We start from the raw sequence: 115343 nt of genomic DNA on the forward strand, positions 1-115343 counted from the left end.
TTGCCAAAGTGCCGGGTGGTGAGCCATTTTCAGCAACAGCGTGCGGTAATCAGCGAACATATTTGCCAGCATCGCGGGGTCAAAAATACCGTCTAATACATCCCAGTTAATCAGCAGATCACCGCCTGCTTCGTACACCTGACAATCCAGCCAGACATGCGGCGTCTGTGAGATGCCGTCGATCAGCTTGCCAAGACGGCTAATGATCGGTTTATCCTGCGCAGAAGGGAAAATCAGGCTGGTAAAGACATAAGGCATCAGCACCCGCTGCTCGCGCTGTTCTGCAATGTCCCGCAGCACTTTAATTCCGTTATATTGCAGCGCTGCCAGATCATCCCACAGCCTTTTTTGCATCGCGCGCGCGCGGTCGATAAATGTTGACTCTTCACGTAGATCGGCTTCAAACAGCAGTACCGAAGTAAAGTCTCCCATCACGTTATAAATGCCGGGATCAACCTCTAGCCGGTTAAATGCCGGAAGATTCAGGCAGAAGTGCGGCGATTCAGCCCAGACGGCCAGCACTTCCGAGTAGGCAGTGAGTAACAGGGTTGATGCCGTAACACCGTGGCAACTGGCACTCTTTTTGATCTGCTGCCATACATCAGCTGGCAGTCGTGTTTCTCTGCGAACAAAACGATGCTGCTCTAACGTGTCGGGATCGGCAATTAAGGGTAACGCCGGGGCGGAAGGAAAACCCGCGATCCGCGACTGCCAGTAAGCTTTTGCCGTGGCAAATGCACCACTGGCTTCCAGACGCTGTTCGGCCAAGACGTAATCACGAAATTCAACATCACAGCGCTCTGGCTGGTAGCTGGCATCCTGATAACAAGCTTCCAGCTCACTCCAGAACAACGTGATACTCCACGCATCCAGAATCAATAAGTCGAAGCTGATATGCAGGCGCGATGTGCTATCCGGCATATGCGAGATTGATAAATCAAACAGTGGCCATTGACGATAATCCATCACCTGATGGGATTTGCCCTCACGCCACGCACTGAGGTAGTCCGTAGCCTCCTGATGGGATCTGCTGCTGTAGTCGTTGATGGTAATGCGGTATGGCGGTACTTCAGGCAGCGTCCGCTGCATGCCATTATCATCGAACACCGTGCGCAGCATACTGTGCCGCTTGATCATTGCGTTTAGCGCCATCTCCAGGCGCGCTACATCGAGTTGATAGCATTCGAACTCTTCATAAGCATGAGCAGCCATGCGCCTTTCCGGGTTCCCTGTATTGCGGGCAATCCAGTAGGCATACTGAATGTCCGTCAGCGGAAACGGTTCGAACGCGTCTTGTGGGGCCTTTAACAAGGCGGCCGCTATTGCGGCTGCCTCATTATCCTCAACCAACGCTGATGTACCATCAGCGCTTTCAGGAATACGTTGGTCTACCTCGCTAACGAAGGCGTCGAATGTAGGGAAATCTAAAATCATGCCCGGCGGGAAGACGCAGCCATACGCTTTAGCGCGGCTGGCGATCTGAATACTCAAAATCGAGTCCCCTCCGAGTGAGAAGAAATTATCAGTGGGCTCCAGCGTTTCGATACCCAGCGCATCACACCACAGCTGCTGTAACCGCTCTGCTCTTGTTGCGGGTTCCGTACGAGAGTCGGGTATGCTGATCTCATCACTCACGGTTTCGCGTTGATCCGCCAGCGGGGTAGCTTCAACCCAATGGCGCGTGCGATCAAACTGATATCCCGGTAATGGAAGTAGCTGACCGTCGGTGGTCAGAACGTCTGAAAACTCTTCACAACCGCAACACCACAGCCCTGCCTTCAGACCCAATAGGGTTTCATCCGGGTTCCGCATTGCCCACGTGGCAGGCAGAACAGAAACGACATTGATTCCTTCCCGCTGCTCGACACGCGTGATTTCCTTTATTGCGCCGTTAAGAGATGTACCAGGCCCACATTCAATAAAGTGATAAGAGGGATTGACAAGGAGTGTGCTTATCCCATCAGCAAAACGTACGGTTCCCCGTAGATGTTGTACCCAGTATTCAGGATCCGTGGCCTGTGCCGTCGTAATCCACGTACCGGTTAAGTTAGAGATGAAGGGCTGTTGCGGTGCAGCTAACGTGATATCTGCCAGTACGCCGCGATAAGCCTCCAGGCATGGCTCCATCATCGATGAGTGAAACGCATGTGAGGTTTCCAGCATGCGGCAGCTGATATCGTCATTTTCGAGCTGCTGACGCAGTTTTGCGACCGATTCCTGCGGCCCCGAGACCACACAGAGTGACGGCCGATTAATTGCGGCCACCGAGATATCTGCTGGCAGGCACGGGATCAACTGCTGTTCATCCAGCGACACTGCCATCATGTCGCCCGGCTCCATTGCCTGCATCAGACGCCCGCGTGCCGCAACCAGCCTGGCAGCTTCAGGCAACGACATAACGCCGGACAGTGTCGCGCAGATATACTCGCCAATACTGTGGCCAATAAAGGCATCAGGCTGAACGCCCATCGCCATGAGCTGTTTTGCCATCGCATAGGCGACAGAGAACAACGCCGGTTGTGCGACGGCAGTCTGTTCCAGCAGTTCAGCCCCATGCTCATCAAAGACCACAGTCCGCAGATCGAACTGAAGATGATCGTTAAACAACTCAGCGAGCTGGTCGAACGTTTCAGCGAATACGCTGCCAGACTGATAAAAATTACTCCCCATACCGGCAAAATGCGTCCCCTGGCCGGGGAACATCAATACCCAACTGACAGGCTTCTCACTGCACATCGCCATATGTTTAGTACGCTGCGGATCGTCCCCCAATCGTTTGCTGGCTTCCTCCAGCGTCTGTGCCATAACCACTTGCCGGTAGGGGAAGTCCTGATAGCGACGCCGCAAGGTATAGGCTACATCGCGCAGGGACAGATCAGGATGGGATCCGAGATAATCGGCTAATTGCCGAGATAAAGATTGCAGTGCCGTTTTGCTCTGCGCTGCTAAAGGTAAAACCAGGTAATCGCCTTGATGCGTGTTTTGTCCCTCGAGTACTACGGGCGGTTGTTCAAGAACAACGTGCACGTTGGAACCACCAATACCGAATGCGCTTACCCCCGCACGCCGCACGCCAGGTCGATACCAGGGCTGAAACACATTGACGACGCGAAAAGGCGTTTGAGAAAAATCGATACCGGGATTTGGGCGTTCAAAATGGAGTGTCGCCGGAACGAAACCCTGCTGTACAATCCTGGCGGTTTTGATTAGCCCCGCAATCCCGGCCCCCACATCCAGGTGGCCTATATTGGGCTTCACCGCGCCCAACAAACAACTGTCGGCCTCAATATGCGGATAGAAAGCCTGACTAAGCGCAGCGATTTCAATAGGATCACCCATCGCGGTGCCTGTACCGTGGGTTTCTACATACCCAATTGAGTCAGGTGTCACATCAGCCGCAGCATGCGCCATGCGGATAACCTGCGCCTGCCCATCGACACTTGGCGCCGCGTATCCAACCTTCTGCGCACCATCGTTATTGGTGGCCGATCCACGGATAATCGCGTAAATCCTGTCTCCATCGGCCATTGCATCTTCCAGGCGCTTCAGCAGGACCACTCCCCCACCATTGCCTCTCACCGTGCCTGAGGCCCGATCGCTAAAAGGCCGGCAGTGGCCGTCACGCGAGAGAATGCTGCCTTCCTGATGGATATAGCCTTGCGAGAGTGGAAATTCCAGCGAAAACCCGCCGGCCAAAGCCATATCACACTCTCCCGCCAGAAGGCTTTGCGCCGCCTGATGCACTGCCAACAAAGACCCTGAACAGGCTGACTGGACCACCACGCTAGGCCCTTTCAGATTGAGTTTGTAGGAGATACGGTTAGCCGCATAGTCTTTGTCATTGCCAATCAGCAATTGCATCTGGCTGGTCTGGGACTTGATTTGTCGGTTCGCTAACACTTGCTGGGTCAGATAGCTGGCGGGACCGCAGGCAACATAAACCCCGACAGGGCAAGGCGGCTCATAACCGGCGTACCCGCCATCTTCGAGTGCATGCCAGGCGCACTCTAATAACAAGCGTTGTTGTGGATCGGTAATATCAGCTTCACGCGCTGATATTGAAAAAAACTTCGCATCGAAGGCATCCACATCATCGACCAAAAATGCGGCAGGAATGAAGTTGTCATCATTTTCAAATCGCGTATCTTCGGTTTTTTCGAACCACGTGACAGCCTCTTTCGAATTACATAAATTATCCCAGAATTCATTAATATCTTTCGCACCCGGGAACTTTCCCGCCATTCCAATTATTGCTATTTCGGTGCCGGCATAAAGCGTGGCTACTGCCGAATTCAATTCAGACATATTCACTTGCCTCATTAATCAGAATAATCAGGAATGATTAGCGCACACAACCTTCGCAACATCACTTAACCAAATATCCAGATTTTCATCCATCAGGAAATGGCCAGCATTATGTTCAGTCACATTAATAGACGCATGGCTCATCGTCGCCCAAGAATCAATATAATTACGGGGTATCACTGGATCTAAATTCCCATAACTAATATAAATTGGCGCATTTAGAATTCTGGGTTGTGCTGGTTGGAAATTGTCACTGGCACACAAATCACGCCTTATTGTATCGGCAAAAATAGAGAAGTATTCATCATCCGTGAATCCAGCATTACTTCTGTCACTGAGACTCGTTAAAGCATCAACCAATGCTTTATTAGATATATTTTCCCAGTCGATAATCTCTTTGCATACATAGGGTGCTCGTTGACTTGCAATAAAAACGCCATCAACAACTATGCCCTGTTTTTCGAAACGATTAGCCAGTTCGTACGCCAACAGTGCACCATAACTCACGCCACACACATAAAGTTTTTCAGCTGAAGCTGGCCTGATCCTCGCATAAATATCATCAATAACAGATTCGACGCTGTTCATTGCCCGCTCAGGAAAACGCTCTTCTCGACCCGCAATAACCGGGGCATAAACATTGGCGTATTTCCCAACCTCACTCCCCCAGCGATGGTAGCGACCTGTACCACCTCCAGCATGCGGAAAGCAGATTAGATTATGCCGATTTTCAGGCGAGTAATGGCACTCACGAATAAACTGAGTTTTCATAATTATCATCTAGTTACTTATTAAATAAAGACTCTGGCTTTGACCCTTTCAGTGCCAGTATGAAGGCAATTACCGCAAGACATGCTACTGACCCCATCAAGATATGCGGCGATCCGTCATTCACTTCTGCAGCAAACTGCGTCGCAATACTGGCCAAAATCATGCTGATAAACATGCAAAACCCGGCGGCTGTGCCCGCTAATGCACGGTTAGCGCCGATTGCGCTGGTCTGTGCAGCAGGTGCCGTTACACCGAAAAAGAAGCAAAACAGTATCGCAGGAATAACAAGCACATAAAGTGAAAGCGGCATAATCAGTGTGAGAACCAAACCCGTAAAGCTAAATATAGCGCCGAGTAGACTGCCCCATTTCAGGCGCTGTGCCAGCAGAACAGAGTCTGGCAAACGGCCCGACAAAAGATTGCCAGCAATGACACTGAGTGAGCAAAGCAACAGCACAATACTGGATTCCGCTGCAGTAAAGCCAAATGTTGTCGTCAGCACAATGGGTGAGGTAGCCAGTATTATCATAAATGCTGACTGGGACAGTCCAAACTGGAATGCATTTCCTGAGAAAATATGATTGCTGATTAATTGTTTATAGGCTTGCAACAAGCTGAAGTTAGCATTATTTTCGGTAGTATTTCTGACAGTCGGTACCATAAGCACTACGCAAATCAATGCGACACAGGCAAATAAACCGATAAAGGTAAAATTAGATCGCCATCCGTAGTTATCCGTCAATACCCCCCCCAATGGCACGCCAATTAAAGGAGCTGCCATCATTGCAGCAACTAGACGCGACATTATTTTAGCTGCTTTCTCCCCTTGATATAAACGCATAATCATTGCTCGTGCTGCAACGACACCTGCCGCCCCACCCGCTGGTTGAATAACCCTGCCTAATATAACCATTTCGATATTATTAGAAAAATACCCGATAATGCTCCCCAAAATCAGAACAAGCATACCAATAATCAGTAGTTTTTTATTTTCAAATCTGTCAGCCATTCTTCCGTAAAAGAGCGAAAAAAATGCAAAGCTCAACATAGAGAGCGAAATTGTCAGATTTGCTACTCCTGGAGTGGACGATAAATCTTTAATGATATTAGGCACAGAAGGCAAAAAAATCTGAAATGAAGCTGGCCCTAAAGCAGAAAGTAATACCAGCGTAAAAATGGCCGTTCGTTCTTTGTAACTGCTCATTTGATTCTTCACTATCCCAGGTACAACCTTAGAATTATCACTCATGAACGCTCCCTATGTTGCTATCACAGTCACTATGTAAATAAGATTCAGCCAATCTTCAGCTTTTGTAAGTTTGATTAGTAAATCTGTATTGATAGACCTTGTCAATCACATGGCATTAACTTTATACCCACCTTTTTACCTTACAAAAAGTAACAAACAGCACGGAACCCATAAAAAATGCGGCCCGCGAGGAAACGGCTGCATTTTCTTGCTAAAAAATAAGAAAGGATAAATCACTTATTAAAAACTGTAATTTGCAGTTAAAAAAACAAATTATATTGAAAAAAAATAGAATTTTTAACCTAAAAAACAAACAAAAGCAGTCATTTGATCCATAGTGATTTATCAATTAACACTATGTTACGGTGATCTTATTCAAATAAAATGATTATAAATACATAAATTACAGATTTTATTTGATTGAGAATGTTAGACTTAGATCTAATCCAGCCAAACACATATCTTAAATTGACTATAAAAATCTACAAAACAATATTATTAACCATAAAAATTACAATTATTAGCACAAAAAACTAGAGTGGTAATTTGAGTACAGGTTTAGTAATACCGAACGATCTGTAAAGGTGTCTATTAAATGAACTAATATAATTCACATCCTCTAATGATTTCGAGTGGAGGACTTTCGAATTTAGGAACATCAATAATTTGGCCGATTTTACGTTAACGCCATAAGTTTTCGGTCAGGTAATTCTGCTGAATTTTTTTGGTAACTTGTGAGGGGAGTAAAATATTTATCGGGATTAAGACGCAGCACATTTTTGATCGTTGGCCTATAAGCAGGCCCCTGTAACCATTGTAAAAATTTCGCCAACTCTTTCTCAAGGAGCATTCTCGCTTCACACTTACTGCTCGCTCAGGCGGAGATTTAATTGCACCTGCAACGCAGAGTTTGACTCATCGAATCTGTGTACCCAGCTTCAGGCTCCAGAATTGCTCGTTGAATGGCTTAAAATCGTTCTGGGTAGCAGAATGGCACATGATATCCGAAACGGCCATTTCTATTGAGGAGAGCATAATCCAGATCAGGTAATACGGGTAAAATCTCAGCCCCTTGAGGCACCCCGAGTCAAGGCGAAAATTAGTGGGGTTGCTGACGGTGAGGTCAATTGCGCTATAGTGTCAAAAAAATAAAAAGGAGATGCCATGCAGATAAGACCCTACCAAGAAGCCGACCGCCCCTTCCTGCGCACGCTGTATTTGGCATCACGCAAAGCGGCGTTTCCGTGGCGCGATACCGACGATTACCGGCTAGAGGATTTCGATCGTTCGACGTTGGGTGAGGATATCTGGGTAGCGGAGGATCAGGGGACGCTACTGGGATTTGTATCGATTTATCGCCAAGATAATTTTATCCATAATCTGTATGTTGATCCTCACCTGCCGCCCCTTGGCGTAGGCAGCGCCTTACTGCAGGCGGCAGAACAGACATTTACTGCCACCGGTTCATTGAAATGTCTGGTGAAGAACGAAAAGGCGTTGGCGTTTTACCATAAACACGGCTGGCAAAAGATAACCACCGGCAACGACGGCGCGGAAGACTACTACCTGCTGCACTCGCCTAAAAAATAGCGTCATCCGCTGTGAGCCAAACCTGAAAAGGCCTGACATCGTCAGGCCTCTAAAACGGTTCAGGCTACAAACCGCCGATTACCCTTGCAAAACGATATCCTGCATCGCCGGGATATAACCGTAATCGTACACCTCGCGCACAAAGGAACGGTCGCCTTCCAGCACAATCCGCACCGTTGGCGCTTCCGTCCCGCCGATACGGTAATCCTGGCCGCTGGTTGGCACGCTGTCGATGAACGACGTCACCAAACCATTTGGCATCACGCAGTGCGAATACGTCTGGAAAGGCTGTTCCGGCGGGTTACCCAGCACCAGGCCTGAGGCGTTCATCGGCGTGTAAGGCCCGGTCAGACTATCGCTGACGAAACCGTACACCCCATCCGGCCCGGTCAACCCTTCGGCATAGGTGAATTTATGGCTGATGGTGAACAGGTAATATTTGCCGTCCTGGAACACATAGTGCGGGCGTTCGGTCTGATCGTTGACGCCCACAGCCGTAACCAGCGGCGGCAAAATCTCCCACTCTTCACCGCGATTATCCTTCGCCACCGCCAGGCCGATACAGCCCACCTGGAAACGTGCGCCGCCTACCTCTTCATGGCCCGGCGGCACCAGCCCCAGCTCTTGCGGGCCAACCACATGCGAACCGCGATCGCCGGCTACGTTACCCTCGAACACCATATACAGTTTGCCGTCCTGCGGATCGATAAACGGGCTGGGGTCGCGGAAGTTCCAGTAGGGATTCTGCGCTTCGGTCTGGTAATACACCCCGTCGGCCTCGAACAGCGATTTCACCTCGTTGAAATCCTGCAGTTGCACGCCGTCATCCGACGTCACAATGCGGCCGCGCACTTTGGCAATGGTGGCACCCGGCGTCACGCAGGTGTAATACAGATCGATATCGCCTTCGTTATTCAACAGGATAGGAGTACCCGCCCATTCACGCGTCGTCGGTGAAACCCCTTCCGCCATCACCCGGCCGCCGAAGATCCAGTCTTTACCCGTACGGGAATACCAGTAGCACATGCGCGCACGGCCGTGGCGATCTTCCCAGTCGCGCTTGATGTCGTAATTGCCGTTGCCATCAATATACTGCGGGTCATGAGGATGGCGATCGGCGGTCAGCGTTAAAATCACTGACCAGCCGTTGACGGAAACCACGGAGCCCTCCAAGGTGCGCAGCGGCATGGTGTCCCAGATGAACACGCTGTCACTCATTACCGGAAAATCGGCGCTCACCAAGGGTTGCGTGGTGGTCGGATCGTTTTCGTTGACTTTCAGCGCCTCTGCGCGGGTCCAAATGGTCGGTTTGTAATTTAGGTTTGTCATAATGATTTCCTCTTAGCAAGTAAGCTCCCCCATGCCGGGAACGACGGCGGCAGGAGCGATGGGCGCGGTAAAATGTGACCGCTGCGGCTGATGAGTGGCCGTGCCGCTATATTGCTAAATCGGTTTTGCTAATGCATGCGGTTGGGTTTGTGTGGTGCACCAGACAAAATCTAAGGAGAAAGAGGGGGAAATGAGTGGGATAACCCTCGGCGCGCCGCAATTGCAATTACTGTGCGACGCACTGATTTCCCAACTGTTATTGCTCTACCACCGCGCCTGAGGCCGGCATGCCGCGTAATGTCAGCCACCAGAACAGCAAGGCGACCAGGCTAACGCCCGCACCGAGCCAACACACACCACTCCACCCCGCCCAAGCGTAAGCATGCGTGCTGGCGAAGGCCCCCAGCCCACTCCCCACAGCGTAGAACAGCATGTAGCAACCGACCAATCGGCTGTGGGCCTGCGGATGTGCATTGAAAATCAGGCTCTGATTCAGTACGTGAATGGCTTGACCCGCCAGATCGAGCAACACAATACCCATAATCAGCCAGCCCAAACCGTAACTCAACATGCTCAGGGGAACCCAAGCCGCCACCAACAGTAACAGGCAGACACCGCTCGCCACCTGCCCCAAACCGCGATCGGCCAGATGCCCGGCACGCACCGCCGCCAGCGCACCCACCGCCCCCACCAGACCAAACGCACCGATCACCGAATGCGAAAAGTTAAACGGGGCCTGACTGAGTGGCAGTACCAGCGCACTCCAGAAAATACTGAATGCCGCAAACATCAGCAGCGCCAGCATACCCCGGATCTGCAACGTGCGATCACCCCATAACAACGTCAGCATTGAACGCAACAACGCCGGATAACTGAGCGTCGACGACGGTGTGCGTGGCGCAGGTAACAAACGCGCCAACACCGGCAGCAGAACCAAGGTTACCGCAGCGGAGAAGAAATAGACGGCTCGCCAGCCCCCCATATCCGCCAGTGCGCCAGAAAGCGTTCGCGCCAGCAACAAGCCCAATACCACCCCTCCCTGTGCAGCCCCCACCACCCGTCCTCGCTCATGCGGCGCTGCCAATGTCGCGGCAAAAGCGATAAGCCCCTGCGTCATCGCGGTGCCAAACAGCCCCACCAGCAGCATGCCACTCAGCAGTAACAGGCTGTTGTCCGCCCAGCCGACCACGCACAGGGCAGCAATCAACAGCAGTTGTTGAACCGCCAACAGCCGGTGGCGATTAATCCGATCCCCCAATGGCACCACCAGCAATAATGCCAGCGCACACCCCAACTGGGTTGCGGTGATCACCATGCCAACCGAGGCCAGGCTGATAGTAAAATCGTGGGCAATGGCGTCCAGCAAAGGCTGAGCGTAATACACGTTTGCCACGCTGAAGGCACTGGCTCCCGCCAGCAACAACACCAACGACGCAGGAAGCCGGCCCAGCACTTCCCCCTGTGACGTACAGATCGGATCCAGTGCTTTATCACTCATCCTTCACCCCAAAGTGGTTTCATTATTAAACCCAATGAACTTTACGCACAGAGGTTTTATAATGCAACCAGATCTTGCTGCAGGAGTTGAACGCTGTGAAACGTAAAAGTCTGGAAGATGCGCAGTGCCCGGTCGCGCGCACGCTGGATGTGATTGGCGATTGGTGGTCGCTGCTGATCGTGCGCGACGCCTTCGACGGCGTGCGTCGCTTCAGTGAGTTTCAGAAGGGATTGGGGATGGCGAAGAATATTCTCTCCACCCGTCTACGCACGCTGGTGGCGCACGGCATTCTGGAAATTGCGCCTGCTTCGGATGGCAGCGCCTATCAGGAATATCTCCTCACGGATAAGGGACAAGCTCTGTTCCCGGTGATCGTCGGATTGCGCCAGTGGGGTGAGGATTATCTGTTTAAAGAGGGAGAAACAAGGTCAACGCTGGTAGAAAGCGACAGTGGGTTAACGATACCGCGCATGACGCCGACGGGCAGTGACGGGCAAACGCTGACGCCGCTGAATACGCGTGTGGTGAAGGTTGATGAACTGGCGTAGCCTTCGCAATACACCCCGGGTAAGGTATAGTCCGCGTTTTACGGGGTAACTATGCTGACTCACTCATCCATTCGCCTTAACAAGTACATTAGCGACAGCGGCATCTGTTCCCGTCGCCAAGCCGATCGTCATATCAAACAGGGCAATGTCTTCATCAACGACAAACGGGCTGACGTAGGTGCGCAGGTGTTTTTCGGGGATAGCGTGAAGGTGAACGGGCAGCAGATAGAACCTCGTGATGCTGATGATTTGGTGCTGATCGCACTGAATAAACCTGTTGGTATCCTCACCAGCATGGGAAAGCATGAGCGAGATAACATCGGCGATTTTGTTAACCACCGTCAACGTACCTTTCCTGTCGGCCGCCTGGACAAGGCTTCTCAGGGGTTAATTTTCCTGACCAATAACGGTGAGCTGGTCAATAAAATCCTCCGTGCCGGCAACAATCACGAAAAAGAGTATCTGGTTACCGTCGACAAACCGCTGACCGACGCATTTATTCAAGGCATGAGCGCAGGTGTGCCCGTGCTGGGCAAAGTGACAAAAGAATGCCGGGTGGAGAAAGAGACCGAACAGGTATTCCGCATCACATTGGTACAAGGGCTTAACCGCCAGATCCGCCGCATGTGCAAATATTTTGGTTATGAGGTCACTAAACTTGAGCGCGTGCGCATCATGAATATTGATCTGACAGGACTGCCGCTGGGCGAGTGGCGGGATTTAACCCATGATGAGCGAACCACCTTATTCAAATTGCTAGAGCACTCCACGTCCGAAGACCACGGCCAGCCCCAGAACGCCGAGATATCGCCAGGCAACGAGGGTCTGTTGCCTAACGATATTCCGCTTTAACCAATACCTCACTTTTCAGAAAATCAGAATGACCATCTGATATTGGCATTGACCGCATTCACCTGGGTATCAGCGCCGTATTGCCCCTGATAACCGAGATCCAAGGTGGTGGAACGCGTCAGTTTCACACTCACCCCGATGTCCGCCACCATCAGGTTGTCATCAACCGCAGTGCCTTGGGTGATAAATGCGTCGCTGCCGGCAAAGGCCATACGTGAAGACGTGGATTTATCACCGTAGGCATGCTGCCAGCCTAATGAACCGTATAAGCTGACGTTCTTCGGCAGCTCGGTGAAGCCGCGCACACCCAACGTTGAGTAGAAGGTATTCATCGTGTCATTACGTACGCTAAGTGCTGCAGCCCCGCCCTTTTCCTGGAAATTATCGGTATGCAGGCGGATATAGCTCAGATTGACGAAGGGCTCAATGTTCGCATCCGATTGTCCAAAACGGTAACCCGCTTCGGTAAACGCCAGCAGTGAGTCTGCATCATAGTCAGCCTTGAGCCGATCCGAGTAATTGCCAAAGTTAACGTTGCGTTCATTTTCCAGACGGTGCCAGGTGTAGCCCAGAGCACCACGTAGCGAGAAGGCATCCTGCTGCCCTGCGGCGTAAAGGCCGAGGTGGTAATTATCGCTGTCAGACTTGGAACGACGGCTGTCAATCTTGTAATCACCGCGGCTATAACCAAAATATCCCCCAACGCGAACGCTGTGATCGGCTAATTTATGATCCGCGCCCAGCAGGAAACCACTGGTGTTGCCATCGAGTTTTCCGACGTTCTCATTGCCGCTGTTTCTTGCCCAAGATCCAAACGTCTGCCCCCATACACCATTATTTTCAGCTTGAGCCGGCCGAACCAGCGTCATCGCCAGCGACGGCACAGGTAACGGATCATTATCAAACACGCGTAACATGCGTTGATTCAGCACATTGAACAGCATGGTGCTGCCTGCGATCAAATTGGACTGCATGGACGGATACACTTCGCCAGACAACTGATTGAACGCCTCGCGCGCTTCCGGTGCACTCAATAACAACACGGAATTATACAGCGCCAGTGAAGGGCCACTTTGTGTCAATGACGAAAGTGCACCCGCGGTATTCCACTGATTATGGGTTTGCGCGACCGTCTGGAAAATACCTGGTTCGCCCGGGTTTTCACCCCCCGGATTTTCGCCACCTGGATTCTCACCGCCTGGATTCTCACCGCCCGGATTTTCACCGCCAGGGTTCTCGCCCCCCGGATTCTCACCGCCTGGGTTTTCACCGCCCGGGTTCTCGCCGCCGCCCTTTTGCGCGATGGTCAGATCCACGGCGTTGGCGCTGTGATGAAGCGCAACGTCGAGGAAAGCAGATTTTGAGATAGCTTCAGCAAACTGACCGTCAATTCCGCCTTGCGACGTTAAAATGCGGTAGCTTTGGCCCGTCTGATAACTGGTTTGTGGATCCAGCGCAGTCACCTGCACTTTGGCTTGATCACTGATGGTGGTCTTCCCGGCGACCACCAATTTGTCACTGCTGCCGTCGCCAGCAATATCGACGTCGTAGAAGGACTCACCGATGAAGTTCAGATAGCGTTGCAGCGTCAAGGTGCCGATGTTGCCGTCACCGGGCGAAATATGGCCGCCAGACAGAATTTCCGTTTGGCCCAGAGTACCGTTGCCTCCCAGCGTACCGCCGGCTTTTATCGAGGCCGCACTGCTGTAACCTTGACCGTTGTTAACATCGGAACCGGCTGTCGCATTGAGGATCAGCGTGCCGCCATTTTCGGCGCTAAGCGTTTGAATATCAAAAATGTTGTCTTCTTTCAGCGTATTGATATCGCTGGCGATGATGATTTTTCCGCCCCGGGCGCCCACATTGGCCTTGAGCCCGGTAAGATCGCCGCTCAACGTCGTTTGCCCGGCAGTATTGATGACCTCGCCTTCGCCAACCATCTTGTTGCGGAAATCGTAGTTGTCGGAGGTATGGTTAAAGTACACATAGCTGCCGAACAGCCCACCCCGCAGGTTGATCGTCGTCTGTGCGTCAACGGTGCCCGCACCACCCGCCGCACCTATCGTGGGATCGGTCAATCCGGTACCGGTATCCATATTGCCGCGGCTGCCGATGATTAACGCGCCACGGTTCGAGCCGGAGCCGGTATCCCCCAGCCGCAACTCGTTAGCGCCAGCGGAAAATACGCCGCCGTCTACCACCGACAGCACAGCGTTGCCATAATTCCCCACGTTGACGCTGCTGCCGCTGGTAAAGCGCGAGCCCTCGCCAGCGATATACAACTCGGCGGTTTTGCGTGAACCTGAAACACCGGCAATCTCTGCGCTGCCAACGTTGACCACTCCACCGTTTAGCACGTCCACATCACCGTTAGCCGTAAGCGTTTGGGTAATGTTCCACTGGGAGTTATTGCCCGTCACCGTGGCTTTAGGGTTCAGTTTGTCAGCTTCGCCGGGTATAAAACCGCTGTCGATCCTGGCTGCGGCGGTTGTTGTTACCACCCCGCCGTCTTCAATCAATAGGGTGGATCGCGCGCCCTGACCAAAACCAATGCCAAGCCTGTCGCTAATGACCCTGGAGCCGGCACCTTTAACATTCAAATGGCTGTCATAACCGCCCGTGGTGCCGACAATAATTTCTTTCGCACTGGCAAGTGCACCATCTTCAACCCGTAATGTCCCCAGACCCAAATTCAGGCTGCCGCGCAAAACGGATTGATCGTTAACGGCGCTCAGTACCGCATCAGGCCCCCTGACCGTTACCACGCTGTCATAAATTTTGCCGTCAGAACGGGTGCCAATATTGATGTTATAGGCGTTGATTTTGCCATTATCGATCAGCAGGTTCGCACTTTGATTGCGGCCGACGTAAACATTCCCGGTGTAGGCTAAAGATTCTGTCATTTTGGATTCACCATCAAAAACAGCATCGTCGGCACGTGCAATATCAACAGGCCCGATCAATATCAATGGTGCGGAAAAGAGTGCGAGGTAAAGCTTGGAAAGCGGTTTTCTTACCGCTAAAGGGTACGATATTTTATCTTTCATGTATTCTCTCCGGCTCATTACTTTGATGCCATCAACGTTATTATTTATATGAAAAACTCAATGTATTAGAGGAGATATGAAACGCGATACGCGAACACAGATTGATTGGTATCGATGCGCCAGCTTATTGCCCCCCAGCGCTAACACATCGATACCAAACTTATTGGATTGCCCCAATCCGCGCCTTAAGAAGGGTTATTTATGTGTGACCACCGGGGTACAGGTCGGCGCGCTTAGCGAAGGCGAAGAGCCTAAGATTCCCGGCATCATCAGCGATGAGCAATCGAAAATACGCCCTTTTTCCGTGGTCGCGCGGTAAGAAAGTTTTTGTCCGCCCAATGCATCGGGTTGGCCACCATTAACATTGGTTACGGTAATTTCATCCGACGATCCCAGGCCCAGCATTTTAGCCGTTTCGGCCTGCAGTAGCGGTATTGCCTGATCGGTTTTCAATGTTGAACACCCGGCTACCAGAAAAGTAACGGCCAAAGCAATAAGTGGTTTTCTCATAAATTATCCTTTTCAACCAAACAGATCCAAATGCTGAATGGTTCTATGTTTTGTCTTATCAAAGTCCCCGAATAATATATTTCTCTTTCCTAAACGAAAAAACCCTCCTAAAGTAGGGAGGGTCAATAATAAAAAATTATCAGAACCCCTCTGATATGTTTATGCGAAAGGAGATTGCTTTGGGGCAGGGTTATGCACTGGTCGTTGATGACCATCCTTTGGTGGCGAGTGGTATCGCCAATTTCCTTAATACGCATTGTCGATTTAAGCATGTTCATGTGGCGACCAACGAAGATCACTGTTATCGCCACATTCTTGAACATGGCGCCCCAGGCTTAATCGTTATCGACTTTTGGCTATCCGATGGTACGGCTTTAAAATTACTCAAAGAGATCAAACAGCTCTACCCTAACGTGCGTTTGCTGGTAGTCAGCGGTGATGAGAACAATGAAATATGGCAAAAAGTCCGTGATGCCGGCGGCCATGGTTTCGTGCTTAAAAATGAAACGCCAGAATTATTTGCGAGCGCGGTCACCGCGCTTATGAATAATCAACCGTGGTTCCCTCTTGATAATGACAACAGCCTAAACAGCACACAAAACCATCTACAAAAATTCAACTTAACCCCACGACAAGTGGATGTATTAACCATGATGATGCGTGGTTTCCCCAATAAAAGAATAGCCTCAGAGCTTTCTATTTCAGAACCCACGGTCAAGGAACACATCGGTAACATTTTAAAGAAAATAGGCGTTAGCAGCCGGGTGGAAGCCATTACCTTGCTGCATGGCAGACCGGGCCAATAGCATGAAGCTACTTCAATCTTTACAAGATGATGGAATCTCTCCACGCGCGCAAATTCGCCTGCTAGACAACACATTTATACGGTTAGTCTTTAGCTTTACTGCGGTGCCTTTTGTTGGCATCCCTTTTGCGATCTGGATTTATTTGCTGGGGGAAAACCTGTGGCCCATCATCATCTGGATCCTGTTGTATTTTCTCTGCGCATTAGCCATTAGGTTTTGGCACCGCAGCTATCAACATGAATCAAATAAAAAAGATGCAGAGGTTATTCTCAATCGCTGGTTACCCCATATTAATAAAGTCGCATTTGTGCATGGGCTGGGTATTTCATCATTATATTTAATCACCCCACAAATAAATAATTTTGATTTTTTCTTATTATTAAACATCAGTATCGCGGCAATCGTCGCAGCAAATGCGACGCACCTGACACCAATAATTAGCACCTTTACACTTTTCTTCTTCTCCTGTTGGGGAATGCTTAATATTGGCATTATCTGGCGTTTAAACGATGTCATGCTTATTGTGCTGATGCTCAATTTGCTTTATGGATTCGCCATTTACCGTCATGCACTTAGCTCTCATAAATTCTTTATCCAGCAGGCCCGTCTTGAAGAGCGCAGTTCCCGTCTTGCAGAGCAATTTAGGCAGGCCAAAGAAGAAGCGGAACAGGCATTGCTGGATAAGAATCAATTTCTTACTACTGCCAGCCATGATTTACGCCAACCGGTGCATGCCATGGGTTTTCTGATTGAAGCCATTATTCATAAAAATCGCGATACCACACTTATCCCTCAACTCCTGGATTTACAACAAAGCGTGCGGTCGGTGCATCTCATGTTTAATTCTTTACTCGACCTCAGCAAGATTGAATCCGGAAACGTCAGCACAGCGACCACCCATGTGGATATTGGAACGCTGCTTGATTCCGTCATTACCCTATTTCGTGAAGAAGCAAACAGCCGGACGCTATCATTGCGAACATGGCGGCCAAAGCGAAGAGTTCTCGTCATGGGCGATCAATTACTTATCCGACAATCCCTGATTAACCTGATACAAAATGCCTTGCGTTACACACAAAAAGGGGGAGTTCTGATAGCCATCCGCCCTCATGGTGGGGAATGTTTAATCGAGGTTTGGGATACCGGTGTTGGCATTGCCGACGAAGAAAAAGGCAAAATATTCTCCCCCTATTATCGCCCCGAACTGGCGTGGAAAATCGACAGTGCCGGCCATGGGTTGGGGTTGGCGGTAGTGGCGCGCTGCGCAAAATTGATGAAGGTGAAGTACGGCATGCACTCCGTTGAAGGTAAAGGATCCCGTTTCTGGATGCGTTTTGCCCTCTACACCGGCGAACACCCACGACAAGAAAGCACCAACACATACTCAAACACCGTCACACCTGCCCGCTATGCCCCTCTGTCCGGCGCCTGTCTGGTCGTGGACGATGATCCGCTGGTCACCTCCGCCTGGTCGAGCTTGATGAGCACATGGGGTATAACCGTGCGCTGCGCCGCTTCCGCCGAAGAGGCTTTCGCTATCGTTGATGAAGGCTTCAGGCCCTTCGCCGTGCTGTGCGATCAGCGGCTCCGCTCTGGTGAGAGCGGCTTCGACATACTGAAAGCGCTGTTTGAACGTTTGCCGAATATCAGCGGTGCGATGGTCAGTGGGGAGTTCAACTCCCCTATTCTGCAAGAAGCCGAGCAGGAAGGTTACCTGGTATTAAGAAAGCCGCTGGAGCCTGCCAAACTGTACGCACTGTTAACCCAGTGGGTATCTTGCTAGCGACGCTTTACGTAAACGCCCCATGCCGAAACGCCCTGTCTGCACGGGTCTGATGTTCAGACCCGTGCAACACCAAGATTACGCAGCAGCTCCTCAAGGTTACGCTCACCGTCCGGCGTTTGGGCCCCCGCTTGTAGCCCACCGCGAATAAGCCTTTCCGCTGCTGGGCGTGCAAACAATCCCGCCCAGGCATCGTGTTCACGATGAAAACCCTCCCGCAAGTCTGGCGCGGGCATCGCCTGCTTGGCCGCTGCGATAACCCCCTCTGGTAAGGCCGCGATATTACGCGCTAGCCGATTGACGAAATCATCGAGCTCGACGGCGGGCAATGCACGATTAACCCAGCCGTAGCGTTCTGCGGTCACTGCATCGATAAGATCGGCACCCAGGATCACTTCAAGCGCGCGGCCGCGCGTCATTCGACTGGTCAGGTACTGCGTCGCACCGCCGCCAGGTGTGATACCCATCAAGGCTTCGCACTGGGCAAGGCCTGCACGCCCTTCAGCGGCAAATGCCATATCGGCCGCCGCAACAAATTCGGCACCGCCGCCACGCGCCAACCCAGCCAGTTTAACGATCGTGACCTGCGGCTGGCTGCGCAACAGCTCCCCGAACGCCTGGAATGGATTTAGCCCTTCCGGCGCGTTACGCGCCATCTCGTCGAAGGCATTCGGCTCATCAATTAAAGTCATATCGACATGAGCAATGAAGAACTCTGGATTCGCGCTCTGAAAAACCAGCACTTTCACATCAGGATCATTTCGCACAGAAACCAGAAATCGACTGATTTCCGACATCAAAGACACATCAAGAACGTTTACCGGAGGATTGTCGATCGTAACCGTCGACACGCCACCGTTATGGGAAATACTCAGTCGGCCAAAATCGGTATCCGTCATGTCAATTTCCTTTATCGTTTGAGAGAAATGAGCACCGCGTTTTGGTGCTCTTCACCGCATGGTATACTTTGCATACCTAGGGTCAATTACGCACTTTAACCATCCCAGGGATACTGGAGGATACCGATGAAAGAGACCGATCCTATCTACAGGGCCGATTGCCCAAGCCGAATTATTCTCGATCAGATCGCAGACAAGTGGTCAATGATGGTGCTGGAAGTGTTGCGTGAACCACGGCGTTTCAACGCTATCAAGCGCCGTCTGGATGGCGTCACCCAGCGTGTACTGACCCAGACGCTGCGCAAGTTGGAACGCAACGGTATGGTGACGCGCAAGGTGTTGGATGGGCGGGTGCTCGGCGTCGAATACTCACTGACGCCGCTCGGTGAATCGTTACAAGGGCCGTTCTCGATACTGTTCAATTGGACGCTGGGGAATATAGACGCGATTCAGGACTGCCAGCGCAAGTATGATGAGCAAAGCCAACAGGCTGAAAACTGAGGCTGGCAGCCTCAATTTTCCCCGCGATGAATAGCCGCGTACATCCAATAATCTCGGCCCTGCCCACGCACGCGACGGTACTGTCTCATTAATCCCTCGCGTTGCATCCCCACTCGCTCCAGGACGGCGATCGATAATAGGTTGCTATCAAGCACGGTAGCCTGCACACGCTGAAGGCCCAATGCCATGTGTGCCCAATCAATAACGGCACGCGCCGCCGCCGTTGCTAAACCCCGGCCACAGTGGCGAGGGTCAAGATCGTAGGCAATTTCAGCGCGACCATGTTCTCGGGTGATGTTGTTCAAACCCACAGTACCGAGCAAACTGTCATTCGCATCCACGATGGCCCAACGAAGGGCATCCTTGCCTTCGGTATAGTCCGAAATGAGCGTATCCAGGCTGGTCGGGCCGACATCGCCCCAGCTCGTATGTTCAGTGACACCAGGCTCACTCAAATAGGCTGACCACGCGTGCGCATCATCCGATCGCAGCGGCCTTAAAAACGCGTGTAGCTCGCCAGGTAATGATATTTGTATTGGCAATACCGTCATGGAACCTCCGTCGAGCTCGTCACTGGTACAGAGATATAAAGTACTGTGGTTTACATGCGCTGTGAACTTACACAAATTCATACCACAAAATATCTATGCATTAGCGTGGATGTGTTTTTTATTTGGAGCCAGTGCAAGCCAGCAACCACATTATCCCCACTCAATTATCAATAGCGTGAAAATGCTCAAGAAAGCAATGCCCTGTCACACCATAATTCAAACCCTTTTCGATGAAGCCATGGCATGCGGGCAACCGAGCCTTACCTGGCTTTTATAATAATAAGCAGGCTCTGTTTTAAGGGCGCCCCACCGCATGGAACATCGCTTCGGATTCGATGAGGTGCGGTGTGGAAAATTTATCCAAACGTATCAATACTGAGTATGTACCGGATAGTAACAATGTGATTTTTAGAGAAGAAAAATAGCAATTAAGAAATACGATTTTATTTTTAACACTCGCATAAATATCTGTTCGAACCATGTTCAGATGGGCTTGCGCGTTGAAAAATAACACATGGTTTAGACGGGGAAAACTATGGTTCAGTTGGTAATGATTTTACTTGGCGTTGACTATTTACGTGCTCGCTGGAAAGGATTGTTGATTTCTGGCTGCCTGGGGGTAATCGCCGGACTATGCATTTTCATTGACGCTTTGGATAATGTCATCTTTTTTCCTTTACAGCCATTTGCCTTAATGTTGCTAATTGAAGGGCTGGCAACCTTAGGGGTCGCGCACACCGGGATCGGCGGTCAGCGTACTTTACGCTATGTAAAAGGCGGTGCATTTTCTTTGGCTGCAACATTAGTGCTCATCGGACAATATAATGATCATGGTCATTTTATTTTATCGATGATTTTTGGCACCTTGTTTTTGGCCGATGGATTATTACAGATAACCACGGCTACTGTGATCCGTTTTAGAAAATGGAAGCTGGTCGTAACGGGCGGTATCATCGAAGTCCTTATCGCCATTTTCTTCTATCAACCTTATCCCTCACATTATGTCGGTGCCATCTCTTATTGTTTGGGATTAGGGCTGATCTTTGGTGGCTGGAATATCATATTACTGGCGATGCGAGTCAAAAAGATGCGAGCAAATCCTGCTTTCCGAGATGACGCCGCAGCAGACAAAGCGAGTAGCGTAGATACCCATCCGCAACTGGTTGAATGGTGGGATGGCCCACCAGCAGATAGTGAACCGGCTCTCACGGTCCATGTTTGGACGCCTGCAGGAACATCAAAGAGTACCGTCGTTCCTCATCCTGTTATTGACCGCTATATTGCTGCTGTTGACAGAAATGGCGTAATTTCAACCGGTCACGCGGCACTCGAATCACCAGAAGGCGTGTATATCAGTCTGTATCCCGCCGAAGATCTTGACCGTTCACCGGATCAATTTAGCCGACTGCTGCGTGCGACCACCGACAATGATGTGCCCGGCGTTTTTCAACCTGACTATGCCACTGAAGCGAATAAATGGTGCCACTCAACCATAAAAGTGAGGATCAGAAACTACGATGCTCAGAGTTTGCAAATATTCTGGGATGCTTATCAGCGAGATGCGACTTATAACCTCACACATCGAAACTGCTCAAGCAGCGTTTCACGGGGGCTTGAGGCCGCACTTGAAGGCGTGATAGGTAGGATCTGGGGCAAGCGAGGGCATTGGTGGGTCCTTAGTAAAGTCCTCACCACTCCCGAATTGTGGGTGGCAGTACAAATTCGCAAGCGGGCCAAAACAATGGCCTGGACGCCAGGACTCACATTGGATTATGCACGTGCATTAAGCATGCTGGCAGACCCTCGTCGTGCGGGTTGGATAGCCACCATAAAACGCGTGGTGAGAAAAATGTTTGCTTTACGTAAACAATGGCGTGAGGAAAAAATTCATGGAAAGAGTATGCCCATCGACGACCGCCCCGAGCTCTTAAATAACAAAGGTGAATAACACTTATGCCAATTTTACCCGGATTGACATCAGCAACACCAAGCAATGAGCTCGATTGCATTCTCGAGTATGCAAAATTACCTCAGGTTGAGTGGCGTACCGACGGTAAGGTATTTCTGCGCAACATCAGAAATTTCAGATACAACGGGACAAAAGATGACTATCTGCCGTCATGGTATGATGATGAATTCACTATAGATGAACTGACGTCAGTTGATGTTATTTCGTCTTATTGGTCCGGCGATAGTATTGCCCATCTTTTTCTCAGTTTTGGTTTTAAAGATGGTCGCCATTTGGCTATATCTATCGAAACACGGCGCAGAATCAATCAAATCTATTCCACATGGCGAGGTTTTTTCAAGCACTACACGCTCACTTATGTTCTTGCAGACGAAAGAGATTTGATTGGTGTCAGAACGGACGTGAGAAAAGAGCGGGTTTATCTTTATTCTGTCAAGATCCCTGCAGAAACGGCACAGGCTCTTTTTATAAACTATTTAGGGCGCATCGAGAAACTGAGCCTGAAACCTGAATTTTACAATACCTTTAATAATAACTGTACCACCAATATTTTACATCACGCCGCGTCAGTGTCCCCCAGTATAAAATTTAACTGGAAGGTGTTAGTCAGCGGGTATGCCGACAAATATATTTATGAACTGGGTTTATTGGATAACGACCTGCCCTTTAAAAAATTGAAAGAGAGGAGTTTAATACGGAGGCCTTATGATGCGGTCATTGCGGACGACTATTCAAAATCGATCAGGTTATCAAGCTAAGCGCATGGCATCAGGTTCAGGAAATACAATCCACCAGCCATAAAAAGGGATTATTGGTGATGTAAAAAATTGCCAAAAAATGCCAGATAAAAAAAAGCCCGCAGTTACGCGGGCTTAAGTGTATTTTTTATTATTCAGCGCCAGCCTAAGCCAGCGACCAAATTATTCCCACTCAATGGTCGCCGGTGGCTTGCCGCTGATGTCATAAACGACGCGGGAAATACCGTTCACTTCGTTGATGATGCGGTTGGATACACGGCCGAGGAAATCGTACGGCAGGTGCGCCCAATGCGCGGTCATAAAGTCGATGGTTTCTACTGCACGCAGTGAAACAACCCAGTCGTATTTACGGCCATCGCCCATCACGCCAACCGAACGTACCGGCAGGAACACGGTGAATGCCTGGCTGACTTTGTTGTACAGGTCAGCTTTGTGCAGTTCTTCAATGAAGATAGCGTCAGCACGGCGCAGCAGGTCGCAGTACTCTTTCTTCACTTCGCCCAGCACGCGCACGCCCAGACCTGGGCCTGGGAACGGGTGACGGTACAGCATGTCGTACGGCAGGCCCAGTTCCAGACCAATCTTGCGCACTTCGTCTTTGAACAGCTCTTTCAGCGGCTCGACCAGGCCCAGCTTCATCTCTTTAGGCAGGCCACCCACGTTGTGGTGTGACTTGATCACGTGCGCTTTGCCGGTAGCAGACGCGGCAGATTCAATCACGTCAGGGTAGATGGTGCCCTGCGCCAGCCATTTCACGTCAGCTTGCTTGCAGGCTTCTTCGTCAAACAGCTCAACGAATACGCGACCAATGATCTTGCGCTTGGCTTCTGGCTCATCAACGCCAGCCAGTGCACTCAGGAAGCGATCTTCTGCCGCCACGTGAACAATGTTCAGGCCGAAGTGGTCACCAAACATTTCCAGCACCTGGTCTGCTTCATTCAGACGCAGCAAGCCGTTGTCGACGAACACACAGGTCAGGCGCTTGCCAATGGCACGGTGCAACAACATCGCCGTCACGGAAGAGTCAACGCCGCCTGACAGGCCGAGGATCACGTGATCTTCACCCACCTGCTCGCGAATGCGTTCAACCGCATCTTCAATGATGGTTGCCGGGGTCCACAACGCTTCACACTGACAGATATCCAGAACGAAACGCTCCAGCATGCGCTGGCCCTGACGGGTATGAGTCACTTCCGGGTGGAACTGCACGCCGTAGAAGCGTTTTTCTTCGTTGGCCATAATGGCAAACGGGCAGGTATCGGTGCTGGCAACGGTCACGAAGTCAGACGGGATAGCGGTCACTTTGTCGCCGTGGCTCATCCACACGTCCAGCAGCGGTTTGCCTGCTGGGCTCAGCGCGTCTTCGATATCGCGAACCAGCGCGCTGTCGGTGGTGATTTCCACCTGCGCATAGCCGAACTCGCGCTCGTTGGAACCTTCTACCTGGCCACCCAACTGCATTGCCATGGTCTGCATGCCGTAGCATACGCCCAGCACAGGCACGCCTGCGGTGAACACGTATTCTGGTGCGCGTGGGCTGTTGGCTTCGGTGGTGCTTTCCGGTCCGCCGGACAGGATGATGCCGCTTGGATTGAATTCGCGGATTTGCTCTTCGCTAACGTCCCAGGCCCATAGTTCGCAGTAAACGCCGATTTCGCGCACGCGGCGTGCGACCAGTTGAGTGTATTGCGAACCAAAGTCCAGAATCAGGATGCGATGCTTATGGATATTTTTTGTCATGTGAGGCGAATTCCAGCAACAGAGAAAAAGGAAAATCTAAATCGTTAGGACGGTTTCAGTCGGCGAGGCCAAACGGTTGATTGTCGCCCGCAGCACCGCATGCACAGTTGACATAAAGTCAATGAGCAATGCGAGCAGCGGACGGCAAACAAATACGCCGGCCGCAGCCCCTGAAATTAACCCATGCGGTAGTTCGGTGACTCTTTGGTGATGGTCACGTCATGCACGTGGCTTTCCTGAATGCCGGCACCGCTGATGCGCACAAATTCAGCCTTGGTGCGCAGATCGTCGATGGTGGCGCAGCCGGTCAGGCCCATGCAAGAGCGCAGACCGCCCATTTGCTGGTGAACAATGGCTTTCAACATGCCTTTGTATGCCACGCGGCCTTCGATACCTTCCGGCACCAGTTTGTCCGCCGCGTTATCGGTCTGGAAGTAACGGTCAGAAGAGCCTTTGGACATCGCCCCCAGTGAACCCATCCCACGGTAGGATTTGAACGAACGGCCTTGATACAGCTCGATTTCGCCTGGAGATTCTTCGGTACCCGCCAGCATGGAGCCGACCATGACGCAAGAAGCACCCGCCGCGATGGCTTTAGCAATGTCACCGGAGAAACGGATACCGCCGTCAGCGATAACCGGGATGCCGGTGCCTTCCAGCGCTTCAACCGCGTCAGCGATAGCGGTGATCTGCGGAACGCCTACGCCGGTTACGATACGGGTGGTACAAATAGAGCCCGGGCCGATACCCACTTTAACTGCGCTAACACCAGCATCCGCCAGCGCTTTAGCGCCGGAAGCGGTCGCGACGTTACCGCCAACGATCTGCAGATCAGGGTATTTTGCACGGGTTTCGCGAATGCGCTGCAATACGCCTTCGGAATGGCCATGGGAGGAGTCAATCAGCAGGACGTCAACACCGGCAGCAACCAGCGCATCAACACGCTCTTCGTTACCGGCACCGGCGCCAACCGCGGCACCTACGCGCAGGCGGCCATGCTCGTCTTTACAGGCGTTTGGCTTACGTTCTGCTTTTTGGAAGTCTTTTACGGTGATCATGCCCAGCAGGTGGAACTGGTCATCCACGACCAACGCTTTCTCAACGCGCTTTTCGTGCATTTTCTGCAGTACAACTTCACGCGCTTCGCCTTCTTTCACCGTAACCAAGCGCTCTTTTGGCGTCATCACGGCGGTAACAGGCTGGTTCAGATCGGTCACGAAGCGAACGTCACGGCCGGTAATGATACCAACCAGTTCGTTTTCTTCGGTCACGACCGGGTAACCGGCAAAGCCGTTACGCGCGGTCAGCTCTTTCACTTCTTTCAGGGTGGTGGCAGGCGTTACGGACTGTGGATCGGTAACCACGCCGCTCTCATGTTTTTTCACGCGGCGGACTTCTTCAGCCTGACGCTCGATGGACATGTTCTTGTGAATGAAGCCCAGACCGCCTTCCTGTGCCAGCGCAATGGCCAGACCGGACTCGGTTACGGTATCCATGGCTGCGGACAGCATAGGGATGTTCAGGCGGATAGTTTTGGTCAATTGGGTGCCGAGCTCAGCGGTATTAGGCAGAACCGTAGAGTGAGCTGGAACCAGGAGAACGTCGTCGAACGTTAGTGCTTCTTTTGCGATACGTAGCATGGGCAATATCTCACCAGAGTGGGCTGTGAAAAAGATAAAATATTGCCGCGGCATTATACAGAGCGTAATCGGTTGCCTCCAGCACTTTCTCACAAAAACTCTTGATTACCTTTTTCAGCCATGTAGTATCGACCAATTAAGTGCTTGTTTTGAAATTTGATCTGGGTCACATGTCGCTACCTGTTTCGCCGTCTATTTTTACCGTAAGCCGCCTAAATCAGACGGTTCGACAGCTGCTGGAAATGGAAATGGGCCAGATTTGGCTCTCCGCCGAGATCTCCAACTTCTCCCAGCCGTCTTCTGGCCACTGGTATTTCACGCTGAAAGACGACCGCGCGCAGGTGCGTTGTGCCATGTTCCGCAACAGCAACCGCCGCACCACTTTCCGTCCGCAAAATGGCCAGCAGGTTCTGGTTCGTGCCAGCATCACGCTGTATGAACCGCGGGGCGACTATCAGCTTATTGCCGAAAGCATGCAGCCCGCCGGCGACGGCCTGCTGCAACAACAGTTCGAACAGTTGAAAGCACGCCTGAGCGCTGAAGGGTTATTCGATCAGCAGTTCAAACAGCCTCTGCCCAGCCCGGCCAAACGCGTCGGGGTGATCACCTCCGCCAGCGGTGCGGCGCTGCACGATGTGCTGCAGGTACTGCAACGTCGAGATCCTTCACTGCCCATCGTTATTTACCCGACGTCAGTGCAGGGTGCAGAAGCGCCCTTGCAGATTGTGCGTGCCATCGAAACGGCCAACCGCCGCGACGAATGTGACGTGTTGATCGTCGGCCGTGGTGGCGGTTCGCTGGAAGATCTGTGGAGTTTCAACGACGAACGTGTGGCACGCGCGATTTTCGCCAGCTGTATTCCGATCGTCAGCGCCGTCGGCCATGAAACCGACGTCACCATTGCCGATTTTGTCGCTGACCTGCGTGCGCCAACCCCTTCTGCCGCCGCCGAACTGGTCAGCCGCAATCAGTTGGAGCTGCTGCGCCAATTGCAGGCCCAGCAGCAGCGTATGGAAATGGCGATGGATTACTATCTGGCGCAGCGCCAGCAGCAGTTCACCCGCATCAACCACCGTTTGCAGCAACAGCATCCGCACCTGCGTCTGGCGCGTCAGCAAACGTTGTTGTTCAAACTGCAACGCCGGTTAGAAGAGGGTATGCAGAACCAACTGCGTCTGTCCTCACGCCGCAGCGAACGCGCGCAACAGCGCCTGGCGCAGATGCAACCGCAGGCACGCATTCACCGCTACCAGCAGCGCGTACAACAGCAGGAGTACCGTTTGCAACAGGCCCTGGATCGCCAGCTCAACGCCTGGCGCCAGCGCTTTGGCGTGGCCTGCAGCCAGCTTGAGGCGGTCAGCCCGCTGGCCACGCTGGCGCGTGGCTACAGCGTAACGCAAACCCCGCGCGGCGAACTGCTAAAAACCACCCAGCAGGCGCAGGTGGGGGAATTGCTGAAAACCCGTCTGCAGGATGGCTGGGTGGAAAGTGAGGTGAAAACCGTCATCGTCGCCAAGAAGCCGCGCAAGAAGCGCGCAGCCCAATAACCGCCCTATTCCAACGTAAAACTGTCGCCCGGTACACCGTTGATCCACAGCTCGCGCGTTTCTCCGGCAGGCAAACTGAAGGTCAAAGTGCGCCATGCCGGTTTGAACCGCCCTTCGGTGGTGATGTTCAGCATGATGCGTTGATTGTCACTGAGCATCTCCCAGCGCAGCCACAGCGCGTCGCCCCGCTGCCAGCCATAACTTTCCCCGTCATCTTCAAATAACAGCCCTGAAGTGCTGCCACAGCCTTTTAGCGGATACAGTTTAAGCTCACGTCGATCGTCTGCCTCCACGTCAACATGCGCCAACCGGGATGACAGCGGCAGGGCCGCGCCAGCACGGACCAGCAACGGCAAACGTTCCAGCGGGGCTTCCAACACCACCGTCTGGCCGCCAGTGAACCATTGGCCGCTGTAAAAGCAATACCAGCCATCGCCGTTATCCGGCAGATAAACCGGTCGCTGACGCTGCCCCTGCTCCACGACGCTAGCCACCAGCAGATCGCGGCCAATCATAAAGTCATCGGTTTCTTTCAGCGTCTGTTCATCATGCTCATGGTCCAGGAAGGTCGGGCGCAGCATCGGTTCGTCATCCGCGCTGGCCTGCCACAGCAGCGTGTAGAAATACGGCATCAATCGGTAGCGCAGGTTGATCGCCTCGCGCACCGCCGGGGTGGCAGCCGGGTACATCCAGGGTTCGTTAACCGTGGCGTCGTCGTTCCAGGAGTGAATGGTGAAACGCGGATGCATCACGCCGTTTTGTACCCAACGCACCAAGAGTTCGGCGTCTGGCTTGTCGCCAGAGAAACCGCCAACGTCGTGCCCCAGGTTATACAGCCCGGACAGGCTCATCCCCAATCCCATGCGTATGTTATAACGCAAGGTCTGCCAACTGGTGCGGTTGTCGCCGCTCCAGGTCTGTACATAGCGCTGCATGCCTGCACAGCCGGAGCGTGAGATCAGGTAGGGGCGCAGCGTGGGGGCAAAACGCTGCTGAGCCTCCATCGACGCGCGCATCATCAACAACGGCATCACCGGCCGAATATGCTTGATGGCAATCGGTCGGCCGAAACCCTGGCAACGAGCTTCCCCGTCCCACACTTCGTATTCGTTATTGTCATTCCAGGTGGCATCGATCCCCATCTCCAGCAACTGCTGCGTCACGCCCTGCTGCCACCAGTGCACCGCCGCCGGGTTAGTGAAGTCGAGGTGTGACCCCTCATCATCCCAAAAACTGGAGCGCTCCGGCCGATCGCATTCAGAATCGCGAATAAACAACCCCTGCTCTGCCACCTGCTGATACTGCGGGTGATCCTGCAACAGGCACGGCTTGATGTTAGCTGCCAGTTTTAACCCGGCGTCGTGGAACGCCTGGCTCAGTAGCTTCGGCTGCGGCACCTTGTCGTAGTTCCAGTTGAACACGTAGCGCTTGTTGCCGATCGAGGTGTAGCCCGAAGACAGTTGGAACGAGTCGCAGGGAATATCGTGCTGCTTGCACAAGGCGATGAACTGCTGCAACTGCTGCTGGGCGTCCGGCGCATCGGTGTAGTGCATGGTGGAACCGCTGTAGCCCAGACTCCATTTCGGCCCGAAGTGGCTTTTCCCCGTCAGGCGCACAAATGCCTTGGTCACATCCAACACCCTTGGCCCGAGGAACAGGTAATAATCCAGATCCCCCGCTTCGGCCTGGTAACGACGATAAGCCAGATGGTAGTTGTCTATCTCGTTGCCCAGATCCAGCCAGCAGCTGCTCAGATTGTCGTAAAACAACCCAAAGCTGGCCTCTTCACCACGGGTGATGGTGAACGGAATATGCTTGTACAGCGGATCCGTACTGGCTGCGTTATACCCCATCGCGTCCAGGTTACGCATTTCAAAACGGCGTCCACTGCGCTCCAGGTCTCCGGCCTTTTCACCCAAGCCATAGTAACGCTCGGGGGCATAGCGGCGCTGATAATGAGCCACGCCGTCACCCTGTGGATTAAGCAGGTAAGCGCTGGTGGGGCGATCGGCCGCCAATGGCCGCCATTCTCCGGCTGCGTTGCAATGTTCCCACTCCAGCCACAGCGGCTGATGTACGGTAACGCGTAACATTGGCGTTGCCACGACCAAACGATCGCCTTGCTGCTGCATCTGATAACCCGGCAAGCCGAAACCCGCCACGCTTAACCGATCGCGCCCTTCCCACGGCACATCATTTTCCGGCGCAATGCTCCAGGTACGATCCAGTGCCAGCTCTCCGTTGCGTTTGATCAACACGCGAAACAGGTTGTTTTCCAGCACGTACAGGCAAAATAAGTGGCGCTCGTCGACCAACAACTCAATGCGATCGGTGTACTGACCCGCCAACGTCCAATTCTTTAAGGTTTTCATAGGCATCCAACTTAGCTATTACGTGTTTTTTTGCCGCCGCGTTCGGCGATCAAAGCAATCAGGAACAGGGCGCCTATCAGGTCGAAGAAGCCCATGGCGATAAACAGCGGATTGAAGCCGACAGTATCGGAGACGGCGCCAATCAGTAGCGTGAACAGGAAGCTGGCGATCCAGGCGCTGGAGCCGCGCATGCCGTTGACGGTCGCCATCTGGTTTTTATCGAACGACTCCACCACCAGCGCACTGAGCATGCAGGAGATCACCTGATGGCCGAAACCGCCGATCGAGATCAGGGCGATCGCCACGTAGGGATCTTTAGTGATCGCGACAAACGCCAGCGAAACCATCATAAATGCGCCAGTGACCGAACTGGCAACCACCGAGTTAACCCGGCTACAGCCGAACCATTTGCGGTACAGCGTCGTGAGATAACCACTGGCAACGCTGCCGATATCCGCCGCCAGAAATGGCAACCAGGCAAACATGGCGATGTGTTTTAAGTCCATGCCACGCTCAGTGGCCAGGTAGAGCGGCACCCAAAAACTGAACACCGCCCAAGCGGGTTCGGCGAGAAAGGCTGGTATAGCGATGCCGTAAAACTTCTTGTTACGGCACAAAATGGCCAGAGACTTGAAGAAGGGTAATCTGGGTAACACGGGCTCGTTATCTTCGCGGATCAGATCCAGCTCCTGCTGGCTCAAATTGGGATGTTGTTGCGGTGAGTGGTAGAACAGCCACCACAGCACCACCCAGATCAGCGCCAACGCACCAGAGAACAGAAAGGCCCCCTGCCAACCAAAAGAAACGTGAGCGATCACGATGATCGGCGGTGCCAACATGGCACCAATAGAAAAACCGACCCCCGCCCAACCGGCGGCAATTGGCCGTTCCTTTTTGGGGAACCAATCAGAAATCGCTTTGGCGTTAGCAGGTGTCGCCGCCGCCTCCGCGCCGCCCATAAAGAACCGCAAGATAGCCAACTGCACCCAGGTACCCGCCCCGGCATGCATCATGCAGACCACTGCCCAGATACTGGCGCAGATTAAAAAGCCCATTTTCAGGCCGATCACGTCGATCAACCAGCCACAAATGGGTTGAAACACCGTATAGGCCAATTGGAAAGACGCAACGACCCAGGAGTATTGCTCGGTGGTCATATTCAGGCTGGTTTTCAACTCTGGTGCCAGAATACCCAGCGAGTTGCGGGTGATGTAGTTAACCGTTACACCCAGTAAAAATAGCGCCAGCATCCACCAGCGCAGAGATTTAAATTTGCGCCGACCGCTCGCCACGGCCGTCTGATTAATTTCCACACTCATCTGTCTGCTCTCCACAACGGCTGCCCGGTGAAACAGCGCGTTTTTTGGTAGGGTACGTTTGGGTATTGAAGGTATGGATCGGTGAAAACGGCGTTGCACTTCAGAGAGACGGGTGCACCATGATCACAACCACATGATTTATTTTCATTTTATTTATAATTCAGTCGAATAATTGGACTGATAAATCTATAAAGTTGGCATACCAATTCAGACTATCTAGCAGAGAACGAGAGCGAAACGTCGTTTTTTGCAAAAATTTTCATGCATAGGCTGAAAGATCGCCATAATGGCGAGAGAAACCTGACAGTACGCTGAAAAAACACTGTGAAAATATTTTCACAGCCAAATTTGAAGGAGATCACAGAATGAACGGAAAGCTGAAAATACAGGAAATCGCCCACCAAACGGGGCTATCGATCAGCACCGTTTCACGCGTACTCGCGGGCAAATCCAACACCAGCGCCGAGGCCCGCCAGAAGGTGCTGGCCTGCGCGCAACAAAATGGCATCCTGCAAGGGATATCCAGCGGGCGACTGATGCTGAACAGCGTCATGGTCTTTGCCCCACAGCGTGCTTTTGACGTTCGTACAGACATCTTTTACTACAAGGTGATCCAGGGGATCACCGCCGCATTGGCGGAACATGAGGTGCGTATCCGCTATTGCGGGCTCGAAGAATTGCACAGCGACGGCGCACTGTTTTTGGAAAAAATGAGCGATCCGCAGACACAAGCCGCGCTGATTATCGGCATCGATGATGAACACATTCATCAATTGGCCGCCGACCTGAACAAACCCTGCGTCTTGATTAACTGCACAGACCGCCAAATGCGGCTCGATAGCGTCTCACCCGACCATCAACTGATTGGGGAATTTTCTGCCAACTATCTGATCCAGCAGGGACACAGCCATATTCTTAACCTGCAATGCCTGCGCCGACACACCATGGAGCTGCGGCTGACAGGCATTAAGCATGCCTTCGCGCGGCATAATATCGCCTTTGATGATGGGCGCCATCTGGTGACAACCTCTGGTTTTGGCAGCGAAGAGGCTGAACAAGCGCTTACCACCTTTATCAACCGGGTCAGCGACCGTTCGCAGCTACCCACAGCCATTCTCGCCGGTGGCGATTACATGGCCGTTGGCGCAGTCAAGGCACTCAACACATTGCAGTTGAGCGTGCCAGGCGATATTTCGGTAATGAGCACCGATGGTTTTAATCTGGCAGAGATTCACGACGTTCCCCTCACCTCGGTACATGTGCCACGCGACGAACTGGGCTATGAGGCCATTCAGCTACTCCAGCGCCGCATGCTGCGGGCCGATGCGCCACCGTGCAACCTGCTGCTGCACGGCAAGCTGGCGGTACGCGCGTCGGTCAAACGCATCAGTGCCCATAAAACCAGCCCGGCGGTGAGCACTCACGATCACCGCCTTTACGATGTCTGAACTACACTTAGTGGCAGAATCTTTATAGATACCCTATAGCTTTCACGCGACAGCCCGGCGATCAGCTCGCTTATCTTCATATTTTAATGTTGGGGGCGCTGTATGCTGCGCCCACACTCATCAGGGCGAATTTATTCGCCCCCAACAGTAACTGGGGCGACAAATCTGTCGGGAACAGATGTAAACGCAGTCGCTAGAAAGACAACCGGGAATTCTTTTGCCTAAGGAGAGCCACTATGCCAAGCCTGACAGCGCGATCGGTCATCCCCCCCTATATGTTGCGACGCATCATTGAACACGGCAGCCTGCCGCAGCGCGACTGCGCATTGCACACCCTGAACCATGTCCAGAGTCTGCTCGGTAACAAGCCGCTGCGCGCACCCGGTGCGAAAACCTCCCGCGCCGGCGTCGTCATCCGCGATATTTTTGATGCCGAAAACGGCACTCAACTGCCCGGCAAACAGGTGCGTAATGAGGGCCAGGCCAGTAATCATGACGTGGCGGTGGACGAAGCCTATGACTATCTGGGTGTCACCTACGATTTCTTCTGGCAAGCATTCAAGCGCAACTCGTTGGACAATAAGGGACTGCCGCTGACCGGTAGTGTGCATTACGGTAAGGAATACCAGAACGCCTTTTGGAACGGCCAGCAGATGGTCTTCGGCGACGGTGACGGGGAGATCTTTAACCGCTTTACCATCGCCATCGACGTGGTTGGCCACGAACTGGCGCACGGTGTGACTGAAAGCGAAGCCGGGTTGATTTACTTCCAGCAGGCCGGCGCGCTGAATGAGTCTCTGTCTGACGTGTTCGGCTCCCTGGTCAAACAGTTCCATCTGCAGCAAACTGCTGACAAAGCCGACTGGCTGATTGGCGAGGGGCTGTTGGCAAAAGGCATCAACGGTAAAGGCCTGCGTTCAATGTCGGCACCTGGCACTGCCTATGACGATCCACTGCTGGGGAAAGATCCGCAGCCGGCCAGCATGAAAGACTATATCCAGACCAAAGAAGATAACGGCGGCGTCCACCTTAATTCCGGCATTCCCAATCGTGCTTTTTATCTGGCGGCAACCGCCCTGGGGGGCTTTGCCTGGGAGAAAGCCGGTTATATCTGGTATGACACGCTTTGCGATAAGGCACTGCCGCAGGACGCTGACTTCGCCACCTTTGCGCGAACCACGGTGAAACAGGCTAAACAGCGCTTCGACAGCACGGTTGCGGACAAGGTACAGCAGGCCTGGCACCAGGTAGGAGTGGAAGAGTGAAACCTTTACCGGCGCTCAATCAGGACACCGTCATTGAGCTGGCGCGTGAAGGCGGCTTTGCCTTTATTCCCAAACTGGCAGGCCAGCGGCGCATTGCGCTGGCCGACATTACGCCGGAACAACGGCAGCGCCTAAACCAGTTGTTGAACCAGACGCTGCCCTACGCGCAAGAAGAAGGCAAACCGGATTCGCCCGGCTGCGGTGACCAACGCTATTTTCGCGTGCAGATAAACTATTACAGCCAAACGCTGAGCAGCGAAATCGTGTTGTTGATTCCTGAAACCAACGCCCCACAGGCGCTGGTCGATCTGTGGAAGACCGGACAAGTGGATGAGTGAATGCTTACAACGGCTGATAACTGAATAACACCCGCTTTTTGGATATCAGCCCGTGGCCGTTCTGGCACAGGTAGTCCACCGCACCGCAGGCCTTCAGCTCTTGCAACGGCTGCCCACAATCCGGGCAAGTGGCCAACTGCTGATAGTCGCTGTTACAGGCGGCGCAATGGTAGTGCCCCTTCATCCACTCCATCGTTTGATCGCATTGCGGACAGTGCGCTTCCATAAAAACTCCCGAAGCCTAATCAATAGGCGTCATTGTCGCAGCCAATTTGGGTGCGGGCAGCCCGTCGCGAGCGCTACCGCAATCCCAGTGTGGCCATTAAAATAGCCTGGTGTACAGGCGTTAGATCACGCCCCATGAGCGTAAGAAGTATATCCCCAGCGCGGTGGTGAAAAACGAACCCACCGTGGTGATGGCGATAATGTTTGCTGCCAGGGTCGCGTTGCCACCCATAGCGCGCGTCATCACATAACTGCCGGAGGCGGTTGGCGTGGCCGAGAAAAGGAAAATAATCCCTAACGCCGCGCCGTGAAAACCGCACAACCAACCGCCGAGGGTCATCAGCATGGGCACCACGAACAGCTTGGCCGATGAAGACAGCGCCGCCACATTGGAAGAACGGAACATGGCGCGCAGATCAAGACTGGCACCGGTACACAGCAACGCCAGCGGCAGCGACAGTGCAGAGATATAACTGCCGGTCTGCTTGATCACTGGCGGAATACCCAAGCCCGTCTGCGCATACACCAGACCGCACACCAAACCGATGATTAACGGGTTAGTCACTATGCTGCGCAACAGCGATAAGCGGCTGATGCGCTTCCCCTGCCCGCCTTGTAAGCTGCGCGTCAGCGTAATCACAGACAGTACGTTGAACAGGATCACCGTCACCGTCAGGTATAGCGAGCCCAGCGCGATCCCTTCGCTGCCATAGGCCGTCATGGCGTATGCCAATCCAACAATGGCAGTATTGGCGCGGAAGCCACCTTGCACGAACACACCCCGTTCGCGCGGCTCCTTAACCAACCACACCGCCGCCATCTCCAGTAACAAGAAAGTGGCCAAGGTCCCAACCGCGCCAAAGATCACCAGCGGCAGGTTGCCCAACAATTGCGGGTGGTTGGTGGCGATACTAAAGAACAGCAGGCAGGGCAACGCCAAATTGAACACCAACCTGGTAGCACCGTCGATAAAGCGATCGTCCATCAAACGCCAATGGCGTAACACTATGCCCAACAACATCATTAAGAGATTCGGTACGGTGACGTTGAATGCAAAACTCCAGGTTTCCCAGGACATGGCGTTCCTTCATCTGATGGCGATAATCTACGGATAATAAAACGATTTCAGACCAATAAAAAAGGGGCGCGGTATCACTACCGCGCCCCTCATACTGATTATTTGCTTTTCTTCAGGTGGCTCATCAAGCGTTTACGCTTGCGCATCTGGTTCGGCGTCAGCAGGTTACGCTTGCCGGCAAACGGGTTCTCACCCTCTTTGAACTGGATGCGGATTGGCGTACCCATCACCTTCAAAGAACGACGGAAGTAGTTCATCAGGTAACGTTTGTACGAATCGGACAGATCCGTCACCTGGTTGCCGTGGATCACGACAATCGGTGGGTTATAACCACCGGCGTGCGCATATTTCAGCTTCACGCGGCGGCCACGCACCAGCGGTGGCTGGTGATCGTCGGCAGCCATCTGCATGATTTTGGTCAGCATTGAGGTGTTCACGCGACGGGTCGCACACTCGTAGGCTTCCAGTATCGATACGAACAGATTGCCAACACCGCTACCGTGCAGCGCAGAAATGAAGTGAATACGGGCGAAATCAACAAAGCCCAGGCGTAGATCAAGCATCTCTTTCACGTGATCACGATCTTCCTCGCTCATGCCGTCCCACTTGTTGACCGCAATCACCAGTGAGCGCCCACTATTGAGGATAAAGCCAAGCAGCGAGAGATCCTGATCGGAGATGCCTTCGCGTGCATCCACCACCAGCAATACCACGTTAGCGTCTTCGATCGCTTGCAGGGTTTTGATGACTGAGAATTTCTCTACGGTTTCCGTTACCTTGCCGCGTTTGCGCACCCCGGCGGTGTCGATCAACACGTATTCGCGTTCGTCGCGTACCATCGGGATATAAATGCTGTCACGAGTGGTGCCCGGCATGTCGTACACCACAACACGTTCCTCGCCGAGGATACGGTTAGTCAGTGTGGACTTACCCACGTTAGGGCGGCCAACGATAGCCAGTTTGATCGGCAAATCTTGCGGGTTGAAGTCGTCTTCCGGCTCTTCTTCGTCTGCTGGTATTTCACCTTCTTGCTCAGCCCAATAAGCGGCGTTAGCCTCTTCTTCAGTCAGCTCAACTTCTTCCGGCTTTTCACCAACAAACGGCACCAGCACGTGTTCGATCAACTGCGCGACACCACGGCCGTGGGAAGCGGCAATCGCATGCACGTCACCCAGGCCCAGCGAGTAGAAATCGGCGGTGGCCATGTCAGGATCCATACCGTCGGTTTTGTTCGCGACCAGGAAGGTGGCCTTCTGGCGGTTACGTAAGTGCTGGGCAATGCCGAGATCGGCAGGCATCAGACCGGCGCGGGCATCGACCATGAACAGCACGATGTCTGCTTCTTCGATCGCCAACAGCGACTGACCGGCCATGCGTGTTTCAACGCCGTCTTCGGTACCGTCAATACCGCCGGTATCGACGATGATAAATTCATTACCCTCAACTTCTGCACGACCATACTTGCGGTCTCGCGTTAGCCCGGGGAAATCCGCCACCAGCGCATCGCGCGTATGTGTTAAACGGTTAAACAAGGTGGATTTACCCACATTCGGGCGCCCAACTAGCGCGACGACAGGTATCATTGTGAAGCCTCATTACTTAATAATCAATGCGTTACTGCACTATGGATAGACACCAAGAGTGCAGCTTATAAAATACGAAACGGCCCCTGAACCCTCAGGAGCCGTTTTCCCCTTTATCTTTCGTGTCGCAGCGGCGTTGACTGCACCCCGAAATTTTGGGTACTGAAAAGGTTGCGACGATCGGCGTTATCGGGTGAAAGCGTAAACTTTTCCGCCCTTCGCCTGGATGACCAGCTTATCGCCAGCGACCATCGGTGCAGACAGGAAGCCGGAGCTGTCCACTTCCTGCTGAGCAACAAAACGGCCGTCCGTGGTGTTGATCCAGTGCAAGTAACCTTCAGAGTCACCCGTCACCAGGAAACCATTATACATGACTGGCGGGGTCAGGTTGCGGTGCAGCAAATCGCTCTGCGTCCACACGGTCACGCCGCCTTCGGTGCTCAACGCCACTACGCGGTCGTTTTGATCCACCAGGTAGATGCGACCGGCATCAACGATGAAATCGTTCACGGAGCCCAGTTCACGCTTCCACATGATCTGACCGGAACGCAGATCCAACGCCGTCAGGTTACCATTGTAACCTAATGCGTAGACAACGCCTTCAACAATCACCGGCGTCGTGTCGACATCGTTCAAACGATCGATTTCAGTCGCGCCGCTCGGTTGAGAAATACGTTGCTGCCAGATCAACTGGCCCTGCTGCATCAGCACTGCGCTGACGCGGCCGTTATCACCGCCAACAATGGCTGCGCCAAAGGCAACGGCCGGTGCAGACTCACCGCGCAGTGACAGCGAAGGCATATCCAGATTAACTGTCCACTTCACCGCACCGTCAGATTCGTTCAGCGCCTGCAGCAAACCGTTCGAGGTGTGGATCAGTACCATACCGTCGCTGATCACCGGACGCGAAATCGCTTCACCGGCAACCTTGGTCTGCCACGCCACTTTACCGTCTGCGGTATTGAGTGCGTAAACGACGGCTTTCTCACTGCCAACATAGACTTTGTCGCCGGCTACCGCCATGCCACCTGACAGCAGCGCCGGCAGGTTGCTGGACAAGAAACCGGTTTTCTCAGAGAGATCGACCTTCCACTTTTCATTACCACTGTCCGCGTCCAGCGCTTTCACGATGCCATGGCGATCGGCGGCATAAATAGTGTTGTCCTGGAAAGCGGGACGCAGGTGAGAATAAAACTCACCAATACCATCACCCACCGAGGTGCTCCACGCTTTGTTTGGCGTGAACTGATTTTCAACTTTCGGCAGCGGCGACATGGTAACCACGTCTTCTTCACTGTTAAACAGTGAGCAACCACTCAGCAAGGCAACGGAAACCAGTCCGACCAAGAGTGTTTTACGCAATTGCATGGGAATTCCCCTTAGCTGGACAAGTTATTCAATTTCATGCGCAGCAGAACCTGCAGCGCCTGAGAAGCGTTAGACTCAATGCCTTTACTGTAAGCCTCGCGTGCACCTTTGGTGTCACCTTTAGCCAACAGCACGTCGCCGCGCGTATCTTGCGCCATCGCCGCCCAGCCTTCGCCTTTCACGCCATCCAGCGTTTTCAGCGCGTCATCCAGCTTTTTCTCCTGCATCTGAACACGAGCCAGACGCAGATTGATTATCGCAAGCAGGTTTTCGTCTTTGGTCTGACCTTGAGCCAGCACCAGTTGTTGATCCGCTTTGGCAAAGTCATTCTGCTCAACAAAATGCTTCGCCAGCTCCAGCGAGGCCAGCACGCCGTAGCTGTTGCTGTTGGCCTGAGCAAACTTCTGCGCAGCGGCCACGTCGTCCGGCTTACCGTCAGCCAGACGATCGCTGGCTTCCTGATAGGATTGGGACGCAACCATCATGTTGGCATTTTCGTGGCTCTGCCAGTAACGCCAGCCGACCAGGGCACCAATTCCGAGCACCACGCCCACTGCCAGCGCTTTGCCATTTTCGGCAAAGAACCGACGCACGGCGTCGACTTGTTCGTTTTCAGTGGTATAGACTTCCACGGTGTCCTTCTCCTTAACCTAACATCAAAGCCAGGCGCGCAGCGACTTCGCTTTGCGCCAGCGTTTCTTGTTCACCACTGCGCAGGTCTTTGACGACAACCTGCTGGGCCGCGACTTCGTTCTCGCCCAGGATCAGAGCAATACGCGCGCCCCACTTGTCTGCACGGGTGATCTGCTTCTTAAAGTTGCCGCCACCGTAGTTGGTCATCAGTTTCAGCTGTGGCGCCTCATCACGCACACGTTCAGCCAACTGCATCGCCGCACTTTGGGTACCGGCACCGGAGGAGATCACGTACACGTCAATGGTCGCCGCGGCTTTAAACTCTGGGTTAACTGCCTGAACCAGCAGCACCAAACGCTCCAGGCCCATCGCGAAACCGACAGCCGGCGTTGCACGCCCGCCCAGTTGTTCGACCAGCCCGTCATAACGACCACCGGCACACACCGTACCCTGAGCCCCCAAACTGTTGGTCACCCATTCAAATACGGTACGGTTGTAATAGTCCAGACCACGCACCAGGCGTTCATTGATGGTATATGGGATACCCGCCTGAGCTAAAAGTTCACACAGGCCGTCGAAGTGAGCCTTGGATTCTTCATCCAGGTACTCGGAAAGACGTGGCGCGTCGTTCAACAGCGCCTGCACTTCCGGGTTTTTCGAGTCCAGAACGCGCAGCGGGTTGCTGTACATGCGGCGTTTACAATCGTCGTCCAGCTTCTCTTGATGCTGTTCCAGGAACGCCACTAAAGCATCACGGTAGTTCGCACGCGCTTCCAGCGAACCGATAGAGTTCAGCTCCAGCTTGACGTGCTCGGAGATGCCCAGGGCTTTCCACCAGCGGGCGCTGAGCAAAATCAGCTCGGCGTCGATATCCGGGCCTTGCAGGCCAAACACTTCTGCACCCAATTGATGGAACTGGCGATAACGGCCTTTTTGCGGGCGCTCGTAGCGGAACATCGGACCGACGTACCACAGACGCTGCTCCTGATTGTACAGCAGACCATGTTCAATGCCGGCGCGTACGCAGCCAGCAGTCCCTTCTGGACGCAGCGTCAGGCTTTCGCCGTTGCGATCGTCGAAGGTATACATCTCTTTTTCTACGACGTCGGTCACTTCGCCGATCGCGCGTTTGAATAACGGGGTCTGCTCTACAATCGGCAAGCGGATTTCGCTGTAACCGTAGCCGCTAAGCACCTGTTTCAGGATGCCTTCAATACGCTGCCATAATGCCGTTTCTTCCGGCAGGTAGTCGTTCATGCCGCGAATGGCTTGAATGTTCTTTGCCACGTGAGTTCTCTGTCCGTTGTCTATAAAAATGAACCCGATTATAGGGACTTTGCCGCCCTGTATTCAACGCGAATACAGCGTTCTGCTCCCGGGTTCATAAACAAGCGGGCTAAAAAGCCCGCCGTATCGATATAATGCTTATTTTTCCAGCAAGTTGACCGCGATGCGATTGCTTTCATCCATCATCGACGCCTTGGCGCGGATTTTGGCTTCCAGTTGGTCAATCATCTGTTCGTTGTCAAAGCGTTCTCTCTGACGCACACCGTCTTCGTAGAAGCCGCTCTTTTTATGGCCACCGGTTACACCCAGCGTGGAAACCAACGCTTCGCCCGGGCCATTGACCACACAACCGATAATTGAAATGTCCATCGGGGTGATGATGTCTTCCAGACGCTGTTCCAGCGCGTTCACCGTGCCGATAACGTCAAACTCCTGGCGTGAACAGGTTGGGCACGCGATGAAGTTAATGCCGCGAGCGCGAATACGCAGAGATTTCAGAATGTCGAAACCGACCTTCACTTCTTCTACGGGATCGGCGGCTAATGAAATACGCAGGGTATCGCCAATGCCTTCTGACAGCAGCAGCCCCAAACCGATTGCCGACTTCACTGAGCCACTGCGAGCACCGCCCGCTTCGGTGATGCCCAGATGCAGCGGTTGATCGATGCGTGCGGCCAACAGGCGGTAGGATTGCACGGCCAGGAACACATCGGATGCCTTGACGCTGACTTTAAACTGGTCAAAGTTGAGACGATCGAGGATATCCACGTGACGCATGGCAGATTCGAGCAGCGCTTCCGGCGTAGGTTCGCCGTACTTTTCCTGGATGTCTTTTTCCAGCGAGCCACCATTTACCCCGATACGGATCGGGATATTTTTATCGCGTGCGCAGTCCACGACTGAACGGATACGCGACTCGTTACCGATATTGCCTGGGTTGATGCGCAGGCAGTCAACGCCGTATTCAGCAACTTGCAGCGCAATGCGGTAATCGAAGTGGATATCAGCGACCAGCGGCACGTTAACCTGCTGCTTGATCAGCTTGAACGCCTCGGCGGCATCCATGGTGGGAACTGAAACGCGGACAATATCAACGCCCACACGCTCCAGCGCTTTGATCTGATTAACCGTTGCTTCAACATCGGTGGTACGGGTGTTAGTCATCGATTGCACGGCAATCGGCGCACCATCACCAATAGGCACATTGCCGACGTAAATTCGCGTTGATTTTCGACGGTTGATGGGCGCTTGGTTATGCATTACTTACTCTCCATTGTTGCCCTGACTCAACGACAATGGCCGCGCAATTACTGCGCGGCAACGGTCAGACGAGCAACACGGTTTGACTTAACAAACCGGCTTAAATCAACCGGCTTACCTTGATATTGAATCTGTACTGCGGCCGGTGCGCCGATGGTCAATTTGTACGGCGCGGTGCCTGCCAGGCTCAGCTTGCCGCCATTCTTCTGGCTGCCGCTGTACAGCGTTTTACCGCTAGCATCGGTCACCTGCAGCCAACAATCGGCGGTAAAGTTCATCACCAATGCGTTAGGATCAACAGCCGCTGCAGCCACGCCCGCGTCTGCGGTCGGCAACGGTGAGGCTGGCGTTGCAGGCGTTGTCTCAGGCAGCGTCGTCTGGCTTGGTGAAACGACAGCAGGCTGCTGCGCAGTTGCACCGCCGGTAACGGCCGGAGTCTGTGACGGTTGTGAAACAACGCCGGTATCAACCGGCGTAGAACCATTGTCAGCCAAAGGTGCACTGTTGTCCGCATTGCTGTCGGTCAACGGCACTGATTGGCCTTCACTGTTTTGTGAAAGCTGGGCAGAGGATTGATCAGCCATCGTGACGATCTCTTCCTGCTGGGCCTTGTGGTTTTGCCACCACCAGGCGCCGGTCAGGCCAACCACCACGAACACGATCAACCACGTGAAGCTCATCAACCAACCGTCGCGTTTCTTGCGACGCTTGCCCAATGAGAAGCTCTGCATTGGCGCAACCTTTGCCACCTTCAACGGAGCCTGCTTGGCCAACATCGGCAGCAGTTCATCCTCTGGCAAACGCACCAGCTTGGCGTAAGAACGGATATAACCGCGCACAAACGTAGAAGCCAAATCTGCGGAAAGATTGTCTTCTTCGATGTCGCGCACGGTAGACATTTTGAGGCACAGGCGTTCTGCAACGGCCTGTTGACTCAACCCGAGTTGTTCACGGGCCTGACGCAGACGTTCGCCTGTCGTCATTGATACGGTTTTATCTTGGGAGGCTTCAGTATTCATTAGCTAAGAACTGCTGGTACTGTTTGGATTGTGGAAAACTTCGCGATAACTGCTTGCCATAGCGTTGCACGCTATCTTGGCGCCCGGCTAACGCGGCGAAACGAATCTGTAACCATAAGCTGTCGGCGCTAGCCGGCAAAACATGTTGATAACTATCCAATAAAAGTTGCGACTGCGCGCGCTTCCCTTCTCCAAATTGCTTTTCTGCCTCCACCAACAGTGGAGTGCCTTTGTCCGGATCGACCTTCAGCGCACGCGTCAACAAGATGCGTGCTTCGTCGTTCTGTCCGGCCTTGAGAAAACAGTAACCTGCGTTTTCCAGGCTGTCGGCAACCTGACCGTAATCCGGTGCTACTGCCGCAGCGCTAAACTGCTGTTGTGCCGGTACATACTGCCCTAAACTGCAAAGAAACGCACCGTAATTATTCAGCACAGTGCCATTGCCCGGCGCAAGTTTGAGCGCCTGCTGATAGCGTTGTTCAGCTGCGACATTCTCGCCAATCTGCTGCTCGTAGAGCGCCATCCCCAATTGGGTCCGGTAATCCTGTGGGGCAGCGTCCGCCGCCTTCTCCAGATTCTGTCGCGCGGCATTTAAATCGCCCTGCTTCAGATATTCCAAACCCAGTTGCAAACGCGTTTGGCCCGCTTCCGGCTGCGCGTTTTTTTCTTCCGGTGCTGAACCGGAACAGCCAGCCAGTAAACCAGCCGCCAGCAACGTACCCCACAGAGTCAGCTTCATGCCTGCATTCATTTCCTTGTCTAATGTTACCTTGGCGTCAATTCGCATAACAGACTGTAAGATAACAAAAAAATCATGCTATAGGATTCAGACCGCACGCACGTTGATAGGTTCCCCGGCCATTTTCTTTTTCAGGGTACGCTTGGTGCGGTCGATCACTTCACCCGCCAATTGCCCGCAGGCGGCATCAATATCATCACCACGGGTTTTACGAACAATAGTCGTAAAGCCGTATTCCATCAACACTTTGGAAAAACGATCCACGCGGCTGTTGGAGCTGCGGCCATAAGGTGCGCCAGGGAACGGGTTCCATGGGATCAGGTTGATCTTGCACGGCGTATCTTTGAGGACTTCCGCCAGTTGGTGAGCGTCGTCAGTGCTGTCGTTGATATGATCCAACATGACATACTCGACCGTCACTCGCCCCTGATTTGCATTGGATTTTTCCAAATAACGGCGGACCGCAGCCAGGAAGGTTTCGATATTGTATTTGCGGTTGATCGGCACGATATCATCGCGGATCTTGTCGTTCGGCGCATGCAGGGAGATCGCCAAAGCAACGTCGATCATATCGCCCAATTTATCCAACGCAGGCACCACACCCGAAGTAGACAGGGTCACGCGGCGCTTGGACAGGCCAAAACCGAAGTCGTCCAGCATGATTTCCATCGCCGGAACCACGTTGTTCAGGTTGAGCAATGGCTCGCCCATGCCCATCATCACCACGTTGGTGATCGGGCGTTCGCCGGTGACTTTCAGTGCACCGATGATTTTCGCCGCACGCCACACCTGGCCAATGATTTCGGACACGCGCAGGTTACGGTTGAAGCCCTGCTGCGCAGTCGAACAGAATTTGCATTCCAGCGCACAACCCACCTGGGAAGACACACACAGGGTCGCACGGTCGCCGTCCGGGATATACACGGTTTCGACCTGCTGGTCGCCAACTTTGATCGCCCATTTAATGGTGCCATCGGCTGAACGTTGTTCTTCCGCCACTTCAGGTGCGCGGATCTCGGCAACGCTTTGCAATTTATTGCGCAGGACCTTGTTAATGTCGGTCATCTGCTCAAAATCATCGCAGCAATAGTGGTACATCCACTTCATTACCTGATCGGCACGGAAGGGTTTCTCGCCCATTTTGGCGAAGAATTCACGTAATTGCTGACGGTTCAAATCCAGCAGGTTAATTTTGGCCACAGCCGGTGTTTCCGCGTTAACGGATTGAGTAGTCAGCGAATTATTTTCAGACACGATGTGCTCGGACGTGATGGGTTCTAACATAATTGATCTCTGGCCTCGTTGTTACACTTTATGGCGCGAAAGAGTTGAAAGTAAGTGCGTCGTTCAACCCGCATAGATTGCGGAGACGGCGCTAAAAGCGCGCCCCTGACAAGACGACTCATCAGGGGCGCGGCATTGTACAAATTTTAGTAGCAGCTTTCCACGTCTGAAAGGCATTCAAGGCATTTTTATTGTTTCAGCCGGTGAATGCCTTGTTGAGTGGAGACGCTGCAGGCTGCGCCCGTGCCAATCGGGGCGAATATCTTCGCTCCCGCGGCCTGAAGGGCGGCGGCTATATTAACGTGCGCAGATTTCGCTTTCGTTGAAGAAGTAAGCGATTTCACGCTGAGCAGATTCTACTGCGTCAGAACCGTGCACGGCGTTAGCCGTGAAGCTGTCCGCGTAGTCAGCACGCAGGGTGCCGGCCAATGCGTTGTCTGGGTTGGTTGCGCCCATGATGTCACGGTTGCGCTGTACTGCGTTTTCCGCTTCCAGAACCTGAACCACGATCGGGCCAGAAGTCATGAACTCAACCAGACCATCGAAGAATGGGCGACCTTTGTGCTCAGCGTAGAAGCCTTCTGCTTGCTCGCGAGTCAGACGCAGCATTTTGGATGCGATGATTTTGAAACCTGCGCGCTCAAAACGCGCATAGATTGCGCCGATGTCGTTGTTAGCTACAGCGTTTGGTTTAATGATGGAAAAGGTACGTTCTACAGTCATGATGGCCTCTATAATAACTTCCAAAATAGACCGGTCTGCAAACAGGGTGCCGGCCTTCTCAAGTGGCGCAGATTATATGTGTGCTGTTAACGCTTGCCTACGGGAAAATCAACATTTCATTAAAAAATTATTATCTTCATTCTTCACTTTGCGGCCCAATGCCCAGGTTGCCAAAATCCCGCCTAATCGAGCGTAAATTCACGCAGCGCGACCTGGCCGCTTTCATCCAACACGCTGAGCTGATAGCGGCCCGGTTGTGTCAGTGTCTGCAACAACGACTCCCCTTCCCCGGCTAACTGGCCGTTCAGGAACCACCAACGCTGCCCACTGCCCCCCTGAGCACTGACCCGCAAATCCAGCGTGTGCTTACCGGGCAAGCGACGCAGCAATGCGCCGTCGCGCACACCCAGCATCAGTAACGGTGGCGCTTCCTGCTGCTGCAACGGCGGGCACTGTGGATCAACCGCCGGTAAACGCTGAGCACGGCGTTCAGCCAAAGGCAGCCAGGGTTCCAATGGCGTGGGCCACAGCGCCAACCGCCGCGGCGTTGCCCCTGGACAATCTGCGGCAACCCGTTGTCCACGCGGGTTTAACCATATCAGCGGTTGGCTGCCCAGAATGCTTTCCTGGCCCGGTGCGGGCAACGTAGGGGGAATAGTTCCGTCAAGGATCCAACTCAGGCGACGCTGGCGACAGTTACTGTCACCCGCGGGGAGCGGTTGACCGCCCGGCCAGCAAATCACCGCACGACTGACGCTGGCAGGGCGTGGATCCACCGGGATCCCTTCGCCACGCTGCCGTAAGGAGGTCAGCAGCAGGTTATTGACCTGATTCAGCAGTGGCACCGCCGTGGCAAAGCCGAACTGCCCGGCGACGGGTGTCCCATCAGGCCGCCCCACCCAAATCCCCAGGGTATAGCGCGCATTGACACCGATGGCCCAGGCATCGCGATACCCGTAACTGGTACCGGTTTTCCATGCCAGGGGGACCGTGGCGGGCAATGCATCATCCGGCAACGGGCGAGCCTCTCCCGCCAGGATTCGCCGCACAATCCAGGCGGCCCCCGGTGACATCAATTGGCGATCATACAACCCTTGCTGAGGCGTAAAACGCAGCGGTGCCACCCTGCCTTGCCGAGCCAGGGAACTGAACCCGGCGACCAACTGATCCAACCGTGCACCGGCCCCGCCCAAAATCAATGCCAGACTCGGATCGGCGTGCGCAGGCAGGCGCAGTTCAACGCCTACATTACGCAGGTTGGCAGCAAAGCGTTTCGGCCCATAGGCCTCCAGCAGTTGTACCGCAGGCAGATTAAGCGAACGCGACAGTGCGTCACTGGCGCTGACCGGGCCGTGGAAACCGGTATCAAAATTGCCGGGCCGATAGTCGCCAAAACGGCGCGGCACGTCCTGCAACAACGATTCGGCGTGGATCAGGCCGTCATCCATCGCCAACCCATACAAAAACGGTTTGAGCGTTGATCCCGGCGAACGCCAGGCTGAAACCATATCGACATGACCAAAACGGCTGTTATCGTTCAAGTCTAACGAGCCCAGATAGGCACGCACTTTCATATTGGCGTGATCAACCACCAGCACGCCCACAGAGGTTTTCTCAGGCAATTGGCTCTTCCAGCCGCGCGCCAACTCCTCCAGCCGCCGCTGTAACGTGGCATCCAGCGTGGTGGTGACAACCTGATTGTGGTTGCCCTGTGTCATGCGCCTCGCCAGCAACGGAGCCAATTGTGGCACCTGACGCGGGGCAAGCCACAATGCTTCCTGACGAATTTCAGCCACTTGCTGAGCCGGCCAAACCTGGTAATACGCCAGCCGTTCCAACACTTTGTCACGCGCAGCCTGTGCCCGCTCCGGGTAGCGGTCCGGCCGTAAACGGCTGGGTGCCTGGGGCAGTACCGCCAGCAATGCCGCTTCGCCGCGTGTCAGCTCCGAGGGGGGCTTGCCCAGATAAGTCCAACTCGCGGCACCGATGCCCTGCAACGTGCCGCCATAAGGTGCGCGGTTCAGGTAGATTTCGAGGATCTGATCCTTCGACAAATGCCATTCAAGCTGCGCTGTGCGCCACACCTGCCGCAGTTTACCGCCCAGCGTACGTGAATGGGGATCAATCAGACGCGCAACCTGCATCGACAAGGTGCTGCCGCCAGAGACAATTTGTCCATTCCGCAAATCCTGCCAGGCCGCACGGGCCAGCGACAAGGGGTTAATACCTGGGTGCTGATAGAACCAACGATCCTCATAGGTCAACAGCGCCTGCAGATAATAGGGCGATACCTGTTGCAGGCTGACCGGATAACGCCATACGCCGTCACTGTCTGCATAACGCCACAATGGCGTGCCGTCTTCCGCGACGACGACGCGCGCCATCTCGGCATCTTTTAAGGGGAGCGGCCACAGCCGGTCCGCCAGCCACAGCAAAGCGGGCAGCAGGAAAATCGCCAGCAACCCGATTGCGCCACGGCGACGTAGAGGGGTGAAAAATCGTTTCATCGATAAGGCATCACTCTCTTACCCCGCCGCCGGAGAAGCTACCGGGGCGGGGCAAAAGGGATTATTGGGCGATATCAAGCCGTTGCGGCGTCGCACCCAGCGCACGCCAGGCAGGAACATACATCGACTCCACCTGCGGTGCTGGCACCAGATAACTGCCCGGCGTCACCGCACGCGCTAAATACAGCAACGTGGTATGACGGTAACCGTCAATATTCACCGCCGCCACATAGCGATCGTCACGGAACTCCTGATGTTTGATGTCGGCCTGCTGCATGTCCTGCAACAGCTCAGTCACGCTGCTGGCGCTTTCACCCAAGCTGGCGCTGCTGTCGCCCAGGTTCTGGTTCTCCAGTTCCAGCCCGGCGGGCAGCAGATCAACCACCAGCGCATCCGGTACCTGGTTATCTGCCCAGACATCCAGGTGTACCAAGATCAATTGGCCACTTTTCAGTTGGGTCAGATCCACCGCTTTGCCGTCAAGCCCAAGGAACTCACGACGAATGTTCAGCACATTGCTTTGCGGCTGTGGTGCTTGCTGCGGATAACCGACCAGATCAACGCGGCTGTACAGCGTACCCTTGCCGGTATTTGTGAGCGGTAATCCGGAGGATAGTTGTTCCGCAGAGAGGTTCTGCGTCAGCGCCTGGCTGCCAGACAGGGTCTTGCCCTGCGCCGTTTGCGCTTGCCATGGCGTTTCCGCACTGCCAATCAGGTTGCGCGCAGCCAGGAATAACGCATTGCTCTCCTGCGTAGACAGATAACGTTCACCGTTAAGCCGCTCTGACAACGTCAGTAAACGCTGGTCACGCTCGGCCGGCAGCAGATTATTTTCGGTCAACAGCGCCAGGATCATCGCATCATCACGCAATGGACTGCCGTAATCTTCCAGCCAGTAATCCTTGGCATTACGCTGCGTAGCCAACCCTTGTTCGATCGCCTGATTAGCTCGCGGCATATCCCCCATCAACTTCAGCGCCACGCCAAGTTGCACCAACGGCAGGCCAGAGCGAGCATCCGCACGGCGTTCGTACAGCTGTCGCAGCGCACCCAGAGGAGCCTGTTGCTGGCGCGCCAGTACCAAACCAGCATAGGCCTGCACAGCAAACCGGGTGTGATCCGGGTACTGAGTGGAAGCAACGTCGATCTGGCTGCGATCCTGCAAATAGCGCTGCAGGCGGTTGTTGGCCGCCGTCAGGGCGTCAGCCGGTACGCTGTAGTTTTGCTCACTGGCGCGGAACAAGAAATCAGTGGCATAAGCCGTCAGCCAAAACTCCTCTTGGCTGTCGCGGTTCCATAAGCCAAAACCGCCGTTATAGCGCTGCATGCTGAGCAGATGCTCGATGCCTGCATCGATACTGCTGCGCCGGCTTTCATCGCTGCCGGATTTGATGCCCAGCGCACTAAGCTGTGCCCGGTTGGTATACAGCGACGGATAAAGCCCACTGGTCGTTTGTTCCAGGCAGCCGTAAGGATAAGCATAAAGCTCGCTGATATAGCGGGCGAGGTTGATTGGAGGACGGCTGGTCAACAACAACTGCCCTTCCGTTGTCGCCTGCACAAGCCCTGCTGCGGCATCTGCCGGTAGACCCCAGCTTTCACCGGCATGAATGACGCTGGCGAACTGGCGGGTTTGCGCCGGATAGGCCGGCCGCACGCCAATCTTCCAGGTATGCTGGTAGTCTTTTAACGTTTCTCCCGGTAGCACCAAACCGCTGACCGTCAGCGACACGTCGCCCTGCCCAAAGCCCGCCAACGCCTGCACAGGGATGTGTAGCGTGGTGCGCTGGCCGTTTTCCAGGCTAACCTGTTGCTCCGCGCTCCCCTGCAATGCCACCAACCCACTGGAAGCCAGTTTTATCGCCAAGGTTTGCGGTTGCCCGGACAGGTTGTTGACATCCAGCGCCAATTGGGTGGTATCGCCCCCCGCCAGGAAGCGCGGTGTCGCCAATTCGGCCACCACCGGTGCGGCAACAACGGTCTTGCTTTCCGCCTTGCCAAAGTCTTCGTCGCTCCACGCCTGCGCCATCAGGCGTAATTCGCCGTTGAAGTCCGGAATCGCGATCTGGATTTCACCTTCACCGTTGGCGTCCAGCTTAACCGGCTGCGCCTGCTGGGCGACAATGGTTACTGCGGTGATCGGCTTTTTCCCGCCACGCGACAATGCATCTTCGTCATCGCCGTCGCCGCCGTAACGCAGGTTAGCCAGACGCCCTTTGCCCTCGATCAGTTGGCCGTAAACATCGTACTGATCGGCACTGTAGCGCTTGCGGCCAAAGAAGGCCTGATACGGATCCGGCGTCGCATAGTCAGTGATATTGAGGATGCCGCTGTCCACCGCGGAAAGCAGCACGTTGATTTGTTGCGGCGGTTTACCATTGCTGTGAGCGGCCTTCACTTTTACCATCAGCATCTGGTTCGGGCGCATACGCTGCGGAGCGTCCAGCTTCAGCGCCAGCTTGCGCCCCTCATCCACCAATGGCAGATGCAACAACCCTACGGCTCGTTTCGGCGTCGACTGCTGTTGTTTATCGCCCGGGCGGATCACCAATGCGCTGAGATACAGATCATGGCGTTTCCAGTCTTGGTTGATTGGCACCTCAACATCAATCCCCTTGGCAGGTACGTCCAGCTCCTGCCACCACAACGGGCCGTCACTGGATTCCACCAGCAGATAGCCCTTGCCGGCGGCGGGCGCTTCGATATGCAGTTTCACTTTTTCGCCCGGCTTGTAGGCCGGCTTGTCCAACTTCAGCTTCACTTGGTCCGGGCGCACTGCGCCACTGCCGTTGGTGTTGTCCTGCCAGCTGTAGCCAGCCCAAAAACGCAGGCTGCTGATCAGATTGCTTTGCGGATCCACCACCTCAATGCGATAGGCGCCCCACTCCACCGGGAAGCTGACCTTGGCGCTGCCATTGGCAGCAATATCGATGGTTTGCTCCGCCAACGGCAGATCTTTCTTGTCGTACAACGACTGCCAGCCCTCACCTTCTGACCACTGCCAGTAATAGTCGCGACGTTCACGCACCAAGCGGGCTTTCAATCCATTGACCGCCAGCTTTTCACCGGCAGCATTGGCATAGACGATATCAAAACCGGCCTGGGTATTTTCATCCACCACGGGCTGGGCCTGATAGCTGTTGCTACGATAATCATAAATCTGTTGTTTGTTGAACAATGGCCGAATGCCAGGCAGCGCATCGGCAGGCCAGATCGCCTGCTCGGCGCGGCGGGTTACCGGACGCCCCCCAGACTCCAGCAAGCTGGCCTGCAAGATGGCCTTCAGTGGTGATTTCACCTCTGCCCAGCTGCTGTCTATCGCCACCTGTGCCTTGCCGGCATTATCCAACGCCTGATCGAACTCATCCATATTGCGTGACAGGCTTTCTTCTGTCACCGACCCGAATTCATACCCCGGCAGGCTACTGACCGCTTCACGCTGTGGCCGCAGGAATACCTGCCCTTGCAGGCGATTGCCCGAAGCAGGAGCGCCGTAGAGGTAACGGCCGGTAATATCGAACACCAGCTGCGCGTCAGGACTCAGCGGGGTTTTCTCTGCGGTGATGTCCAGCGCCATACGCTCCGGCAGGAAATCCTCTACCTTAAAGCTGTACAGCCGCGGCTGGTTATCGCCCAGATTAAAGCGCAGCGACCAGTTGCCTGTCGGCCCATTTTCGGGGATTTGATATTGGTATTGGTACAGGCCATCCTGCGGCTGCCAGACAAAGCTCCGCGCCACCTGATCGTCCGGCTTGACGATATCCACCTTCACCGGCTGAGCCGGCAAGGGCTTGCCGTCAGCGTCACGCAGCAGGCCATTAACGATCAGTGTTTCACCTGGACGGTATAAATCGCGCGGACCGAAGGCGAAGAACTGCTTGTTGTAACCTTCAGGCCCGGCAATGTCGAACTCAGCCAAATCCAATGCCGGCGTCGACAGATCAATCATGCTGGTCTGGCCCTGCTGGGTCGCCAACAACAAACGCGCCTTACTGCTTTTCGCCAGTTGAGCATGCCCTTGCTTATCGGTGGAACCTTGAGCCAGCGTTTGGCCTTTTTCATCCAACAGGCGCAGTTCAACGGCACCCAATGCTGCGCCGCCGTCCAGCGCCTGGGTGAACACGTCCAGACGGTCGTGATAGCTGTGGAGTGAAACGCCGATATCACTGAGGGTAAACAGGGTCGCCGGATTGGTATAACCGTAATGCCCGGCCTGTTGCATCACCGCCAGATAAACCCCTGGCTGCTGCAAGGCTTCGATGCCACTGAGCGGCAATAGCAGGCGTTCGCGGGTATTACGTTGCGGGTTAAGATCAAACCGACCGCTGTAGACCAGGTCGGCCATTTTCAGCAGCTCTTCCGACTCCCAGCTGGAAAGCGCGTTGCGGTATTCCCAGTTAGCCAGAAATGCCGGTAAGGCATCCGCTTTCACCCTGAAGAAATTAACGTCGACATTGTCGACGTTCAACGCCATGACCGGCAAACCTGCAGCCAACTTAGTCGGCAGCAATGAACCTTTCCCGGCAAAACCGACGCTCGGTTTGATGTCGCGGGTGGCAATGGTCTGTTCCTGCTGTTTACCCAGCTCAGCACCATTGACCGCTTTAAGGCCACTCTCAATGGTCAGCACCAGTTTGCGGTTAGGCTGCAAATGACGCAGCCGCAGCTCCATCAGGTTGTCTGACAGTTCCCAGGCACCGTCAATTTTACCGCTGACACTGTCGACCAAATGGACGCGTGCGGCAAAATCCTGATTAGGCTCCAACGGCAAAGAAAACGTCAACACCATGGCACTCGCACCGTCGAGTTGCAGTTCGGAGGCATCAAGCAACGTCAGTGGCTTGCCGGCATCGCGCTTCGCCAACGCCGCCAGCGCAGCAGCATCAGGCCGTTTGGCCTGCGTGACGCCGCTTGCCTGTGCATCAGCTTGCGCTGCTGTTGGCGTTTTACCACCGTCATCACAGGCGGCCAGCAGCAGCAGGCCCCCCGCCAATGCGATCCCCTGACAAAGTTTCTTGCCTGATGCGAATGCCCCTGAACGGCATGGTTTCATCGTTTAACTCCCTGGCAGCGTTTGCGCGACATAGATCTATACCCTAAATAGTTCGAGTTGCATCGAGACGGCAAGAGCGCGAGGCCCGATGAACTTACGCAAGTAAGTGATTCGGGTGAGCAAGCGTAGCCAACAAAGATGCAGCTTGAAATATGACGGGTATACGCAATATCCGAATATGGATGAATAATAGCAGTGCTGTTAGCATCAGACCCAGCCCAATTTCCCCTTTAATGGAAAGCGCAACCACAGCCTTGTGCAGGAGACGATATGGCCACGATGAAAGAGGTTGCCCGACGCGCTGGCGTATCAACAGCCACCGTCAGCAGGGTGATCAATAACACCGCCTATGTTGAGCCGGTAACCCGCGAGCGCGTTGAGAAGGCCATGCGTGAGTTTAATTACCACCGTAATGCCGCCGCGCTGGCTCTGGCCAAAAGAAGTGGGAATATGCTGGGTTTATTGACCGGTAATCTCGACGACCCTTTTTTTTCACGGCTCGCACGAGGTGTGGAGGATGTCACCCGCAGAGGCGGTGTAAAACTGATGGTCTGCAGTGGGGGGCATCAAGCCGAGCTGGAGAAGAACGGCCTCGACTTTCTGATTAATCAGGGTTGCGAATCCATTGTTGCTCACGTTACTCGAATGAGCGATGCCGACGTTTTGCGCTACGCCGCCCATACCCCTGCCATGGTGGTGATTAATCGCTATTTGCCCGCCATCGCCAATCGCTGCATTTGGCTGGACAATGTCAGTGCCTCGCGGGCCGCCACCCAAATGCTTATCGAGCATGGTCACAGGAATATCGCCTGTATCACCACAGACTTACCGATCGATGACCGAAAACAGCGTCTGGAAGGGTATCGAGGGGCCATGGCCCATGCCGGGATCTCGGTACCGGGTTCTTGGATCATCAGCGTCCCCTTCAACGAACAGGGGGGTGAATTAGCCGCGGAAAAAATACGGGCCAGCAAGCACCCGTTCACCGCAGCACTGACATTCAATGACGTGATGGCCGCTGGCATGATGCGCACCTTCCGCCAACATCACATGAACCTGCCAGGGGATCTCTCGATCGTCGGGTTTGATGATGTCGCTTTAGCAAAATACCTTCATCCGTCACTCACCACCGTGCATTACCCAGTTGAAAAAATGGCCCGACGCGCAGCTAATTTGGCACTGCAGCTTAATTCCGGTACCGCTGTAACCCCCCAGAACAACATGTTTACCGCTGAGCTTATCCTGCGAGACTCGGTCGCTTCCCTCGAAAAATAGGCTAAATCAAGAAAACAAGGTCATTAAGCGAGAGATGGCTCACAGAACCCCACGCCATGAAACCGATTACATGGACAGTTGCCCGCGCTCACAATTCATTCATAACGAATTCACTAGGCTTGCATCACACCCTCATCCCTAACCGGAGTTGTAAATGAATGACAAGAAGAAACTCAACCTGGGGCTAGCGATGCTGCCCATTGTGGCGATGCTACTGCTGCTCATCGTAGGCTACGGTCAGTTTGGCCTGCGTATCGAGCCGTTACTGTTGGTCTCCGCCGGTATCGCCGCCGCCCTGGCCTACTGGCAAGGATACGAATGGAACGACATTATTGACGCTATCGTTGCCAAGTTAGCCAAGGCAATGCCGGTGATCATGATATTGATCTGTGTTGGTGGGCTGATCGGTACCTGGATGTTCAGTGGCACCATTCCTTACATGGTGTATTGGGGCTTAAAACTGATCAGCCCACAATATATCCTGATCGCCGCGTTCTTCATTACCAGTGTGATCTCCGTATGTACCGGGACGTCCTGGGGCGCCGCAGGGACCGTGGGGGTCGCGTTGATGGGCGTCGCTGCCGGCCTGGATGTGCCCTTGGCCGCCGCTGCCGGCGCAGTGGTTTCCGGCGCCTACTTTGGCGACAAAATCTCCCCGTTGTCTGACTCCACCAATTTCGCGGCTATCGTCGCGGATACCGATCTCTACAGCCATATTCAGCACCTGATGTATACAACATTACCGAGTTTCGTTTTAGCCGCGGTGGTGTATCTGATCGCCGGGCACACCAGCGCCGTTGGCAGCGCGGCTACGCCGGAAAAAGTAACCGAGATCGTCACGGCGCTGGAAGGTCTGTATCACTTCAACTTGCTGTTAATCTTGCCGCCGGCCTTAGTACTGTGGGGCGCCGTCACCAAACGTCCCGTGATCCCCGTCATGCTGGCGGCCTGCACTCTGGCGATTGCCATTGGTGTATTCCTTCAGGGGTTCAATCTGCAGCAAGGCCTAAACGCGTTGATGGATGGTTTTAATCTTTCAATGTTTACAGTGCAGGGGCAAAGCATTACCGGCATCGTCGAGGATGTTCCACGTCTGCTCAACCGGGGCGGTATGTTCTCCATGATGAGCACCATTCTGCTGGTCTTCTGCGCATTTTCCTTTGCGGGTGCATTAACGCTAACCGGAGCGCTGACCGTGATCATCAATCGGTTGCTGAAAGTGGTTCATACCACCGGCCAACTGATCGCCGCAACGGTTGCGACCACGATCCTGGTTACCGGTGCCACCAGCGATGGAAAGCTGGCCTTGCTCATCCCTGCCGAGCTTTTCAAAGGAGCCTATCGCCGCATGGGTTTAGACAATAAGAATCTGTCACGAACCGTGGAAGATGCAGGCACCGTCATCGAACCTTTAATCCCATGGACCGCCGCCGGCATTTATATGGCAACTACCTTGGGTGTCAGCACACTGGATTTACTCCCTTGGGCAATCCAATGCTACGCCGCTGTGGTATTCGCTTTGATTTATGGGTTTACCGGATTCGGGATTGCCAAAATACAGCCACAGAACGATTTACAGCGTGAGGAAGCCTGACGTGAAACAGACCGATTTTAATCAGATCATCAACCGCCATAATACCGGATCGGTGAAATGGGACTTTATCGATCGCTATCTGCAACTCGATGAAACAGACCTTTTGCCGATGTGGGTCTCTGATTTTGACTTCCAGTGCCCTATGGAAGTCCGGCAAGCGCTGTACAACCGTGTTGAACACGGCATATTTGGCTACAGTGAACGTGACGCTCAGTACTACCAGGCAGCTATGGATTGGTTCGCTAACCGGCACAATCTGCCTTTGCAACGTGAGTGGTTCACTTCTATCGAGGGTGTCGTCCCAGGCTTGGCGATCTTGATCCAACTGCTCAGCCAGCCTGGAGATCCGGTCGTGATCCAGGGCCCTTACTATGGATCTTTCGCCAAAATAATTTCCATGAATGGCCGAGAAGTCCTTGAAAATCCGTTGAGAGAAAGCGCACAAGGCTATCAGTTCGACTTCGATCATCTGGAGGCCTGTTTCGAGCAGCGGAAACCACCGCTACTGCTGCTTTGCAACCCGCATAACCCGACGGGGCGCTGCTGGACCCATAGTGAACTGACTCAGTTGGTGACGCTGTGCAGCCGCTATGGCGTAACGGTTATTTCCGATGAAATTTGGGCCGATTTATTGCTGCCGGGCGAGACCTTCACCTCGGTACTGCATCTGGACAACGCCTGGCATGACAATCTGATTTCGGCGACGTCCGCCAGCAAGAGCTTCGGCTTGTCGTCACTGCGTATCTCAAACTTCCTCATACCCAATGTTCACACCAGAAATGCGTTTATCGAACGCCTCAATGCGCATGGCTTAGATGTATTCAATGCGCTGTCGATGACCGCCGCAACGGCCGCGTATCAACAGGGCGAAGCTTGGCTTGATGACTTGCAAGGTTATCTGGCCGATAACCGGCGTTGGTTTGAACAAGCGTTAGCCCATACCGCGCCATGGTGCAAAATGACTCGAGCCGAAGGCACTTACCTTGCCTGGCTGGATTGTCGCGCTTTGGGCCTGGATGATAACGCCCTACAACAAGCGCTGATCCAGCATTCAAAGATCGCCGCCTCAATGGGCATCAGCTTCGGTGAGCAGGGAAAAGGGTTTATACGCATCAACCTCGGTTGCCCGCGTCAATATCTTGAAAGGGCCATTGAGGGGCTTGCCCGGTTAAAACCTTAATGCCGTTTGGTACAACGAGATAACGGCTACCGGCGGCCTGCGCGCCGCTCGGTAGGCCAAAGAGGTTACTGCGTCTTATCGGTCGACGGGATAATGTTACGCAACCAGCTGCCCCAGCGGCGTTGATAGAAAGGCTGAGTGTGGGTGATCAGGTAGTGGCTGACCCCGCGCTCCTTTTCCGACACCAGACAAAAATCCACGGGTTCATCATTAGGCGCCGTTTCGCTGGCTACGCTACCCGCTTCGTTGATCAGTGCTTCGATATCGCCTTGCTCGCCATCCACTTCCAGCCCAATCAGCAGATTCGGTTTTTCATCCACCGCCTGATCATGCATCAGTGCCAAAAAGGCGCGGCGTACCGGCTTGCGTTGACTGAAAAGCGTGGTCAAGGCATCGATCATCGCCGACGGGTACTCTTCCGGCTGGCCCAGCAGGATCTGCGTATCCTTGTCGATATAGCGTTCTGCGGGTTTGCTGACACCACCAGTCGCCAACAGCATTGCCACTTCTTCAGGATAAAACTCTTTGCCGTACTCGGCCTTCGGGTTGAGGAACAGATCCGCACCCTGGGTAATCTCAAATAATACCCGGGCCGGCATAGCGATGAACGGCTGTTCATCCTCAACGGCCTTTTGCAGCACGTCGACCGAGGTAAAGAATGGAATGATGCTCCCGCCGTCTTGTTTCTCCCAGTGTTGAATATTCACCGGTGTATCGGCGTTCAATGTGATGTCACCACCCTGCTGTACCTGTTCGCTGTCACCGAGGATCAGTACCGTAGCGTCAAGCAATTCGCGGAAGAATGCCGGACGGTGGGCCGGCTCTGACACCGCCAGCTTCAACAGGCGTTCAAGTTCGTTTTCGCCTGCGGCGGTATCGTGATGGTGAGAACTCATGCAAACTCCAGCAATCAAATAACGGGGCCCAGCATGCTGGGCCCCGAGGGTAAACGGCATTCTATACCTTATAGCTTTCATTTTGCAGCTTGGCGCCCAGCTAGCGCAGGTAACAACGCTGCAACGTGAAAGATGACGGGTATAACGCCCACCTGGGTGGGCATTCAATTATTTGGCTTTACTCAGCAGCAAGTTGGCCACGGCACGGACACCCAAACCGGTTGCACCCGCTGACCATTGCTCCACCGCGCCTTTACGGTAAGTCGCAGAACAGTCGATGTGCACCCAGCCTTGCTGGTAGTTTTTCACGAAATGTGACAGGAATGCGGCAGCGGTGCTGGCACCCGCAGTGTAGGCAGGACCGGCAACGTTGTTCAATTCAGCAAAGTTAGACGGCAGTTGGCTGCGGTGGAACTCAGCCAGCGGCAGACGCCAGAAAGGCTCTTGCTCAGCGGCAGCACTGGCCAGCAGTTCTTGTGCCAGAGCGTCATCAAAGCTGAACAGCGCATGGTAGTCATTACCCACCGCCGTTTTCGCCGCCCCGGTCAGGGTGGCGCAGTCGATGATCAACTGTGGGTTTTGCTCAGACGCGTCGATCAGACCGTCGGCCAACACCAGACGCCCTTCTGCATCGGTGTTCATCACTTCAACGGTTTTGCCGTTACGGTAACGGATGATGTCGCCCAGTTTGAAGGCGTTACCGCTGACCATGTTGTCGGCACAACACAGGTACAGTTTCACACGTTGCTTCAGACCACGAGCCGCCGCCAACGCCAATGCACCGGTAATGGTCGCCGCACCGCCCATATCCGCTTTCATGGAGTCCATAAAGGCGCTTTGTTTCAGGCTGTAGCCGCCGGTGTCAAAGGTGATACCTTTACCCACCAGGCAGGCAAACACAGGCGCTTCCGGGTTGCCGGTCGGGTTGAAGTCCAGCGCCAACAGCACAGGTGAGCGATCAGAACCCCGGCCCACGGTGTGAATACCGGCGTAGTTTTGCTCACGCAGGTCCTCACCCTTGGTAATGCGGTAGCTGACGGCGTCGCAACCGACATCGCACATCAAGTCGACCGCACGGGTAGCCAGTTGCTCTGGCCCCAACTCTTCTGCCGACATATTGATGGTGTCGCGCACCCAATCAACGATCTTCAGGCGCTGTTCCAGCTCTTTGCGGTCTGCTTCCGGCAGCTCTGCCCACTCAACGGTGCGCTTGCCTTTTGGCCCACGGAAACCCTGCCAAAAAGCCCAGCTGTTTTCCAGATCCCAGCCTTCTCCCGCCAGTTTGACGTTTTTGACGCCCTGGCCGTCGATCTTGCGGGCGGCACGTTGAATGCCACCCAGTTTGTCGTTACCGGTCAGATGGATGGTCATCCCTTCTGCACCGGTGCTCAGCAGCGCTTTTTCGCCCCAGCGAGCGTCGGCAGGTTGGTTCGACAGCGTGACCAGCATGAATTCAGTTGTCATAGCCTTCTTACTCCGGATTATTCTTTTATTAATAGTGTCGGATACAAAATAAACGGGCCGCCATTGGCAGCCCGTTACGCTATTTACTCCGCTTCATCTAACCAGACCAGCAGGATCGCTTCCAGTATTTTTTCATTGGAAGCCTGTGGATCGTCGTCAAAATCTTCCAGATCGCAAATCCACTGGTGCATGTCGGTAAAACGTACGGTTTTCGGATCGGTATCCGGGTATTGGTCGTACAGGGCTTCGCCGATGTCACGGCTGTCGGTCCACTTCAGTCCCATTTCTACTGTCTCCTCACCCTTCACGCGCATGGTTGACGGTGTAGCGTGGCATTTCAACCACCAGATCTTCGTCAGCCACCAGCGCCTGACAGCTCAGACGGCTTTCCGGCTCCAGCCCCCAGGCCTTGTCCAGCATGTCGTCTTCCAGTTCGCTGCTCTCTTCGAGAGAATCGAAACCTTCACGCACGATGCAGTGACAGGTGGTGCAGGCGCAGGATTTCTCACAGGCATGCTCAATATCGATACCGTTGCGCAGCGCAACGTTGAGGATTGACTCCCCTTGTTCGGCTTCCAGTACTGCCCCCTCCGGGCATAAATCTTGATGGGGCAGGAAAACAATTTTAGGCATGATTAAACCTCATCCACAGAATGGCCAGCCAGCGCACGGCGAATGGAAGCATCCATGCGGCGCGCGGCAAAGTCTTGCGTTTGTGCATCTAGTGTTTTTATTGCGGCTTCGATAGCGGCAGGATCGGTGCCCTGCGTCGCCTGTTGCAACGCTTCCACCGCTGCGGTAATTGCCGTACTTTCGGCGTCGCTCAGCAACGCGGCGTCGCTAGCCAGTGCACCCTGCAGGCTTTCCAGCACCCGGGATGCCTCGACCCGCTGTTCGGCCAGCATGCGTGCGCCAACGTCGCTCTGCGCATTGGCCATCGAATCTTTGATCATCCCGGCGATTTCGGCGTCAGACAGGCCATACGACGGCTTCACCTGAATCGATGCCTCAACGCCGGTGGATTTCTCCATCGCGGTGACGCTCAGCAAGCCATCGGCATCCACCTGGAAGGTGACGCGAATATGCGCGCCGCCAGCAGGCAATGGTGGCAGACCACGCAGCGAGAAGCGGGCCAGCGAACGGCAATCTTGCACCAGCTCACGCTCGCCCTGCAGCACGTGGATCATCATCGCGCTTTGGCCGTCTTTAAAGGTGGTGAACTCCTGCGCACGCGCCACCGGAATGGTGGTGTTACGCGGGATCACTTTCTCAACCAGACCGCCCATGGTTTCCAGACCGAGTGACAATGGGATCACGTCCAGCAGCAGCATGTCGCTGTCTGGCTTGTTGCCCACCAAAATATCAGCCTGGATCGCGGCGCCAATGGCGACCACTTTATCTGGGTCGATCGACGTCAACGGCGTACGGCCGAAGAACGTACCTACCTGCTCACGCACTAATGGCACGCGGGTAGAACCGCCAACCATCACCACTTCCAACACGTCTTCGGCACTCACACCTGCGTCTTTCAGCGCACGTCGGCAGGCCATCAGGGTGCGCTTAACCAGAGTGGCGATTAACGCGTCAAACTGCGCGCGGGTCACTTCCCCCTGCCAGCCGGCGATCTCAACGGTGGTGCTGTCGGCATCGCTCAGCGCAATCTTGGCGGCGATGGCGGCATCCAACAATTGGCGCTGCACACCGTGATCGCTACGGTCAGCCACACCGGCTTGCTCACGCAGCCAGTCGGCCAGCAAATGGTCAAAGTCGTCGCCGCCCAGCGCAGAATCGCCGCCGGTAGCCAACACTTCGAACACGCCACGGCTCAACCGCAGAATAGAAATATCAAAGGTACCACCGCCCAAATCATAAACCGCGATGATGCCTTCTTGCCCAGAATCCAGACCGTAGGCAATTGCCGCAGCCGTAGGTTCATTCAGCAAACGCAGTACGTGCAGCCCGGCCAGACGCGCCGCGTCTTTGGTCCCCTGACGCTGTGCATCATCAAAATAGGCAGGAACCGTGATCACCACGCCATCGAGATCCCCTTCCAGCGCGGTTTGTGCGCGAGCGGCAAGCGCTCTGAGGATATCGGCGGAAACGCCAACCGGGTTAACCGGACCAGCGGCGGTAAGGATCATCGGCAAGCCATTTTCGCTGGCCTGGAACTGGTACGGCAGGTTCGGGTAACGCTGCTGCACGTCGGCCAGGGAGCGGCCCATCATGCGCTTGATTGAGCTGATAGTGTTGGCAGGATCCTGTGCCGCCTGCTGACGGGCATCCCAGCCAACACGCAGCCTGTCTGCCTGGTAGTGCACCACCGACGGCAGCAAATCGCGCCCTTCGGCATCGGCCAGCGTTTCCGCCTGCCCACTGCGCACGGTAGCAACCAGAGAATTGGTGGTGCCCAGATCAATACCGGCTGCCAGACGACGCTGGTGTGGCGCGGCACTGAGGCCGGGTTCACTAATTTGTAATAAGGCCATATTGAAGCTTCCCATATCCTTCATACTTGAAGCTGCATCTTTGTTGGCTGCATTTATTCGCGCCAGTCACATAGTGACCTATGCTCCTGAGGACTCACAAATTTGCCGCCTTGATGCAACGCCAATTATTTTGGGTATAAATGAAAAGAATTACTCAAAACCCAGCAGTTTTTCTTCGAGTTGTTCAACCTGTTGCTGGAGTTTGTCCAAAAAGCGCAGCTTACGCACGGTATCGGCGGCATCAACCCACTGCTGGCTATCCAGCTGTTGCACCATCAGCGCACTGCGCTGTTTGACCGTCTCGTTCACCCGTGCACCAAAGCTGGCCAACAGGCTTTCCGCGTCCGCTTTGCGCTCAATGGCATCGAGCTCTTCACGTAACTCAAGCTGTTCCATCAGAAACGCGGTATCACGCAGAGTGTGCTGCTCGTTGCTCAAATCAAAACCGTGCAAAGATAGCATATACTCCGCGCGTTTTAATGGGTGCTTCAGCGTTTGGTAGGCTTCATTGATCGTTGCCGCCTGTTGCAACGCCATCAGGCGTTCGCGTTCTGGCTGACTGGCAAAACGATCGGGATGGAATTGGCGCTGCAGATCCTGATAGCGAGATGCAAGCAGGCTGCCGTCCACGGGATAGCGAACTGGCAGCCCGAATAAAGTAAAGTAATCCATAGCGTGCTCTGGGCGTTATCGGATGAAGTTCCCCCGCGCCTGGCGGGGGAGCACGATGGACTGTCAGACGTTGAAACTTTCGCCGCAGCCGCACTCGCTTGAGACATTTGGGTTGTTGAACTTGAAGCCTTCGTTCAGACCTTCCTTAACGAAATCAAGCTCGGTGCCGTCAAGGTAGACCAGGCTCTTGCCGTCAATGATCACCTTAACGCCTTTGTTTTCAAAAACGATGTCGTCATCGTTCATTTCGTCAACAAATTCCAGCACGTACGCCATCCCGGAGCAGCCAGAGGTTCTCACCCCCAGACGCAGGCCAAGGCCTTTGCCACGGTTATCCATAAATGCCTGAACGCGCTGTGCAGCGCTGTCGCTCATGGTAATTGACATCACAACCTCATACTTAATATCCCCAACCCGTAGCAAAACAGGTGTGGGGAGCTAACCGGTGCAGGGGGTGAATAGACTCGCCGCGCTGAATGCGGGCGCGACATGCAACGCCCCTACACAATGATTACTTGGCGCTATGTTTGCTCTTGTAGTCGGCAATCGCTGCTTTAATGGCGTCTTCAGCCAGGATAGAGCAGTGAATTTTTACCGGCGGTAATTCCAGCTCTTCGGCGATCTGGGTGTTTTTGATCGCTTCAGCCTGATCAAGAGACTTGCCTTTCATCCATTCGGTCACCAGCGAGCTGGAAGCGATGGCGGAACCGCAGCCGTAAGTCTTGAAACGCGCGTCTTCAATGATACCTTCATTGTTGACCTTGATCTGCAACTTCATCACGTCGCCGCAGGCCGGTGCACCCACCATGCCGCTGCCAACGCTAGGATCTTCGTTGTCGAAGGAACCCACGTTACGCGGGTTTTCATAATGATCGATTACTTTTTCGCTGTAAGCCATGACCTTGCTCCTGAACCCTGAGAATTAATGATGTGCCCATTCGATGCTGTTGATATCCACGCCCTGCTTGAACATGTCCCACAGTGGAGACAGATCGCGCAGACGGCCGATGGATTTACGCACCAGTTGAATGGTGTAATCGATCTCTTCTTCTGTGGTGAAACGCCCCAGAGAGAAACGGATCGAGCTATGCGCTAACTCGTCGGTCATTCCCAACGCGCGCAGCACGTAAGATGGCTCAAGGCTAGCGGAGGTACAGGCAGAACCCGAAGATACGGCCAGGTCTTTCAAGGCCATGATCAGCGATTCACCTTCAACATAGTTGAAGCTGACGTTCAGGATGTTAGGAACGCCGTTCTCCAGCGAACCGTTCAGATACACTTCTTCCATATCTTTCACGCCGTTCCACAGACGATCGCGCAGTGTGCGCAAGCGTGCCATTTCTGTCGGCATTTCTTCTTTGGCGATACGGTAAGCTTCGCCCATACCGACGATCTGATGCACAGGCAACGTGCCGGAACGCATACCGCGCTCGTGGCCACCGCCGTGGATCTGGGCTTCGATACGGATACGTGGTTTACGACGCACGTACAGCGCACCAATGCCTTTCGGGCCATAAATTTTGTGGCCGGAGAACGACATCAGGTCGACTTTCAATTTGCTCAGGTCGATAGGCAATTTACCTACGCTCTGGGTCGCATCAACGTGATAAATGACACCGCGTGCACGGCACATTTCGCCGATGGCTTCGATATCCTGCACCACGCCGATTTCGTTGTTCACGTGCATGATAGAGACCAGAATGGTGTCTTCACGCATCGCCGCTTCGAGATCCTGCAGGCTGATGATACCGTTGCTCTGCGGTGCCAGATAGGTCACTTCAAAGCCTTCACGCTCGAGCTGGCGACAGGTGTCCAGCACGGCTTTGTGTTCGGTTTTGCTGGTGATGATGTGCTTGCCTTTCTTTTGATAGAAATTGGCCGCACCTTTGATCGCCAGGTTGTCGGATTCGGTTGCCCCGGAAGTGAACACGATTTCACGCGGGTCAGCGCCAACCAGTTCAGCAATTTGGTTACGGGCGATATCTACCGCCTCTTCCGCCTGCCAACCGAAACGGTGGGAACGGGAAGCCGGGTTACCGAAAGTCCCGTCCAGAGTCAAACACTGCATCATTTTCTCAGCAACGCGCGGATCAACCGGCGTCGTTGCTGAGTAGTCCAAATAAATCGGTAATTTCATTGCTCTTGTGCTCCGTACATCACTTCCAAAAACTAAAAAAATATCGCCAGCTGCTTATGCGCGCAGATTAACGTTGATAGTTTCTTGCGGACGACCGTTGGCCGTGCGACGGGTATCATTATTTTGACGATCCGCCACCACCAGCACTTCCTGGTTGTTCACCAGTTCAGCCAGCGTAATGTTGTTCAGGAACCCGCTGATGCGCTCGCTCAGATCGCGCCACAGGGTATGGGTCAGGCAGCGATCGCCACCCTGACAGCCTTCTTTACCCTGGCAACGGGTTGCATCTACCGATTCATCGACAGCAGTGATGACTGCACCAACGGCAATCTCACTCGCGTCTTTCCCCAGCAGATAACCACCGCCCGGCCCACGTACGCTGGCCACCAGGCCATTCTTACGCAGACGGGAAAATAATTGTTCCAGATAAGAGAGCGAGATACCTTGGCGCTCAGAAATATCCGCCAGAGGTACGGGCCCTTCCTGGGAGTGCAATGCCACGTCAAGCATAGCGGTTACGGCATAACGGCCTTTGGATGTCAGTCTCATAGCTAATGGTTACCTGTTGGTCAAACATGGCCGAAAGTCTGACATTCCCGAGTAAATCAGTCAACTATTTAACCTAGTAATTTACTCAAGTATTAGCACATTTTGAACTAAGCTAGATAATATGCATAAAAAATACATATTATAACCATTGGATAACTAATACTATTACCGCGAGCCGTTACAACGCATCAAATTAATTACCTTGATGTTTGTCCTGTTTCTCGATCGACGTCAGCATACCGCGCAGGATATTCAACTCTTGCGCTTCTGGTCGCGCGCGGGTGAATAAACGACGCAAACGGCTCATGACCTGCCCCGGATGTGACGGGCGAATAAAGCCACTGTGCTGCAGCGTTTGTTCCAGATGCTGATAGAAACGTTCAAGATCGTCCACCAGCGGATATGGCGTCTCTTCCAACGGCGGCACGCCTGCCTGTTGGCGATCGAGATAAGCCACACGGACTTCGTACGCCAGGATCTGCACTGCCATCGCCAAATTCAGCGAGCTGTAATCTGGGTTAGCCGGAATGGCGACGTGATAATGGCATTTTTGCAGCTCATCATTCGTCAGACCGACACGTTCACGACCAAATACCAACGCGACTGGCGCGTGCTCACCTTCGTGCACGGCGCGTACACCGCATTCACGCGGTTCCAGCATCGGCCATGGCAAGGTACGTGAACGCGCGCTGGTGCCGACCACCAGGCTACAACCGGCTATGGCGTCATCTAACGTATCAACGATAGTGGCGTTGCCAATCACGTCACTGGCCCCTGCGGCCAGGGCGATCGCCTGAGAATCAGGTTTTATCAGTGGATTAACCAGATAAAGGTTAGTTAACCCCATGGTTTTCATGGCTCTGGCGGTCGAGCCCATGTTGCCGGTATGGGAGGTTTCTACCAGAACAATGCGGATGTTATGCAGCATACAAACTCTGAGCGTAGCGGAAAATCACAGCATCTTAACACAGCCATAGGCAATTTGCCGAACACCTGCTATACTTCGCGCCGTTTCCTGTTCTTTAACATCCTAGTTGGAAGATACCCATGCATCCGATGCTGACTATCGCCGTGCGCGCTGCGCGCAAGGCCGGTAACCTGATTGCCAAAAACTACGAAACCCCGGACGCTGTAGAAGCGAGCCAGAAAGGGACCAATGACTTCGTCACTAACGTCGATCGCGATGCAGAGCATCTGATCATCGACGTCATCCGCAAGTCCTATCCGCAACATAGCATTGTTACCGAAGAACGCGGCGAATTGGTCGGCGAAGACAAAGATGTACAATGGGTGATCGATCCACTGGATGGCACATCAAACTTCATCAAACGTTTCCCACACTTCTCAGTTTCCATCGCCGTACGCATTAAAGGCCGTACTGAAGTCGCTGTGGTATACGATCCAATGCGTAACGAACTGTTCACCGCAACTCGCGGCCAGGGCGCGCAGCTCAACGGTTATCGCCTGCGTGGCACCAATGCCAAAGATTTGGATGGCACCATCCTGGCTACCGGCTTCCCGTTCAAGGTTAAGCAGCACGCAACACCTTACATCAACATCGTGGGTAAACTGTTCACGCAGTGTGCCGACTTCCGTCGCACCGGTTCTGCCGCGCTGGATCTGGCCTATGTGGCTGCCGGTCGCGTTGACGGTTTCTTCGAGATTGGCCTGAAGCCATGGGATTTCGCCGCAGGCGAACTGCTGGTGCGTGAATCTGGCGGCCTGGTGACCGACTTCGTCGGCGGACACAACCACTTAAGCTCCGGCAACGTGGTAGCGGGTAACCCGCGCGTAGTGAAAGCCATGCTTTCTACCATGCGTGAAGAACTGAGCGAAGCGCTGAAGCGTTAATTCAGGCTATTACGCTGGCCGTCCGCAAACTGCCGGCGCTCACGACGCCTGAACCTGTTTTGAATATTGAAGCGCTGCAATGATTGCAGCGCTTTTTTTATGCCCATTAGCGGGAGAAAGGCCGGATACCGCCACCGAACTCCGGTTGGGCACTGACGTATAACAGCAGCCCAGCGAATAACAAAATCAAACCACCGGCCAACGCCAACGACCCCCACGCCACGGCACTCCAGGCAGCAGGGGCACGTGAACGGCTTAGGCGCACCGCCAGTCGACGGCTGTAATGCACCAGTAGAGCCAACAATGAAATGGTCAGCGAGGTGCCCAGCGCCATCGCCAACGCCGAAACAACGCCCCAGATAAAGACACCAATCACTTTGGAAAACAGCAACACCAATATCGCCCCCGAACATGGGCGCATCCCCATAGCCAGCACGATAGCGGCCTGTGTGCGCCAGTCGCTGCCCGCCTGTAATTCACTGTCGCTTGGCATATGCCGGTGGCCACAGCCGCAATGTTCATCGTGAACGTGATCCGCCGGCAACGGTTGCAGGCTGTTAATTCGCAGCGACGGCGACGGACGCAGGGTTTTCACCGCGCGGTAAAGTCGCTTCAAGGCACGCCAGCTCAGTAATACCCCAAGCAGCATCACCAGAATAAAACTGCCCTTCTCTAGCCAGAAGCTACTTTGGTGCAGTTGCCGTGATGACAGTTGCAACACCACCAGCATCAGCGTCACCAGTGCAATCGCCACCAACCCCTGTACCAACGACGCAGCAAAGGTCAGTTTCAGGCTGCTTTTCAGCCGTGCCGGATGGGTAGCCAAATAGGTGGCAATCACCACCTTGCCGTGACCAGGCCCCAGCGCATGCAGCACGCCGTAGCTCAGGCTAAACAGCATCAACGCCAGCCCGGCCTGCTGCGGTGCAGCTTTTACCTGCTGTAGCAGACCGGCCAACTGCTGGTGCAGCCCTTTCTGCCACACCACACTTTGCATCAACAACTGCGGCCAATAGTGCCACGCCAACTGCGCACCCAACGCCAGCAACAGTGCAAACAAAAGCAATGGCCACAGACTGAAAGCCCAGTGTCGCTTACGCGCCGCCTGCTGGCTGAGGTTTATTGACATTGCAGACTGACCCGTTGGGCGAACTGTTGCCCCAGCGCCATATCTTCGCCGGGTGAATCGTTCTTATCGAGGGACAAGGCATAGGCCTGCAAAGACGAATTGGGTTTAGGTGTCATCAGCTTGAACTTGCATTGCGATGCCATTTCTGGCGGCAAGTGCAGTGCGGCCTTATCTTTGTAGGTCATATCGACAAAATAGGTGGGGTCATACGTAGAGATTTCAAACGGTTTGCCCGCCAGCGGTTGCGGCTCGGCCAGCGGTAACACAAACTCCAGCACCGCCTGATGCCCCTGGCGTGACAAATGGTATTCCGTCGGCAAATTCAAATATTTCACCCGCTTGCCGTCGCGGTACATATCCGTGAAATAATGCTGACCAAGCACATTGGCCATGACCTGCGCTGCCAACTTTTTCCATACCTCTGAATCGCTTTTGGCATTCTCCGCGTCGTACAGCAAATCTGCCGAGGTGATTTCATCCATAACCCAAACCATTTTCAAGCCAACCAGCTGTTGATCCTTCACCACAAAGGTGGTGTTCATATCAATAAAGCTGTGCGGGTGAGCGACAGCGCCGGCACTGCATAACAGTAGAAAACCAGCCAGAATAAAACGTAACTTCATCATCAAACGATACTCATTATTGTTATAAAGTAACATCAACCAATCTTAAACCACCGCTATTCCGCCCAATAATTGTGACGAAAGTTGTAAGCCGAAGTAAAACCGGGTGCCGTAGCCACGCCGCGCATCGCCTTTTGCTATGCTTATTCATAATTTAAACGTTACCTGCCTGAAGGTGATATGAGCCTGGACACTGCCCCTGTGCCTGAGCTCTCCGGTCAACAACGACGCTGCCATCTACTATTGATGCTGTATGCGCCGGTGCCCGCAGTACAACTGGAGACTATCAGCCAAATTAATGGCGTCGCCCCCCCTATCACCCGGCAAGATATAGCCGAGGTTGCCAGTGAAATCCAGCGTTTCCACCATCTGGAGATCGACGGCAATCCCGACGAGGGATACCGGATTCGGGGCACTACGCTCAATCAACGCCTCTGCCTGCTCCACTGGCTGCGACGAGCTCTGCGCTGTAGCCCAGAATTTATCGAGCGGCATTTTTCCCCCTGGCTACGGCAGGCGCTGGGAATAAGCCAGGATCTGACCACGCCGTTGGAGCAATACATCAGTGCATGTGAACCGCTGATCAACCGCAGCTTTGATCGGCGCGATCGTCAGTTCTTGCAGCACTACCTTCTGTATTGCGCGTGGGAAGCTCGGAGCCAGCGGCATCCCATGTTTAATCCTGCCCAGCGCGACTGGCTTCATCAGAAGCCAGAACATCAGGTGGCGAGCAGGTTGCTTCAATCGCTGAATCAGCTTTTTGCCCTGCAACCCGAAGACAGCGAAAGCGACTTTCTTGTGTTGATGTTCACCATGCTGAAAAACCACAGCTATCACAGTAACGACTCTGCAGAAGACCTGCGGCTGATGGCTGCGATTGAAAATATGGTCGAACGCTTCCAACAGATATCCGGTATGACCTTCAGCAGTAAAGACGATTTGATCAGCCAGCTGTTTGCGCATCTGGCACCAGCGGTGGAGCGTTGTCGCTTTGAAATTGGTATCGACAACACACTGCTGGAAGAGGTCGAACGCAAATATCCGCGCCTGATGCGTACTGCCCAGGAAGCGCTGGCCCCCCTTGAACAGGAGTACGGCATTCACTTCTCCAGTGAAGAAGCCGGGCTGGTTGCGATCAGTTTTGGTGCCTGGTTGATGCAAGGCAATGCGTTACAAGAAAAGCAGGTACTGTTGCTGACGCTGGACAATCCGCAATTGGAAGAGGAAGTGGAATATCAAATTCGCGAATTAACGCTACTGCCATTGAATATCAAATATTTACCGCTGCGTGATTACCTGCACTCCGGTGCCCCACAGGGGGTAACGCTGGTCATCACCCCGTACGCCACGGAGCACGGTGCACTGCAACCGCCACTGATTTACACTGAATTACCGCTAGAACGCCAGCAGCGCAAAGCCATACGTGCGCTGCTGGAAACCTCTTAGCGGTTGCCGCTGATCGCAACGGCCGGCGGACGAATAAACAGCGCCGGCAACGCCACTGCCGCCATCACCCAGAACACCCCGCCATGCAGATGCTCGAACAGGAAGCCGGCAATCACGGTCATAATCGCAATCCCGCCCCCCATCGCCAGTGCCGAGTAAACCGCCTGCAGGCGGATCACTTCCGGCCCTTTGCGCGCCGCGATAAAGCGCATTGCCGCCAGATGGCAAACCGTAAAGGTGCCGCAGTGCAGAATCTGAATCACCAGTAGCCACCCCAACTCGGTGCTGGTGGCCATCAGGCTCCAGCGCAATATTCCGCAACAGGCGGAAAGCAGCAGCAAATTGCGCGCATTCCAGCGACGGAACAGGAAATTGCTGCTGGCGAAAATGATCACCTCTGCCACGACGCCCAGCGACCACAAGTAACCGATGGTCGATGCCGAATAACCTGCCTCTTGCCAATAAATGGACCCAAAACTGTAATAACCGGCGTGTGCACCTTGCAACAGGGTTACGCACAACAAGAAGCGCCAAACCGGCCCTTCTTTAAGCATCTCCCGCAATGAACGATCTGCTTCATTGTGGATACGCGCTTCGCCCTGTGGCATCACGCTCGGTTTCAGCATCATGCCCAACAGCATGGCTAATATGCTGATAATCAAGCTGTAGAGAATAGCGTTATGGCCCCAAACGGAAACCATCTGACCGGTCAACGCCGAACCAATCACAAACGCCAGCGATCCCCACAGCCTGACACGACCGTAATCCATAGCGATCTGTTTTTGCCAGGTACCGGCCAACGCGTCTGTAAGCGGGACTAACGGCGAAAAGAACAGATTGAAGCCGGCGATCACTAACATTAGCCAGCCCCAGCCATTACCAAAACAAAACCCGATGGCGAAAGCCAGTGTCAGCAATGCCAGCAGGCGCAGTGCCGTCACCAGATGAGAGGGATCTTTTACCCGGGGGGCTATCAGCAAACTTCCCAGGAAACGTGCAACCAGACCTGCGCCAAGCAGAATACCGATAGTTTCAGGCGGTATGCCCTCACCTTTTAACCAAACGCCCCAAAAAGGTAAGAAGATGCCATAAGAAAAGAAGTAGGTGAAATAGCTAAGAGCGAGCCAACGCGTTGATTGCAAAACCATGATCCCTCCGGTGTGAAGGCGATACTTTGACAGAGGTCACACTGGCTAGCAATGTACATTCACCGTCTAGGGGGTAGAGTGCTAGGTAGTTCACAGTTTGTCTGCAACAGGTATAAAAAAACCCGCCGAAGCGGGTTTTTAAAGGGAAAGCAGAGTTATGCGTAAACCGGCAGGCGGGCGCAAATATCCAATACTTTCTTCTTGGTACGTTCGATGGTGGCTTCATCGTTGATGTTGTCCAACACATCACAAATCCAACCCGCCAATTCACGCACTTCAGCTTCTTTGAAGCCACGGCGAGTCACTGCTGGCGTACCGATACGCACACCGGAGGTGACGAATGGGCTCTTAGGATCGTTTGGCACGCTGTTTTTGTTCACGGTGATGTTGGCACGGCCCAAGGCTGCGTCAGCTTCTTTACCGGTCAGGTTCTTGTCAACCAGATCCAGCAGGAACAGGTGGTTATGCGTACCGCCGGAAACCACTTTGTAGCCGCGGTCCAGGAACACTTGCACCATGGCTTTGGCGTTATCAGCCACTTGTTGCTGGTAAATCTTGAACTCAGGCTCCATCGCTTCTTTCAGCGCTACCGCTTTACCGGCAATCACGTGCATCAGCGGGCCACCCTGGCCGCCAGGGAACACTGCAGAGTTCAGTTTCTTGTACAGCTCTTCATCACCGCCTTTCGCCAGGATCAGGCCGCCACGCGGACCCGCCAGGGTTTTATGCGTTGTGGTGGTGACGATGTGTGCGTGTGGTACCGGGTTAGGATAAACGCCAGCGGCGATCAGGCCTGCAACGTGCGCCATGTCAACGAACAGGTAAGCACCAATGCTGTCGGCGATTTCACGCATTTTTGCCCAATCAACGATACCGGAGAAGGCCGAGAAGCCACCGATGATCATTTTTGGTTTGTGAGTCTGTGCCTGTTTGGCCAGATCTGCGTAGTCGATTTGGCCTTTTTCGTCGATGCCGTAAGGCACCACGTTATACAGCTTGCCGGACAGGTTGACAGGTGAACCATGAGTCAGGTGACCGCCGTGTGCCAGGTTCATCCCCAAAATGGTGTCGCCCGGCTGCAGCAGCGCGGTATAAACAGCAAAGTTTGCCTGAGAGCCGGAGTGCGGCTGTACGTTGGCATAATCGGCACCGAACAGTGCTTTAGCACGGTCGATAGCCAGTTGCTCAACGATATCCACGTATTCGCAGCCGCCGTAATAACGCTTGCCTGGATAGCCTTCAGCGTATTTGTTGGTCAACTGGGAACCCTGAGCCTGCATAACACGCGGGCTGGTGTAGTTCTCAGACGCAATCAGCTCAATGTGCTCTTCCTGGCGCACAACTTCTTGCTCCATTGCACGCCACAGTTCGGCATCGTAATCAGCAATGTTCATTTCACGCTTTAACATCCGGCTTCTCCTGACTTAAATCGGCTAACTAAAAAATCACCACCCGTTTGGGCTCTGGGACACAGTGTAAACTGTTTCCCCCTACCGAGGATAGGTCTTGACAGAGGTTTTTACGCAAACGATTGGCTTTAGGCGCAGCAAGGTTTTGATCCGATAAACAGTGCCATTGGGCAACGGACTTTTACTCATGCTAAGAATGCGGTTTTTTCATGTTCTGTGAGCGGGATCGCCGCTGAGCGACCCCGCAAAAAAATCAGGGGTATTTACAGCCGCAACAGAAACCGCTAGGATGCATTCAAACTTAAAGATGCATTTAAAATGCATCATTACAAAACACCAATAATGATCGACCAAGGAGCGCTACCATGCTGGATAGCCAAACCATCGCCACCGTAAAATCTACTATTCCCCTGCTGGCCGCTACCGGGCCGAAACTGACCGCGCATTTCTACGACCGCATGTTCGAACACAACCCCGAATTAAAAGATGTGTTCAACATGAACAACCAGCGCAATGGCGATCAACGCCAGGCACTGTTCGACGCAATTTGTGCCTACGCCGCGAATATCGAAAATCTGGCGGCCCTGCTGCCTGCCGTAGAGCGTATTGCCCACAAACACACCAGCCTGAATATTCAACCGGATCAATATCAAATTGTCGGCGGTCATCTGCTGGCCACATTGGACGAAATGTTCAGCCCGGGCCAAGAGGTACTGGATGCCTGGGGCAAAGCCTATGGCGTGTTAGCGAATGTGTTTATCCAGCGCGAAGACCAAATTTATCAGGCCAGTGCAACCGCCAACGGTGGTTGGCGTGACCTGCGAGCTTTCCGCATCGTCAAAAAACAGCCGCAAAGCGACGTGATTTGCAGTTTCGTCTTGGCGCCCGTTGACGGCGGCAAAGTGATCGACTTCAAGCCGGGCCAATATCTGGCGGTCTACATCAAACATGACAGCATGGAAAACCAGGAAATACGCCAATACTCACTGACCACCTCACCTAACGGCGAATACTACCGTATCGCAGTCAAACGTGAAGATCAGGGGAAAGTCTCTAACTTCCTGCATCAGCAAGCCAAAGAAGGCGACGTGATTTACCTCGCCCCACCGCACGGGGACTTCTTCCTCGACGCGCAGCCGGAAACACCTGTGGCGCTGATTTCCGCCGGTGTCGGCCAAACCCCGATGCTCGGCATGCTAAATACCCTGCACGATAGCCAGCATCCGGCGGATATACACTGGCTGCATGCAGCGGAAAACGGCAGCGTTCACGCCTTTGCCGATGAAGTTGCGGATATTGCCAAACGTATGCCAAACCTGAGTCGTCACGTGTGGTACAACCAACCAGGTGCAGACGATGTAGAAGGCCGTGACTACCAGAGCCGTGGTCTGATGAATCTGAGTGCTCTACGCGAAACGCTCAGCACCCCACAGATGCATTACTATTTCTGCGGCCCGGTCCCCTTCATGCAGTATGTGGCCAAGCAGTTGCTGGAGATGGGGGTAGATGCCGATCGCATCCACTACGAATGCTTCGGCCCACATAAAGTGATGTAATTGAAAAGGGCGCGGCCCCGATGAGCCGCGCCCGTATTGCGCATAATTGGCATTGCCTCGCGACGGCAACCCAGCGCATCCCCAAGAACGTACAAATAGTCCATGACGGGGGAAGCGCAGGCAGCCAACAATGAAGCCGCTTCAAATAGGACAGTGTCTGGTTATTTCTCCGCCAGCTTGCGCGTCTCCTGCACCTGCTGCGCCGTAACCGGTGCCGACTGGTTGCCCCAACTTCCTCGTAAATAGCTCATCAGATCGGCAGTTTGCTGGTCATCCAATGCCCAAGCGTAACCCGGCATGGCGATCGCCGTGGCGTGTTGTGTGATAGGCGTATGCGCGCCTTCCAACACCACGCGCAGCGCGGTGAGTGGGTTCTCCGCCGTGACCGTTGCATTGCCCGCCAGTGCCGGAATGGTGTTGTCGCTCCCCTCGCCCTTATTGCCATGGCAGGTTGAACAGTACATGGCGTAGGTGCTTTGCCCCGCTTTCCAGTTGTCGACCGCCATTGCGACAGGTTTGTCCGCCGACGGTTTTTCTGCCGCCAGGCTGTGCAAATAGGTGGCAATGGCATTCAGATCGCCGTCCGTGAGGTACTGCGTGCTGTGGCTTACCACCTCACTCATCGGCCCGGCGACCGCAGCATGTTGGCTGCGCCCTGTTTTCAGCAAAGACACCACCTCGTCCTGCTTCAGACCGCGTAATCCCGATGCGTACCAACCATCCAGCTCAGCGCCACTCAGGAAGGTAGGTTCTTTGCTGTCCAGCCCTTTCTCTTGCATCGCCCAGCCGCGCGGCGTATGGCAACTGCCACAGTGCCCAGCCCCTTGCACCAAATAAGCACCACGATTCCATTCGGCACTCTGACTGCTGTCCGGCTGGTAAGGCGTATCGTCATGGAACAGTTGGTTCCAGACCGCCAGCGGCCAACGCATCGACAACGGCCAGCGGATATCACTGGCACGGTTGGCCGTATTCTGCGCCGGGACTTCCTTCATCAGGTAGTCATACAGCGCACGCATATCTTCCGCGTTCATTTTGGCGTAAGAGGTATACGGCATCGCGGGATACAACCGATGGCCATCTTTGGCGATCCCCTGGCGCATAGCGCGATCAAACTCGTCAAAAGAATAGCCACCGATGCCTTGCTGTTTGTCCGGGGTGATATTGGTGGCGTAAATGTTGCCCAACGGCGTGGGGAACTTCATCCCACCAGCAAACAGAGCGCCACCCGGCGTGGTATGACAGGCGGTACAGTCCCCGGCCTTAGCCACATACTCCCCCGCCGACATTGCCTGGGCCGAACCGCCCGCTGCCAGTAAGGTCAGCAAATACAGTGAACGCATTCTCATGCTCCCTCCTTCGCCGCAACATGGCTGAAGGCCAACTCATTGACCGCACGCCATGCCTGGTCGATCGCCGAGTTGGCATACGGACTCCAGTCAGAGTCCGAGTTGGCAATCACAATCTTGCCGATCGGCTTACGCGCTGTCGCAATGATTTTCTTTGCTTCATCCTCATCATCAAACAGCCCATTGAGGAAGTAGGAATAGCCATGTGACCAGCGGTTTACGGTAATGGCTTCAATATCTCGCTGATGATCGAACCCGGCAGAACCGAGCATGCCCTGTAGCTGCTCACGGATCATCTGCTCATGCACCTCAAACGGCGTGCCCAGCAGTAAGGCGCGCCCCTTGCGAGACTGCTCACGTGGGCTTAACCCGCTCCCCGCCAGCGTCGGCACATACACCATGTGCAGGCCGATCGGTTGGTTCGGATCGCGCGGGTGCTGATAGCCGCCCATGCTCACCGGGTAATCCAACTTCACGCGGCAATACGGTGCCGTTGGCGAGTACACCTCATGCACGCCCAGTTTGATAAATGGCTGCCAGTTGCGGATCACCACTTTGCTGTACACCAACGGTGACTTCACGTTCTGCTTGAGCGCTTCTTGCTGTTCCGACGACATTTCCGGCACCAGATACGGGATCATCATATTGTACCCGGCCATCACGACCTGTCCGGCGCGGACCTTGGTCATTTTCTCGCCGGTCATATAGGTCACTTCAACCTTGTCGCCGACGTTAGCCGCATGCAGGCCCGTGCTATTGAGCCGCAGTTTTACCGGTGACGCCGCGCGATCAAGCTGGCTGTAGTCGAACTTCGCCAACACGATGTCATTCATGTCCTTACCGCCCGGTGAAACCGCCGGGATCAAATGACGCACCATCAAGCGCGTCAATGTGGCGTTGCCGTCAGGGAAATGGAACACGTAGGGATCGTCGAGATCCGCCTGCGACTCTTCGTCCAGCGGCGGTAAATTCATGCCATTGAGCCCAGGCAAGTCGCAGATGCGTGCGTCACTGCATGATGTCGCATCAATGCCCACAGCCTGAAAGTCACTGGTGGTTTGCTGGAAATAACGGATCGCCATTTCGCTCAGGCCGACCTTATCACGCAGGAATTCGGTATAGCTGTGCTTGTCGAGCCATTCACTTTTCTGTTCCTGATTCATCTCCGGCAGGTAATCCTTATCCACCGTGTGCAGCGCAATCAGCGCCTGACGATCAGTTTCCGGCAGTGGGAAATCACCAATAAAGGCTTCGTAGGAGCGACCATTAAGACGATCGTGCGGGATGTCGTCGGCAACCATGCGGCCCGGATCGCCACTCACGACTTTGTCGACGCCGAAGTTTTTACGATCGAAATAGACACCGCGACTCAAATTCAGGTTCGGGTAGAAAGTGGTATCGAACGCTTTTTCCAGATTGTCGATGCTGACACCCAGCTTTTGCAGCAGGCCCATCGCCACCGGGCTAAAGTTGGATCGCGGTGACTGCAATGACTCGCTACCGCCATAACCAAGAATAGTGCCGTTTTCACTGCTGAATTCATTGCGCTTGGCGTGCCCGCCGAAGTCATCGTGATTGTCTATCAGCAAAATACGTTGCTGCGGGCCCTTCATTTGCTGCCAGAAGCAGGCCGCAGCCAGCCCGCTGATACCGGCCCCCACGACCACCAAATCGAACTCTTCCGTCGCAGGCACGGCAGCAAAATCGAAGGCCTTGCCATCGCGCCCCAGTTGGTGTGCATGCTCGAATGAACCAGGATGGTTACCACGAAGCCCAGTCAGCGTCGGCGGGTAATAGAGGGTTTGATTGGCGGTTTGCGGCGACGCTCTTAAGATCTGCATCGGCGTCAACCCGGCGGCGATAGTGATCGCCACCCCGTTAAGAAAATCGCGTCGGGTGATGCTCATAATTGGCTTCCTTTCAGTTTTTCCCCCGTCGTATTTAAAGCTACAGCGTGGTTACCTGCACTTGCTCACCGTAGGGGACGAATACCTTCGCCCCGATTGATACGGGCGCAACATGCAGCGCCCCTACCTGACCTGGGCCGCCTAGCTGTAGCTTAAAATCCATAGGGGATATTATTATCAGGCCAGTAGTAACCAGCCTGAAAGCCGCGTTATTTTGCAGATAAAACCTAATGAATCAATGTTTAAACATCACATGCCGTATAGCAGTATAGTCTTCCAATCCATACATCGACATATCCTTGCCGTAGCCGGACAGCTTCTGCCCCCCGTGCGGCATTTCACTCACCAGCATGAAATGGGTATTCACCCAGGTGCAGCCATACTGCAAACGGGCGCTTAAACGGTGTGCCCGGCCAACATCCCGCGTCCACAGCGACGACGCCAGTCCGTAAGTAGACTCATTAGCCCAGGCCAGCACCTGCGCCTCATCGTCGAATGGCGTTACGGTCACGACCGGGCCGAACACTTCACGCTGCACAATCTCATCTTCCTGACGCGCGCCAGCTAACAATGTCGGCTGGAAATAGTAGCCAGGGCCGTCGACCCGCTCACCGCCCGTCACGACCTGTACATGCGGCAAGGCTTTTGCTCGCTCGACAAAGCCCACAACCCGCTCCAAATGCTGGGCGGTAATCAATGGGCCCAGCTCACTGCTCTGATCTTCCGGCGGCCCGATCTTTAGGCTGCCAATGGCCTCGCCCAACGCCTTCACCAACTGTGGGTAGATGTCTTTCTGCGCATAAATGCGGCAGGCAGCGGTGCAGTCCTGACCCGCGTTGTAGAAGCCGAAGCTGCGGATCCCGTCCACCACCTGTTGCAGATCGGCATCGTCAAATACCAGCACCGGCGCTTTCCCCCCCAATTCCATATGGGTGCGTTTAATGCCGGGTGCAGTATGCGCAATAATGTGTTCCCCGGTGGCGATGGATCCGGTGAGCGACACCATGCGCACTTTGTCATGGCCGGTCAGCCGGTCGCCAACGCTGGCGCCACGGCCGAACAGCACGTTGAACACACCCGGCGGGAACACGCCGGCGGCCAGTTCAGCCAACTTGAACGTGGTTAGCGGGGTTTGTTCCGATGGCTTAAGCACAACGCAGTTACCCGCCGCCAAGGCCGGGGCCAACTTCCATGCCGCCATCATCAGCGGATAGTTCCAAGGGGCAATCGAAGCCACCACGCCCAAAGGGTCACGGCGGATCATTGAGGTGTGTCCCGCAAGATATTCACCCGCCGCCAGCCCGCTCAGACAGCGGCTCGCACCGGCGAAAAAGCGGAAAACATCGGCTACGGCCGGCAGTTCGTCGTTCAATACACAGTGGTAGGGTTTGCCGCAGTTAAGCGACTCAAGGCGAGCAAAGGTTTCCGCATGGTTGTCAATCATATCCGCCAGCGTCAACAAATATTCGGAACGCGCTTTCGGCGTGGTTTGTCCCCATTCGGCAAATGCGGCGTCGGCCGCCAGCACCGCCTGATCAACCTGCTCTGCGCTGGCTTCAGCCACCTGTAACACTACTTCTCCGCTCGCCGGGTTATACACCGGCAACAACGTGCCCTGGCCGGTCACCAGTTGGCCGTTAATCAACAATTGGCTTTGCATAGGGTTATCCTTTTAAATTTTACAATTCAAAATGTTAATTAAGGTTCACTGAGCGTAACGAGCGTAGGCAGGCTGAGTGCTGACAGCGCGCAGGGCCCCGGAGCGTACACGAAGTACGTGAGGAGGCCGAGCACTGCCCAATCTCAGGATGCCAAGCGCAGTCGCCCAGTGGGCCTGAATTCTATTTGCCACTGCCGGCGACGCTTTCGCCACCCTTAGTCAGGTAATAAGCCCCCAAAATCGGGATCATGGTCAGCAACATCACGGACAGCGCGACCACGTTGGTAATCGGCACATCACGCGGGCGGCCGAGCTGATTGAGCAGCCACAGCGGCAGCGTGCGCTCATGCCCGGCGGTAAAGGTGGTGACAATGATTTCATCAAACGACAGCGCGAAGGCCAACATCCCACCGGCCAGCAACGCTGAACCCAGATTGGGTAACATGACGTAGCGGAAGGTTTGCCAGCCGTCAGCACCCAGATCCATTGACGCTTCAATCAGGCTATGGGAAGTCCGGCGGAAACGAGCGATGACGTTGTTGAATACGATCACCACGCAGAAAGTGGCATGCCCGATAACGATGGTCAGTACGCCCGGTTCGATATTCAGCGCCTTGAACGCGGCCAGCAACGCCAGACCGGTAACAATGCCCGGCAGCGCGATCGGTAACAGCAGCAACAGTGAAATGCTGTCTTTACCGAAGAAATCACGCCGGTACAGCGCCGCAGCCGCCAGGGTGCCCAGTACCAGCGCCACAGCCGTGGCCAATGCAGCAATCTGCGCGGAAAGTAGCATCGCATCGATAATGTCCTGCCGCCCGGCGGCAACGCTGAACCAATGCAACGTGAACCCCTTCGGCGGGAAGCTGAACGCCGCGTCCTCGGTGTTGAAGGCGTAAATGGCGATAATCGCCAGGGGGAAATGCAGGAAAATCAGACCGCCCCAGGCGGCCAATTTCAGCCCTAACGGCGCGCGCTCAGAGTGCATCGAAGGCCCCCAGACGTTTCACAATGGAAAGATAAATCGCGATTAACACAATCGGCACCAGAGTAAAGGCCGCGGCCATCGGCATATTCCCGATCGCCCCTTGCTGCGCGTACACCATGCTGCCGATGAAATAGCCCGGCGGGCCCACCAGCTGCGGCACAATAAAGTCCCCCAGCGTCAGTGAGAAGGTGAAGATCGACCCGGCGGCAATGCCCGGCACCGCCAACGGCAGGATCACATAACGAAAGGTCTGCGACGGTCGTGCGCCCAAATCCGCCGAAGCATGCAGCAACGAAGGTGGCAGACGTTCCAGCGCCGCCTGGATCGGTAAGATCATGAACGGCAGCCAGATATACACAAACACCAGAAAACGCCCCAACCCGGAGGTCGACAAGGTATTGCCCCCTACGCCCGGCACGGTCAGGATTGCCGCCAACACCGGCTCCAGCCCAAGATGCTGTAGGAACCACTGCGCCACGCCATCCTTTGCCAGCAATAGGGTCCAGGCGTAGGCCTTAACGATATAACTGGCCCACATTGGCATCATCACCGCGATATAGAAGAACGCTTTGACGCGGCCACTGGTGTAACGTGCCATGTAGTAGGCAATCGGAAATGCCAACATCGCGCTGGCCAGGGACACCAGCACCGCCATGGTCAATGTGCGAAGAATGATGTCGTAATTGGCCGGGTTGAACAGCGCCCGCAGGTTGTCGAAGGTCAGATCCGGCGTCACCGTCATGGTGAAATCGTCGAAGGTGTAGAACCCCTGCCACAACAGCGTCAATAATGAGCCAAGGTACACCGCGCCAAACCACAACAGCGGCGGGACCAATAACAACAGCAGGTACAGCGTCGGTCGGCGATACAGCCAGGTCGACAGCGCGCGCAAGGTACCGCGGCGCGGCGCGGGATAGTCAATGCTCATCTCCATCTCACCTCTCCTCCAGCAGTGGCACCATCGCCTCGCGTGACCAGCAAGCGGTGACCGGCTGACCGATCAGGTGTCGCTGCCCGTCGGCATGCCACTGAGGATTCGCCTCGCTGACCAGCAGTTTCTCCCCGCTGTTCAACGCAATTTCATAGCGCGTTGCGGCGCCTTGATAATGGATCTCTTGCAGCGTGCCCTGCACCTGGACGTCACCCTGTGCCGCGCCGGCCTGATTGGCTAAACGGATATGCTCGGGACGGATTGAGAAGGTGGCGGCCTGGCCCAGTAACCGCTGCGCCAGATCGCTGCGTACCACATTGGACGTGCCGACAAACTCGGCGACAAAGGGTGTCTTCGGCCGCATGTACAACTCGCGAGGCGCATCCACCTGCTCAATACGCCCATTGTTGAACACCGCCACCCGATCGGACATCGATAGCGCTTCGCTCTGATCGTGGGTGACGAAAATAAAGGTGATCCCCAGTTGGCGCTGCAGCTTTTTCAGCTCGCCCTGCATCTGCTCACGCAGCTTGAGATCCAGCGCGCCAAGCGGTTCATCCAGCAACAACACCCGTGGCCGATTGACCAACGCGCGCGCCAGTGCGACACGCTGCCGCTGACCGCCTGAAAGGTGTGCCGGTTTACGTTCGGCCACAAATCCCAGCGCCACACTGTCCAGTGCTTCCTGCGCCCGCGCCAGGCGTTCACGTTTGGCCACGCCTTTAACCATCAGCCCGTAGGCGACGTTTTCCAGCACTGACATATGCGGGAACAACGCGTAATCCTGGAAGACGGTATTCACGTCACGTTGATACGGTGGCAGATTGGCGGCTTCCTGGCCGTGAATACGAATCGAACCGGCACTGAGCTGTTCAAAACCGGCGATCAATCGCAGGCATGTGGTTTTGCCCGAGCCGGAAGGCCCGAGCATGGAGAAGAATTCCCCATCCTGTATTTCGATAGAAACCCTGTCCACGGCGCGAACATCGCCAAAACTCCGAGAAACATCGATAAACTGCACGGCAATGGTCATGATCTGCTCTCCTAAACATGGCGTAAACTCATCAGGTGTAGCCAGCAAAGCCAGTTTGGCTACCCCCGACACAGACCTATCGCCAAAATAGTTCGGGCTACATCAAAGCGACAACCCAACGCATCCCCGAGTGCGTACAGGTCGTACGCAACCGGGGTTCGTGCGGGCAGCCAGCAAAGAGGCAGCTTGAAATATGAAGGTGATATTAGCGGCCGCCCATGATGGCGATATAATCCTGAGTCCAGCGGCTATAGGGTACGAACTTGCCACCCTGCGCCTGTGGCGTTTTCCAGAAGGCAATCTTGTCGAACTGGTTGAAACCATTGGTCTCACACCCTTTATCGCCTAACAGCGTACTGGCCTTACAGCCTGCCGGTGATGCCGGTACAGAACCGAACCAGGCAGCAACGTCACCCTGCACTTTCGGCTCCAGCGACCAGTTCATCCACAGGTAAGCACAGTTGGGGTGTTTGGCGTCGGCGTGCAGCATGGTGGTATCCGCCCAGCCGGTAACGCCCTCTTTCGGGAACACGGTGCCAATCGGCTGGCCTTCCCCTTTCAGGGCATTGGCCTGATACGGCCAGGCGCTGGAGGCGACCACGCCTTCATTTTTGAAATCGCTCATCTGCACTGAGGTGTCATGCCAGTAGCGATGAATCAACGCATGCTGAGTGCGTAACAGTTTCAGTGCCGCCTGATATTGCGCTTCGTTTAATTGATACGGATCGCTGATGCCCAACTGGGGTTGTGTCGCCTTCAGGAACAGCGCCGCGTCGGCGATGTAAATAGGGCCATCATAGGCCTGCACCCGCCCCTGGTTGGTTTTGCCGTCTGGCAGGTTCTGTTGCTGGAACACGACAGCCCAGCTATCCGGTGGCGTTGGGAAGGTTTTGGTGTTGTACATCAGCAGGTTTGGCCCCCACTGATAGGGGGTACCGTAGGTTTTACCGTCCACGGTATACCAGGCGCCCTTCAACAGGCGCGGGTCGATGTTTTTCCAGTTGGGGATCAGTGCCGTGTTAATTGGCTGCACCCGTTTGCCGAAGATCAGTCGCAGTGAAGCATCGCCGGAAGCGGTCACCAAGTCGTAACCGCCCTTAGCCATCAGGCTGACCATTTCGTCTGACGTGGCAGCCGTTTTCACATTCACTGCACAGCTGGTCTGTTTTTCAAACTGGGTGACCCAGTCATAATTTTTATCGGATTGGCCGCGTTCGATATAGCCGGGCCAGGCAATGATATCCAGTCGTCCTTCGCCTTTACCCAGAGCCTGTGGCAACTCGGCCGCATGAGCCAGGCTGCAAAGCACAGTGAGACAGAGCGCGGAAACTGTGGTGGTGACTGCGGTCGTTTTTCCCATCGTAATTACCCCTGTGTTGCGTATCTGTATGCGGCAGGGAACGGCTGCCGCCCTAATCTCATTAAAAGCTGGCTTTAAACTTCGCCATTACATGTCTGACTACGCTGTAGTCCTGCAGTGAATCACTGGAGAGATCCTTGCCGTAACCGGAACGTTTCAGGCCCCCGTGTGGCATCTCACTCGCCAGGGTGAAATGGGTGTTGATCCAGGTGCTGCCGTATTGCAGATGCGCAGCGATGTGCAGCGCCCGATCGATATTTTGCGTCCAGACCGACGAAGCCAGACCGTATTCGGAATCATTGGCCCAGTTGACCGCCTGCTCCAGATGTTCGAAACGGGTAACGCTCACTACCGGGCCAAACACTTCACGCTGGACGATTTCGTCGCTTTGCAGGCAGCCGGCCAGCAGCGTGGGTTGGTAATAGAAACCGGGGCCCGAATGCGCGGCGGCGCCGGTGATCAATTCAATGTGCGGCTGACTGAGCGCCCGTTCGACAAAGCTGGCGACACGATCGCGCTGCCGGTTACTGATCAGCGGGCCAATTTCGTTATCTTCATCGCGTTTGCGGGCAAAACGCAGGCTTGCCACCGCCTCACCCAGCGCTTCTACCAGTTTTGGATAGATCCCCGCCTGCGCGTAGATGCGGCAGGCGGCGGTGCAGTCTTGCCCGGCGTTGTAATAGCCATAGGTGCGGATGCTGTTGACCACTTCGTCCAGATCCGCGTCGTCGCAGACGATCACCGGTGCTTTCCCCCCCAATTCCAGGTGGGTGCGTTTGACGCTTTTAGCTGCCGCCTGCAAGATTTTTTGCCCGGTGACGATATCGCCGGTCACCGACACCAGACGCACCTGCGGATGTCCGACCAAATGGCTGCCGACCCCTTCTCCGCCGCCATAGACAATATTCAGCACACCCGGCGGCAGGATATCTTGCAGCGCTGGCACCAGCGCCAAAATCGTCAGGGGAGTATGTTCGGAAGGTTTGAATACCACGGTGTTGCCCGCTGCCAGCGCGGGCGCGATCTTCCATGCCGCCATCATTAGCGGGTAGTTCCATGGCGCAATCGAGGCCACCACACCGATCGGATCACGGCGAATCATCGAGGTGTGTCCTTCAATGTATTCACCAGCCAGTTGCCCTTGCTGGGTACGCACCGCGCCGGCAAAGAAACGAAAGACGTCGACGGCCGCCGGCAGATCATCATTGAGCGCCTGATGCAACGGCTTGCCGCAGTTGAGGGCTTCCAGACCGGCTAACCGCTCGGCCTGCCGCTCTATGGCGTCGGCAATGCGCAGAAGAAGAGATGCACGGTAGGCTGGCGTAGTGCGCGACCAGTGGCCGAAGGCTTGCTGGGCCGCTTTAACGGCGCTGCCAACCTGCGCGGATGAGGCTTCGGTGATGGAAACCAGCGTTTCGCCATTCGCCGGATTAACGATGCACTCTTGCTGGCCTTCACCTTCGACCGACTGACCGTTAATGAATTGCTGACAGGATAAACCTGAAAGGAGGTGCACATCTGCCATCGCGAATCGCCTCTAAGTGACAAAAACGTTAACTAAATGTGAATAAGTTAGTTTCAATCAGACTAAGCGAGCATCAGGCAGCCAACAAATTCTAAATACTGAACGCCGCGTTCGATTAAATCGAATGCTTCAGCCCAGCGGCGTGCATATTCCCGTTCTCACGCGCAATGGTCAGGAAAGGAGTGACCAATTCCGGCCGTGCGCTACCGCGCCGCCATGCCAAGCCGATGTCCAGCGGCTCCAGCAGATCCACCAGCTTACGCGCTTCAATCATATTGCCTTCCAACGACCAGGCGCGGTAAGCCATATCCGGCAAGATTGAGACCCCCATCCCTGCCGCCACCAGGCTGCGTACCGCCTCCGTCGAACCGGTTTTCATGGCGATCTCCGGTTTCAATCCCACGCGTGCCCAGATGCGGCGCGCATGTACGTCCATTTCGTCGGCATTAAGCTGGATAAGCGGCAACTTCGCCACATCTGCCAGGCTAATGCTTTCGTGATCCAGCAGCGGATGCAGCGGTGGCAGCCACAGGCGATAAGGCGAATGCATCAGCACTTCGGTCTGCAACGCGTCACGGTCTTCGATATTGGACAGGATCAGGACGCCGATATCGATCTCCCCGCTTACCAGCAGGTGCTCAATATAAGGACGTTCATCTTCGATCATCTGGATGGTGACGTTGGGGTAAGCCGATTTAAACCGCTTGAGCAGCTCGACCAGGAAGTACCCGGCCACCAGACTGGTCACGCCGATAGTCAGCTTGCCGGTCAGGCTTTCAGTCCCCAATTGCAGGCTGCGTTTGGCGTTATCCACCGTGGCGAGGATCAGATAAGACTGGCGTAAAAATTGGTGCCCCTGATGTGTCAGGTTCATGCCCTTGGCGTGGCGATCGAACAATCGCACACCGATGTCGGTTTCCAATTGCTGGATAGCCAACGTCAACGAGGACTGGGAAACAAACACCGCCTGGGCGGCGGCGGAGATCGAACCGGTTTCGGCCACGGCGATAAAATGGCGGATTTGGCGCAGCGTCATCATCCGCATTGCCTTCCAAGCCACTGCGTTGTTGTCTGCGTGCACTTGCCGCCCGGCCGCAACGTGACATTCATTGGGGATTGCCTTAATCAAAATAGTGGAATTGAGTTAAGTGTAGCTATGGGCGCAGTGAAGCGATCGAGAAAAGTATCAAAAACGCGATAGCCTTCGCTTTTTTAGAATGCTTCTGATGAGAATAATCAAAACGGTGGAGAGGCGGGAGACGTTCAGGGATATTTGGGGCGTACACGTAGTACGTGAGGAGGCCGAGCACCGCCCAAGCTCAATCTGGCGGTGCTCGGTAGACGATCACATTAAATCGCTTCTTCGTCCTGTTCGCCGGTACGAATACGGACTACGCGCGCCACATCGAAGACAAAAATCTTACCGTCGCCGATTTTACCGGTTTGCGCAGTCTGCATGATGGTTTCTACGCAGGTATCGACGATATCGTCGGCCACCACGATTTCAATTTTCACCTTCGGCAGGAAGTCGACCATATACTCTGCGCCACGGTACAGCTCAGTGTGGCCTTTCTGGCGGCCGAAACCTTTCACTTCGGTGACGGTCATCCCGGTAATGCCCACCTCAGCCAGCGCTTCACGAACATCATCCAGTTTGAACGGCTTGATAATAGCGTCGATCTTTTTCATCTTCTTTCCTTTACCAATTTTTGCGGCCAAAGCCGGATGTGATTGGGTAGCGGCGGTCTTTGCCGAAATTGCGGGCGGTAATACGCGGCCCGACGGCGGCCTGACGCCGTTTGTATTCGTTAATATCTACCAGGCGAATAACCTTGCGTACTATCGCTTCGTCGAAGCCTTCAGCCACCAGATCGGCAACGGACTTATCGCGTTCGACGTAGCCTTCAAGAATCGCATCCAGAATGTCGTACGGAGGCAAGCTGTCCTGATCGAGCTGATCCGGCGCCAGCTCAGCGGACGGCGGACGATCAATAACGCGCTGCGGGATCACGTAGGAGACGGTATTGCGGTATTCGGATAACTTGAATACCAGTGTTTTCGGGACGTCTTTCAGTACGTCGAATCCCCCCGCCATATCACCATACAGCGTGGCGTAACCTACGGCCATCTCGCTTTTATTGCCCGTCGTCAACACGATACTACGGCGCTTATTGGACAGCGCCATCAGCACCACACCACGGCAGCGTGCCTGCAGGTTTTCTTCCGTGGTATCGCGTTCGGTACCGGCAAACATTGGCGTCAGTTGGCCCATAAAGGCATCAAACATAGGCTCAATGGAGACGATATCAAATTCAATACCCAGGATTTCGGCTTCTTCTTTAGCGTCGGCAATGCTGATATCCGCGGTGTAGCGGAACGGCATCATGAGCGCCTGCACCTTGTCTTTGCCCAATGCATCGACGGCAATCGCCAGCGTCAGCGCCGAATCGATACCGCCAGACAACCCCAGCACTGCGCCCTTGAAGCCATTTTTCGTCACATAGTCGCGCACCGCCAACACCAGGGCTTCGTACACCTGCGCCAACTGCGGTAACTCGGCGGCCGGTGCCGTCATGGGCACGACGTCCAGCTCATTGAACTCAAGCAACGTCACCTGTTCGGCGAATGCCGCCAGACGGTGGGTCATGTTGCCGGCAGCATCAAATACCTTCGAACAGCCGTCAAAAATCAATTCATCCTGCCCACCAATCTGGTTCAGGTACACCAGAGGCAAATGGGTGCGTTGGCAATGGCCAGCCATCAGCGTTTTGCGGATATACGGCTTTTCACGATTGTAGGGTGAGGCATTGATCGACAAAATCATTTCGGCGCCAGCCGCCTTGGCAGCATCGACAGGCTCCGGGAACCACAGATCTTCACAAATCAGCAGACCCAGGCGATAGCCTTTCAGCTCGATCACGCAGGTTTCATTACCCGCCTGGAAGTAGCGTTTCTCATCGAAAACACCGTAGTTCGGCAACTGCTGCTTGAAGTAACGCGCCAGCAGCGTCCCTTCGGAGAACAGCGACAGCGCATTATAGAGTTTGTCGCCTTCACGCCACGGGTGGCCGACCAGAATGGCGACATCAACCGACGCCTGCTGCAAACGATGCAACTGCGCGTCACAGCGCTGATAAAAATCATTGCGATACAACAGGTCTTCCGGCGGATAGCCAGACAGCGCCAGTTCGGTGAACATGACCAGATCGGCTCCCGCCTTCTGCTGCTCTTGCACCGTTTGCAACATGCGCTCGGTGTTGCCTTCAATGTCACCGACCAGCAGGTTTAACTGGGCCAGTGCGATGGATAGTGATCTGCTCATTGTTTAGGATCCCGCTTAATACGTTCCATGGTTCTCTGTGTTGGGCCGCGCCACAAACAAGAGAACGGAGTGTAAATCATTCCGCTGCGTTTGTTGAGAACCTGCGTAAGCAGGCCGCAGCGGAAAACATCATTCTTTAAAATCGTTGGCGTCCAGTTCATGACGCGACAGCAATTTATAAAACTCGGTACGGTTGCGGCCTGCCATACGTGCGGCCTGAGTCACGTTACCTTTGGTGATCTGCAACAGCTTGCGCAAATAATGTAATTCAAACTGATTACGCGCCTCGACAAAGGTCGGCAAGGCGGTGTTTTCCCCTTCCAGCGCCTGTTCCACCAGCGCTTCACTGATCACCGGCGCGGAGGTCAAGGCCACACACTGTTCGATTACGTTCACCAGTTGGCGCACGTTACCCGGCCAGGTCGCGGTCATCAGGCGTTTCATGGCGTCCGAAGAGAAGCTACGGACAAAGGGTTTGTGGCGTTTGGCAGACTCGCGCAGCAGATGATTAGCCAATAATGGAATATCCTCAGCGCGCTCATTCAGCGCAGGGATTTTCAGGTTCACCACATTCAGGCGGTAGTACAAATCCTCACGGAATTCGTTTTTCGCCATCGCCTTTTGCAGATCGCGGTGAGTAGCGGAAATAATACGAACGTCAATGTCCAGGTCACGGTTGCTGCCCAACGGGCGTACCTTACGCTCTTGCAGCACACGCAACAGCTTAACCTGGAGCGAAAGCGGCATATCGCCGATCTCATCGAGGAACAGCGTACCGCCAGCTGCCGCCTGGAATAGCCCTTCACGGCTGCTGACTGCACCGGTAAATGCCCCTTTGGCATGGCCGAACAGCTCTGACTCCAACAATTGCTCGGGCAATGCGCCGCAGTTAATGGCAATAAACGCCTTTTTACCCCGCGGGCTGGCACCGTGGATCGCTTGCGCCAACACCTCTTTACCGGTGCCGCTGTGACCGTTGATCAAGACGCTGACATCGGACTGCGCCACCATTTTTGCCTGCTCTAGCAAGCGCAGCATAATCGGGCTGCGGGTGACTATCTCTTCACGCCAGCTGTCATCACCCGCAGGTAACGACAATGACAGCGCTTCGTCGATGGCCTTATACAACGCATCGCGATCCACCGGCTTGGTCAGGAAGCTGAACACCCCTTGCTGGGTGGCTGCCACCGCATCCGGGATAGAGCCGTGGGCGGTAAGGATGATCACCGGCATGCCGGGCTGATGTTTCTGGATCTCGGCAAACAGCGCCATGCCGTCCATTTCATCCATCCGTAGATCGCTTATCACCAGATCGATTTTTTCGCGCCCTAACAGGCGCAGCGCTTCCTGACCGCTTTCCGCGGTGGTGACATGAAAACCTTCGCTGGTCAGGCGCATTCCCAACAGCTTGAGCAGGCTGGGATCGTCGTCAACCAATAATAGATTGGCCGGTTTGCGTGCTGTCATTGCGCGTGGGACTCCTTGTTAGCAGGGGACGGCGCATAAGTATCTTCCGGTTCCACCGGCAAGGCTGTGCCCTTCTCCGGTTCCGCGTCCGACTCTGCGGCTTTGTTTGGGGTCACTTTCTTCGCGGAGTCGGTTTTTTGTTGCGTCGCGCTATTGTCCGGGATGTCAGTTTGCAGCTGCTTGCGCGAAGAGAGCTGACGCTCAATATCGGTCAGGTTTTCCAGCTTGCGCGACGTATCCTGCAACTGTGCCTGTAAACGTATCTGGCTCTGGCGCAACTGATCTATCTGGCTGTCGGAGCTTTCCTGCAGATGTTGGTAGCGAGCCTTTTCATCAAACAGCGTTATCTGTAGGACCTGCTGCTGACGCCACAATTGCAACAACGGGCGCAATGAACTTGGGAACTCCAGGCGGTAGCTATTCAGGCGATCGATCATCTGGCGGCGCTCACCCGAGGTTGGCTCAGCACTACCCAACAGGATGCTTTGTTTGAAAATCCCAGCCCAACTGTCTCCAGGCAGGGTTTTCGCCAGTGCACGCGCCTGAGTGGAACCGATACGATCGGCACAATCCATGGCGCGCAGCCAGTAAAGAGAGTTATTCAACGCATCTTTTTCGTCGAGAGGCCACAGGGTGTCACACGCCGCAATGCGGTAATCCACCACTTTTGTGTCCGGGATCGCTTCCTGCTGCGGCTGGCTTAAGCCGCCGCTGACCGCGCGATCAACACACCCAGCCAGTAGAAAAGGGACAAATAGAACGCTGCCTAAAAAGGAAAAACGACGCTTGCCGAGCGGCGTACCCAGTGTGGCACGCGGTGAACGTTCGGTCTGTGAGAGACGAAGGCGTTTAGACCATGTGTACATTATTATTCATTCTCGGCGGTTAATGGCAATTCAATGCGGAAGCAGACGTCTGCGCCAGCGACTTCAACCAGCTGCAGCTCCCCGCGCATCCGGCGGATACAATCCTGCGCGATACTTAGCCCAAGACCGCTTCCTTTTACCGCCCCTTTTCGCTGGTGACTACCTTGGAAAAAAGGCTCAAAAATCATGATTTTCTCAGCGTCGGGGATCGGCGTGCCGCTATTGGCGACATCAATCTGTACCCGTTGCCCAACCTGACGGCTGCGGATCCAAATGTTACCGGATTCCTTACCGTAGTGCACCGCATTGGAGTAGAGATTATCCAGTACGCGCATTAATAGCGTAGGCTCTGCCCAGCAGATTTCCGCATCCAGTTGGATCTCGGTGCGGATCATTTTTGCCCGGGCCGGTAAACTGTGCGCAGCAACGACCATTTCGACCATCTCCTCCAACGCCACATTCTCATGTTCCGCCGGGCCATCCGCCAGTTTACGGTTGTAATCCAGCAGTTGTTCGATCAGTTGCTGCAAGTGACGGCTACTCTGATCGAGAATGGTCACCACTTCTTTTTGATCGGAGGTTAACGGGCCGGCGACTTCGTCCGCCAGCAACTCCGTCCCCTCGCGCATGCTGGCCAGCGGCGTCTTCAATTCATGCGAGATATGGCGCAAAAACTCATGGCGCTGCGATTCCAACCAGGCTAACCGCTCGCTCAGCCAAATGATGCGTTGCGCCAGCGAACGTAGTTCACGCGGCCCTTTAAAAGACGCGGTACTCCCTAATGCTCGCCCTTCCCCTAATCGGTTGATCATCCGCTCTACCGCTTTTACCGGGCCGATAATCATGCGGGTAAACAGCACCACCAGCATCACACTGACCAGAAACAGCATTAGCGCCTGCCAGCCGAAGAACTGGCCGCGTTCGGCAATCGCCTGCTGCAACTGTTGGCCACGGGAATACACTACGGCACGCGTGGCCTGCACCATTTCGGCATTTGAGCGTGAAAACGACTCCAGCAGTGCCGACGCCTGTGCGTCCGGGCCGCTGCTTTGACATTTGATCGCCGCAAGCTGGGTCAGCAAATTACGCAAGGTTTGATAATAACGTTCATCAGGCAGGATGGGGGCATGTGCGTCGAGCATCTGCGAATACTGTTTTCGTTGGTTCTGATACAGCTTCTCCAGGGTCGGATCGACCAGTACACAATACTGGCGATAGCTGCGCTCCATTTCCAGCGCCACGCTGGTCATGGCCTCGCTGCGTCGCGCATCCACCAGCGTGGTGCGGTTGATGTCAGCCGCCTGCGCGCTGAGGTGATCCAGGCTCTGGTAGGCCTGATAAGCCAACACCAGCAGCGGCAGCAGCACCAGCAGGAACGCCATCAGCACCAGTTGACGCAGTGAGCGGGGAAATAAACGCCATCTTTTCAACGAAATCATCTCATTGTCTCTAGTCTGCTTTGATGCTAACCGAGTCGCCGATGAGAGGAAAGCCCGGCGTTCAGCGGAGCGTCAGGAAAATACAGGCAAGCGTGCCGTGCGTGAGTGATGTCTGCGATTGGGGTTATCGTGATACCCAAAATAATTGGCGTTGCATCTATGATGGGTATTTGACGTTGGGGCAGAACTGCCCCACGCAAGAAAGTGTGGATGCCCTTAAACCTCGTCCCCAGGGTGATGTAGCACAAAGCTGGCATCGAACAGGACGAATAGCATCCGTAAGTATCCGTAATTGATGAAGACTCATCACAGGTGGATACAGGCGGTGCCTCACTCCACGTGTCGCCCGATGCTTGATAAAGCGCTTGCGCGTCTATTATCGGTTTGGTTGGACGATAGGCACCATTTCTTTGGCATCATTCGGAGGCTTATGAGGCAACTATTCCGTTTAATTACGGGGCCGTCATAAAAAGGTGAATGAGCAACTGAAGAGAATAATGCACTTATCGTGCCAACTTTTCAACATATTTATTAAACACATGAAATTAAACAACAATAACTTAATTCAATGCTAAAACAGCCGCTTTACTACGGCATTGGATGAGGAAAAAAACACCACCCTGTCTCAAAAACCCGACAGCTTAACGCAATTAATTTTTCACCATTAAAAATCAATAAGTTATGTGTCTCTTTTTAGAGACAATGAAAATACCCTCTGTCGCAAAATGCAGACAACTCACCGACATCATGATAGAGAAAGGGGGAGCAATCTCTTGCTCCCCCTTTGGCACTACAGCGTTCTCGTTTAGCCCAGCTGTTTACGGGCATTACGGAACATGCGCATCCACGGGCTGTCTTCGCCCCACTCTTCTGGATGCCATGAGTTACTGACGGTGCGGAATACACGCTCTGGATGCGGCATCATCACCGTCGCACGGCCATTAGTGCTGGTTACCGCGGTGATACCGTTCGGCGAACCGTTCGGGTTAGCAGGGTAGGTTTCCGTCACGTGGCCCATATTATCAACAAATCGCAAGGCTACCAGACCATGGTGCTCCAACGCCGCCAGGTGTGCAGCATCGCGCACCTCGACATGCCCTTCACCGTGAGACACGGCGATCGGCATGCGTGAACCCGCCATACCTTGCATGAACAGTGACGGGCTGGCCGCCACTTCCACCAGGCTGAAACGCGCTTCGAAGCGGTCAGACAGGTTGCGTACAAAGCGAGGCCAATGTTCTGCCCCTGGGATCAGATCACGCAGGTTAGACATCATCTGGCAGCCGTTACACACACCCAATGCCAGGGTTTGCGGACGGTGGAAGAAAGATTCAAACTCGTCGCGAACGCGATCGTTGAACAGAATCGACTTCGCCCAACCTTCACCGGCACCCAATACGTCGCCGTACGAGAAGCCACCACAGGCGACCAGGGTATGGAAGTCCTGTAGATCGCGGCGCCCTTCGAGCAAATCGCTCATATGCACATCTACCGCATCAAAACCGGCGCGATGGAATGCTGCTGCCATTTCAACATGGGAGTTAACCCCCTGCTCACGCAGCACCGCCACTTTAGGACGTGCGCCCTTGGCAATGTACGGCGCTGCAATGTCTTCTTCTGGCGCGAAGCTCAGTTTGACGTTCAGGCCAGGATCGCGTTCATCCTGCTTGGCCTTGTGCTCCTGATCGGCACACTCAGGGTTATCACGCAGGCGCTGCATCTGCCAGGTCGTTTCCGCCCACCAGGTACGCAACGTCGCGCGGCTTTCGCTGTACACCGTTTTATCGCCCTGAGCGATCACAAAGCGGTCGCCAGCCTGTACGCTGCCGATGTGGTGCACATTGTCCGTCAAACCATGCTGTGCAAACACCTGTTGCACCGCGTCAAGCTGGTCAGCCGTGACCTGGATCACCGCGCCCAACTCTTCGTTGAACAGTGCAGCCAGTGCATCATCGCCCAGCGCTTTAATATCCGCCTGCACACCGCAATGGCCGGCAAACGCCATTTCTGCCAACGTGACCAGCAGGCCACCGTCAGAGCGGTCGTGATAGGCCAAAAGTGCGCGATCGGCCACCAGTTTTTGCATGGCGTTAAAGAAGCCCGCCAATTGCTCGACGTTACGCACGTCGGCCGGTTTATCGCCTAACTGACGGTAAACCTGTGCCAATGCGGTGGCGCCCAGCGCGTTATGCCCGTTACCCAAGTCGATCAACAACAGCGCGCTGTCGCCTTTATCGGTACGCAACTGCGGCGTCACGGTGTGACGCACGTCTTCCACGCGGGCAAAACCAGTGATGACCAACGACAACGGCGAGGTCATTTCGCGCTGTTCGTTACCTTCCTGCCAGCGAGTTTTCATCGACATTGAGTCTTTGCCCACGGGAATCGTGATACCCAGCGCTGGGCAAAGCTCTTCGCCGACGGCTTTCACGGCTTCATACAGACCGGCATCTTCACCCGGGTGACCTGCCGCTGCCATCCAGTTTGCGGAAAGCTTCACACGTTTGAGCGAACCAATCTCAGTTGCTGCCAGGTTGGTCAGGGCTTCCCCTACCGCCAGACGGCCGGAGGCGGCGAAGTCCAGCAGAGCAACCGGTGCACGCTCGCCGATCGACATCGCTTCACCGTAGTAACTGTCCAGGCTGGCGGTCGTAACCGCACAGTCCGCTACCGGGATCTGCCACGGACCTACCATCTGATCACGCGCTACCATACCGGTCACGGTACGGTCGCCAATGGTGATCAGGAAAGTTTTCTCGGCGACGGCCGGCAGGTGCAGAACGCGTTTGACCGCATCAGCCACCGTGATGTTGTCGCGCTGTACCGGCTGGCCTTTGGCCTGCAGACGCGTTACGTCGCGGGTCATCTTCGGCGTTTTGCCCAGCAGCACGTCCAAAGGCATATCGATCGGTTGATTGTCGAAATGACTGTCGTTCAGCGTCAAATGCTGTTCTTCGGTCGCTTCACCAATCACGGCATAAGGGGCGCGTTCACGGCGGCAAATCTCATCAAACTGCGCCATCTGTGCTGGCGCAATCGCCATGACATAACGTTCTTGAGATTCGTTACACCAGACTTCCAGCGGGCTCATGCCCGGTTCGTCGTTCAGAATATCGCGCAGTTCGAAACGGCCGCCGCGGCCACCGTCACTGACCAGCTCAGGCATGGCGTTGGACAAGCCACCAGCACCTACATCGTGAATAAACAGAATGGGGTTTTGTGCGCCCAGCTGCCAGCAGCGGTCGATCACTTCCTGGCAACGACGCTCCATTTCCGGGTTGTCGCGCTGTACTGAGGCGAAATCCAGATCGGCGTCGGACTGGCCGGACGCCATCGAAGAAGCAGCACCACCGCCCAAACCGATGTTCATTGCCGGGCCACCCAGCACCACCAGTTTGGCGCCTACGGTGATTTCCCCTTTTTGCACGTGATCGGCGCGAATGTTGCCGATACCGCCCGCCAGCATGATCGGCTTGTGGTAGCCACGCAGTTCCACGCCGTTATGGCTGTTGACCTGCTCTTCATAGGTACGGAAGTAACCCACCAGCGCCGGGCGGCCAAATTCGTTGTTGAATGCCGCGCCGCCTAATGGGCCTTCGGTCATGATGTCCAGTGCGGTAACGATGCGATCAGGTTTACCGAAATCCTGCTCCCACGGCTGTTCAAAGCCAGGAATACGCAGGTTGGAGACCGAGAAACCGACCAGACCCGCCTTGGGTTTTGCACCGCGACCGGTAGCCCCCTCGTCACGGATCTCACCGCCGGAGCCGGTAGCTGCGCCAGGCCATGGGGAAATTGCTGTCGGGTGGTTATGGGTTTCTACCTTCATCAGAATATGTGCTTCTTCCTGATGATAATCATATTGACCGCTTGCCGACTCAGCGAAGAAGCGCCCGACCTGCGATCCCTCCATCACTGCGGCGTTATCTTTATAAGCCGACAGCACATAATCCGGCGTCTGCTCAAACGTGTTTTTGATCATTTTGAACAGCGACTTCGGCTGTTGCACACCGTCGATGATCCAATCGGCGTTGAAAATTTTATGGCGGCAGTGCTCAGAGTTGGCCTGCGCAAACATATAGAGTTCGATATCCGTCGGGTTGCGCCCCAGACCGGTAAAGGCATTCAGAAGATAGTCAATTTCATCCTCGGCCAGCGCCAGACCCAACTTGATGTTGGCCTGTTCCAGCGCGCTGCGCCCTTCACCCAGCATATCGATTGCCTGGTAAGGCGCAGGCTGATGCTGAGCGAACAGTTGTTCCGCCTGTTGCAAACTGCTGAAGACGGTTTCCATCATGCGATCGTGCAACAGTACAGCAAGCTGCTGCCATTGCGCTTCGGTCAAGGTCGGCGCTTTGACGTAGAACGCCAGGCCACGCTCCAACCGCAATACCTGCGTCAAACCGCAGTTATGGGCGATGTCGCTGGCTTTGGAAGACCATGGAGAAATAGTGCCCGGACGCGGCGTCACCAGCAGCAAGCGGCCTTCAGGGGCATGTTCGGCGAGAGAGGGGCCGTACTTGAGTAGACGCTGGAGCTTGGCATGCTCTTCGGCGTTTAGCGGCGCGCTAACATCAGCAAAGTGGACGTACTCGGCGTAGATATCACTAACAGGAAGTTGAGCGTCCTGACAGCGGGACAGCAGTTTGGTAACACGAAAAGCCGACAAAGCGGGCGAACCACGCAGTATTTCCATAATCAAAGTTCTCTCGTCTTCGAAGCAACTGACTTCAGCACTTCATTGGGCGCAACAGGGGGAAAACGCGCGCCATTATAGAGAATCTACGCCGCAGACGAAACCGTTTGCGTAGCTATTATTGATAAAAGCTGTTTGCGCCATCGAATTGTCATAACGTGTCAATAAAGTTGCACGCTGGCGTTTTGTTGCGCAAAATGCCCCCGCACTGGTGATTTAACCATAAGAAAATACTGGTTTGCTGTCGGCAGTGTACGTGTGCCACCACTGGATAACTATTTGAAACGCCTTAAAATAAACTACATTCTAATCGGTGTTGTTACCTTGCTTCTGGCGCTCGCCCTGTGGCCCAATATTACCTGGCGCGGCGGTCAGGGTGGGCAACTCGAAGAGATTAAATCCCGCGGAGAGTTGCGTATCAGTACGCTAAACTCGCCGTTAACCTATTTCACGACCAAACAGGGGCCAAGTGGTCTCGACTATGAGTTGGCAAAACGCTTCGCCAACTATCTGGGTGTGAAACTGGTGGTGATCCCACATAAGAATATCAATGACCTTTTTGACGATTTAGACGACGACGATGCAGACCTGCTGGCCGCGGGCCTGATCTACAATCAGGATCGCCTGAGCCGTGCGCGCACCGGTCCGGCGTATTATTCCGTCTCCCAACAGTTGGTCTACCGTTTGGGAACAGCGCGGCCAAAAACCTTTGCCGATATTAAAGGCAAGCTGGCCGTTGCCTCTGGCTCCGCGCACGTCAGCACGCTGAAGCAGCTTAAGCAAAGTAAGTTCCCGAACCTCAGTTGGGAATCCTCCAGCGACCTCACCTCAAAGGAGCTGTTGGAGCAGGTCGCTGACGGCAAGCTGGACTATACCCTCGGGGATTCAGTGACCATTGCCCTGCTGCAACGTATCCACCCGCAGCTGGCGGTCGCCTTCGATGTTACTGACGAAGAACCTGTCACCTGGTATTTGAAACGCGGCACTGACGACAGCCTGTATGCAGCCATGTTGGACTTCTACAGCCAGATGGTTGACGACGGGACGTTGGCACGGCTGGAAGAGAAATATCTCGGCCACGTCGGCAGCTTCGATTACGTTGATACCAAAACCTTCCTGTCAGCTATCGACTCAGTCCTGCCGACATTCCGCTCGCTGTTTGAAAAATACGCCAACGAGATCGACTGGAAACTGCTGGCTGCCATTGCCTATCAGGAATCGCACTGGAATCCCCAGGCAACCTCACCGACGGGTGTACGCGGCCTCATGATGCTCACGCGGGCCACTGCCGACGGTCTGGGGGTTAATGATCGTCTCGATCCCGAGGAAAGCATCCAGGGTGGCGCACTCTATCTGCAAAGGTTGATGGCCAAGGTCCCTGACAGCGTGCCGGAAGATGAACGCATCTGGTTCTCACTGGCGGCCTACAACATGGGCTGGGGCCATATGCTTGATGCCCGTAAGCTGACCAAGATGCAAAAAGGCAACCCGGATAGCTGGGTGGACGTTAAACAACGCCTGCCGATGCTCAGCCAAAAACGCTACTACCCGCAGTTGACCTACGGTTATGCACGCGGGCGTGAAGCCTATAACTACGTAGAGAACATCCGGCGCTATCAGGTCAGTTTGGTGGGTTATCTACTGGAAAAAGAGAGAAAGGCGGCACAGGAAGCAGCCGAACAGGCTGAACTGGGGAAAGGCTATCCGGCCGTCACACCGGAACTGGCACTTAACTTCTGATTAATCTGGGTTCTTATCCAGACCTGTGCGCTGTGCCAGTTTCAATGCTTTTTGCTGCTCACGACGCATGCGGAAAAAGTTGCTCAACGTGGCAGCGCACTCCTCGGCCAACACGCCGGACAGAATTTCCACCTGATGATTCATGCCAGGGTGACGCAAAATATCCACCAGGGATCCTGCCGCACCGGTTTTTACATCGGGTGCGCCGTATACCAACCGGCGAATGCGGCTATGCACCATTGCCCCGGCACACATCACACAAGGCTCCAGTGTCACATACAGCGTGGCGTTCAGCAGACGGTAGTTCTGCAATACCGAGCCCCCCTGCCTCAGAGCCATGATCTCTGCATGCGCCGTGGGATCGTGGCGACCAATCGGCCGATTCCAGCCTTCGCCAATGACCTGGTTATCCAGCACCAGCAATGCCCCCACGGGGACTTCACCTTCTTCTTGCGCACGCAAGGCCAGCTGCAATGCCTGACGCATCCAGTATTCATCGTTATATTCAGTCATTGCATCATTCCTCGTGCACTTTGCGGCGGGCATTATACACACTAGGGGCGCGGCATGCTGCGCCCGCGTTAACCGGAACGAAGATATTCGCCACCGGTAAGCAGGTGCCAAGGTGAAGTCTGCAGCTTGCATTGCAGCGGGTATATACTGAGTCAATAACGGTGTTTTTCAGGGACAGGAAACATGAAATTCAATAAAAAAAATGCCGCCGTAGTGCGTAAAGCACTGGACGGCTGGGTGAGTGAAGGCGCACTGACGACACAGCAACAGCAACAACTGCTCCAGCATGTCGAAGTACAGCCCTTCGACTGGCGGCGGCTGGCACGCTATGCGTTTCTTGCCGCACTGGCTTCACTGGTTATCGCCGTCAGTAGCCTGTTCGCCGACAGCGCGCTGCTTTATCGGCTCAGTGAGCTGTTCCGCTTTGATGCCCCCGTGCGTATGACGATTGCCGCCATCCTCGCTGCCCTTGGCTATGCCTGGGCATTGCGACGTCGCCAAAGGTATCCGGAGAAACGTTACGGCAATGAAGCTGCGTTATTTGTTGCCGTATTGCTAACCGCCTGCGCCCTGTGGCAGATGGGCGTTTGGCTGGATAATGGCAGCGGCCGAATTTCACTCCTGCTGATGTTTGCCGCCCTGCTGTATGGCGTGATTGGCTGGTTCAGCCGCTCGGGACTGGTGTGGTGGTTTGCTCTGCTGTCGCTCGGTAACGCCTTCGGCGCGGAAACCGGATATCTGTCGGGCTGGGGTGCCTACTGGCTGGGCATGAGTTTCCCTATTCGCTTTATCGCCTTCGGTGCCGTACTGATCGCTGCCGCATTGCTGCTGCAACCGCAGCTCGCTCGCCGTGGTCTGGAGCGGGTTTCACTGGCGATGGGGTTGTTATACCTATTTATTGCCCTCTGGTTACTGTCTATCTTTGGCAACTATGGCGATCTTGACAGTTGGTACAGCGCACGCCAGATCGAACTGTTCCACTGGAGTCTGTTGTTCGGTATCGCCGCGGTGGGGTGCATTGGGTTGGGACTCAAACGTGACGACGCCATGTTGCGCGGGTTCGGCCTGACCTTTCTTGGTATTAACCTCTACACGCGTTTTTTCGAGTTTTTCTGGGATGCCATGCCGAAGGCTATTTTCTTTGTGCTACTTGGCCTCAGTCTGTGGGCATTGGGACATTACGCAGAGAAGATATGGCAACTGGGCCGTAAACCTCATGATCAAACAGATGATTAAGGCCCACCAGCTTAACGGTTAAATTTACTACTGGATTTGGTTCGGAACGAGCCAAATCCACACCTTGTAAATGGTTAAATCAAAATAAAATCAATCACCTGACTTATCCACCTCGATATTGCGATAGATCATGATCATTGAATAATTAGCATAGTAGTGTTTGAGGCAAGCAATAAAGCGTTTATCAAGGAGTGAGTTATGGCTGCTTCAACTTTCTTTATCCCCTCCGTCAATATGATTGGTTCTGGCTGTCTGGAAGAAGCAGCGAACACCATGAAACAACAGGGGCTGGGTTACGCACTGATCGTGACCGACAAAGTATTGAATAACATTGGCGTGGTCGCCCAGGTTCAACAATTACTCGCCGCACAGCACATCGAAAGCTGCGTTTATGACGGCACGCATCCAAATCCAACCACCCTGAACGTGAAACAAGGCTTGGCCTTGCTGCAAGAACACCAGTGCGATTGTGTCGTCTCGCTCGGTGGGGGCTCACCGCACGATTGTGCCAAAGGTATTGCACTGCTGGCGACTAACGGTGGGGACATCAAGGATTATGAAGGTGTTGATCGTTCTGCCAAACCGCAGCTACCGATGATTGCCATTAACACCACCGCAGGTACCGCCTCTGAAATGACCCGTTTTTGCATCATTACTGATGAAGCGCGTCACATCAAAATGGCGATTGTCGACAAACACGTTACCCCAATCCTGTCCGTCAACGATCCACACCTGATGGCTGGCATGCCAAAAGGGCTAACCGCCGCGACCGGGATGGATGCGCTCACCCACGCGATAGAGGCCTATGTTTCCAGCGCGGCTAATCCGATTACCGATGCTTGCGCACTGAAAGCCGTCACCATGATCAGCGAGTCGCTGCGTGACGCAGTCGCCGACGGCAACAATATGCAGGCGCGTGAAAACATGGCCTACGCCCAGTTCCTGGCTGGGATGGCCTTCAACAACGCCTCGCTCGGCTATGTGCACGCCATGGCGCACCAGCTCGGCGGTTTCTACGACCTGCCACACGGGGTGTGTAATGCCGTGCTGTTGCCGCATGTGCAGGAGTTCAATGCGAGCGTTTGTGCACCACGGCTAAAAGACATCGCTGCCGCCATGGGCCTCGACGTGACGCACCTCAATAGCCAACAAGGTGCCGTCGCCTGTATCGCCGCCATCCGTTTACTGGCGCAAGACGTCGGCATCCCGGCTGGGCTGCGTGATTTAAAGGTGAAGGAACAGGACTTTGATACGCTGGCAACCAACGCACTGAATGACGCTTGCGGCTTCACCAACCCGATACAAGCGACCCACAAACAGATTGTCGCTATCTTCCGCGCGGCAATGTAAGCCATCAGAAACAGCAAAGGGCGGAGATTCCGCCCTTTACTGTTATTCCAACTGTTGCAGCTCACCCAGCTTACTGACCCGCCAACGGTGCTCGCAGAAATACAACAAGGGGTTATCCTGCTTGCTGTCGCTGTAGCCGCTGTATAGCTTGAGCGGTGCGCCAAGACGCTGCTCCAACTGGGTGACCTTCTGTTCACCTAAACAGCGTAGAGTCAGAACCCAACCACCGTAACGCCGTACAATACGGCTACCGACCAATTGCACCTGCGGCAAGAAAGCGGAATCCTGATAAACCTGTTCCACAAGCCGTTCTGGTGAGCCCGTGATCAACCATACTTGCGCATCCTGGGCATCGAGGTATTGCCGCAAGCGCATTTGCACCACCGGAAAAGCCGTCACTCTTTGCCGGAAATCACTGACGAAACGCCGCTCCAGCGCCTTTAGGCTGGCCTCCGTTCGACCAAAGGTGATCGCCCACAGCAGTACACTCATGGGCCAGCGCGCGGCACGTCCCATCACCAACAGCGTGACTCCAATAACCGGTAGCAAGGGCACCACCAGCAACAGATTGAGCGGCAAATGACGTAACAAGAAGCGCAAGAAACTGCCAAACATATCTTCCTGATGCAGCGTCCCGTCCAGATCAAAGAACACCACGCGGCGACCTTCCACGGCCTGTTGGCTTTGCTTCTCGCTCAAACGCTACTCCTCAGGATCGTTGAATCCCATTATCCAGGTGAAAATAAATCCAGCGGCAATGGTAATCACCAGACCAGCCAGATACAACATCACCTTACCCGAGACAATGGTTAACGCCAAAGGTAAACCTGAGATACCGAAGGTGATCACCGTCGCCACTTTCCAGTAGCTGATCAGCGCCCCTCCGACCGCACCACCGAGGCAGGCGGCGATAAAGGGTTTACCCAACGGTAGCGTCACACCGAAAATCAAGGGTTCGCCAATGCCGAGAATGCCGACCGGCAACGCCCCTTTGATCACCTTTTTTAGGCGCGCATTGCGGGTTTTCATTAATACCGCCAACGCGGCCCCCACCTGACCGACTCCCGCCATCGCTAAAATCGGCAACAGTGGGTTGGAACCGTGGGCCTGCACCAGTTCGACGTGGATCGGCACCAGCCCTTGATGCAAACCGGACAACACCAGCGGTAAGAACAGCCCGGACAACACCGCCCCCACCAGCAAGCCACCCTTGTCGATCGCCAGATTAGCACCGTGGGCAATGGCATCAGAGATGTAACCCCCCAGCGGCTGCAGGATCACAATGGCCAACGACGCCGTCACCAACGTGGTAATCAGCGGATTGAGGATCAACTCAATGGATTCCGGCAGCCAATTGCGCAGGCGTTTTTCCACCCAGCACATCAATGCCACCACCAACAGCACCGCAATTACCCCACCGCGCCCGGGTTGCAAGGCTTCGCCAAACAAAGTGATCTGCGCCAACGCCGGGCTAGAGAGAATACCGGCCATCACGCCGCCCATGGCCTGGGAACCGCCAAACACCCGTGCGGCATTCACCCCCACCAAAATATTCATGATGGCGAACACCGCGCTGCCGAAAATCGCCAGCAACCCCAGCACGTTGGGATAATTCACCGCCAGCTCGCCGGCAATATCCGGCCGCTTCAGCACGTTGATAATGCCGGTAATCAGACCGGAAGCGATAAACGCCGGTATCAGGGGAATAAAGACATCGGCCAGTTTTTTCAGCGCTCCGCTCATTGGTGCCGAATACTTTTGCTTAGCCTGCGCCTTGTTGCGAGCGATACTGTCCTCAGCGGCCGCAGGGGCACCGCTGAGCAGTGTACGCATGGCGTCCACCACCTTGGCCGCGGCACCGGGGCCAACGATGAATTGATGCTGTTCGCCTTGCTTGATGTAGCCCTTAATACCCGGTAACTGCTTGAGCAGCGCTAAATCAAGACGTTGCTCATCGTTAACCTCAACGCGAACCCGTGTCATGCAGTTTTGCAGCAGGAGGATATTCCCCTCACCGCCAATCCCCGCCAGAATCTGTGTTGCCAGTGCCGTTGTTTTGTCCATCGCCCGCCCCAGGTGTGGTTTAGCGCGTCAGTGCCGCGCGCAAATAGCCGTCATGTTGCTGTAAGCGCTGCTGCGCCTCATCTGCATCAACGCCAGCCAGAATCATCAGGATTGCCGGTTTGACCTCAAAGCGGGTCTGCTTCAGTGCAGTTTCAGCCTGACTGCGCTCGGCTCCGGTGGCTTCCATCACGATGCGACAGGCACGATCCACCAGTTTTACGTTGGTGGCTTTCACATCCACCATCAGATTTTCATACACCTTACCGAGCTTGACCATCGCACCTGTCGACAACATATTCAGCACCAGCTTCTGTGCTGTACCGGATTTCATGCGCGTTGAGCCAGTCAAGGCTTCCGGCCCCACGACGGGCGAAATTGCCACCTGCGCCTCATGCGCGATCGGTGAATCCGGGTTGCAGGAGATGGCTACCGTTGGGCAACCCAGTTGCCTTGCGTAGCGCAACGCACCGATCACATAGGGTGTGCGCCCAGACGCCGCCAACCCCACCACGATGTCGGTCGCCGTCAAATTCAATGCCAAGAGATCGGCCTCACCCAGTGCGGCATCGTCCTCCGCACCTTCTACCGCTTTGAGCAACGCCCCTGGGCCACCGGCAATCAGTCCGATCACCATGCCATGGGGCACACCGAATGTCGGTGGGCATTCAGACGCATCCAACACGCCAAGACGGCCGCTGGTCCCTGCCCCCAGATAAATCAGCCGGCCACCAGCCTTCAGCGCGGCCGCAGCCAAATCCACCGCTTGAGCAATAGCAGGCAACACCTTCTCAATTGCCTCTGGCACCTTTCGGTCTTCCCGGTTAAAACAACTCACCATCTCCAGCGTCGACATTTCATCCAGCCCCATGGTGGCTGGGTTGCGGGTTTCGGATACCAATGCGCCTAAGTTCATTTCTTCACCTTTGAATTTTTAATTCACAAACTAATTTATTATCTGAATATTTTATTCAGCAAAGCGAGCGTTTTTTGCTATTTTAAAGACTCGGTCACAAAAATTTTCACTGCGCGTTTTCGCCGCCCACGTGGCAGAATGGCCGCTGGCCTCCAGAGAAAGATGAATGAGTACTCTTCTTCGTATTCGCCAGATGTATCCAACACTGGCTCAAAATGACCGCAAGCTGGCGGATTTCCTGCTGCATAACGCCGAGCAGGCGCGCCACCTTAGCTCACAAAAGCTGGCCCAGTTGGCTGGGGTCAGTCAGTCGAGCGTCGTGAAGTTTGCGCAGAAAATGGGTTACAAAGGCTTTCCTGCGTTAAAGCTGGCGTTGAGCGAAACGCTGGCTCACCCACAAGCAGAACCCGTCGTTACGGTGCATAACCAGATCCTCAGCAGCGATGCATTGAAAACCGTCGGTGAAAAGTTACTGGTAGAAAAGCAGGCTGCTCTGCGAGCTACACTGGATATCAACAGTGAGGAACGCCTTCATCAGGGACTGGAAATGCTGCGCCAGGCGCGAAGGGTCATCTTGCTGGGGATTGGCGCTTCCGGGCTGGTTGCCAAAGACTTCTCTTACAAGCTGCTGAAAATTGGCGTTATGGCCGTTGCCGAACCGGATATGCACGTCCAATTGGCAGCGGTTCAGGCACTGGATAAACGGGATTTACTGCTGGCCATTTCGTTTAGCGGTGAACGCAGAGAAATCAATCTGGCGGCCGAAGAAGCCCGTATGGCAGGCGCGAAAGTGTTGGCGCTAACCAGTTTCTCGCCCAATGGCCTGCAGCAACGCGCCGACCATTGTTTGTATACCATCGCCGAAGAACCCAACACCCGCAGCGCCGCTATTTCTTCCAGCACCGCTCAATATGCTCTTACCGATCTGCTGTTCATGGCCTTGATTCAGCACGATCTCGATCACGCACGAGACCGCATCAAACACAGCGAACAGTTAGTGAAAAAGCTCGTTTAAGCCGTATAATGCCCGAGCCACAAATACCAAGGTATAAAAACCTGTATAATAATAGAGTATGTGGCTTTTATTGTTTAAATCACGCCCACGATTTGAGCAGGCATGGACAGCACTATATTGACATTTGAGCTTAATGAAAACGCACACAATAACTTTAAATAAATCCCACATATCTATAACATCATCCACGATCCGCAGCTTTTTAATCTTCGTTGCCACCGCATTTATCTTAATAAGATCGATGGGCTACGGCGGTGCGAAGGGGATTGATATTCTTTTCATTTCACTTACGTTACTATTATTATCTGCAATCCCCCTCACCCGATACTTTTTGGTTACCCCCTATATTATATTATGTGCGTTCTATGCCCCCGTCGGTGTAATATATGGCCCCCCTTCGGTTGTCGTGGTATCGGCGCTGTTTCAAACCAACAAGGCAGAAGCCGTCGAATTCCTGCACGCCATACCGGCAGGCTGCTATCTATTACCTTCTGCTACATTGCTGATGCTGTTTCTTCTTGTTCGCTATTGCTGGCGCTATCCGCTCCCGGTCCGGAAAGCACTGCCATTTCTGCTGATTTTAATCCTGCTGTTATTTGTCAGAATACTCAGCGGGAACATAGAGAACCTTAGGTTGGTGAATTTCTTTTCCTCATTTTTTTCGTCGTACCAGAGCTACAACCAACAAATGATGGAACTTGATGCCGGTATGCAAGCCCAACCCCGTTGGACTATTAACAGCATTGATAATAACAAGGCTAATTATGTCATTGTCGTCGGTGAAAGTATGCGCAGAGACTATATGTCATTATTTGGCTACCCTACGCCGACAACGCCATTCCTTGATCAAGTAAACGGGACATTTTACAGTAATTATATTTCTACTGCGCCGAATACATTCGAATCACTGCCAAGAACTTTGGCATTGAGCGACGAAAAAAAAAGCTATATTTCAGATAATATTATTACTTTGGCAAAGGCCGCTGGATTACGTACTCATTGGTTTTCCAACCAAGGGTTGATTGGCCAATTTGATGCACCTGTCTCCAAAATAGCCCTGTTCAGCGATGAGTATCAGTTCCTGAAGAAAGGGGACTATCAGTCGCGGAACACCGACGACGATGAGCTGCTGCCCTTGTTGCAAACCGCATTGGATACCCATGGTTCCGGGAATTTGTATGTTCTGCATATCATGGGATCGCATTCTGACTTTTGCGAACGGCTCGGCGGCGAGCCACCGGTTTTCACCAGCAACAACGCTGAATTGGCCTGTTACCTTTCAACTTACCGCAAAACGGACCGCTTTATCGAACATGCCTACCATATGCTGCAAGAGACCCATGAACCCTTTAAATTAATCTATTTCTCGGATCACGGCCTTTCTCACCGCAATGTTGACGGTAAACTGTACCTACGCCATGGCGGCAATACCCGGCAAAATTACGAGGTGCCGCTGTTAGTGCTTGCGGATACCGATCGACAACGAACCTTCATTGACGCGCCACGCAGTGCCTTTGATTTTATCAGTCTGTTTGCCCAGCAGGCAGGCATAGTTGTCACACAACCACAGCTGCATCAGACAGTAACCGGGACAGATAAGCGACAAGTCTTTAATGGTCAGGAAAGGGTTGATTTTGATCAGTTGGCCAATGACCCGCCGGAGTTACTATGACAGCCGTCTAAACCGACTAAACTCACCGCTGCAACACATTGGCAGCCGCAGGTGGAAAAATGCCCAATAAAACGGGTTCTATGATAGATTGCGCGCCTGTTCGTGTGCACCGATTAAAAGATAACTGAAATGGCACTGCTGATTACCAAGAAATGCATCAACTGCGACATGTGCGAGCCGGAATGCCCCAATCAGGCGATTTCGATGGGTGATGATATCTACCAGATTGATACCGATCGCTGCACCGAATGTGTCGGTCATTACGATACGCCCACCTGCCAGCAGGTGTGCCCCATCGACAATACCATTGTCGTTAACCCTCAGCACCGCGAAACCAACGAACAGCTGTGGGACAAGTTTGTGGTGCTGCACCACGCCGAGCAGCTGTAACGGCCCAGGTTCCAGATCGAAAAGGGCGCCAACAGGCGCCCTTTTTTTGTGGCAAAGCCAGGCTGTTATCCTTCGATAATCACCGTAGCGCAGGCGTAACGCCGTTCATCGGCCAGCGAAACGTGGATGGATGTCACCCCCATTTCCTGTGCCAATTCGGCAGCACGCGCGTGCAGACGAATATTTGGCTTGCCGAGACCGTCGTTAAAAACTTCAAACTGATTAAACGCCAAGCCATTGCGAATACCGGTACCAAATGCCTTGGCAACGGCCTCTTTCACCGCAAACCTTTTGGCCAGGAAACGCACCGGCTGCTGATGCTGCTGATACAGCGCCCACTCGGCATCGCTCAGCACGCGCCGCGCCAGACGATCGCCGCTGCGCTCAACGACGGCTTCGATACGCGCCATTTCGACAATGTCGGTGCCCAGCCCCAGCACGGCCATTAACGACGTGCTTCGCGCATCAGCTGTTTCATATCCGCGACGGCAGCAGGTAGACCACACATCACCGCCTGCCCGATAATCGCGTGGCCGATATTCAACTCATGCATTTCCGGCAGTGCCGCGATAGGCTGAACGTTATGGTAAGTCAGACCATGCCCGGCATTCACCTTCAGGCCTTTTTCTGCCGCGTAAGTTGCAGCAACCGCAATACGATGCAGCTCGGCTTTCACCGCCAGCTCGCCTTCGGCTTCCGCATAAGCGCCGGTATGGATTTCAATGTAAGGGGCTCCTACCGCCACCGCGGCATCGATCTGCCGATGGTCAGGATCGATAAACAGCGATACCAAAATGCCGGCCTGCGCCAGTCGCTCAACTGCAACGGACATTTTGTCCTGTTGTCCGGCAACATCCAGCCCACCTTCAGTGGTCACTTCTTCACGTTTTTCCGGCACCAGGCAACAAAAATGCGGCTTCAGCTCAATCGCGATATCCAGCATTTCATCCGTCACAGCCATTTCCAGATTCATGCGCGTCTGGATGGTCTGACGCAAAATGCGAACGTCGCGATCGGTGATATGACGACGATCTTCACGAAGGTGTACCGTGATCCCATCGGCTCCTGCTTGCTCGGCAATAAATGCGGCCTGAACCGGATCCGGGTATTGGGTTCCGCGCGCGTTACGTAACGTGGCGATGTGATCGATATTGACGCCCAGCAGCAAATCAGCCATGACAACCCTCTAAAGAATTGATTTTCAGTGGCCGTAGTTTACACGTGGGGGCTGCGCGGCAAAAGGGGAAAAGGTCAGGCGTCGTCGACCGGGGTATCCGGCTGTTTACGGACGAACTGACGAAATAGTTCACGGCTCTTCAACGGCTTTCCACCCAGATAAGGCTTGAGTGCCATACGCGTGAAACGCTTGGCCGCACGTAATGTCGACACATCAGGGAACTGACGCTCTGCCAACGCACGTAGCTCACGACCGGTAAAGCTGTAATGGTCTACCACCAGACTGGCGATAAAACCTTTTTCTTCGCGGTAACGGTAGGTCATACCCTCATCCACCGGCAACCCGCTGCCGGCGCAATGCAGAAAATCCAGACCGTATCCCAGATGGTTCAACAACGCCAATTCGAACTGACGCAATGCCAGCTCCGGCGAAACCTCTTCAGCCGCCAGCGCCTGCAAACACTGTAAGTAATCGAAGAACAATACCGAGTAGTTGGCTTCTTGTTCTAACACCCGTGACAGCAATTCGTTCACGTACAGGCCGCTGTACAACATCATGCCACTGAGAGGCAAACCCAGGGAGACCGCTTCGGCGTTACGCAGCGTTTTGACTTCGCCACGCCCACCCCAGCGTACCAAGAGAGGAGTAAAGGGTTGCAGGCAACCCTTTAAATTGGAGCGGCGGCTGCGCGCGCCTTTTGCCAGCAAACGCACCCGCCCATGACCTTCCGTGAACATATCCAGCATGAGACTGGTTTCACTGTACGGTCGTCCATGCAGGACGAAAGCGCGCTCCCAGCCGTCCATTGGATAGGTTATTTCAGATCGTCGGTATAGCCCAGGCTACGCAGCGCACGTTCGTCATCCGCCCAGCCCGATTTCACTTTCACCCACAGTTCCAGATGCACTTTGGTTTCAAACATCTGTTCCATATCCTGGCGGGCTTCGATGCCGATCGTTTTGATCTTCGCACCTTTGTTACCGATGACCATTTTCTTCTGGCCTTCACGCTCGACCAGAATCAGACCGTGTACGTTGTAACCACCGCGCTCGTTCGGTACAAACTGTTCGATCTCAACCGTCACAGAGTAAGGCAGTTCTTCACCCAGGAAACGCATCAGCTTTTCACGGATGATTTCCGACGCCATAAAACGCTGGGAACGATCGGTAATGTAATCGTCCGGGAAGTGGTGTTCCGCTTCCGGCAATAACTTGCGTGCGATAGCCGCGATAGTGTCCACGTTCATGCCTTTCTCGGCAGAGATTGGTACCACGTCGAGGAAGTTCATCTGCTGGCTAAGGAACGCGATATGCGGCAACAGTTTGGATTTGTCGGTAACGTTGTCGACCTTGTTGATCGCCAGCAATACCGGACATTTCAAACTACGCAGCTTATTGACCACCATTTCATCATCAGGGGTCCAGTTAGTTCCTTCCACAACGAAGATCACCAGCTCGACGTCGCCGATTGAGCTGCTGGCTGCGCGGTTCATCAAACGGTTGATGGCGCGTTTTTCTTCGATGTGCAGACCCGGGGTGTCGACGTAAATCGCCTGATAGGCGCCATCGGTGTCGATACCCATGATGCGGTGACGGGTCGTCTGCGGTTTACGCGAGGTGATGGAGACTTTTTGCCCCAACAGTTGGTTCAGCAACGTGGATTTACCCACGTTGGGACGACCGACTATCGCGATAAAACCACAGTATTGTTTTTCTTCGCTCATTCAAGCTCCAGCTTTTTCAGCGCTTGTTCCGCTGCCGCCTGTTCAGCTTTACGGCGGCTTGAGCCTGTTCCCACGACGGGTTCGCTCAAACCACTCACCTGACAGTGGATAGTAAACTCCTGATCGTGCGCCTCACCGCGAACCTGCACCACCAGATAAGAAGGTAACGGCAGATGACGACCTTGCAAAAACTCCTGTAAACGGGTTTTTGGATCTTTCTGCTTATCACCAGGGCTGATTTCGTCCAACCGGCTGCGATACCAGTCCAAAATCAGTCGTTCAACAGTTTGGATATCGCTATCCAGGAACACGCCGCCAATTAATGCCTCTACCGTGTCCGCCAGGATTGATTCGCGGCGGAACCCACCGCTTTTCAACTCACCCGGGCCCAGACGCAGACATTCTCCCAGATCGAACTCGCGTCCCATCTCCGCCAACGTATTACCACGCACCAGCGTGGCACGCATGCGGCTCATATCGCCCTCGTCTACGCGAGGAAAACGATGGTAGAGCGCGTTGGCGATGACAAAACTAAGAATAGAGTCACCCAGAAACTCAAGACGTTCATTGTGTTTACTGCTGGCGCTACGGTGAGTTAACGCTTGCAGTAAGAGCTCCTGCTGTTGAAAAGTGTAGCCCAGCTTCCGCTGCAGCCTATTTATTACGATGGGGTTCATGAGTTACCAATAGATCAAGAATGCGTCAAAAACTTGCAGCATACGGAACAGGCCTGCTTCGCCGAAAGCCAATCCAAAGCTGTTTCGTTTGCAGTGGCTCCCAACAGGGAGCCAACTTTTTATCGCTCGAGCCGGTATTCTACAACGAGTGGAAATATAATGCTGCGTTAATAGACGCCTGATTAATGAATTCCACCGATGCGGCTAAATCTTACGCCGGTAGGCCATTCGCCTTCCTGCTTTTCAAAACTCATCCAGATAGCCGTGGCTTTACCCACCAGATTTTTCTCCGGTACGAAGCCCCAATAACGGCTGTCAGCGCTGTTGTCGCGGTTATCACCCATCATGAAGTAATGACCCGCAGGCACAACCCACTCCGCCAGCGGTTTACCTGGCTGCTGGTAATAAGCCCCCACCTGATCCTGCGTGCCCGGCACGGTCAGAATATGGTGAGAAACAGTCCCCAGCGTTTCCTGACGCTCACGCAGACGGATGCCACCCTGCGGCACATTGTCGCTCAACGGAATCTGGTAGAAGCCGTTGCTGGCCTCGCCCATGCCGCTGCGGCTAAACAGCTGCACAAAGTCGCTAGGTTGCGCATCGTTGTAAGTCACCGCCAATGCGGTATCGCATGATTGACCGCTATTACACGAAGGCTGGACGGTCACACGCTTATTGACGGGATCGTAACTTACACGGTCGCCCGGCAAGCCAATGACGCGTTTGATATAATCCAGCTTTGGATCCAATGGATATTTAAATACCGCAATATCACCACGCTTCGGATGGCCGGTTTCAATTAGCGTCGTCTGGGTAATAGGATCTTTAATGCCGTAAGCATATTTCTCCACCAGAATAAAATCGCCAATTAACAACGTCGGCATCATTGAGCCCGACGGGATCTGGAAGGGTTCGTAAATAAACGAACGCACCACAAAGACCAACAGCAATACCGGGAAAACGGATGCACCGGTTTCAACCCAGCCTGGCTGCTTCGCCACTTTCGCCAACGTTTTATCGTCTACAGCGCCTGCAGTTTGTGCATTCACCGCCGCAATTTTCGCCCGGCGAGCCGGCGCCCATCTGAAGCGCTCAAAGGCCCAAATGATCCCGGTGACTAACGTTGCCAGTGCCAGGATCAGGGCAAACATATTCGCCATGCAAACTCCCTAGTTACGCGAACTTGTCGCTGTTACTTACTGTCTTTGCCAACGTGCAGAATGGCCAGGAACGCTTCTTGTGGCAACTCAACGTTACCCACCTGCTTCATGCGTTTCTTACCGTCTTTCTGTTTCTGCAGCAGTTTTTTCTTACGGCTAACGTCACCGCCGTAGCATTTTGCCAACACGTTTTTACGCAGCTGTTTCACCGTTGAACGCGCGATGATATGCGTACCGATAGCGGCCTGAATGGCAATATCGAACTGCTGGCGTGGGATCAGCTCTTTCATCTTCTCGACCAGTTCGCGACCGCGATACTGCGCATTGTCACGGTGAGTGATCAACGCCAACGCATCCACACGCTCGTTGTTGATCAGCACGTCGACGCGCACCATGTCGGAGGTCTGGAACCGCTTGAAGTTATAATCCAGCGACGCATAGCCACGGGAGGTGGACTTCAGGCGATCGAAGAAGTCGAGCACCACTTCCGCCATCGGGATTTCGTAAGTCAGCGCAACCTGGTTACCGTGATAAACCATGTTGGTCTGCACGCCACGCTTTTCGATACACAGGGTAATCACACTGCCCAGGTATTCCTGCGGCATCAGCATGTGACACTCGGCGATCGGTTCACGCAACTCTTCGATATTATTGAGCGGAGGCAGCTTGGACGGGCTATCAACGTAGATAGTCTCTTTGCTGGTGGTTTCCACTTCATACACTACCGTCGGTGCGGTGGTGATCAGCTCCAGATCGTATTCACGTTCCAGACGTTCCTGGATGATCTCCATGTGCAGCAGGCCAAGGAAGCCACAGCGGAAACCGAAGCCCAGCGCGGTGGAGCTCTCTGGCTCATAGAACAGGGAGGCGTCGTTCAGGCTCAGTTTGCCCAACGCATCGCGGAAGGACTCATAGTCGTCAGAGCTGATTGGGAACAGACCCGCGTAAACCTGCGGCTTCACTTTTTTGAAACCTGGCAAGGCTTTGTCTGCCGGCTGACGTGCCAACGTCAGGGTATCGCCTACCGGCGCGCCAAGAATGTCTTTGATAGCACAAACCAACCAGCCTACTTCGCCGCAGTTCAATACGTCACGATCGACACGTTTTGGCGTGAAGATACCCAGACGATCGGCATTATAGGTTTGGCCGGTGCTCATGACCTTGATCTTGTCGCCCTTACGCATGGTGCCGTTCTTGACACGCACCAGGGAAACAACGCCCAGGTAGTTATCGAACCAAGAGTCGATGATCAGTGCCTGCAATGGCGCGTCTGGATCGCCTTCTGGCCCTGGGATATCGCGCACCAGACGTTCCAGAACGTCGGGCACACCCACACCGGTCTTGGCCGAGCAACGCACTGCGTCGGTCGCATCAATACCCACGATGTCTTCAATTTCCTGCGCAGCGCGATCGGGATCGGCAGCCGGCAAGTCAATCTTGTTCAGTACCGGCACCACTTCCAGATTCATATCCAGCGCGGTGTAGCAGTTAGCCAACGTCTGAGCTTCTACGCCCTGCCCGGCATCAACCACCAGCAGTGCACCTTCACAAGCAGCCAGTGAACGAGAAACTTCATAGGAGAAGTCAACGTGCCCTGGCGTGTCGATAAAGTTGAGCTGATAGGTTTGGCCGTCTAGCGCTTTATAGTCCAGCGTCACGCTTTGGGCTTTAATGGTAATGCCACGCTCACGCTCCAGATCCATAGAATCGAGCACCTGCGCAGCCATTTCACGTTCAGTCAAGCCACCGCAAATTTGGATAATACGGTCGGACAGCGTCGACTTACCGTGGTCAATGTGGGCAATAATAGAAAAGTTTCTTATGTGTTTCATTTAATTAGATTTTTCTCAGATTAAGCGCTTACGTTTTTAATCGGTGGACACAGTGATGGACATAAAACCAAAACTACCCACATAGCATGTGGCGCATCTTACACTGTCTATGCGCCGCGTGAAAGCCAGAGCAGGACTGCGGTTTGTAATATCAAGTAATGTTAATCCAAAATAGCCGGGGTCCATCCCGGCACATTCACTCTCTCATTACAGGAAGGACTGCACCAAGGCTTTCCATAGCTCGTTCGTGGATCGCTGTTGTTGCATAGTGAACAGCCCAAATCAACTCATCCTTCCTGAGTTTGTACTCGTTTCCTGCTGGCTTGTACTCCTGCACGAGTTCTCGTCCAGCCTCGATAGCCTTTTTGACAACGACCTGACTATCAGGGATAGCCTCAGTGACAACGACACCGTTTTCAATGACTGCTGCACGACCAGGAACAGTTTCATAAACGGCAGGTTCCGCTTCCCATTCACGAAACACTTCAGGCTGCTCTGGCCATTCGTCATAACCAAACGCACCGTATTC

92 protein-coding genes (2 of these 92 running past the window's edge) are annotated in these 115343 nt (G+C 54.3%); 24 read left to right on the forward strand and 68 right to left on the reverse strand.

Features of this window, described 5'->3' with window-relative positions:
• The 3 genes in view from JOE25_RS20275 to JOE25_RS20285 are tightly spaced (at most 27 nt apart) and all read right to left on the reverse strand, a layout consistent with a single transcriptional unit that may run on beyond the window.
• Positions 1-4305: the 5' portion of a non-ribosomal peptide synthetase/type I polyketide synthase gene (locus tag JOE25_RS20275; RefSeq protein WP_209638287.1), read on the reverse strand. The gene continues 3297 nt to the left of window position 1, outside the view; the window shows 4305 of its 7602 coding nt (coding positions 1-4305); it begins with the start codon at positions 4303-4305; its stop codon lies off the left edge, out of view.
• Positions 4306-4332: 27 nt separating this feature from the next.
• Positions 4333-5076 carry an alpha/beta fold hydrolase gene (locus JOE25_RS20280; protein ID WP_209638289.1) on the reverse strand — a complete coding sequence of 248 codons (744 nt, stop codon included), beginning with the start codon at positions 5074-5076 and terminating at the stop codon, positions 4333-4335.
• 13 nt (positions 5077-5089) lie between these two features.
• Entirely contained in the window at positions 5090-6325 is a 1236-nt protein-coding gene (locus tag JOE25_RS20285) for an MFS transporter (protein ID WP_209638291.1), read from the reverse strand.
• A 1164-nt stretch (positions 6326-7489) separates the two neighbouring features.
• On the opposite strand from JOE25_RS20285, the gene JOE25_RS20290 reads away from it, so the two are divergent.
• Positions 7490-7915: a GNAT family N-acetyltransferase gene (locus JOE25_RS20290; protein WP_209638292.1), complete on the forward strand. Its 426-nt coding sequence runs from the start codon at positions 7490-7492 to the stop codon at positions 7913-7915.
• Positions 7916-7993: 78 nt separating this feature from the next.
• On the opposite strand, the gene JOE25_RS20295 is transcribed toward JOE25_RS20290, so the two are convergent.
• Positions 7994-9244, reverse strand: coding sequence for a glycoside hydrolase family 68 protein (locus JOE25_RS20295; RefSeq protein ID WP_209638294.1), 1251 nt, complete (start codon positions 9242-9244; stop codon positions 7994-7996).
• A 256-nt stretch (positions 9245-9500) separates the two neighbouring features.
• Positions 9501-10742 (reverse strand): MFS transporter, encoded by a 1242-nt coding sequence (locus tag JOE25_RS20300; protein WP_209638296.1) that lies wholly within the window; start codon positions 10740-10742, stop codon positions 9501-9503.
• Between the two features lie 95 nt (positions 10743-10837).
• On the opposite strand from JOE25_RS20300, the gene JOE25_RS20305 reads away from it, so the two are divergent.
• A complete protein-coding gene (locus JOE25_RS20305) occupies positions 10838-11290 on the forward strand; it encodes a helix-turn-helix domain-containing protein (protein ID WP_209638298.1) in 453 nt (150 codons plus the stop codon).
• Positions 11291-11341: 51 nt separating this feature from the next.
• Positions 11342-12142: a 23S rRNA pseudouridine(2604) synthase RluF gene (rluF, locus tag JOE25_RS20310; protein ID WP_209638300.1), complete on the forward strand. Its 801-nt coding sequence runs from the start codon at positions 11342-11344 to the stop codon at positions 12140-12142.
• Positions 12143-12165: 23 nt separating this feature from the next.
• Here the strand turns inward: rluF and JOE25_RS20315 are convergent, their stop codons facing one another.
• Together JOE25_RS20315 and JOE25_RS20320 are read right to left on the reverse strand one after the other, a co-directional pair.
• On the reverse strand, positions 12166-15189 hold the full coding sequence (locus tag JOE25_RS20315) for an autotransporter outer membrane beta-barrel domain-containing protein (RefSeq protein ID WP_209638302.1): 3024 nt from the start codon (positions 15187-15189) through the stop codon (positions 12166-12168).
• A 195-nt stretch (positions 15190-15384) separates the two neighbouring features.
• Entirely contained in the window at positions 15385-15699 is a 315-nt protein-coding gene (locus JOE25_RS20320) for a hypothetical protein (protein WP_209638304.1), read from the reverse strand.
• Between the two features lie 179 nt (positions 15700-15878).
• Here JOE25_RS20320 and JOE25_RS20325 point away from each other — a divergent pair, with 179 nt between their 5' ends.
• A complete protein-coding gene (locus JOE25_RS20325; RefSeq protein ID WP_209638582.1) occupies positions 15879-16505 on the forward strand; it encodes a response regulator transcription factor in 627 nt (208 codons plus the stop codon).
• A 1-nt stretch (position 16506) separates the two neighbouring features.
• On the forward strand, positions 16507-18288 hold the full coding sequence (locus tag JOE25_RS20330) for a hybrid sensor histidine kinase/response regulator (RefSeq protein ID WP_209638305.1): 1782 nt from the start codon (positions 16507-16509) through the stop codon (positions 18286-18288).
• Positions 18289-18344: 56 nt separating this feature from the next.
• Here the strand turns inward: JOE25_RS20330 and JOE25_RS20335 are convergent, their stop codons facing one another.
• Complete coding sequence (locus JOE25_RS20335; protein ID WP_209638307.1) at positions 18345-19187, reverse strand: enoyl-CoA hydratase/isomerase family protein; 843 nt, start codon at positions 19185-19187, stop codon at positions 18345-18347.
• Positions 19188-19313: 126 nt separating this feature from the next.
• On the opposite strand from JOE25_RS20335, the gene JOE25_RS20340 reads away from it, so the two are divergent.
• Positions 19314-19688: a helix-turn-helix domain-containing protein gene (locus JOE25_RS20340; RefSeq protein ID WP_209638309.1), complete on the forward strand. Its 375-nt coding sequence runs from the start codon at positions 19314-19316 to the stop codon at positions 19686-19688.
• Between the two features lie 11 nt (positions 19689-19699).
• Here JOE25_RS20340 and JOE25_RS20345 read toward each other — a convergent pair whose 3' ends face one another.
• On the reverse strand, positions 19700-20239 hold the full coding sequence (locus tag JOE25_RS20345; protein WP_209638311.1) for a GNAT family protein: 540 nt from the start codon (positions 20237-20239) through the stop codon (positions 19700-19702).
• 535 nt (positions 20240-20774) lie between these two features.
• Between JOE25_RS20345 and JOE25_RS20350 the strand changes: the two genes are divergently transcribed.
• On the forward strand, positions 20775-22187 hold the full coding sequence (locus JOE25_RS20350) for a DUF308 domain-containing protein (RefSeq protein WP_209638313.1): 1413 nt from the start codon (positions 20775-20777) through the stop codon (positions 22185-22187).
• Positions 22188-22192: 5 nt separating this feature from the next.
• Positions 22193-22966 (forward strand): DUF4105 domain-containing protein, encoded by a 774-nt coding sequence (locus JOE25_RS20355; protein WP_209638315.1) that lies wholly within the window; start codon positions 22193-22195, stop codon positions 22964-22966.
• A 162-nt stretch (positions 22967-23128) separates the two neighbouring features.
• Here JOE25_RS20355 and guaA read toward each other — a convergent pair whose 3' ends face one another.
• On the reverse strand, positions 23129-24706 hold the full coding sequence (guaA, locus tag JOE25_RS20360) for a glutamine-hydrolyzing GMP synthase (protein WP_209638318.1): 1578 nt from the start codon (positions 24704-24706) through the stop codon (positions 23129-23131).
• A 176-nt stretch (positions 24707-24882) separates the two neighbouring features.
• Entirely contained in the window at positions 24883-26346 is a 1464-nt protein-coding gene (gene guaB, locus JOE25_RS20365; protein ID WP_209638321.1) for an IMP dehydrogenase, read from the reverse strand.
• 170 nt (positions 26347-26516) lie between these two features.
• Between guaB and xseA the strand changes: the two genes are divergently transcribed.
• Positions 26517-27893: an exodeoxyribonuclease VII large subunit gene (xseA, locus tag JOE25_RS20370; RefSeq protein WP_209638584.1), complete on the forward strand. Its 1377-nt coding sequence runs from the start codon at positions 26517-26519 to the stop codon at positions 27891-27893.
• 5 nt (positions 27894-27898) lie between these two features.
• Here xseA and JOE25_RS20375 read toward each other — a convergent pair whose 3' ends face one another.
• On the reverse strand, positions 27899-30265 hold the full coding sequence (locus tag JOE25_RS20375) for a glycoside hydrolase family 31 protein (RefSeq protein ID WP_209638323.1): 2367 nt from the start codon (positions 30263-30265) through the stop codon (positions 27899-27901).
• A gap of 11 nt (positions 30266-30276) precedes the next feature.
• Positions 30277-31584: an MFS transporter gene (locus JOE25_RS20380; RefSeq protein WP_209638325.1), complete on the reverse strand. Its 1308-nt coding sequence runs from the start codon at positions 31582-31584 to the stop codon at positions 30277-30279.
• 365 nt (positions 31585-31949) lie between these two features.
• Here JOE25_RS20380 and JOE25_RS20385 point away from each other — a divergent pair, with 365 nt between their 5' ends.
• From JOE25_RS20385 to JOE25_RS20395, 3 genes are all read left to right on the forward strand, one after another.
• On the forward strand, positions 31950-33032 hold the full coding sequence (locus JOE25_RS20385) for a LacI family DNA-binding transcriptional regulator (RefSeq protein WP_209638327.1): 1083 nt from the start codon (positions 31950-31952) through the stop codon (positions 33030-33032).
• Between the two features lie 236 nt (positions 33033-33268).
• Positions 33269-34297, forward strand: coding sequence for a M4 family metallopeptidase (locus tag JOE25_RS20390; RefSeq protein ID WP_209638328.1), 1029 nt, complete (start codon positions 33269-33271; stop codon positions 34295-34297).
• On the forward strand, positions 34294-34635 hold the full coding sequence (locus JOE25_RS20395; RefSeq protein WP_209638330.1) for a protealysin inhibitor emfourin: 342 nt from the start codon (positions 34294-34296) through the stop codon (positions 34633-34635). Before JOE25_RS20390 ends, JOE25_RS20395 begins: the two co-directional genes overlap by 4 nt.
• Before the next feature lie 4 nt (positions 34636-34639).
• On the opposite strand, the gene JOE25_RS20400 is transcribed toward JOE25_RS20395, so the two are convergent.
• The 13 genes from JOE25_RS20400 to JOE25_RS20460 all read right to left on the reverse strand — a co-directional run bounded on the left by JOE25_RS20400 (position 34640) and on the right by JOE25_RS20460 (position 53394).
• On the reverse strand, positions 34640-34861 hold the full coding sequence (locus JOE25_RS20400) for a zinc ribbon domain-containing protein (protein ID WP_209638332.1): 222 nt from the start codon (positions 34859-34861) through the stop codon (positions 34640-34642).
• Between the two features lie 120 nt (positions 34862-34981).
• Positions 34982-35938 carry an AEC family transporter gene (locus JOE25_RS20405; RefSeq protein ID WP_209638334.1) on the reverse strand — a complete coding sequence of 319 codons (957 nt, stop codon included), beginning with the start codon at positions 35936-35938 and terminating at the stop codon, positions 34982-34984.
• 98 nt (positions 35939-36036) lie between these two features.
• A complete protein-coding gene (gene der / locus JOE25_RS20410) occupies positions 36037-37521 on the reverse strand; it encodes a ribosome biogenesis GTPase Der (protein ID WP_209638336.1) in 1485 nt (494 codons plus the stop codon).
• Positions 37522-37707: 186 nt separating this feature from the next.
• The gene (bamB, locus tag JOE25_RS20415) at positions 37708-38889 is read right to left on the reverse strand and encodes an outer membrane protein assembly factor BamB (RefSeq protein ID WP_209638338.1); all 1182 of its coding nucleotides are present in this window, start codon (positions 38887-38889) and stop codon (positions 37708-37710) included.
• Positions 38890-38900: 11 nt separating this feature from the next.
• Positions 38901-39521 carry a YfgM family protein gene (locus tag JOE25_RS20420; protein WP_037417556.1) on the reverse strand — a complete coding sequence of 207 codons (621 nt, stop codon included), beginning with the start codon at positions 39519-39521 and terminating at the stop codon, positions 38901-38903.
• Between the two features lie 13 nt (positions 39522-39534).
• Entirely contained in the window at positions 39535-40809 is a 1275-nt protein-coding gene (gene hisS, locus JOE25_RS20425) for a histidine--tRNA ligase (RefSeq protein WP_209638340.1), read from the reverse strand.
• Between the two features lie 138 nt (positions 40810-40947).
• Complete coding sequence (ispG, locus tag JOE25_RS20430) at positions 40948-42069, reverse strand: flavodoxin-dependent (E)-4-hydroxy-3-methylbut-2-enyl-diphosphate synthase (RefSeq protein WP_209638342.1); 1122 nt, start codon at positions 42067-42069, stop codon at positions 40948-40950.
• Between the two features lie 47 nt (positions 42070-42116).
• A complete protein-coding gene (rodZ, locus tag JOE25_RS20435) occupies positions 42117-43088 on the reverse strand; it encodes a cytoskeleton protein RodZ (RefSeq protein ID WP_209638344.1) in 972 nt (323 codons plus the stop codon).
• Positions 43078-43827, reverse strand: a complete 750-nt coding sequence (pilW, locus tag JOE25_RS20440) for a type IV pilus biogenesis/stability protein PilW (protein WP_209638346.1) — start codon at positions 43825-43827, stop codon at positions 43078-43080. The genes rodZ and pilW overlap by 11 nt, the downstream gene beginning before the upstream one ends.
• 87 nt (positions 43828-43914) lie before the next feature.
• A complete protein-coding gene (locus tag JOE25_RS20445) occupies positions 43915-45111 on the reverse strand; it encodes a bifunctional tRNA (adenosine(37)-C2)-methyltransferase TrmG/ribosomal RNA large subunit methyltransferase RlmN (protein ID WP_209638348.1) in 1197 nt (398 codons plus the stop codon).
• 297 nt (positions 45112-45408) lie between these two features.
• Complete coding sequence (ndk, locus tag JOE25_RS20450) at positions 45409-45834, reverse strand: nucleoside-diphosphate kinase (RefSeq protein ID WP_202671266.1); 426 nt, start codon at positions 45832-45834, stop codon at positions 45409-45411.
• 182 nt (positions 45835-46016) lie between these two features.
• Positions 46017-48341, reverse strand: a complete 2325-nt coding sequence (gene pbpC, locus JOE25_RS20455; protein ID WP_209638349.1) for a peptidoglycan glycosyltransferase PbpC — start codon at positions 48339-48341, stop codon at positions 46017-46019.
• 61 nt (positions 48342-48402) lie between these two features.
• Positions 48403-53394 (reverse strand): alpha-2-macroglobulin, encoded by a 4992-nt coding sequence (locus tag JOE25_RS20460; RefSeq protein WP_245210029.1) that lies wholly within the window; start codon positions 53392-53394, stop codon positions 48403-48405.
• A gap of 270 nt (positions 53395-53664) precedes the next feature.
• Here JOE25_RS20460 and JOE25_RS20465 point away from each other — a divergent pair, with 270 nt between their 5' ends.
• From JOE25_RS20465 to JOE25_RS20475, 3 genes are all read left to right on the forward strand, one after another.
• Positions 53665-54669, forward strand: a complete 1005-nt coding sequence (locus JOE25_RS20465; protein WP_209638351.1) for a LacI family DNA-binding transcriptional regulator — start codon at positions 53665-53667, stop codon at positions 54667-54669.
• Between the two features lie 154 nt (positions 54670-54823).
• Positions 54824-56263 (forward strand): Na+/H+ antiporter NhaC, encoded by a 1440-nt coding sequence (gene nhaC / locus JOE25_RS20470; protein WP_209638353.1) that lies wholly within the window; start codon positions 54824-54826, stop codon positions 56261-56263.
• 1 nt (position 56264) lies between these two features.
• Positions 56265-57443 carry a MalY/PatB family protein gene (locus JOE25_RS20475; RefSeq protein WP_209638355.1) on the forward strand — a complete coding sequence of 393 codons (1179 nt, stop codon included), beginning with the start codon at positions 56265-56267 and terminating at the stop codon, positions 57441-57443.
• A 65-nt stretch (positions 57444-57508) separates the two neighbouring features.
• Here the strand turns inward: JOE25_RS20475 and sseB are convergent, their stop codons facing one another.
• The 11 genes from sseB to trmJ all read right to left on the reverse strand — a co-directional run bounded on the left by sseB (position 57509) and on the right by trmJ (position 66575).
• The gene (sseB, locus tag JOE25_RS20480) at positions 57509-58339 is read right to left on the reverse strand and encodes an enhanced serine sensitivity protein SseB (RefSeq protein ID WP_209638356.1); all 831 of its coding nucleotides are present in this window, start codon (positions 58337-58339) and stop codon (positions 57509-57511) included.
• Positions 58340-58507: 168 nt separating this feature from the next.
• The gene (gene pepB, locus JOE25_RS20485; RefSeq protein ID WP_209638359.1) at positions 58508-59803 is read right to left on the reverse strand and encodes an aminopeptidase PepB; all 1296 of its coding nucleotides are present in this window, start codon (positions 59801-59803) and stop codon (positions 58508-58510) included.
• Between the two features lie 83 nt (positions 59804-59886).
• Complete coding sequence (iscX, locus tag JOE25_RS20490; RefSeq protein WP_209638368.1) at positions 59887-60087, reverse strand: Fe-S cluster assembly protein IscX; 201 nt, start codon at positions 60085-60087, stop codon at positions 59887-59889.
• 13 nt (positions 60088-60100) lie between these two features.
• The gene (fdx, locus tag JOE25_RS20495; protein ID WP_061808324.1) at positions 60101-60436 is read right to left on the reverse strand and encodes an ISC system 2Fe-2S type ferredoxin; all 336 of its coding nucleotides are present in this window, start codon (positions 60434-60436) and stop codon (positions 60101-60103) included.
• Between the two features lie 2 nt (positions 60437-60438).
• Positions 60439-62289, reverse strand: a complete 1851-nt coding sequence (gene hscA, locus JOE25_RS20500) for a Fe-S protein assembly chaperone HscA (RefSeq protein WP_209638370.1) — start codon at positions 62287-62289, stop codon at positions 60439-60441.
• Between the two features lie 150 nt (positions 62290-62439).
• Positions 62440-62961 (reverse strand): co-chaperone HscB, encoded by a 522-nt coding sequence (gene hscB, locus JOE25_RS20505; protein ID WP_209638372.1) that lies wholly within the window; start codon positions 62959-62961, stop codon positions 62440-62442.
• A gap of 63 nt (positions 62962-63024) precedes the next feature.
• Positions 63025-63348: an iron-sulfur cluster assembly protein IscA gene (gene iscA, locus JOE25_RS20510; RefSeq protein ID WP_037417508.1), complete on the reverse strand. Its 324-nt coding sequence runs from the start codon at positions 63346-63348 to the stop codon at positions 63025-63027.
• Between the two features lie 124 nt (positions 63349-63472).
• Positions 63473-63859, reverse strand: coding sequence for a Fe-S cluster assembly scaffold IscU (gene iscU, locus JOE25_RS20515; RefSeq protein ID WP_012146333.1), 387 nt, complete (start codon positions 63857-63859; stop codon positions 63473-63475).
• 24 nt (positions 63860-63883) lie between these two features.
• A complete protein-coding gene (locus tag JOE25_RS20520; protein WP_209638374.1) occupies positions 63884-65098 on the reverse strand; it encodes an IscS subfamily cysteine desulfurase in 1215 nt (404 codons plus the stop codon).
• 54 nt (positions 65099-65152) lie between these two features.
• Complete coding sequence (iscR, locus tag JOE25_RS20525) at positions 65153-65647, reverse strand: Fe-S cluster assembly transcriptional regulator IscR (RefSeq protein ID WP_006318200.1); 495 nt, start codon at positions 65645-65647, stop codon at positions 65153-65155.
• Positions 65648-65840: 193 nt separating this feature from the next.
• Entirely contained in the window at positions 65841-66575 is a 735-nt protein-coding gene (gene trmJ, locus JOE25_RS20530; RefSeq protein ID WP_037417502.1) for a tRNA (cytosine(32)/uridine(32)-2'-O)-methyltransferase TrmJ, read from the reverse strand.
• A 119-nt stretch (positions 66576-66694) separates the two neighbouring features.
• On the opposite strand from trmJ, the gene suhB reads away from it, so the two are divergent.
• Positions 66695-67498, forward strand: coding sequence for an inositol-1-monophosphatase (gene suhB / locus JOE25_RS20535; protein WP_209638376.1), 804 nt, complete (start codon positions 66695-66697; stop codon positions 67496-67498).
• 106 nt (positions 67499-67604) lie between these two features.
• Here the strand turns inward: suhB and JOE25_RS20540 are convergent, their stop codons facing one another.
• Both JOE25_RS20540 and JOE25_RS20545 read right to left on the reverse strand, forming a co-directional pair.
• On the reverse strand, positions 67605-68627 hold the full coding sequence (locus tag JOE25_RS20540; protein WP_209638378.1) for a nickel/cobalt transporter: 1023 nt from the start codon (positions 68625-68627) through the stop codon (positions 67605-67607).
• Positions 68618-69286, reverse strand: a complete 669-nt coding sequence (locus JOE25_RS20545; RefSeq protein WP_209638380.1) for a DUF1007 family protein — start codon at positions 69284-69286, stop codon at positions 68618-68620. The genes JOE25_RS20540 and JOE25_RS20545 overlap by 10 nt, the downstream gene beginning before the upstream one ends.
• A gap of 144 nt (positions 69287-69430) precedes the next feature.
• Between JOE25_RS20545 and csiE the strand changes: the two genes are divergently transcribed.
• On the forward strand, positions 69431-70696 hold the full coding sequence (gene csiE, locus JOE25_RS20550; protein WP_209638382.1) for a stationary phase inducible protein CsiE: 1266 nt from the start codon (positions 69431-69433) through the stop codon (positions 70694-70696).
• Here csiE and JOE25_RS20555 read toward each other — a convergent pair.
• Both JOE25_RS20555 and glyA read right to left on the reverse strand, forming a co-directional pair.
• Positions 70693-71844: a 3-phenylpropionate MFS transporter gene (locus JOE25_RS20555; protein ID WP_209638384.1), complete on the reverse strand. Its 1152-nt coding sequence runs from the start codon at positions 71842-71844 to the stop codon at positions 70693-70695. The two genes, csiE and JOE25_RS20555, sit on opposite strands and share 4 nt — an antisense overlap.
• A 155-nt stretch (positions 71845-71999) precedes the next feature.
• Positions 72000-73253, reverse strand: a complete 1254-nt coding sequence (gene glyA, locus JOE25_RS20560; protein WP_209638386.1) for a serine hydroxymethyltransferase — start codon at positions 73251-73253, stop codon at positions 72000-72002.
• Between the two features lie 365 nt (positions 73254-73618).
• Here glyA and hmpA point away from each other — a divergent pair, with 365 nt between their 5' ends.
• Complete coding sequence (gene hmpA / locus JOE25_RS20565; RefSeq protein WP_209638388.1) at positions 73619-74809, forward strand: NO-inducible flavohemoprotein; 1191 nt, start codon at positions 73619-73621, stop codon at positions 74807-74809.
• Positions 74810-74970: 161 nt separating this feature from the next.
• On the opposite strand, the gene JOE25_RS20570 is transcribed toward hmpA, so the two are convergent.
• The 15 genes from JOE25_RS20570 to purL all read right to left on the reverse strand — a co-directional run bounded on the left by JOE25_RS20570 (position 74971) and on the right by purL (position 97355).
• Positions 74971-76158 carry a cytochrome c gene (locus JOE25_RS20570; protein WP_209638390.1) on the reverse strand — a complete coding sequence of 396 codons (1188 nt, stop codon included), beginning with the start codon at positions 76156-76158 and terminating at the stop codon, positions 74971-74973.
• Positions 76155-78065 (reverse strand): FAD/NAD(P)-binding protein, encoded by a 1911-nt coding sequence (locus JOE25_RS20575; RefSeq protein WP_209638392.1) that lies wholly within the window; start codon positions 78063-78065, stop codon positions 76155-76157. Before JOE25_RS20575 ends, JOE25_RS20570 begins: the two co-directional genes overlap by 4 nt.
• A gap of 235 nt (positions 78066-78300) precedes the next feature.
• The gene (patD, locus tag JOE25_RS20580) at positions 78301-79725 is read right to left on the reverse strand and encodes an aminobutyraldehyde dehydrogenase (protein ID WP_209638394.1); all 1425 of its coding nucleotides are present in this window, start codon (positions 79723-79725) and stop codon (positions 78301-78303) included.
• Positions 79726-79906: 181 nt separating this feature from the next.
• A complete protein-coding gene (locus tag JOE25_RS20585; RefSeq protein WP_012146350.1) occupies positions 79907-80713 on the reverse strand; it encodes an ABC transporter permease in 807 nt (268 codons plus the stop codon).
• A complete protein-coding gene (locus tag JOE25_RS20590; protein ID WP_209638396.1) occupies positions 80703-81647 on the reverse strand; it encodes an ABC transporter permease in 945 nt (314 codons plus the stop codon). The genes JOE25_RS20585 and JOE25_RS20590 overlap by 11 nt, the downstream gene beginning before the upstream one ends.
• Position 81648: 1 nt before the next feature.
• Positions 81649-82677 (reverse strand): ABC transporter ATP-binding protein, encoded by a 1029-nt coding sequence (locus JOE25_RS20595; RefSeq protein WP_209638398.1) that lies wholly within the window; start codon positions 82675-82677, stop codon positions 81649-81651.
• A gap of 205 nt (positions 82678-82882) precedes the next feature.
• Entirely contained in the window at positions 82883-84037 is a 1155-nt protein-coding gene (gene ydcS, locus JOE25_RS20600; RefSeq protein ID WP_209638400.1) for a putative ABC transporter substrate-binding protein YdcS, read from the reverse strand.
• 61 nt (positions 84038-84098) lie between these two features.
• Positions 84099-85562: a gamma-aminobutyraldehyde dehydrogenase gene (locus JOE25_RS20605; protein WP_209638402.1), complete on the reverse strand. Its 1464-nt coding sequence runs from the start codon at positions 85560-85562 to the stop codon at positions 84099-84101.
• Between the two features lie 115 nt (positions 85563-85677).
• Positions 85678-86601: a LysR substrate-binding domain-containing protein gene (locus JOE25_RS20610; RefSeq protein WP_209638403.1), complete on the reverse strand. Its 924-nt coding sequence runs from the start codon at positions 86599-86601 to the stop codon at positions 85678-85680.
• A 311-nt stretch (positions 86602-86912) separates the two neighbouring features.
• Positions 86913-87251, reverse strand: coding sequence for a nitrogen regulatory protein P-II (gene glnB, locus JOE25_RS20615; RefSeq protein ID WP_004847623.1), 339 nt, complete (start codon positions 87249-87251; stop codon positions 86913-86915).
• 10 nt (positions 87252-87261) lie between these two features.
• Complete coding sequence (locus JOE25_RS20620; RefSeq protein WP_209638406.1) at positions 87262-88884, reverse strand: NAD+ synthase; 1623 nt, start codon at positions 88882-88884, stop codon at positions 87262-87264.
• 129 nt (positions 88885-89013) lie between these two features.
• Positions 89014-90351, reverse strand: coding sequence for a two-component system response regulator GlrR (glrR, locus tag JOE25_RS20625; RefSeq protein ID WP_209638424.1), 1338 nt, complete (start codon positions 90349-90351; stop codon positions 89014-89016).
• Positions 90348-91217: a two-component system QseEF-associated lipoprotein QseG gene (gene qseG / locus JOE25_RS20630; protein WP_209638426.1), complete on the reverse strand. Its 870-nt coding sequence runs from the start codon at positions 91215-91217 to the stop codon at positions 90348-90350. The genes glrR and qseG overlap by 4 nt, the downstream gene beginning before the upstream one ends.
• Positions 91218-91219: 2 nt before the next feature.
• On the reverse strand, positions 91220-92656 hold the full coding sequence (locus JOE25_RS20635; protein WP_209638428.1) for a HAMP domain-containing sensor histidine kinase: 1437 nt from the start codon (positions 92654-92656) through the stop codon (positions 91220-91222).
• 805 nt (positions 92657-93461) lie between these two features.
• On the reverse strand, positions 93462-97355 hold the full coding sequence (gene purL / locus JOE25_RS20640; protein ID WP_209638588.1) for a phosphoribosylformylglycinamidine synthase: 3894 nt from the start codon (positions 97353-97355) through the stop codon (positions 93462-93464).
• 276 nt (positions 97356-97631) lie between these two features.
• On the opposite strand from purL, the gene mltF reads away from it, so the two are divergent.
• On the forward strand, positions 97632-99092 hold the full coding sequence (mltF, locus tag JOE25_RS20645) for a membrane-bound lytic murein transglycosylase MltF (protein WP_209638430.1): 1461 nt from the start codon (positions 97632-97634) through the stop codon (positions 99090-99092).
• Here mltF and tadA read toward each other — a convergent pair whose 3' ends face one another.
• Positions 99093-99605, reverse strand: coding sequence for a tRNA adenosine(34) deaminase TadA (gene tadA, locus JOE25_RS20650; protein WP_209638432.1), 513 nt, complete (start codon positions 99603-99605; stop codon positions 99093-99095).
• A gap of 183 nt (positions 99606-99788) precedes the next feature.
• Here tadA and JOE25_RS20655 point away from each other — a divergent pair, with 183 nt between their 5' ends.
• Both JOE25_RS20655 and yiaY read left to right on the forward strand, forming a co-directional pair.
• Positions 99789-100841, forward strand: coding sequence for a DUF2157 domain-containing protein (locus JOE25_RS20655; RefSeq protein WP_209638433.1), 1053 nt, complete (start codon positions 99789-99791; stop codon positions 100839-100841).
• A 198-nt stretch (positions 100842-101039) separates the two neighbouring features.
• On the forward strand, positions 101040-102191 hold the full coding sequence (yiaY, locus tag JOE25_RS20660; protein ID WP_209638435.1) for an L-threonine dehydrogenase: 1152 nt from the start codon (positions 101040-101042) through the stop codon (positions 102189-102191).
• A gap of 42 nt (positions 102192-102233) precedes the next feature.
• Here the strand turns inward: yiaY and yfhb are convergent, their stop codons facing one another.
• The 3 genes from yfhb to murQ are packed head-to-tail and all read right to left on the reverse strand — an operon-like array spanning position 102234 to position 105168.
• Positions 102234-102890 (reverse strand): phosphatidylglycerophosphatase C, encoded by a 657-nt coding sequence (gene yfhb / locus JOE25_RS20665; RefSeq protein WP_209638437.1) that lies wholly within the window; start codon positions 102888-102890, stop codon positions 102234-102236.
• Positions 102891-102893: 3 nt separating this feature from the next.
• The gene (locus JOE25_RS20670; RefSeq protein ID WP_209638439.1) at positions 102894-104255 is read right to left on the reverse strand and encodes a PTS transporter subunit EIIC; all 1362 of its coding nucleotides are present in this window, start codon (positions 104253-104255) and stop codon (positions 102894-102896) included.
• 19 nt (positions 104256-104274) lie between these two features.
• Positions 104275-105168: an N-acetylmuramic acid 6-phosphate etherase gene (murQ, locus tag JOE25_RS20675; RefSeq protein ID WP_209638441.1), complete on the reverse strand. Its 894-nt coding sequence runs from the start codon at positions 105166-105168 to the stop codon at positions 104275-104277.
• Between the two features lie 166 nt (positions 105169-105334).
• Here murQ and JOE25_RS20680 point away from each other — a divergent pair, with 166 nt between their 5' ends.
• From JOE25_RS20680 to JOE25_RS20690, 3 genes are all read left to right on the forward strand, one after another.
• The gene (locus tag JOE25_RS20680; protein WP_209638443.1) at positions 105335-106183 is read left to right on the forward strand and encodes a MurR/RpiR family transcriptional regulator; all 849 of its coding nucleotides are present in this window, start codon (positions 105335-105337) and stop codon (positions 106181-106183) included.
• 133 nt (positions 106184-106316) lie between these two features.
• Positions 106317-107855 carry a phosphoethanolamine transferase gene (locus JOE25_RS20685; RefSeq protein ID WP_209638445.1) on the forward strand — a complete coding sequence of 513 codons (1539 nt, stop codon included), beginning with the start codon at positions 106317-106319 and terminating at the stop codon, positions 107853-107855.
• A gap of 129 nt (positions 107856-107984) precedes the next feature.
• The gene (locus tag JOE25_RS20690; protein ID WP_130381756.1) at positions 107985-108245 is read left to right on the forward strand and encodes a YfhL family 4Fe-4S dicluster ferredoxin; all 261 of its coding nucleotides are present in this window, start codon (positions 107985-107987) and stop codon (positions 108243-108245) included.
• Between the two features lie 65 nt (positions 108246-108310).
• On the opposite strand, the gene acpS is transcribed toward JOE25_RS20690, so the two are convergent.
• The 8 genes from acpS to JOE25_RS20730 form a co-directional block, all read right to left on the reverse strand.
• Positions 108311-108691: a holo-ACP synthase gene (acpS, locus tag JOE25_RS20695; protein ID WP_209638448.1), complete on the reverse strand. Its 381-nt coding sequence runs from the start codon at positions 108689-108691 to the stop codon at positions 108311-108313.
• Positions 108691-109422 (reverse strand): pyridoxine 5'-phosphate synthase, encoded by a 732-nt coding sequence (gene pdxJ, locus JOE25_RS20700; RefSeq protein WP_209638450.1) that lies wholly within the window; start codon positions 109420-109422, stop codon positions 108691-108693. The genes acpS and pdxJ overlap by 1 nt, the downstream gene beginning before the upstream one ends.
• Positions 109423-109496: 74 nt before the next feature.
• The gene (recO, locus tag JOE25_RS20705; RefSeq protein ID WP_209638452.1) at positions 109497-110228 is read right to left on the reverse strand and encodes a DNA repair protein RecO; all 732 of its coding nucleotides are present in this window, start codon (positions 110226-110228) and stop codon (positions 109497-109499) included.
• Between the two features lie 8 nt (positions 110229-110236).
• Positions 110237-111145: a GTPase Era gene (gene era / locus JOE25_RS20710; RefSeq protein WP_209638454.1), complete on the reverse strand. Its 909-nt coding sequence runs from the start codon at positions 111143-111145 to the stop codon at positions 110237-110239.
• Positions 111142-111822 (reverse strand): ribonuclease III, encoded by a 681-nt coding sequence (gene rnc, locus JOE25_RS20715; protein WP_037422087.1) that lies wholly within the window; start codon positions 111820-111822, stop codon positions 111142-111144. Before rnc ends, era begins: the two co-directional genes overlap by 4 nt.
• 182 nt (positions 111823-112004) lie before the next feature.
• On the reverse strand, positions 112005-112982 hold the full coding sequence (gene lepB / locus JOE25_RS20720; protein ID WP_209638456.1) for a signal peptidase I: 978 nt from the start codon (positions 112980-112982) through the stop codon (positions 112005-112007).
• A 32-nt stretch (positions 112983-113014) separates the two neighbouring features.
• A complete protein-coding gene (lepA, locus tag JOE25_RS20725) occupies positions 113015-114814 on the reverse strand; it encodes a translation elongation factor 4 (RefSeq protein ID WP_209638458.1) in 1800 nt (599 codons plus the stop codon).
• A 196-nt stretch (positions 114815-115010) separates the two neighbouring features.
• A protein-coding gene (locus JOE25_RS20730) for a hypothetical protein (RefSeq protein WP_245210032.1) crosses the window boundary here: on the reverse strand, positions 115011-115343 show its 3' end. 2088 nt of this gene lie beyond the right edge of the window; the window shows 333 of its 2421 coding nt (coding positions 2089-2421); its start codon lies beyond the right edge, outside the window; the stop codon is at positions 115011-115013.

It is taken from the genome of Serratia sp. PL17, assembly GCF_017832355.1.
Taxonomy (GTDB): Bacteria; Pseudomonadota; Gammaproteobacteria; order Enterobacterales; family Enterobacteriaceae; genus Serratia.

Excerpts from the sequence above, each read along its gene's own strand:
- JOE25_RS20280 (WP_209638289.1), bottom strand. The coding sequence starts at position 5,076 with ATGAAAACTCAGTTTATTCGTGAGTGCCATTACTCGCCTGAAAATCGG.
- JOE25_RS20285 (WP_209638291.1), bottom strand. The coding sequence starts at position 6,325 with ATGAGTGATAATTCTAAGGTTGTACCTGGGATAGTGAAGAATCAAATG.
- JOE25_RS20290 (WP_209638292.1), top strand. The coding sequence starts at position 7,490 with ATGCAGATAAGACCCTACCAAGAAGCCGACCGCCCCTTCCTGCGCACG.
- JOE25_RS20295 (WP_209638294.1), bottom strand. The coding sequence starts at position 9,244 with ATGACAAACCTAAATTACAAACCGACCATTTGGACCCGCGCAGAGGCG.
- JOE25_RS20300 (WP_209638296.1), bottom strand. The coding sequence starts at position 10,742 with ATGAGTGATAAAGCACTGGATCCGATCTGTACGTCACAGGGGGAAGTG.
- rluF (WP_209638300.1), top strand. The coding sequence starts at position 11,342 with ATGCTGACTCACTCATCCATTCGCCTTAACAAGTACATTAGCGACAGC.
- JOE25_RS20315 (WP_209638302.1), bottom strand. The coding sequence starts at position 15,189 with ATGAAAGATAAAATATCGTACCCTTTAGCGGTAAGAAAACCGCTTTCC.
- JOE25_RS20320 (WP_209638304.1), bottom strand. The coding sequence starts at position 15,699 with ATGAGAAAACCACTTATTGCTTTGGCCGTTACTTTTCTGGTAGCCGGG.
- JOE25_RS20330 (WP_209638305.1), top strand. The coding sequence starts at position 16,507 with ATGAAGCTACTTCAATCTTTACAAGATGATGGAATCTCTCCACGCGCG.
- JOE25_RS20335 (WP_209638307.1), bottom strand. The coding sequence starts at position 19,187 with ATGACGGATACCGATTTTGGCCGACTGAGTATTTCCCATAACGGTGGC.
- JOE25_RS20340 (WP_209638309.1), top strand. The coding sequence starts at position 19,314 with ATGAAAGAGACCGATCCTATCTACAGGGCCGATTGCCCAAGCCGAATT.
- JOE25_RS20345 (WP_209638311.1), bottom strand. The coding sequence starts at position 20,239 with ATGACGGTATTGCCAATACAAATATCATTACCTGGCGAGCTACACGCG.
- JOE25_RS20350 (WP_209638313.1), top strand. The coding sequence starts at position 20,775 with ATGGTTCAGTTGGTAATGATTTTACTTGGCGTTGACTATTTACGTGCT.
- JOE25_RS20355 (WP_209638315.1), top strand. The coding sequence starts at position 22,193 with ATGCCAATTTTACCCGGATTGACATCAGCAACACCAAGCAATGAGCTC.
- guaA (WP_209638318.1), bottom strand. The coding sequence starts at position 24,706 with ATGACAAAAAATATCCATAAGCATCGCATCCTGATTCTGGACTTTGGT.
- guaB (WP_209638321.1), bottom strand. The coding sequence starts at position 26,346 with ATGCTACGTATCGCAAAAGAAGCACTAACGTTCGACGACGTTCTCCTG.
- xseA (WP_209638584.1), top strand. The coding sequence starts at position 26,517 with ATGTCGCTACCTGTTTCGCCGTCTATTTTTACCGTAAGCCGCCTAAAT.
- JOE25_RS20375 (WP_209638323.1), bottom strand. The coding sequence starts at position 30,265 with ATGAAAACCTTAAAGAATTGGACGTTGGCGGGTCAGTACACCGATCGC.
- JOE25_RS20380 (WP_209638325.1), bottom strand. The coding sequence starts at position 31,584 with ATGAGTGTGGAAATTAATCAGACGGCCGTGGCGAGCGGTCGGCGCAAA.
- JOE25_RS20385 (WP_209638327.1), top strand. The coding sequence starts at position 31,950 with ATGAACGGAAAGCTGAAAATACAGGAAATCGCCCACCAAACGGGGCTA.
- JOE25_RS20390 (WP_209638328.1), top strand. The coding sequence starts at position 33,269 with ATGCCAAGCCTGACAGCGCGATCGGTCATCCCCCCCTATATGTTGCGA.
- JOE25_RS20400 (WP_209638332.1), bottom strand. The coding sequence starts at position 34,861 with ATGGAAGCGCACTGTCCGCAATGCGATCAAACGATGGAGTGGATGAAG.
- JOE25_RS20405 (WP_209638334.1), bottom strand. The coding sequence starts at position 35,938 with ATGTCCTGGGAAACCTGGAGTTTTGCATTCAACGTCACCGTACCGAAT.
- der (WP_209638336.1), bottom strand. The coding sequence starts at position 37,521 with ATGATACCTGTCGTCGCGCTAGTTGGGCGCCCGAATGTGGGTAAATCC.
- bamB (WP_209638338.1), bottom strand. The coding sequence starts at position 38,889 with ATGCAATTGCGTAAAACACTCTTGGTCGGACTGGTTTCCGTTGCCTTG.
- ispG (WP_209638342.1), bottom strand. The coding sequence starts at position 42,069 with ATGCATAACCAAGCGCCCATCAACCGTCGAAAATCAACGCGAATTTAC.
- rodZ (WP_209638344.1), bottom strand. The coding sequence starts at position 43,088 with ATGAATACTGAAGCCTCCCAAGATAAAACCGTATCAATGACGACAGGC.
- pilW (WP_209638346.1), bottom strand. The coding sequence starts at position 43,827 with ATGAAGCTGACTCTGTGGGGTACGTTGCTGGCGGCTGGTTTACTGGCT.
- JOE25_RS20445 (WP_209638348.1), bottom strand. The coding sequence starts at position 45,111 with ATGTTAGAACCCATCACGTCCGAGCACATCGTGTCTGAAAATAATTCG.
- ndk (WP_202671266.1), bottom strand. The coding sequence starts at position 45,834 with ATGACTGTAGAACGTACCTTTTCCATCATTAAACCAAACGCTGTAGCT.
- pbpC (WP_209638349.1), bottom strand. The coding sequence starts at position 48,341 with ATGAAACGATTTTTCACCCCTCTACGTCGCCGTGGCGCAATCGGGTTG.
- JOE25_RS20460 (WP_245210029.1), bottom strand. The coding sequence starts at position 53,394 with ATGAAACCATGCCGTTCAGGGGCATTCGCATCAGGCAAGAAACTTTGT.
- JOE25_RS20465 (WP_209638351.1), top strand. The coding sequence starts at position 53,665 with ATGGCCACGATGAAAGAGGTTGCCCGACGCGCTGGCGTATCAACAGCC.
- nhaC (WP_209638353.1), top strand. The coding sequence starts at position 54,824 with ATGAATGACAAGAAGAAACTCAACCTGGGGCTAGCGATGCTGCCCATT.
- sseB (WP_209638356.1), bottom strand. The coding sequence starts at position 58,339 with ATGAGTTCTCACCATCACGATACCGCCGCAGGCGAAAACGAACTTGAA.
- pepB (WP_209638359.1), bottom strand. The coding sequence starts at position 59,803 with ATGACAACTGAATTCATGCTGGTCACGCTGTCGAACCAACCTGCCGAC.
- iscX (WP_209638368.1), bottom strand. The coding sequence starts at position 60,087 with ATGGGACTGAAGTGGACCGACAGCCGTGACATCGGCGAAGCCCTGTAC.
- fdx (WP_061808324.1), bottom strand. The coding sequence starts at position 60,436 with ATGCCTAAAATTGTTTTCCTGCCCCATCAAGATTTATGCCCGGAGGGG.
- hscA (WP_209638370.1), bottom strand. The coding sequence starts at position 62,289 with ATGGCCTTATTACAAATTAGTGAACCCGGCCTCAGTGCCGCGCCACAC.
- hscB (WP_209638372.1), bottom strand. The coding sequence starts at position 62,961 with ATGGATTACTTTACTTTATTCGGGCTGCCAGTTCGCTATCCCGTGGAC.
- iscA (WP_037417508.1), bottom strand. The coding sequence starts at position 63,348 with ATGTCAATTACCATGAGCGACAGCGCTGCACAGCGCGTTCAGGCATTT.
- iscU (WP_012146333.1), bottom strand. The coding sequence starts at position 63,859 with ATGGCTTACAGCGAAAAAGTAATCGATCATTATGAAAACCCGCGTAAC.
- JOE25_RS20520 (WP_209638374.1), bottom strand. The coding sequence starts at position 65,098 with ATGAAATTACCGATTTATTTGGACTACTCAGCAACGACGCCGGTTGAT.
- iscR (WP_006318200.1), bottom strand. The coding sequence starts at position 65,647 with ATGAGACTGACATCCAAAGGCCGTTATGCCGTAACCGCTATGCTTGAC.
- trmJ (WP_037417502.1), bottom strand. The coding sequence starts at position 66,575 with ATGCTGCATAACATCCGCATTGTTCTGGTAGAAACCTCCCATACCGGC.
- suhB (WP_209638376.1), top strand. The coding sequence starts at position 66,695 with ATGCATCCGATGCTGACTATCGCCGTGCGCGCTGCGCGCAAGGCCGGT.
- JOE25_RS20540 (WP_209638378.1), bottom strand. The coding sequence starts at position 68,627 with ATGTCAATAAACCTCAGCCAGCAGGCGGCGCGTAAGCGACACTGGGCT.
- JOE25_RS20545 (WP_209638380.1), bottom strand. The coding sequence starts at position 69,286 with ATGTTACTTTATAACAATAATGAGTATCGTTTGATGATGAAGTTACGT.
- csiE (WP_209638382.1), top strand. The coding sequence starts at position 69,431 with ATGAGCCTGGACACTGCCCCTGTGCCTGAGCTCTCCGGTCAACAACGA.
- JOE25_RS20555 (WP_209638384.1), bottom strand. The coding sequence starts at position 71,844 with ATGGTTTTGCAATCAACGCGTTGGCTCGCTCTTAGCTATTTCACCTAC.
- glyA (WP_209638386.1), bottom strand. The coding sequence starts at position 73,253 with ATGTTAAAGCGTGAAATGAACATTGCTGATTACGATGCCGAACTGTGG.
- hmpA (WP_209638388.1), top strand. The coding sequence starts at position 73,619 with ATGCTGGATAGCCAAACCATCGCCACCGTAAAATCTACTATTCCCCTG.
- JOE25_RS20570 (WP_209638390.1), bottom strand. The coding sequence starts at position 76,158 with ATGAGAATGCGTTCACTGTATTTGCTGACCTTACTGGCAGCGGGCGGT.
- JOE25_RS20575 (WP_209638392.1), bottom strand. The coding sequence starts at position 78,065 with ATGAGCATCACCCGACGCGATTTTCTTAACGGGGTGGCGATCACTATC.
- patD (WP_209638394.1), bottom strand. The coding sequence starts at position 79,725 with ATGCAAAGCCAATTGTTGATTAACGGCCAACTGGTGACCGGCCAGGGC.
- JOE25_RS20585 (WP_012146350.1), bottom strand. The coding sequence starts at position 80,713 with ATGCACTCTGAGCGCGCGCCGTTAGGGCTGAAATTGGCCGCCTGGGGC.
- JOE25_RS20590 (WP_209638396.1), bottom strand. The coding sequence starts at position 81,647 with ATGGAGATGAGCATTGACTATCCCGCGCCGCGCCGCGGTACCTTGCGC.
- JOE25_RS20595 (WP_209638398.1), bottom strand. The coding sequence starts at position 82,677 with ATGACCATTGCCGTGCAGTTTATCGATGTTTCTCGGAGTTTTGGCGAT.
- ydcS (WP_209638400.1), bottom strand. The coding sequence starts at position 84,037 with ATGGGAAAAACGACCGCAGTCACCACCACAGTTTCCGCGCTCTGTCTC.
- JOE25_RS20605 (WP_209638402.1), bottom strand. The coding sequence starts at position 85,562 with ATGGCAGATGTGCACCTCCTTTCAGGTTTATCCTGTCAGCAATTCATT.
- JOE25_RS20610 (WP_209638403.1), bottom strand. The coding sequence starts at position 86,601 with ATGATGACGCTGCGCCAAATCCGCCATTTTATCGCCGTGGCCGAAACC.
- glnB (WP_004847623.1), bottom strand. The coding sequence starts at position 87,251 with ATGAAAAAGATCGACGCTATTATCAAGCCGTTCAAACTGGATGATGTT.
- JOE25_RS20620 (WP_209638406.1), bottom strand. The coding sequence starts at position 88,884 with ATGAGCAGATCACTATCCATCGCACTGGCCCAGTTAAACCTGCTGGTC.
- glrR (WP_209638424.1), bottom strand. The coding sequence starts at position 90,351 with ATGACAGCACGCAAACCGGCCAATCTATTATTGGTTGACGACGATCCC.
- qseG (WP_209638426.1), bottom strand. The coding sequence starts at position 91,217 with ATGTACACATGGTCTAAACGCCTTCGTCTCTCACAGACCGAACGTTCA.
- JOE25_RS20635 (WP_209638428.1), bottom strand. The coding sequence starts at position 92,656 with ATGATTTCGTTGAAAAGATGGCGTTTATTTCCCCGCTCACTGCGTCAA.
- tadA (WP_209638432.1), bottom strand. The coding sequence starts at position 99,605 with ATGACTGAATATAACGATGAATACTGGATGCGTCAGGCATTGCAGCTG.
- JOE25_RS20655 (WP_209638433.1), top strand. The coding sequence starts at position 99,789 with ATGAAATTCAATAAAAAAAATGCCGCCGTAGTGCGTAAAGCACTGGAC.
- yiaY (WP_209638435.1), top strand. The coding sequence starts at position 101,040 with ATGGCTGCTTCAACTTTCTTTATCCCCTCCGTCAATATGATTGGTTCT.
- JOE25_RS20670 (WP_209638439.1), bottom strand. The coding sequence starts at position 104,255 with ATGGACAAAACAACGGCACTGGCAACACAGATTCTGGCGGGGATTGGC.
- murQ (WP_209638441.1), bottom strand. The coding sequence starts at position 105,168 with ATGAACTTAGGCGCATTGGTATCCGAAACCCGCAACCCAGCCACCATG.
- JOE25_RS20680 (WP_209638443.1), top strand. The coding sequence starts at position 105,335 with ATGAGTACTCTTCTTCGTATTCGCCAGATGTATCCAACACTGGCTCAA.
- JOE25_RS20685 (WP_209638445.1), top strand. The coding sequence starts at position 106,317 with ATGAAAACGCACACAATAACTTTAAATAAATCCCACATATCTATAACA.
- JOE25_RS20690 (WP_130381756.1), top strand. The coding sequence starts at position 107,985 with ATGGCACTGCTGATTACCAAGAAATGCATCAACTGCGACATGTGCGAG.
- acpS (WP_209638448.1), bottom strand. The coding sequence starts at position 108,691 with ATGGCCGTGCTGGGGCTGGGCACCGACATTGTCGAAATGGCGCGTATC.
- pdxJ (WP_209638450.1), bottom strand. The coding sequence starts at position 109,422 with ATGGCTGATTTGCTGCTGGGCGTCAATATCGATCACATCGCCACGTTA.
- recO (WP_209638452.1), bottom strand. The coding sequence starts at position 110,228 with ATGGACGGCTGGGAGCGCGCTTTCGTCCTGCATGGACGACCGTACAGT.
- era (WP_209638454.1), bottom strand. The coding sequence starts at position 111,145 with ATGAGCGAAGAAAAACAATACTGTGGTTTTATCGCGATAGTCGGTCGT.
- rnc (WP_037422087.1), bottom strand. The coding sequence starts at position 111,822 with ATGAACCCCATCGTAATAAATAGGCTGCAGCGGAAGCTGGGCTACACT.
- lepB (WP_209638456.1), bottom strand. The coding sequence starts at position 112,982 with ATGGCGAATATGTTTGCCCTGATCCTGGCACTGGCAACGTTAGTCACC.
- lepA (WP_209638458.1), bottom strand. The coding sequence starts at position 114,814 with ATGAAACACATAAGAAACTTTTCTATTATTGCCCACATTGACCACGGT.